Raw genomic sequence first — 113,489 nt, forward strand, 5'->3', positions numbered from 1 at the left:
ACTTCCACTCGCCCCGGTGGCGGTAGAGCTCGCCGAAAATCATCGCGGTCTCGGTGGAGGCGTCCTCGCTCAGGTCGTAGCGGGCGAGTTCCAGGCCGTCGGCCCGGTTGACGACCCGGATGAAGGCGTTGGCGACCTGTCCGAAGGTCTGCCCGCGCTCGTCGGCCAGGTGGATGGAGACCGGGAAGACGATCCTGTCGCACCGGTCGGGCACCCGGGACAGGTCGACCAGGATCGACTCGTCGTCGCCCTCGCCCTCGCCGGTGAGGTTGTCGCCGGTGTGCTCGACGGAGCCGTCCGGGCTGGTGAGCTGGTTGTAGAAGACGAACCATTCGTCGCCGAGCACCCGGCCGCCGCCGCACACCAGCGCGCTGGCGTCGAGGTCGAAGGGGGCTCCGGTAGTGGAGCGCGCGTCCCAGCCGAGTCCGACCATCACCTGCGTGAGGTCCGGCGCGGCCTTGGACAGGGAGACGTTGCCTCCCTTGGCAAGCGTGACGCCCATGTCTGTGGTCCCTCCCCGTGCGGTGGTTCCTGGTTTCCTGCGCGTCCGGCGCCGCACGCAAACGTGCGGCGCCGGAGGGTACGGGCGGGCAGGCGGACGTCAGACGTTGACGCCGAAGTCCTGGGCGATGCCCCGCAGGCCGGAGGCGTAGCCCTGGCCGATGGCGCGGAACTTCCACTCGGTGCCGTGGCGGTACAGCTCGCCGAAGACCATGGCGGTCTCGGTGGAGGCGTCCTCGCTCAGGTCGTAGCGGGCGATCTCGGCGCCGCCCGCCTGGTTCACCACGCGGATGAAGGCGTTGCGGACCTGGCCGAAGGACTGCTGGCGGTTGTCGGCGTCGTAGATCGAGACCGGGAAGACGATCTTCTCGACGTCCGCCGGGACCGCCGCGAGGTTCACCTTGATCTGCTCGTCGTCGCCCTCGCCCTCGCCGGTGAGGTTGTCACCGGTGTGCTCGACGGAGCCGTCCGGGCTCTTGAGGTTGTTGAAGAAGACGAAGTGCTGGTCGCTGGCGACCTTGCCGGCGCTGTTCAGCAGCAGCGCGCTGGCGTCGAGGTCGAAGTCGGTGCCGGTCGTGGTGCGGACGTCCCACCCCAGACCGACGATGACCGCGGTCAGGCCCGGAGCCTCCTTGGTCAGCGATACGTTGCCGCCCTTGCTGAGGCTGACTCCCACGAGTCCTCCCTAGGTTTCCGGGGCGGGAAGCCCCTGAGTTGCGTCGAATGCCGGATCAACGACTCGATCCTAGTGACGGGTTCCCGCCCCCGCAGACCCTGCGGCCGGGGGTCACAGGGTGTCGAGCGCCTTCACGTACTCGTTCAGGTCACGGGCGTCCGGCAGAGCGTTGACCACGGTCCAGCGCACGACGCCCTCCTTGTCGATGACGAAGGTGCCGCGGACGGCGCAGCCCTTGTCCTCGTCGAAGACGCCGTAGGCGCGCGAGACGTCGCCGTGCGGCCAGAAGTCGCTGAGCAGCGGGTACTCCAGCCCCTCCTGCTCGGCGAAGACGCGCAGGGTGTGGATGGAGTCGTTGGAGACGGCGAGCACCTGGGTGTCGCGGTCGGAGAACTGCGGCAGGTTGTCCCGCACCTCGCACAGCTCGCCCGTGCACACACCGGTGAAGGCGAAGGGGTAGAAGAGCAGCACCACGTTCTTGCGGCCGCGGAAGTCGGACAGCCTCACGGTGGCGCCGTGGTTGTCCTTGAGCTCGAAGTCGGGGGCCTTTTCGCCAACCTGGATGGCCATGGTCCTGTTGATCCCTTCGTCGGGGCCGTTCGCTGGGAACACCCTACGCAGGGACCGTCACCGGCCTGCGGACGGGCCGACCGTCGTCGGCCCGTCCGGTACCGGACGGACGGCGGCGGGACTACCGCTTGGACTTGGCGGCCTTCGGGGTCGCCAGCCGGCTGCCGCTCCAGTCCTTGCCGACGCTGACGCTCTTGGACGCCGTCAGCCCCGCCGTGGTCGCGGCTTCCGAGATGTCGCTCGGCTCCACGTAGCCCGCACGGCCGGTCTTCGGCGTGAAGAGCAGGATCGCCCCGCCCTCCTCGATGTACGTGGTGGCATCCACCAGCGCATCCGCCAGGTCGCCGTCGTCATCACGGAACCACAGCACAACGGCGTCGGCCACGTCGTCGTAGTCCTCGTCCATCAGGTCGCCCTCGATGGCTTCCTCGATGGCTTCACGGAGCTCCTGGTCCACGTCGTCGTCGTAGCCGATCTCCTGGACCACCTGCCCGGGCTGGAACCCCAGCCTGGCGGCAGGGTTCGTCCGCTCCTCCGCGTGGTCCGCGGTCGCGCTCACGGGTTGCCTCCTGATCATGTCTTGGTATGGGGGGTACCCCCTGCTCGTCCGGAGCTCGGGGGAATCTCAGCCACGCGCGTGCGCGAAGCATTGGCCGTAGTCCACACGGGCGGGACGGATCGCGCAAGTACCCGGCCGTCCAGACCGCCGAAACGGTGACGATCCTGGCCGTGTCGCCGCAACCTCAGGCACACCGTCACGGACAGAGGTGACACACACCACACACTTCTGCCCTTTTTGCACTGTTGGGAACCATCCGTGGGTACGGGTTCCGAATGAGTGTGCCATGCCGGGCGGACCTCGTCGGTTACCCCTCGGTAGAGATGACGCGCGCCTTCCCGAGGTACACGATGGGGACCGGCGCAGGCACACCGGACAGTGGCCCTCCGACAGGTAAGGAACAGTGTGGCTTCCGCATCCGATCGCAGCCCGATCATCATTGGCGGCCTTCCGAGCCAGGTCCCCGACTTCGACCCCGAGGAAACCCAGGAGTGGCTCGACTCCCTCGACGCGGCCGTGGACGAGCGGGGGCGGGAGAGGGCCCGGTACCTGATGCTGCGGCTGATCGAGCAGGCCCGCGCCAGGCGCGTGGCCGTGCCCGAGATGCGCAGCACGGACTACGTCAACACCATCGCCACCAAGGACGAGCCGTTCTTCCCCGGCGACGAGGAGATCGAGCGCAGGATCCTCAACGCCACCCGCTGGAACGCGGCGGTGATGGTCTCGCGCGCGCAGCGGCCCGGCATCGGGGTCGGCGGCCACATCGCCACCTTCGCCTCCTCCGCCTCCCTCTACGACGTCGGCTTCAACCACTTCTTCCGCGGCAAGGACGGGGGCGACGGCGGCGACCAGATCTTCTTCCAGGGCCACGCCTCACCGGGCATCTACGCCCGCGCGTACCTGCTGGACCGGCTCACCGAACGGCACCTGGACGGCTTCCGCCAGGAGAAGTCGAAGGCCCCCCACGCGCTCTCCTCGTACCCGCACCCGCGCTCCATGCCGGACTTCTGGGAGTTCCCCACCGTCTCGATGGGCCTCGGCCCGATCGGCGCGATCTACCAGGCGCGCATGAACCGCTACCTGCAGGCGCGCGGGATCGCGGACACCTCGAAGTCGCGCGTGTGGGCGTTCCTGGGCGACGGCGAGATGGACGAGCCGGAGTCGCTCGGCCAGCTCACGCTCGCCGCCCGCGAGGGCCTGGACAACCTGACCTTCGTCGTCAACTGCAACCTGCAGCGGCTCGACGGCCCGGTACGCGGCAACGGCAAGATCATCCAGGAGCTGGAGTCGGTCTTCCGGGGCGCCGGCTGGAACGTGATCAAGCTGATCTGGGACCGCTCCTGGGACCCGCTGCTCGCCCGGGACCGCGACGGCACCCTGGTCAACAAGATGAACACGACGCCGGACGGCCAGTTCCAGACGTACGCCACCGAGTCCGGCGCCTACATCCGCGACCACTTCTTCGGCGACGACCACCGGCTGCGCGCGATGGTCGAGAACATGACCGACGACCAGATCCTCCACCTGGGCCGCGGCGGTCACGACCACCGGAAGATCTACGCGGCGTACAAGGCCGCGGTCGAGCACAAGGGCCAGCCGACGGTCATCCTCGCCAAGACGGTCAAGGGCTGGACGCTCGGCCCGAACTTCGAGGGCCGCAACGCCACCCACCAGATGAAGAAGCTGACGGTCGACGACCTCAAGCGCTTCCGCGACCGCCTGCACCTGCCGATCCCCGACAAGGAACTGGAATCCGGCCTGCCGCCGTACTACCACCCGGGCCGGGACTCGGAGGAGATCCAGTACATGCACGACCGCCGCCGCTCGCTCGGCGGTTACGTCCCCACCCGCGTCGTCCGCTCCAAGCCCCTGCCCCTGCCGGACGACCGGACGTACGCGACCGTGAAGAAAGGCTCGGGCCAGCAGTCCATCGCCACCACGATGGCCTTCGTCCGCCTCCTCAAGGACCTCATGCGGGACAAGGAGATCGGCAGGCGCTTCGTCCTCATCGCCCCCGACGAGTACCGCACCTTCGGCATGGACTCGTTCTTCCCGAGCGCGAAGATCTACAACCCGCTGGGCCAGCAGTACGAGGCGGTGGACCGTGACCTCCTCCTCTCCTACAAGGAGGCGCCGAACGGCCAGATGCTGCACGACGGCATCTCGGAGGCGGGCTGCACGGCCTCCCTCATCGCCGCGGGCTCGGCCTACGCGACCCACGGCGAGCCGCTGATCCCGGTGTACGTCTTCTACTCGATGTTCGGCTTCCAGCGCACCGGCGACCAGTTCTGGCAGATGGCCGACCAGCTGGCCCGCGGCTTCGTCCTGGGCGCGACCGCGGGCCGCACCACCCTCACCGGTGAGGGCCTCCAGCACGCCGACGGCCACTCCCAGCTCCTGGCCTCCACGAACCCCGCGTGCGTGGCGTACGACCCGGCCTTCGGCTTCGAGATCGCGCACATCGTCGAGGACGGCCTGCGCCGCATGTACGGCAGCTCCCCGGAGCACCCGCACGGCGAGGACGTCTTCTACTACCTCACCGTCTACAACGAGCCCGTCCGGCACCCGGCCGAGCCGGAGAACGTGGACGTGGAGGGCATCCTCAAGGGCGTCCACCGCTTCAGCGAGGGCGCCTCCGGCGCGATCCCGGCGCAGATCATGGCATCCGGCGTCGCGCTCCCCTGGGCCCTGGAGGCCCAGGGGATCCTCGCCGAGGAGTGGAACGTGCGGGCCGACGTCTGGTCGGTGACCTCCTGGAACGAGCTGCGGCGCGAGGCGGTGACCTGCGAGGAGCACAACCTGCTGCACCCGGAGGAGGAGCAGCGGGTGCCGTACGTGACCCGGAAGCTCAGCGGTGCCCAGGGCCCGTTCGTGGCCGTCTCCGACTGGATGCGGTCGGTGCCGGACCAGATCGCGCGCTGGGTCCCGGGCCGGTACCAGTCCCTCGGCGCGGACGGCTTCGGCTTCGCCGACACCCGGGGCGCGGCCCGCCGCTTCTTCCACATCGACGCCCAGTCGATCGTGGTGGCGGTCCTCACCGAACTGGCCCACGAGGGCCGGGTCGACCGCTCCGCCCTGAAGCAGGCCATCGACCGCTACCGGATCCTGGACGTGACGGCGGCCGATCCCGGCGCGGCCGGCGGCGACGCGTAGGGGCGGGGCGGTGGGCGGCCCCCACCGCCCTCCCCGTTCCCCGGCGCCCGGACTCCTCACGACGCGGGGCGTGGAACCGGGCCCCGGGGAACGGACGGCGCGGGAACGCCGGCGGACGGGGGCGATCCGGGCACTGGCGGAAGAGGTGCGGGGGCCGCGGGTCCCGCGTCCGAGCCGGAAGGCTGCCTGCGCGCTGCCCCCCTCCGGCAGCGCGCCGCAGCCCTGACGCCCCCCATGTCCTGCGGAGGGCTTGACCCACTGTGACCTGCGACGCCCCTCGGAGGGGAGGGTTCGCTCGTGTTGTCACCCTGATGGGCGAACCGGGTCCGGCCCCGGAACCCGTCGACCGGCGAGCCGTCAGATGTGTCCCACGCCCGCGCCGGCCTGCGCGTTCTCCCCCCGCTTGGTGAGCAGCGCGACCAGCACCGCCGCCACGGCGACCCCGGCGGCGACGAGCGACGCCAGGCTCATGCCGGAGACGAACGTGTCGTGCGCGACCTGCGTGATCTTGGCCGCGACCGGCTCCGGCGTGCCCTCCGGCACCGGCGCGACGCCCTGCTGCACCGCCTGCGCCGTCAGGTCGAGTTGGGCGGGGCTCAGTTCCGGCAGTCCCGCCCGCGCCCAGTTGCCCGGCAGGTCGTTGTCGACCTTGGAGGCCATCACCGCGCCCAGCACCGCCGTACCGAGGCTGCCGCCGATCTGCATCGCCGCCTGCTGGAGACCGCCGGCCACGCCGGACAGCTCCATCGGAGCGTTGCCGACGATGACCTCCGTGGCACCGACCATGACCGGCGCCAGGCCGAGGCCCAGCACGGCGAACCACAGCGACATGACGCCGCTGCCCGTCTCCTTCTCCAGGGTGGACATGCCGTACATGGCGATCGCGGTCAGCGCCATGCCGGCGACCAGCGGGACGCGGGGACCGACCTTGGTGATCAGCGCTCCCGCCAGCGGGGAGCCGACGATCATCATGCCGGTGAGCGGCAGCAGGTGCAGACCGGCGTCGACCGGGCTCATGCCGTGCACGTTCTGCAGGTAGAAGGTGACGAAGAACAGGCCGCCCATGAAGGCGATGGCCATCAGCACCATCAGCGCGACGCCCGCCGACAGCGGTACGGACCGGAACAGCGCCAGCGGGATCAGCGGCTCCCGCACCCTCGCCTCCCAGGCGGCGAAGAGCGCGAAGCCCACGACGGAGGCCGCGATGAACGTCCACGTGGAACCGTCGCCCCAGCCCCACTCCGGGGCCTTGATCAGGGCCCAGACCAGGCAGAACATCGCCGCCGACAGCAGTGCGATGCCGAGGATGTCGAAGGAGCGCGGCGCGTTCTCGGCGCGGTGGTCGAGCAGGATCGCCACACCGAGGGCGACGGCGAGGACGCCGACCGGCACGTTGATGAAGAACACCGACTGCCAGTTGACGTGCTCGACCAGCACGCCGCCGAGGATCGGGCCGCCCGCGGTGGACGCGCCGATGACCATGCCCCAGATGCCGATGGCCATGTTGAGCTTCTCGGCGGGGAAGGTGGCCCGCAGCAGGCCGAGCGCGGCCGGCATGAGCAGCGCGCCGAACAGCCCCTGGAAGACGCGGAAGACGACGACCATCGCGATGCTGTCGGACAGCCCGATGGCCCCCGAGGCGGCGGCGAAGCCGACGACGCCGATGAGGAAGGTCTGCCGGTGGCCGAAGCGGTCACCGAGCTTGCCCGCGGTGATCAGGGAGACCGCCAGGGCGAGGAAGTAGGCGTTGGTGATCCACTGCAGCTCGGACCAGTTGGCGCCGAGGTCCTTGCCGATGGCGGGGTTGGCGATGGCCACGATGGTGCCGTCCAGGGCCACCATCATGACCCCGACGGCCACGGTGATGAGGGTGAACCACGGATGGCCGCGCAGGCCCTTGCCCGGCGCCCGGTCCGACGGGGCGGCCGGTGCCTTGTCCCCCGGCCCCGTCGCGTCGACGGTGGTCTGACTAGTCATACTTTCGAGGCTAGTGACAGTCACTGACAGTTGACAAACCAATTCACAAGTCGGTAACTGACAGGACACTCCGCTATAGCCTGAACTGGGAGAACGGTTCGTCGAGAGGCCAGGGAACCCTTGAAGGCAGCAGAAGCGGCGGAGCCGACGGGCACCTCGGAGCCCCCAGGCATCACGAGGCCCGCAGGCACCGCACACGCCGCGCCGCGCCTCGGACTGCGCGAGCGCAAGAAGCAGCGCACCCGGGACGCGCTGCTGCGGGCCGCCCTGGAACTGTTCACCGCGCGGGGGTACGAGCGGACGACCGTCGACGAGATAGCCGAGGCCGTCGACGTCTCCCAGCGCACCTTCTTCCGCTACTTCGCCAGCAAGGAGGAGGCCGCCTTCTTCGTGTCGCGGCTCGCGGAGGCGCGCTTCGTCGACGCGCTGCGCGCGCGGCCCGCGGACGAAACGCCGCTGGAGGCGCTGCGCCGGGCCCTCGCGGAGAGCTGGGAGTCCATCGGCGAGGCCATCGAGCAGCTGGTGCCGCTGGAGCTGCACATGCGCTTCTACCGGGTGATCGAGTCGACTCCCGCGCTGCTCGCCGCCCATCTGCGGCGCGCGGCGGAGCTGGAGGAGGAGATCGCGCGCGTCATCGCCGACCGCGAGGGCCTGGACGTGGACGCCGACCCGCGCCCGCGCGTGGCGGTGGCCGTCTTCGGCGCGGTGATACGTGTCACGGAGCGGATCTGGTCCGCGGGGGACGAGGCCACCCTGGGCGCCCTGCGCGACCTGACCTTCTCCTACCTGGACCAGGTGGAACCCGCGCTGACCGGGAGCTGGAGGACCGGGAGGCCCTGACCCCCTCCACGCGGTCGAAACGTGATCCGCGACACCCGGCGCACGCGAGACCGCCTCGTTCTCCTAGTGTGTCCTCCCAGTGACTTCCTTCGACGCCTCCCCGCACCTGCTCGCCACCTCCCCGCAGCCGAACCTCTGGCGGGCGCTGCTCGCCCTGGCCGTGGTGTTCGTGATGCTGGCGACCACCGGCTGGACCGCCCTGCGCACCGAGCGGGGGACCACGCCGCTCGCCGCCTCGGTCGGCGCCTGGGAGCACGGCCGGATCGACGGCCGCCGGCTGCCGGACGCGCAGGACGCCCCCGCCCGGCTGGCCCGTTTCTTCGCCTCCCTCACCGAGGGGCAGCGGGCGCACCTCGCCGGCCGCTACCCGCTCGCGGTCGGCAACATGAACGGCGCGCCCGCCGAGCTGCGCTACCGCGCCAACCGGATCGCGCTCGGCCGGGCCCGCGAGGCCGAGCTCACGCGCATGCGCGACAGCCGCCTCAGCCCGGCCGGGCAGCGGGAGGCGCGCGACCGCCTGCACCGCCTGGAGTCGCTGCTGGAGCCCGGGCGGCACATCCTGGCCTTCGATCCGGAGGGATCCGGCCGCGTCGCGGAGGTCTTCGGGGACCTGGGCCGCGCCGAGCGCGTGTCCGTGGTCGTCCCGGGCGTCGACACCGACCTGCTCACCTACCAGCGCGCCCGGCGCAAGTACACGGCGCCGGCCGGCATGGCCGAGGCGCTGTACGCGGCCGAGCGCAGGGCGAGCCCCTCGACCCGGACGGCCGTGATCGCCTGGGCCGACTACACCGCGCCCGGCGGGCTCGGCGTGGAGTCGGCCACGGTGATGCGCGCCGACGCCGGCGCCGTCCGGCTGGACGCGCTGGTGCGGGCGCTGCCCGGGGACGCGCCCGTCTCGCTGTTCTGCCACAGCTACGGTTCGGTGGTGTGCGGCCGGGCCGCCCCCACGCTGCCCGGCCGGGTGTCCGACATCGCGGTGGCCGGCAGCCCCGGCATGCGCGCCGCGAGCGCCGCCCGGCTGCGCACCCCGGCGCGGGTGTGGGCGATGCGGGACGCCGGCGACTGGATCCGGGACGTGCCGTACCTGGAGGTCGGCGGGTTCGGCCACGGCGCCGACCCGGTGTCGGCGGCGTTCGGGGCGCGGGTGCTGTCGGCGCGGGGCGCCGAGGGGCACAGCGGCTACTTCGTCCCGGGCACCCAGAGCCTGGCGAACTTCGCCGGGATCGGTGTCGGCGCGTACCACTCGGTCGTCTGCGCCGCGCAAGACGACGCCTGCCGGACGGATTTGTCCGCCGCGACGGCGGCCCGACGCGCGTAGAGACCGCAGGAACCGCGGCCTGCGCGAGGAGGGGACGGAAGAGCTGGTGCCGCATACGATGAGCCGCATGGGTGACGTACTGGCCGGATTTCATGCCGCCTGGGAGTTCGAGTCCGACTCCGTGCTCATCCGTTACGAACGGGGGATACGGACACCGAAGCTGCTGCAGGTGCTGGGGGAGCGCCGGATCCCCCTGGAGGCGCTCGCGGACGTCACGCTGACGCCCGGCAGACGCGGCACCGTGGTCCTGCGCGCCGAGCCGCGCCCCGGCGCCGATCCGCTGGTGGAGGCGGCGGCGGGACAGCTGAAGGAGGCGTGCGACCCGTACCGGCTGGTACTGCCCGCCGAGCGGGAGACGCTCGCCGAGTACTACGCCGACGAGCTGCGGGCGCTGCTGACGCGGAGCGGTCCGGCCGAGCGTCACCTGGTGGCCGCGCCCGATCCGCCGCTGCAGTTCAAGGCGTACGACGGGAAGGCGTCCTTCGACGGCGCGGCGGTGTCCTTCCGGTGGTTCTGGACGGGCGCCTCGTCGGCGAAGTGGAGGGCCGGCGACCAGAGGTTCGACGTCACCGAACTGGCCGGGGTGGAGTGGCGCTCGCCGGAGGTGTTCGAGGGGTATCTGCGGCTGCTGCGGCGCGAGGGGGCCGCGCCGCCCGCGCAGGCCGACCAGGACCCGGCCGCCGTGGTGTTCGGGCTCGGTTACGGGGCCGTGCACGAGTCGCTGCCGTTCGCCGCCGCCGTGCTGGCGGCGGTCCGGGACCGCGGCCCGGTGGCCGCGGTCCCGGTGGCGGCGGCCCGCCGCGACCCCGCCGACATCGCCGAGCGCATCCGTCACCTGGGCGAGCTGCACCAGGCGGGGCTGGTGACGGACGAGGAGTTCTCCGCCAAGAAGGCCCAGCTGCTGGCCGAGTTGTGAGCGGACGGCCGCGGGAGCGCGGCCGGCGGCCGTCCGCTCACTCCCGCCCCGCCGACGTGAACGCCATGTCCGCGTACCGGTCCCCCGCCACCTTGCCCGCGATCGGCTCCAGCAGCGCCAGCTCCTCCTCCGTCAGGACGATCCGCGTGGCCGCCGTGTTCTCCGCAACCCGCTCCGGCTTGCGGGTGCCCGGGATCGGCACCACCGGCAGACCGTGCACCGCCGCCCGCTGCTGCGCCCAGGCCAGCGCGATCTGCCCGGGGGTGGCGCCGTGGGCCTCGGCCACGGCCCGCACCGGCTGGAGCAGCGCCGCGTTGGCGGCGGCGTTGTCGCCGGTGAACCGGGGCTGCTGCCGGCGGAAGTCGTCGGCGGTCAGGTCCTTCTCGGCCTGGACGAACGACCCGGTGAGGAAGCCCCGGCCCAGCGGCGAGTACGGCACGAGGGCCACCCCCAGCTCACGGGCGGCCGGCACCACCCTCGCCTCGATGTCCCGGCTGAACAGCGACCACTCCGACTGCACGGCGGCGATCGGGTGCACGGCGTGCGCGGCCCGCAGCTCGTCGGCGGTGACCTCGCTCAGCCCGAGGTGCTTGACCTTGCCCTCGCGCACCAGCTCCGCCATGGTGCCGACGCTCTCCTCGATCGGCACGTTCACGTCGCGCCGGTGCATGTAGTAGAGGTCGATCACGTCGACGCCGAGGCGCTGCAGGCTGGCCTCGACGGCCCGGCGGATGTAGGGCGGGTCGTTGCGGACGATCCGCTTGGTCGGGTCGTCCGGCGGGATCGACAGGGCGAACTTGGTCGCGATGACGACCTCGTCGCGGTGCGCCCCGAAGAACGGCGCGAGGAACCGCTCGTTCTCCCCCGCCCCGTAGGCGTCCGCCGTGTCGTAGAGCGTGACGCCGAGTTCCAGCGCCCGTTCCAGGGTCGCCCGGGAGGCGCCGGCGTCCACGGGCCCGTAGGCGAAGCTCATGCCCATGCAGCCCAGGCCCTGGACGCCCACCTCGGGGCCGTTCGTGCCCAGCTTCACCGTCGTGATGGTGCTGTCCGTCATCGGGACCCCTCCGACGCCGGGGCCCGCCCGGCGTCCGCGTAGAAATCGATCTTCCGGTCGAGCACGGCGAGCGTGCCCTGGAGCTCGCTGATCCGGGCCAGCACGTCCTCCCGGGTCGCCCTCAGCAGGGCGAAGCGTTCGGCGTAGGTGTGGTCGCCCTCGCGCACGAGTTCGGCGTACCGCACCATGTCCGCGACCGGCATGCCGGTCAGCCGGAGCTTGCCGACCAGCTCGAGCCAGTCGAGGTCGCGGTTGCGGTAGCGGCGCTGGCCGGTGTGCGAGCGGTCGATGTGCGGCATCAGCCCGATCCGCTCGTACCAGCGCAGGGTGTGCGCCGACAGGCCGGTGAGGGCGGCGACCTCACTGATGGTGTACCTGTCCTGCCCGTCGGGACGCCGCTCGCCCCGGGGCGGTCCGGCGCAGCCGTCGGCCCGGGTGGTCGTGGTCTCCGTCACCGTCATGGCCCCAAAGCTAGAACCCTGGAGTGCGCTCCAAGCAAGCACCGGTGACGGGAAACGCGCGGGATCGCGCCCCCTCGACACGGCCGCGCCGGCGGGGCGCTTAGGCTCACGGGCATGTCCTTGAAGAGCCTTGCGTTGATCGAGAACTGGCCGGTTCCCGCCGCCGCGGCGGGCGTCGTACGCGCGGACGGCACGGTGGCGGGGGTGCACGGCCCGGCGGGGCGGCGGTTCCCGCTGGCCTCGGTCACCAAGCCGCTCGCGGCGTACGCGGCCCTCGTCGCCTACGAGGAGGGCGCGATCGAGCTGGACGAGCCCGCCGGGCCGCCCGGCGCGACCGTCCGCCACCTGCTCGCCCACACCTCCGGCCTCGCCTTCGACGAGCACCGGGCGACGGCGGCGCCCGGTGAGCGGCGACTGTACTCCAACGCCGGTTTCGAGCAGCTCGGCGACCACATCGCCAAGGCGACGGACATCCCGTTCGCCGAGTACCTGCGCCAGGCGGTGCTGGAGCCGCTGGGCATGACGTCCACCACGCTGGACGGCTCCCCCGCCAAGGACGGGGTGTCCACGGTGGAGGACCTGCTGCGGTTCGCCGCCGAGGTGCAGGCGCCGCGCCTGCTGGACGCGCGCACGGTCGCCGCCGCGATGACCGTGCAGTACCCGGGGACCAAGGGCGTCCTGCCGGGCTACGGCCACCAGAACCCCAACGACTGGGGCCTGGGCTTCGAGATCCGCGACGGCAAGTCCCCGCACTGGACGGGCACGTCGTCCTCGCCGCGCACGTTCGGGCACTTCGGGCAGTCGGGCACGTTCCTGTGGATCGACCCCGACGCGGGCCTCGCCTGCGTCGCCCTGACGGACCGGGCGTTCGGCCCCTGGGCGATCGAGGCGTGGCCGCCGTTCACGGACGCGGTCCTCGCCGAGGCGCGCCGGGACCTGCCCGGCGGATCGCGGCGGGAGCCGTGAACGGGGCGTGATCCGGTGCCGGCGCCGTGGGAGGGGCAGGGGCGTCCGCCGTGCCGCGCGGCCACGGCGCGCGAGCCCACGGGCCGGCGGGCGTGAGCGCCCGCGCTCCCCGCGGCGGACCGCGCGGGCGCTCACGCGGCGGGGCGCCGCGCGTACACCTCCATCTCGATCCTCATCCGGGGGTCGGCGAGACCGCACACGAGCATGGTGGCCGCCGGCCTCACCTCGCCGAAGGCACGGCGCAGCACCGGCCAGCAGGGCTCGAAGTCCTCGCGGTCGGGCAGCAGGTAGCGCACCCGCACCACGTCGGCGAAGGTGCACCCCGCCTCGGCCAGCGCGGCCCCGATGTTGCGCAGGCACTGCTCCGCCTGCTCCACCACGTCGTCGGAGATCGTCATGGTGGTGTAGTCGAACCCGGTCGTCCCCGACACGTGCACCCAGTCGCCGTCGACCACGGCACGGGCGTAGCCGATTCGCTCCTCGAAGGTCGAGCCGCTGAGGATCGCACGTCGCTCCGTCATGCGCCGAACTCTAGGCGACCGGCCCGATAGGGACTGCTGCAGGGTTGAGTGACACCTGACCTGGCTTGCTGAGAGGCGGCCGTGAAGATGTTGCAGTGCTCAAGCCGCATCCGAAGGAGTTCGCGAGGACGTCGTGCGGGTCGCGCGCAACCGTGAGGGTGATCGACGCCGCAAGCTCCGCCCCTCTCAGCGGGCCCTGGTCGCGCTGGTGTACCTGCGTGAGCACACCACCCTCGCCAAGATCGCCGCCGAATTCAGCATCAGCGAGGCCACCGTACATGCCTACGTACACAGCGTCACCGAGCACCTGGCCGCCAAGGCACCCTCGCTGCTGCGTGCTCTGCGCCGGGTCAAATTCGACCACGTCTTGGTCGACAGCACCATCGCCGAGTGCAATAGGGCCGGGGACTGGAGGGCCGACTACTCCGGCAAGGCCCGCCGCCACGGAGTGAACATCCAGGCCATCACCGATCCCTCGGGCCGACTGGTCTGATACTCACCCGTGCTGCCCGGCAGGAACGTGGACGTCACCGCCGCCCGCATCCACTACATCGTCACCGTATGCGAACGCCTACGGATCCCGGCCCTGGCGGACAAGGCCTACGAAGGAGCCGGCAGCACCCTCCGCACACCGTTCAAACGGCACTGCGGACGCGAGCCCACCATCCACCAGGCATCCTTCAACCGCGTACACGCTCGCCTGCGCAGCCCGGTCGAGCGCGCCTTCGCCCAGCTCAAGCAACGGCGGATCCTCCGTCGGGCGCGCTGCAGCCCCAACCGGCCCACGTCAGCGGTTCAAGCCGTCCTCACGCTGGAACAGCACCGCTGAAGAAGCTCACTGAGCCTCTTTCGTCCTGAATAGCCGCAGGTCAACAGCGTATGGATGGCTTGGACGGCGCGGCTGATGCGACGGGTGGAGCAACGTGCTCTGCGCATGATGTGCCAGGACTTGAGTCGGGCGAAGGCCAGTTCGCCGGGGGCGTGGAGTCGGGCGTGGTCGCGGTTGAACTGCTGATAGTGCTCAGGCTGCTCGCTGTGGTGGTAGTGCGGGGTGTGGAAGGTGGCGCCGGCGCCCTGGTGGGCGCGGTCCGTGAGGACGAGGATCTGCCGAGTCAGGCAGGCCTGAACGATGCCGTGGGCACGGGCCGCAGGCAAGTCGTGGGTGCGGTCGGGTGTCGCGCGGGAGAACCACGGATCCGCAAGGCCCGCTGCAGCCCGAACCGGATCAGCCGGACCGTCACCGCCGTTCACGCCCTTGAGACCGCCTGGCGATCAGGATGGGAAGGGTTCATTGATGCTCCACCGCCGCTTGGCCCGCGACTGCGAGATCCTGCCCGCCCGCTCCGAAGTCATGATTCACCTCGCCATGACCGACCTCATGGCCCGTTGCCTCACAGCGAGGACACCTTATCCTGGCGCGACCCCGAAAATTTACACCACTCAGAGGTTCCGAGATGAAAAAACAGGAAAAAAACGACCTCTTACCAAGAGGGCGACCTTCCCGAACTCCTCAACTCCGTCGACTTCGAGAGGTGGAAAGTGTGGACCGAGGAGGAGAATTCAGCATTTGTCGCTTGGGAGTCGCCGCCGACGTCCCCAGCAGCGCCGGGCGGCACCTGACTGTTCATCTAGGGGCGCCATCAGGGCACCGCCCTGTGAGGACGAAGGCGAGCGGATGACAACGTCCGTCGGCAACAAGGTGGAACTTCGTGGTCAGTCCGCCTCAGGTGGCGTCCGAAGGCATGGTCGGTCGGCTCGCCTGCCGAGTTTCCTTTGACAAGCCCCGACGGTGTGCTGGTACGCACGAACGATCGTGGAGTCGACGGCAACGACCTAACCACGAATGAGACCATGATCACATGGTCATATATATATTTACTCAGCGTGGCCACTAGGGTTTGATCTGGTCGTCAACCTCAACCCGGTGTACAGGAAGGCTATTTGATGACCGGTTCAACGATCGCCCGCGCAGGCAAGCGCGCCATGATCATCGGTATGGCGGCGGCAGCAGCAGCTGTCGGCGTTCTCGCGGTGCCCGCCCAGGCGTCATCCTGGTCCAGCTACCTCACCAATGCCGGAAATGACTTCGAGTCACGTCGCTGGACCGACAACGGCGGCTCCACAACGATCAAGTTCACCAGCTGCAAAAGAGACGGCACGCAAGCCGTCGGTGTGATGCTGCGTAAGGACACCATCGGGCCCGACCCGAAGTACGCCAACGCGAGCTTCACCAACTGCTTCAATCCCGGCGCCACGTCAACCGGCAACTGGGATGACCACGGCAGTGGCGACTACTACTTCGTCGTCGATTACGGGACCAATATGTACGCCCCCGTGTCGGTCTCTTCGCTGACCGTCTACTACTGATCGGTAATTCGCCGGGCCCCGCCACACACCGTGTTACGGGGCCCGGCGCGCAGAAAGGCCCTCCATGACTCTCACCTTCCGCGAGTGCACCTTCCGCTACCGGGGAGGTGATGACGTCATCCAGAGCCTCGATCTGGCTTTCACCTCCGGAGCCACCGTCCTCCTCGGACCCAATGGAGCAGGCAAGAGCACACTGCTGTCGCTCGGGGCGAGCGCACTGCGCCCACAGTCCGGAGACGTGACATTCGACGGCCTGAGCGCGTGGAACCGCAAGCAGTCCGCGGCCTACCGCGCAGCAGTGGCATGGCTCCCGCAGAAGCCGTCGTTCCTCCCAGGGATGACCTGCCGCCAGCACGTCACCTACGCGGGATGGCTCAAGGGCATGAAACAGCGCGACGCGTCGAACGCGTCCGGCGAGGCACTGGAGCGGGTAGGCCTTGCTAAGCAAGCGGACCGGAAGGTCAGCGATTTGTCCGGCGGGCAGCAGCAGCGTGTCGCAATCGCTCAGGCCCTCGTCCACCGCGCCAAGGTCCTGCTCCTTGACGAACCCACTGTAGGACTCGACCCGAAACAGCGCAGATCGTTCCTCCAACTCATCGCATCACTGCGGAACGAAACACATGTGATCGTCTCCACCCATGACATCGCCGACATAAGCGACGTCTTTAGTGACGTCGTAGTACTCCATGGGGGAAAGGTCCTGTTCAGTGGATCCGTTCCTTCGTTCCTCGCCCATTCGGGCACCCAGATCCACTCGGAACGCGCCGCGGAAGACGCCTACACCGCTGTCCTCGAAGGAGGAACCCGGTGATCATCTGGCAACAGCTGCGGCGTTCGTCGGCCCCATGGGTCGCCCTACCGGCAGCCCTGTTCGTATACCTGTACATGCAGAGTGCGGTATCCACCGTCCCATCACACTATGGGATTGAGTCGGGCGAGAGCACGATCTACGCTCTGGCCACGATCGCCCCGGCCGTCGCCGCATGCGCCGCATGGGACTCGGGGCGCATGCGGTCCGTGCGCCACATGCTGACCACATCCGCACGGTCACGATGGTCGCTGATATTGTTCATCAGTGCTCCCGCCGCCGCACTGGAAGCTGTACTTCTCGTGCTCGCCGTCGTCCTGGCACGGATCAACACCGGAGTATTCCCCTCCAGTGCCGGATGGACCGCACTGGCCCACGTGATCGTCATCCCCGCCGAGTGGGCCGTGATCGGTTGGTACGTCGGCGGGCGTCTCCCCAGAAGTATTGCCGCACCAGTAGCAGCAGCCCTGTGCTGGGCCTGGCTGACGATGCCACATGCCATGTCCAACGCATGGCTGAGACACCTCGGTGGATTCATCGACGGAACATCCACCATTACCGATGTCCACCGGCCCGAAATCTACTTCGTGCCATGGATCTTCACTGGCTGCCTTATAGCCGTCGCATGGCTCCTCACCCGTACCGGATCACGCCGTATCTTCCTCCCCGCCGGCGCAGTTGCCGCCGCCGCCGCACTCCTCGCCGGACACGCCGCAGTCAGCGGATGGGGCTACGGCAACCCGGCAACCGTCCGTGCCGTTGATTCCGTATGCTCCGGAACCGCCCCGCAGATCTGCGTTCCACCGGAGTACCGTTCCTACATTCCACAGATCCGCCACAGCACCCAAGGTCCGCTCAGCGCGCTGGTCGCCGCCGGCGTCACACAGCCGAAGCGTATGGAAATCCTTTCACCGTCAGTGAAGCTCGCACCGGGCGTATGGCGACTGCACTGGGCACTCCCTGCCGCCCGCCCGCAAGCCGCATACCACACGGCCGCCGATATCATGGCAATATCGGCTGTCGAGGGAACCGCGGCCCAGCATGGAAAACAGCCATGCGGAGGCCCGTCCGCTCCAGAACTCGTATGGGCCACTGCCGTTGCCGGTAATAAGGATGAGGCACGCAAGAGAACCGATCCGCAGTTGTGGGGACTGGTAGGTCCTGTCCTCGACAAGCCGGTGAAGCAGCAGTCCGCTTGGTTCACGCAGCAGGTCCTCAACCATGCCTGTACAGTACAGGGGGCGCGGTGAGGCTCTATGTGACAGCAGTGCGGAAGTGGTGGTCTGCAGCTGGAGCAATCATCCTGATGGCAGTGGTATGCCAGCTCTCGGGAACGAGCAGTATCGAGTTGCCCGCTCTCAACGGAAGTGGCGTCGCGCCCTTGGCCTACTTCACTCCTTTGCTGGTGTCTTCCACGGTCCTGTACTGCCTCAACCGACGAGCCGATCACATCGAGCGGACCGCTGCAGTGCCTGTCGCCGTGATCGATGCGGCATTCATAGCCTCCGTATTCATCCTGTGTCTGGCAGCTGGTTTCATCACAGGCTTCGACACCGCCCGCAACGTAATGCTGCTGACCTGCGCCGGTCTCCTGATCGCCCAGGTGGGCAACAGCGCATCAGGTATCGCCACGGGCATGATGCTGATGATCGCTAGCATCGTCGCGGGACGTGGCCCGGCAGGAAGCCACGCTTGGTGGGCTGTGGTCCTGTACCCGTCGAACAGTGTCCCTGCGTGGTCTCTGACTGCGGTACTGCTGGTAGCCGCAGGCATCCGTTCCGTCAAAGCCTCCGGGAAGCCGTAGCCTTCCCTCCGGGGCCAACCGGAGCCGTGATGGGCCCTGCAGGCCCGCTCCAGCCGAGCCTTTGTCGCCCAGCCGCCGACTCTGGGCAGACCGTGAGCCGGCCGGAGTCGGCGTCATGCGCCACGGCGACGGGCCCGGCGGGCTCACAGGCGACGGTCGCCCACCACTCGCGCAGCGTCGCGCCAGCGGCCGGGAGTTCCACGCACGCTCGGTGATCAGCGCTCAGATCGCTCCGCCCTGAGCCTTACCGACCCTCTGAGGGTCGTGCATACAACTCCACCATTCGCGGCGGTGTTTGGAGTGCCGAGCGAGGGTGGGCCGCTAACTGATCATTTCAGAATGAGTTCGGCTCAGGGCTTGGCGATTGGGCTGGTGGGCGGCAGAGCTCCGAGGATGTCGGATGATCTTGTGCCTGATGATCTGTGGGACCGTGTCGCCCCGCTGCTTCCGCCTCGCCCGTCGCGGCGTCGGCGGTGTCCGGGCCGGCTGCCGGCGGATGACCGGGCAGCCCTGCGCGGGATCGTCTACGTCCTGCGCACGGGTGTGAACTGGGCGGACGTGCCGACCGAGACGATCGGCCGCAGCGGGGTGACGTGCCGGCCCCGCCTGCACGCCATCCTCCTCACGGAACTCCGCAGGACGGGCCTGCTGGACATGGGTGACCCCGCGGTCGACGCCTCACACGTCCGGGCCCTCAAAGGGGGCTCACACCGGACCTTCGCCGATCGACTGCGGCCGCCTCGGCACCAAGCACCACCTGATCACTGACCGGCGCGGAACGCCCCCTTGCGGTGTCACTGACCGGCGGAATCCGACTTGCCTACAGCATCCTCCGCTTGCGACGACTGCGAACCTCATTCTGAAACGATCGGTTAGGCGGTCATCTCCCACACCAGCACCTCGGCGTCCGTCACACCGGCCGCCTCCACGCCCCGCGCCCCGGTGATGCGCGCCGCGTCCCCGGGGCCCAGTTCGGTGCCTGCCAGCCGTACCGTCCCGCGGACGACGTGGACGTACACGTACGCCGCGTCCGGCACCGCCCACCGCCACCCCGCCCCCGGCCGGCGCACGTGCAGGACCGCGCCGGCCTCCGGGACGGCGTAGGGGGCGGCGTCGGCGAGGCCGCGGACGACCTCGTAGCGCGGGTCGCCGTCCGCCTCCCGCGGGGCCAGCCACATCTGGACGAAGGTCAGGGGCGCGTCCCCGTCGTTGCGCTCCACGTGCCGCACCCCGCCCGCCGCGCTGAGCCGCTGCACGTCGCCGGGGCGCACGACCGTCTCGTGCCCGGTGCTGTCCCGGTGGGTCAGCTCGCCCTCCACCACCCACGTGACGATCTCGGTGTGGCGGTGCGGGTGCTCGTCGAAGCCCGCGCCGGGGGCGAGCCGCTCCTCGTTGCAGGCGATCAGGGCGCCGAAGCGCAGGTTCCCGGGGTCGTAGTGGGGGCCGAAGGAGAAGGCGTGCCGGGTCTCGATGCCGGCTTCCGCCTCGCCCCCCGGATAGCGCTCGTCGGCGCGGCGTACGTCGATCACGGCGTCCACCGTAGACCCGGCGGCACGGACCGCCGCCCGGATGAGGCAGTCTTGTCCCGTGCCCGAACCCGAGACCAGCAGGCCCGTACCCGCCCCGCACCCCGCCCATCCGCACACCGCGACCCTGAGGCGGCTGGAGCAGTCCTCCGGCTCCCTCGCCGCGCAGGCGATCACGCGGATGGACGAGACGCTGCCCTGGTACCGGGCCATGCCCCCGGAGCACCGTTCCTGGATCGGGCTGGTCGCCCAGGCGGGCATCGCCGCCTTCACCGAGTGGTTCCGGCACCCGGAGGCCCCGCAGGCCATCTCCACCGACGTCTTCGGCACCGCGCCGCGCGAACTGACCCGGGCCATCACCCTGCGGCAGACCGTGGAGATGGTGCGGACCACGATCGAGGTCATGGAGTCCGCGATCGACGAGGTCGCCGCCCCCGGGGACGAGGCGGTGCTGCGCGAGGCGCTGCTGGTGTACGCCCGCGAGATCGCCTTCGCCACCGCGCAGGTGTACGCCCAGGCCGCCGAGGCACGCGGTGCCTGGGACGCGCGGCTGGAGTCCCTCGTGGTGAACGCGGTGCTGAGCGGGGAGGCCGACGAGGGGGCGGTGTCCCGGGCCGCCGCGCTGGGCTGGAACTCCCCGGAGCACGTGTGCGTGGTGCTGGGCACGGCACCCGACGGCGACTCGGAGCTGACCGTGGAGGCGATCCGGCGGGCCGCCCGGCACGCCAAGCTCCAGGTGCTGACCGGGGTGCTCGGGGACCGGCTCGTCGTCGTCGCGGGCGGCAGCGACAACCCCCTCGCCGTCGCGAAGTCGCTGATCGGGCCGTTCGCACAGGGCCCGGTCGTCGCCGGGCCCGTCGTGCCGGACCTGCAGGCCGCGACCCGGTCCGCGCAGGCCGCCGCGGCCGGGCTGAAGGCGTGCTCGGCGTGGCAGGACGCCCCGCGGCCGGTGCTCGCGGACGATCTGCTGCCGGAGCGCGCGATCGCCGGAGACCCCTCGGCCCGCGAGCAGTTGGTGGAGGAGATCTACAGACCGCTGGAGGAGGCCGGGGCCGCGCTGCTGGAGACGCTGAGCGTCTACCTGGAGCAGGCGAGCAGTCTGGAGGGGGCCGCCAGGATGCTGTTCGTCCACCCCAACACCGTGCGCTACCGGCTCCGACGTGTGACTGACGTCACCGGCTGGTCGCCCTCCGATGTACGCTCGGCGTTCACGCTGCGGATCGCGCTGATCCTGGGGCGCCTGGCCGATGGGGATGCGCAAACCTAGTCTTTTGTCGGGGATCCACAAAACCCCTTCGTGTTCTTCGTCCCTGTCCCCACGGGCGGCCGCGGCCGTCCCCAAGAGAGAGTGTGAGAGTGCTCGTACTCGTCGCTCCCGGCCAGGGCGCCCAGACGCCCGGCTTCCTGACTGAATGGCTCGAACTGCCCGGTGCCGCCGACCGCGTCGCCGCGTGGTCGGACGCCATCGGACTCGATCTCGTCCACTACGGCACGAAGGCCGACGCGGAGGAGATCCGCGACACCGCCGTCGCCCAGCCGCTGCTCGTCGCCGCCGGGATCCTCTCGGCCGCGGCACTCGGTGACATCCGGCCGGGCGCGGTCGCGGGCCACAGCGTCGGCGAGATCACCGCCGCCGCCTTCGCGGGCGTCCTCGACGACACCACCGCGCTGTCCCTCGTGCGCAAGCGGGGCCTGGCCATGGCCGAGGCCGCCGCGGTCACCGAGACCGGCATGTCGGCGCTGCTCGGCGGCGACCCCGAGGTGAGCGTCGCGCACCTGAAGAAGCTGGGCCTGACCCCGGCGAACATGAACGGCGCGGGCCAGATCGTCGCGGCCGGCACCCTGGAGCAGCTCGCCGCGCTCAACGAGGACAAGCCCGAGGGCGTCCGCAAGGTCGTCCCGCTGAAGGTCGCCGGCGCCTTCCACACCCACCACATGGCGCCCGCCGTGGAGAAGCTGTCCGAGGCCGCCAAGGCACTCGCGCCCGCCGACCCGGAGGTCACCTACGTCTCCAACCGGGACGGGCAGGCCGTCGCCTCCGGGGCCGAGGTACTCGACCGCCTGGTCGGCCAGGTCGCCAACCCGGTCCGCTGGGACCTGTGCATGGAGACCTTCAAGGAGCTCGGCGTCACCGCCCTGATCGAGGTGTGCCCCGGCGGCACCCTCACCGGGCTGGCCAAGCGGGCGCTGCCCGGCGTGCGGACGCTGGCCCTGAAGACCCCCGCCGACCTCGACGCCGCTCGCGAGCTCGTCGCCGAGGCGTCAACACCTGCCGCTGACGCGGCGGGCGCCTGACAAGGAGCCCGAGAATCATGTCGAAGATCAAGCCCAGCAAGGGCGCCCCGTACGCGCGCATCCTCGGGGTCGGCGGCTACCGCCCGACCCGGGTGGTGCCCAACGAGGTGATCCTGGAGCGGATCGACTCGTCCGACGAGTGGATCCGCTCCCGCTCAGGCATCGAGACCCGGCACTGGGCGGGCCCCGAGGAGACCGTCGCCGCCATGTCCATCGAGGCGGCCGGCAAGGCGATCGCGGACGCGGGGATCGACGCCCACCAGATCGGTGCCGTCGTCGTCTCGACCGTGTCGCACTTCAGCCAGACCCCGGCCGTCGCCACCGAGATCGCCGACAAGCTGGGCACGGACAAGGCCGCCGCGTTCGACATCTCGGCGGGCTGCGCGGGCTTCGGCTACGGGCTGACGCTGGCCAAGGGCATGATCGTCGAGGGCTCGGCCGAGTACGTGCTCGTGATCGGCGTCGAGCGGCTCAGCGACCTGACCGACCTGGAGGACCGGGCCACCGCCTTCCTCTTCGGCGACGGCGCGGGCGCGGTCGTGGTCGGCCCCTCGCAGGAGCCGGCGATCGGCCCGACGGTCTGGGGCTCGGAGGGCGACAAGTCCGAGACGATCAAGCAGACCGTGCCCTGGGACCGCTTCAGGATCGGCGACGTCGCCGAACTGCCCCTGGACCGCGAGGGCAACGTGAAGTTTCCTGCGATCACGCAGGAGGGCCAGGCGGTGTTCCGCTGGGCCGTGTTCGAGATGGCGAAGGTCGCCCAGCAGGCGCTGGACGCGGCCGGAATCACCCCGGACGACCTGGACGTCTTCATCCCGCACCAGGCCAACGTGCGGATCATCGACTCGATGGTGAAGACGCTGAAACTGCCGGAGCACGTCACGGTCGCCCGTGACATCCGCACCACCGGCAACACCTCGGCCGCCTCGATCCCGCTCGCGATGGAGCGGCTCCTGGCGACCGGCGAGGCGAAGAGCGGCGACACCGCGCTCGTCATCGGCTTCGGGGCGGGTCTCGTCTACGCCGCTACGGTCGTTACCCTCCCTTAGGCACTTTCGTACCGGATCATTCGGTCCGGTGCGGGAAACCCGCGCCCCCTGCCGCTGACGCGGCGGGTGCCGCATTCTCTGGATCCTCTGGAACACAACGAAGGAGCGCCACCATGGCCGCCACTCAGGAAGAGATCGTCGCCGGTCTCGCGGAGATCGTGAACGAGATCGCCGGCATCCCGGTCGAGGACGTCCAGCTGGACAAGTCCTTCACCGACGACCTGGACGTCGACTCGCTGTCCATGGTCGAGGTCGTCGTCGCCGCCGAGGAGCGCTTCGACGTCAAGATCCCCGACGAGGACGTCAAGAACCTCAAGACCGTCGGCGACGCGGCCGACTACATCCTCAAGCACCAGGCCTGAGCCCGCCCGGGCCGGTGTCCCGGCCCCGCCACCCGGCGGTGGCGCCGCTGATCCTCGTCGACGTTGGAGAGAGAATTCCCGTGAGCCCGACCAATCGCACCGTGGTCGTCACCGGTATCGGCGCAACCACACCGCTGGGTGGCGACGCGGCCTCGACCTGGGGGGGTCTGGTCGCCGGTCGTTCCGGCGCCAAGCCCCTGGAGCAGGAGTGGGCCGCCGAGCAGGCGGTCCGCATCGCGGCCCCGGTCGCCGTGGAGCCGACCGAGGTCATCCCGCGTCCCCAGGCCCGCCGTCTGGACCGCTCGGCGCAGTTCGCGCTGATCGCGGCCAAGGAGGCCTGGGCCGACGCCGGCTTCGAGGCGAAGGCCGGCGAGGGCGCCGGCGTCGACCCCGACCGGCTCGGCACGGTCATCGCCTCCGGCATCGGCGGCGTGACGACCCTGCTGGACCAGTACGACGTGCTGAAGGAGAAGGGCGTCCGGCGCGTCTCCCCGCACACCGTTCCCATGCTGATGCCCAACAGCCCGTCGGCCAACGTGGGGTTGGCCGTGGGCGCCCGGGCGGGCGTGCACACGCCGGTCTCCGCCTGCGCGTCGGGCGCCGAGGCCATCGGCTACGCCGTCGAGATGATCCGCACCGGCCGTGCCGACATCGTCGTCGCCGGCGGCACGGAGGCGGCGATCCACCCGCTGCCCATCGCCGCGTTCGGCAACATGATGGCGATGTCCAAGAACAACGACGACCCGCAGGGCGCCTCCCGCCCCTTCGACGTCGCCCGTGACGGCTTCGTCCTCGGCGAGGGCGCCGGCGTGCTCGTCCTGGAGTCCGCCGAGCACGCGGCCAGGCGCGGCGCCCGCGTCTACGCGGAGGTGGTCGGCCAGGGCATCTCCGCCGACAGCCACGACATCGTGCAGCCGGAGCCGGAGGGCCGCGGCATCGCGCACGCCCTGCAGAACCTGCTGGACCGCACCGGCCTGGACCCGAAGGAGATCGTGCACGTCAACGCGCACGCCACCTCGACGCCGGCCGGTGACGTCGCCGAGCTGAAGGCGCTGCGCAAGGTGTTCGGCGACGACACCGACCACTTCGCGGTCTCCGCGACCAAGTCGATGACCGGTCACCTGCTCGGTGGCGCGGGCGGCGTGGAGTCCGTCGCGGCCGTGCTCGCCCTGTACCACCGGGTGGCCCCGCCGACCATCAACATCGAGAACCTGGACCCCGAGGCCGAGGCCAACGCCGACATCGTCCGCGGCGAGGCGCGCAAGCTGCCCGCCGAGGGCCGCATCGCCGCGCTGAACGACTCGTTCGGCTTCGGCGGGCACAACGTGGTGCTGGCGTTCCGCACCGTCTGAGCGACGGTCCGGCAGCTCCCGCAGGCAGCCGGGAAGGGCCCCACCGTCCGGTGGGGCCCTTCTCGCGTGCCCGGCGGGGCCGGGGTCACACCACCTGGTGGAGCCAGCGCACCGGTGCGCCCTCGCCCGCGTACCGGAAGGGCTCCAGTTCGTCGTCCCACGGCTTGCCGAGCAGCTTGGCGAGCTCGGCCTCCAGGTCGGTCTCGCCGCGCTGGGAGCGGACCAGGGCGGCGCGCAGCCGGTCCTCCGGGATCAGGATGTCGCCGTGGATGCCGGTGACGGCGTGGAAGATACCGAGATCGGGCGTGCAGCTGTAACGTTCGCCCTCGGCGGCGGCGCTGGGCTCGGCGGTCACCTCGAAGCGCAGCAGGTGCCAGCCGCGCAGCGCGGACGCCAGCTTGGAGGCGGTGCCGGCCTGGCCCTGCCAGGAGAACTCCGAGCGCCAGGTGCCGGGGGCGGCGGGCTGCCGGATCCAGTCCAGGCTGACGCGGGTGCCGAGCACACCGGCGACGGCCCACTCGACGTGCGGGCAGAGCGCGCGCGGCGCGGAGTGCACGTACAGAACTCCACGTGTCGTCACCGGAACCTCCGGGCAGAGCGGGACATCTCGGAACGGGCGGAACGGCCGTGACCGGGCGGGTCACGTTGAGGGCGAGGCTACCGTGCGGCGAGGCGCGGAGTGTGACGTACCGTCGGTCCCGGTACCGGGAATCACCGGCCATTCACCCGGCAGGACGCTTGTACGGGTGCGAGTCGCCGTATCGCCGTCCCGGGAACCCTGACGTGCTGTCATGGGTTGTAACCGGCGGGGGGAAGGACGGCCGAGGGGCCGAGGACACGGACCCGGAAGGGGTCAGGGAATGCGGAGCCGACGCCGTCGTACGCGGGCCGTCCTCGCCGTGCTCGCCGCCGCCGTCGTGGGCGTCGCGGGCTGTGACGCGGCCGGCGGGGACTCCTCCGCCCCCGAGGCGCGGCGGACGCGGCCGGCCCCGGTCTGGGACCCGAGCCCCGGTTCGGTCGCCGCCGTGGGCGACTCCATCACCCGCGGCTTCAACGCCTGCTCGGTCCTGTCGGACTGCCCGGAGGTGTCGTGGGCGACGGGGAGCAGCCCGGAGGTGGACAGTCTCGCCGTGCGGCTGCTGGGGAGGAAGGCGGCGGAGCGGAGCTGGAACCACGCGCTCACCGGGGCGCGGATGGCGGACCTGCCCGGGCAGATGGCCCGGGCGGCGGCGCACCGGCCGGAGCTGGTGGCGGTGATGGCGGGGGCGAACGACGCCTGCCGGGCCTCGGTGGCGGCGATGACCCCGGTGGCGGACTTCCGGGCCGGCTTCGAGGAGGCGATGCGCACCCTGCGCAGGACTCTGCCCAGGACCCAGGTGTACGTGGCGAGCATCCCCGACCTGAAGCGGCTGTGGTCGCAGGGGCGCGCCGACCCGCTGGGCAGGCAGGTGTGGAAGCTGGGCATCTGCCCGTCGATGCTGGCGGACGCGGACGCCCTGGACGCGGCGGCCGTACGGCGCCGGGACGCGGTGGAGCGGCGGGTGGCGCAGTACAACGCGGTCCTGCGCGAGGTCTGCGCGCGAGACCGCCGGTGCCGCAGCGACGGCGGCGCGGTGCACGCGTTCCGCTTCGGCGCGGAGCAGCTGAGCCGGTGGGACTGGTTCCACCCGAGCGTGGACGGGCAGGCGCGGCTGGCGGAGATCGCTTACCGGACGGTCACGGCCGGGGACGGGTGACTTAGAGTTCCGCGCATGAACGAACGTTTCGGCGCACTTCCCGACGGCACGCCCGTCCACCGCTGGACCCTGGAACGGGCGGGCGTGCGGGTCCGCGTCCTGTCCTACGGCGGCATCGTGCAGTCCGCCGAGGTTCCCGGCCGGGACGGACGCCGTGCCGACGTGGTGCTGGGCTTCGCGGACCTGGACGGCTACCTGACGCACCCGGAACCGTACCTGGGCGCCCTCGTCGGGCGGTACGCCAACCGGATCGCGGGCGGCCGGTTCACGCTGGAGGGGCGGACGCACACGCTCGCGCGGAACAACGGGCCGAACTGCCTGCACGGCGGCGCGCACGGCTTCGACAAGCGGGTGTGGGACGTCTCCCCCGTCGACCACGGGGTCCGCCTGTCCCGGGTCAGCCCGGACGGCGAGGAGGGCTTCCCCGGGCGCCTGGAGGTCTCGGCGACGTACACGCTCGACGCGTCCGGAGCGCTGCGGATCGCCTACGAGGCGGTCACCGACGCGCCGACCGTGGTGAACCTGACCAACCACAGCTACTTCGACCTCGGCGGCACGGGCGGCACGGGCGGCACGGACGGCCACGAACTGCGGCTGGCGGCCTCCCGGTACACGCCGGTCGACGCGGACCTGATCCCGGCGGGGGCGCCGCGGGACGTCACCGGGACCCGGTTCGACTTCCGGCGGGCGCGCCCGGCCGGGAGGGGTTACGACCACAACTTCGTACTGGACAAGGGCGTGACGGCCACGCCCGTGGAGGTCGCCGAGCTGTACCACCCGGCGTCCGGGCGGGTGCTGACGGTGGCGACCACCGAACCCGGCCTCCAGCTCTACACGGCGGACCACCTGGGCGAGCCCTTCGCGCCCGGCGCCGGCATCGCGCTGGAGACGCAGCACTTCCCCGACTCTCCGAACCGCCCGGAGTTCCCGAGCACGGTGCTGCGGCCGGGCGAGGTGTACCGGTCCGAGACGGTGTACGGCTTCGGCACGCGCTGAGCCTCTCCCCGGCGCCCGCCGCACCGCGGCGCCGGGCACCGGGACGAACGCCGTGAGCCCCGGCCCGGCCGTCAGGTCCCGGGCCGGGGCTGCCGGTGGGGGTGGAGGGATCACCTGATCAGACGTTAGCCGTCGCGGCGGGTCCGCGGTCCGGGATCGCGCGACCCGCCCGGGGTCCGTACGAACCCTTCACACACCGTCACGAACCGGTCGCTCCGCCTCCCGCCCGGGAACACGAGGAACGCGCACCGGTTTCCCCGTGCGCCGCGCACCATGGCGCGCACCCCTTCCGCCACGGGATACTGCCGCGGTCCGGCTGCACCCCACGGCGACGGAAGGAACCTGAGCCCCCGTGAGATCCACACCCGCGCGCATCGGCATCGCCGGCCTGGTCCTGGCGGCGGGGCTCTCCGCCCCGGCGACGACGGCCGCGGCGGCCCCGGCCTCCCCGCCGGCCGCGGTCGCCCCCTCCCCCACCGTCGAGGAGCGGCGGCTCGACCGGGCCGTGCCGCAGGAGATCCTGCGGCGCTCCGGGTTCGCCTCCCTGACCGCGGACTTCGCCCGCGCGCTGGGCCGGGCGCGCTCCTGCGCCGAGGCCCGCCGGACCGTCGTCCGCGAGGGCTCGGCGCTGTGGCGGCGGGCCGTGGACCGGGCGCAGGACCGGGGCCCGGCGGGCGGGGACCTCAGCCGGGACGACGACCGGCCGCTGTACTGGGCGCGGCTCGCCATGGCCCGGGAGATACGGACCTGGGAGCCGGACTTCGGGCTCGACGGCGAGCAACGGACCCGGCTCCTGGACGAACTGGAACGCACCTCGCGCGGCCAGGCCGACCTGCGCCACTTCCGCGGCGGGGGTCTCAAGCGGGTCCTGGTCACCGGCTTCGACCCGTTCACCCTGGACCGGGACATCCGCACCTCCAACCCCTCCGGTGCCGCCGCGCTCGCCCTCGACGGCACGGTGATCGAGACGGCGGACGGTCCGGCACGGGTGGAGACGGCCGTGTTCCCGGTGCGCTGGCGGGACTTCGGGGAGGGGACGGTGGAGCGGGCGCTGCGGCCGTACCTGCCGCGGGCCGACCTGTTCGCGACCGTGAGCCAGGGCCGTGCCGGGCGGTTCGACATCGAGCGGACGAACGGGGCCTGGCGGGGCGGTTTCCCGGACAACGAGAACGTCTCCCGCACGGAGACCGTCCCGGTCGCCGACCCGGCCTCGCAGCCGCAGTGGACGACGACCACCCTGCCGTTCCGGGAGATCACGGCCGCGGCGACCGGGCGCTTCCCCGTGTACGACAACACGAGCGTGACCGAGATCCCGGCGGGGGGCACCGAGCCCGTCGTCCGGCCGGACGGGCCGACCCCCGGCTCGACGGCCCGGGCCGGGGGCGGCGGGGACTACCTCTCCAACGAGATCGCCTACCGGGCGACGCTGCTGCGGGACCGGCTGGGGCTGCGCGGGAGGCTGCCGGGCGGGCACGTGCACACGCCGGTGCTGCGGTTCGGCGCCGGGAACACCACCGAGGTCACCGACCCGCAGTTCGTGCGCGACCGGCTGGACATCGTCGCGCAGGTGCGCGCGATCGTGGCCGTGGCGCTCGGTGCGGCGGAGCGGACGCGGGGCTGACGCCGGGGGCCGCCGGGCGGTGACGGCGGGCATCACCGCCGCGTTCGCGCACGGCCGCCCGCCCGCCCGGTCACCCGGTCATCGCCGGAGGCTGCGCCCCTCCGCTCCCTCCGCTCCGTCCGCGTGGGCGGGGTCCTCGTCCCGGTCGTGGTTCTCCTCGCCGCGCAGCTCGCGGGCGAGGAGGGTGGCGCCCGCGACCGCGCCCGGCATCAGGAACACCGCGACGAACGGGACGAGGAAGGCCAGGCCCAGAGGGGTGCCGAAGCCCCAGACGAGCGTCTTGCGGGAGCGGAGCAGGGCGAGCCGGTCGCGCAGGACGACGCCGCGGCGCTGGAGGGCGACGGAGGTGAGCTCCTCGGTGAGGAAGAAGCCGGTGACGAAGAAACCGACCACCGGTACGACGGTCTGGCCCGCCACCGGGACGAAGCCGAGGGCGAAGAGCAGCACGCCCCACACCGCGGCCCGGACCACGATCCGCAGGCTGTCCCGGGCCGAGATCCACAGCTCGCGCCAGAGCGGCAGCCCCGACTCGGGGGCGGTGCCGTCCGGGGAGACGTCCCGGTCGACCTGCTCGGAGAGGCTCTCGTAGAAGGGCTGGCCGACCAGCAGGGTGACCGCCGTGAAGGTGAGCACGGCCAGCAGCAGCGCGAGCGCGAACAGCACGGCGGTGAGGAAGCCGCGGAACAGTCCGGACCAGGGGCTCGCCCAGTCGTCGGCGAAGGGCGTCGCCCAGGCCACGGCGTCCTCGCCCCACAGCGCCAGCGCGACCAGCGCCGCCGCGTACAGCACCAGGGTGATCAGGCCCGGGAGCAGTCCGAAGCCGTAGCTCTTGCCGTGCCGGGCCACCCAGCGCTGGCCCTCCAGGAGGTACCGGAACCCCGCCCCAAGATCGCGCATGGGCGCACTCTACCGGGCGGGACGACGGCCGCGGCCCCCCGTCCTCCGCACCGGCCCGATCGGGCAGCCGAACGGATGCCGCTCGTCGTACGATCTGCCGCAGTCCCCCGGGGAACGGCTGAGGAGAGCGGATGACGCAGGAGATCCACGGCACCGTCGCCGACGGCTTCGAGGAGGTCCGGGAGGAGTTCGCCGCGTTCGTGGCGGGCGAACGCCCGGACTACGAGGGCCAGTTGTGCGCCTATGTGCACGGCCGCAAGGTCGTCGACCTGTGGGCGGGCCCGGAGGTCACCGCCGGGTCCCTGTACGGCGTCTTCTCCTCCACCAAGGGCGCCGCCTACCTGGTCGTGGCGCTGCTCGTGCAGGACGGCGTGCTGGACCCGGACCGCAGGGTGGCGGAGTACTGGCCGGAGTTCGGGGCCGAGGGCAAGGGCGAGCTGACCCTGCGGGACCTGCTCGCGCACCGGTCGGGTCTGATCGGGCTGGACGCCGGGTTCACCGAGGAGGAGCTGGCCGACGACCGGGTGATCGCCGAACGGCTGGTGGGCCAGCGGCCGTTCTGGCGGCCGGGCGCCGCCTTCGGCTACCACGCCCTGACCGCCGGCGCGCTCAGCGGGGAGGTCGTGCGGCGGGCCACCGGCCGCACGCTGCAGGAGCTGTACGAGGAGCGGGTGCGCGCCCCCTACGGGCTGGACTTCCACCTGGGGCTGCCGGAGTCCGAGGAGCCCCGCTTCCGGCCGGTGCAGCCGATGGCGCCGACGCCCGAGCAGCAGGCGGTGCTGGACGGGACGCCGGCGGGACCGCACACGCTCGCCTCGATCGCGTTCAACACCCATGTGCCGTGGGCGGGCGAGCTGGTGGACCACGCCAACTCGCGCCTGGTGCGCGCCAAGGGCCCGGCGTCCGCGGGCGGTGTCGCCTCGGCGCGCGGGCTCGCCGGGATGTACGCGGCGGCGATCAGCGAGGTGGACGGCCGGCCGCCGCTGCTGAAGCCCGACACCCTCGCCCTGGCCGGGCAGCTCCACTCCGTCGGCCACGACCTGGTGGCCCGCGTCCACCGGGCGTTCGGGTTCGGGTTCCAGGCGACGGGACAGGTCTGGTACCCGTTCCTGGGCGCCGGCGCCTTCGGGCACAGCGGAGCCGGGGGCTCGCAGGCGTTCGCCGATCCGCGCAGCGGCCTCGCGTACGGCTACACGCGGCGCCGGTGCGCGTTCCCGGGCGGGGCGGCGCCGGAGAACGAGGCGTTCGTGCGGGCGGTGCACCGGGCCGCCCTGTGAGGTCCGCGGGACGGGTGAGGGCCGCACCCCGCGTCCGGGGGGTGCGGCCCTCACCGCGGCCGGCGGCCGCGCTCAGGCGAGCGTCACGGTGATGTCGCCGCGGGTGGCCCTGGAGTACGGGCACACCTGATGGGCCTTCTCGACGAGCTCCTCGGCGGCCCGGGCGTCCACGCCCGGGATGTGCGCGGAGATCTCGACGAGGAGGCCGAACCCGTCGTCGTTCCTGCCGATCCCGACCTTGGCGGTGACGGTGGAGCCGGAGACGTCGACGCCCTCCCGGCGGGCGACCACGCCGAGCGCGCCCCGGAAGCAGGCGCTGTACCCGGCGGCGAACAGCTGCTCCGGGTTGGTGCCGGCGCCGCTGCCGCCCATCTCCTCGGGCGGGCTGACGACGACGTCGAGCTTGCCGTCGTCGGTGGCCACCCGGCCGTCACGGCCGCCCCGGGCGGTGGCGACGGCGGTGTACAGGACGTCGGACTGCTGAATCGGCATGCGGTTGTCTTCCTCCTCGGTCCGCCGCGACTCGCGCCCACGATCGCGACAGATTCTGGAAAGAAGTTACCGCGTGCCGGAAATTGGGTGAAGGGCGCCGGGGCGGGTGACCGTCCGCGCGCGGCCGTCAGAGCTTGACGACCATCTTCCCGATGTTGTCGCCGCGCAGGACGCCGAGGAACGCCTCCAGATTGTTCTCGATGCCCTCGACGACGGTCTCGCGGTACTTCAGGCGGCCGTCGCGGACCCACGCACCGACCTCCTGCACGAACTGCGGCTGGAGGTCGTAGTGGTCGCCGACGAGGAAGCCCTCGATCCGGCCCCGGGTCTGGATGAGCCGGGCGAGGTTCCTCGGGCCCGGCGCGGGCTCGGTGTTGTTGTAGACGGAGATCATGCCGCAGATCGCGATGCGCCCGCCCTCGTTCAGCGACCCGATGGCGGCCTCCAGGTGGTCGCCGCCCACGTTGTCGAAGTAGACGTCGACGCCGTCCGGGGCCGCGGCCCGCAGCTGCTCGCCCACCGGCCCGTCCTTGTAGTTGAAGGCGGCGTCGAACCCGTACTCCTCGACGAGCAGCTCGACCTTCTCCGCCGATCCGGCGGACCCGATGACCCGCGAGGCGCCCTTCAGCTTGGCGATCTGCCCGGCCTGGCTGCCCACGGCCCCGGCGGCGCCGGAGACGAACACGACGTCGCCCTCCTTGAAGGCGGCGGTCCGCAGCAGGCCCGCGTAGGCGGTCAGCCCGGTCATGCCGAGCACGCCGAGGTAGGTCGACAGCGGCGCGGCTTCGGGGTCCACCTTCACGGCGTGCTCGGCGTCCACGGCGGCGTACTCGCGCCAGCCGAGGAAGTGCAGGACGTGGTCGCCGACGTCGATCCCCTCGGCGTTCGAGGCGACGACCTCGCCGACCGCGCCGCCCTGCATGACCTTGCCCAGCTCGAAGGGGGCGACGTAGGACTTGGCCGCGCTCATGCGGCCGCGCATGTACGGGTCGACGGACAGGTACACGTTGCGCACCAGCACCTGCCCCTCGCCCGGCTCCGGCATCTCCGCCTCGACCAGGGCGAAGTCCTCGGGCTTGGGCCAGCCCACCGGCCGGCTCAGCAGGTGCCACTCACGGTTGACGGCGGGGAGGGAGGGGGAGTCGGTCATGGGGGAAGCGCCTTTCCTCTCGGGGCTGCGGCATTTACTTCAGTACCTGAAACAACCATGCTCCTGAACATTTCAGGTTGTCAAACAACTGGGTACCCTGGATCCATGGTCACCTCACACCCGGCCCCCCGCCCCGACGCCCTGACCCTGGAGGTCGTGGAGCTCATAGGCGAGGCCGTGGCCCGTTTCCACGCCGACTACGAGGAGGCCGCCGCGCAGCACTCGCTCACGGGCGCCCAGGCCCGGCTGCTGAGCCTGCTGTCCCTGGAGCCGCTGCCGATGCGCAGGCTCGCCCGGCGGCTGCGCTGCGAGCCGTCGAACGTGACCGGGATCGTGGACCGGCTGGAGGCGCGGGGGCTGGTGGAACGGCGGCCGGACCCCGCCGACCGGCGGGTGAAGGTGGCGGCGGCGACGGCCGAGGGGCGCCGGGTGGCGCGCGGCCTGCGCGATTCCCTGCGGTTCGCGCGGGAGCCGCTGGCGGGGCTGTCGGAGCCGGAGCGGCTGGCGCTGCGGGACGCGCTGCGGCGCATGCTGGCGGAGTAGGCGGGGGCAGGCGACGGCGGACGGAGACGCGGGGTCCGGCGGATTACGCGCACCACCACAGGAAGCGGTCGCAGGTCTCGGTCGGTTCCGGGGCCGGGGGCGGGGAGGGGGCCGCACTCGTCGGCTGCGCGGCGGGCGCCGACGACCACGTCGCGTCCGGCACCGGGAGAAGACCGTCCTGACGCGCCGGGGACGGGGCCGTGGAGGCGGGCCGGGAGGCCGTGCCGGCCGTATCGCCCGCCACCGCCGGCGACGCCTCGCCCGCCGGCGAAGCGGAGGCCGACTCCGACGCGGAGGCCGGCTGCGACGGCGCGGCGGACGGGGAGACTCCCGGCGCCGCGGACTCCGTCCCGCCGGGCAGCGGCGCGCCGACACGGGGAATCACCGACTGCCCGACCTCCGCCGGCGCCACCTTCTCCAGCTCCAGGACGTCGTCCCCGACGATCGCGGGCCGCGACGGCCCGACCCGCTCCTCCGCGCCCAGCGCGGCGATGCTCAGCCCGCCGACCGCCAGCGCGAAGCCCGCCGCGACGAACAGGGCCAGGTGCCTGCGGCGGCGGTGCGCCGCACCCCCGCGGCCCCGGCGGCCGGCTCCGGCGAGGCCCGGCGGAGCGGCGTGATCCCCCCGCTCGCCCACGTCACCGTACGACTCGGCCCACTCGGTCCACTCGGCCCACTCGACTCCCGCCACCGCCGTGCCCGCACGCTCCGCACTTCCGTGCGGATGCGCGGCCGGTTCCCCGGCGTACGTGGGGAGCCGGTCGGCGAAGGTGCCGCACCCCGGGCAGATGAGGGCGCCGTTGAGGTGCCGACGGCACGGCTGGCAGTAGTCCATGACGGGGGAAGACTAAATTCCGCACCGGTCGTGTTCCTAGACCGGGCTGTGAAGGTCGTGTGGGAAACCGTTATGCGCACGACCCATTGACACTTCCGCCGGAGCCTCCTTACTGTCACGCCAGCATTTCGAACGAGTGCCGAAATATCGAACACAGCGAGGGGCAACTGCCGTGCGCATCACCGGAATCAGCACGCACGTGGTCGGAACGCCGTGGCGCAACCTGACCTACGTCCAGGTGCACACCGACGAGGGGATCACGGGGGTCGGCGAGACCCGGATGCTGGGGCACACCGACGCCCTGCTCGGCTACCTCAAGGAGGCCGAGGTCAACCACATCCTCGGCTCCGACCCGTTCGCTGTCGAGGACCTCACCCGCCGGATGAAGTACGGCGACTACGGCCGCGCCGGCGAGATCGTGATGTCCGGCATCGCCGTCGTCGAGATGGCCTGCTGGGACATCAAGGGCAAGGCCCTCGGCGTCCCCGTCTGGCAGCTGCTGGGCGGCAAGGTCACCGACAAGGTCAAGGCGTACGCCAACGGGTGGTACACGACCGAGCGGACCCCGGAGGCGTACCACAAGGCCGCCCGGGGGGTCATGGAGCGCGGTTACAAGGCGCTCAAGATCGACCCCTTCGGCACCGGCCACTTCGAGCTCGACCACGAGCAGACCCTGTACGCCGTCTCCCTCATCGAGGCGGTCCGGGACGCCATCGGCCCGGACGCGGAGCTGATGCTGGAGATGCACGGCCGCTTCTCCCCCGCCACGGCGGTGCGCCTGGCCAAGGAGATGGCGCCGTTCAAGCCGGCCTGGCTGGAGGAGCCGGTCCCGCCGGAGAACCTCAAGGCGCTGAGGAAGGTCGCCGAGAAGGTGGACATGCCGGTCGCCACCGGCGAGCGCATCCACGACCGCATCGAGTTCCGCGAGCTGTTCGACGACCAGTCCGTGGACATCATCCAGCCGGACGTCGGCCACATCGGCGGCATCTGGGAGACGCGGAAGCTGGCCGCCACCGCCGAGACCCACTACATGATGATCGCCCCGCACAACGTGGGCGGCTCCGTCCTGACCGCCGCGAGCCTCCAGGTCGGTTTCACCTCCCCGAACTTCAAGATCCTGGAGCACTTCAACGACTTCGCGGACGCGGAGATCAAGAAGGTCGTCAAGGGCGCCCCCCAGGTGATCGACGGGTACTTCCACCTCTCCGACGCGCCCGGCCTCGGTGTCGAGCTGGACGTGGACGCCGCCGCCGAGTTCCCGCAGCAGCGGGCCCACTTCGACCTGTGGGCCGAGGGCTGGGAGAAGCGGAACCCGAAGGAAGCCCGGTGAGCCTCGCCGTCGTCGTCGACGCCCCGGGCGCCTTCCACCTGGCCGAGCACACGCCCCGCGATCCCGGCCCCGGCGAGGCCCTGGTCCGCGTGCACGCCGTCGGCATCTGCGGCAGCGACCGCGAGGTCTACCAGGGCAACCGGCCCGAGGGGTACGTCCGTTACCCGCTCACGCCCGGCCACGAGTGGTCCGGGACCGTGGAGCGGGTCGGCACGGGCGTCCCCGGGTCCCTGGCCGGCCGCAAGGTCGTCGGCGAGGGGTTCCGCAACTGCCAGGTCTGCGACCGCTGCCACGCGGGCGAGACGACCCTGTGCACGGCCGGGTACGAGGAGACCGGCTTCACCCGGCCGGGCGCCATGGCCCCCACCCTCACCCTCCCGGCACGCCTGCTGCACCCCCTGCCGGACGGCGCCGACCTCACCGCCGCCGCCCTGCTGGAGCCGGCCGCCTGCATCGCCGCCGCCGCGCTCAAGGCGAACGCGCGGCCGGGCGAGAGGGTCGCCGTCGTCGGCACCGGCACGCTCGGCATGTTCGCCGTGCAGTTCCTCAAGGCCGCCTCCCCGGCGGAGCTGCTGGTGGTCGGGAGCCGTCCCGACCGGGAGGCGCTGTCCCGGCGGTTCGGCGCGACCGACTTCCGCACCAAGGACCGGGAGCTGCCCGCCGACTTCGACGTCGTCATCGAGACGGCCGGATCGGCCGACGCGGCCCGCACCTCCGCGGGGCTGCTGCGGCGCGGCGGGCGCCTGGTCCTGACGGGCATCCCGGCGCCGGGCGCCGACGGCCTGGACCCGACCGACCTGGTGGTGCGGCAGCTGGAGGTGCACACCGTCTTCGGGGCGCCGCCGGACGCCTGGGCGCACACGGTGCGGGTCTTCGGCGCCGGGCTGCTCGACCCGCTGCCGCTGGTGACGCACGAGCTGCAACTCGCCGAGTTCTCCCGCGCCCTGGAGCTGGTGGGGTCCGGCGATCCGAAGGTGGGCAAGGTCCTGCTCCACCCGTGATCGCTGCGTGATCGCTCCGCCCGCAGTCGTACGCCGGTACGGGGTGACCTGACGGCCGCCGTACCGGCGTACCCCATCTCCCCCCACACGCCTTGAGCCGCGAACTTCGTCCGACACACCGAACATTAAGGACAGCTTGTGACCGACGCTTCCGCCACGGCAGCCCGCAAGCCGGGCGAGCCCGCGCTCGCCGCCCTGGGCCTGGCCGCGCCCGCCCCCGACCCCGCCGACGCCTCGCCGCACTCCTTCCCCGGCGGGGGCCGCTGGCGTACCGAGGTCCCCTCCTGCGAAGGGCCCGAGGCGCTGGCGGTGGTCCTGAAGGAGTCCTCGCGGCTGGACGTGCCGATCCACCGCATCAGCCAGGGCAGCGGCGTGTGGATGCTCACCGACGCCGAGATCACGGAAATGGTCGAGGCCACCGCCGAACGGGACATCGAGCTGTGCCTGTTCACCGGCCCGCGCGGCACCTGGGACATCGGCGGCTCCACCCGGACCGACTCCGGCGGGGCGGGCCTGCGGGCACGCGGCCACGACGCCGTCGCCGGGTGCGTCGAGGACGCCGTCCGGGCGACCGAGCTGGGGGTCAAGTGCCTGCTCGTGGCCGACGAGGGCGTGCTGTGGACGCTGCACCGGGCGCGGGCCGCCGGCATCATCCCCGCCGACACCACCCTGAAGGTCTCGGCGCTGGTCGGACCGGTCAACCCGGCGTCGTTCGCGGTGTACGAGCGGCTCGGCGCGGACTCCGTCAACGTGCCCAGCGACCTGACGCTGGACCACCTCACCGAGATCCGCCGGGTGTCGGCCGCCCCGATGGACATGTACATCGAGGCTCCGGACGACCTCGGCGGCTACGTGCGCATGTACGAGGTGGCCGAGCTGATCCGGCGCGGCGCCCCGCTCTACCTGAAGTTCGGCCTCGCCAAGGCGCCCGGCATCTACCCGTACGGGCACCACATGCGCGAGCTGACGCTGGCCACCGCGAAGGAGCGGGTGCGGCGCGGCCGGCTCGCGCTCGACCTGCTGGCGCGGCACGGGGCGGACGGCGACATGGCCCCGCTGGGCTCACGACTGCCCGGCACGCTCAACCGGTTCGAGATCGCTTCATAACGCGGACCGCTTCATAACGTTACGGAATTTCTCTTCACAGAAGAAGACACAGCCGCGCACAATCCCACACACCTGCTCTCGGTCGTTCCCCGCACCCTTCCCGCACCACCCCTGCCGGAGCGTCCTGCGAGCCGCCAGGCCCGAGCCCTGCACACACATCAAGGATGATGACCATGCGCAACCGCAGAGCCGCACTCGCCGCGATAGCCGCCTGCGCCTCCCTCGCCCTGACCCTGACCGCCTGCGGCCAGAACAGCGAGGGCGGCAGCAAGGAGGGTGCGGGGGACACCGAGGGCGCCACCATCGGCATCGCGATGCCGACCAAATCCTCCGAGCGCTGGATCGCCGACGGCAACAACGTCAAGAAGAACCTGGAGTCCAAGGGGTACAAGACCAGGCTGGTCTACGGCGAGGACGACCCCGACCAGCAGGTCTCCCAGATCGAGAACCTGATCACGCAGGGCGTCAAGGGGCTGATCGTCGCCGCGATCGACAACAAGTCCCTCGCCAACGTGCTCCGGCAGGCCAAGGAGGCGGACATCCCGGTCGTCTCCTACGACCGCCTGATCCTCGGCTCGCCCGACGTCGACTACTACGCCTCCTTCGACAACGAGAAGGTCGGCGAGCTCCAGGGCACCTACATCCTCGACAAGCTCGGCCTGAAGGACGGCGGCGAGAAGGGCCCCTTCAACATCGAGCTGTTCGCCGGCTCCAACGACGACAACAACACCAAGTACTTCTTCCAGGGCGCGATGAACGTCCTGAAGCCGTACATCGACAAGAAGCAGCTCGTGGTCAAGTCGGGCCAGACCCAGCTCAACCAGGTCACCACCCTGCGCTGGGACGGCGGCACCGCGCAGAAGCGCATGGACGACCTGCTGACGTCGGCCTACCGCAGCGACCGGGTCGACGCGGTGCTCTCGCCCTACGACGGCATCTCCATCGGCATCCTGTCGGCGCTGAAGTCGGACGGCTACGGCACCAAGGCCAAGCCGCTACCGGTGGTCACCGGCCAGGACGCCGAGGTCGCCTCGGTGAAGTCGATCGTCGCGGGCGAGCAGACGCAGACCGTCTACAAGGACACCCGCAAGCTCGCCGAGGTCGCCGCGAACATGGTCGACGCGGTGCTGAAGGGCAAGAAGCCCGAGGTCAACGACACCAAGACGTACGACAACGGCTCCAAGGTCGTCCCGTCCTACCTGCTCGACCCGGTCAGCGTCGACAAGACCAACTACCGGAAGGTGCTGGTCGACAGCGGCTATTACACCGAGTCGGACCTCAAGTAATCGACGGCACCCAAGGATTGGAAGGCACCACCATGGCGGGACCCGTCCTGGAGATGCGCTCGATCGTCAAGACCTTTCCCGGTGTCAAAGCGCTGTCGGACGTCACCCTGACCGTCCGCCGGGGCGAGGTCCACGCCATCTGCGGGGAGAACGGCGCCGGAAAGTCGACCCTGATGAAGGTGCTCTCCGGCGTCCATCCGCACGGAACCTACGAGGGGGAGATCCTCTTCGAGGGCCGGCCCTGCCGGTTCAAGGACATCCGGGCGAGCGAACAGCGCGGCATCGTGATCATCCACCAGGAGCTGGCGCTGGTGCCGTACCTGTCGATCGCGGAGAACATCTTCCTCGGCAACGAGCACGCCGCGCGCGGCTTCATCGACTGGAACGACACGCTCAGGCACGCCTCCGAGCTGCTGCGCCGGGTCGGCCTGGACGAGCACCCCGAGACCCGCGTCGCCGACATCGGCGTGGGCAAGCAGCAGTTGGTGGAGATCGCCAAGGCGTTGTCGAAGGAGGTGAAGCTGCTCATCCTCGACGAGCCGACGGCGGCGCTCAACGACGAGGACAGCGGCAAACTCCTCGACCTGATCCTCCAGTTGAAGGACCAGGGCATCACCTCCATCATCATCAGCCACAAGCTGAACGAGATCCGCAAGGTCGCCGACTCGGTGACGATCATCCGTGACGGGCGCACCATCGAGACCCTCGACGTGAAGGCCCCGGAGACGACGGAGGACCGGATCATCTCCGGGATGGTCGGCCGCGACCTGGAGCACCGCTTCCCGGAGCGCACCCCGCACCAGCCGGAGGAGGGCGCGGCGCCGGCGCTGGAGATCCGCGGCTGGACCGTGCACCACCCCATCGACCAGCAGCGCAAGGTGGTCGACGACGTGTCGCTGACCGTGCGGCGCGGGGAGATCGTCGGCATCGCCGGCCTGATGGGCGCCGGCCGCACGGAACTGGCGATGAGCGTCTTCGGGCGCTCCTACGGCCGGTACTCGGGCGGCACGGTCCTCAAGAACGGCCGGGAGATCCGTACGCGGACCGTGCCCGAGGCGGTCCGCAACGGCATCGCGTACGTCACCGAGGACCGCAAGCACTACGGCCTGAACCTCATCGACACCATCAACCGGAACATCTCGCTGACCGCGCTGCGGAAGGTCGCCCGGCGGGGTGTGGTCGACGAACACGAGGAGCGGCAGGTCGCCGAGGGCTTCCGGAAGTCCATGAACATCAAGGCGCCGACCGTGTTCGAGCCGGTGGGCAAGTTGTCCGGCGGCAACCAGCAGAAGGTCGTGCTCAGCAAGTGGATCTTCGCCGGTCCCGACGTGCTGATCCTGGACGAGCCCACGCGCGGCATCGACGTGGGCGCCAAGTACGAGATCTACACGGTCATCGACCAGCTGGCCGCCCAGGGCAAGGCGGTCGTCTTCATCTCCTCCGAGCTGCCGGAGCTGCTCGGCATGTGCGACCGCATCTACACGATGGCCGCGGGGCGGCTGACGGGCGAGTTCTCTCGGGCCGAGGCCTCGCAGGAAGCGCTGATGCGTCAGATGACGAAGGACAAAGAGGTAACCCGATGAGCACGGATGTCACCGCCAAGAGCCCGGCGCCCGCGCCGCCCGGCAGGAGCGGACCGGCCGGTGGCCGGGGCCTGCTGGAGCTGATGCTCGACGGCCTGCGGCGCAACATGCGGCAGTACGGCATGCTGATCGCCCTCGGCCTGATCGTGGCGCTGTTCACGGTGTGGACCGACGGCGACCTGCTGCTGCCGCGCAACGTCTCCAACCTGGTCCTGCAGAACAGCTACATCCTGATCCTCGCGATCGGCATGATGCTGGTGATCATCGCGGGCCACATCGACCTGTCGGTGGGGTCGCTGACGGCGTTCGTGGGCGCGGTGGCCGCGGTGCTGATGGTGGAGCAGGACATCGCCTGGCCGGTGGCGCTGGTGCTGTGCCTGGCGATCGGCGCGGCGGCGGGTGCCGTGCAGGGCTTCTTCATCGCGTATCTGGGCATCCCGTCGTTCATCGTGACCCTGGCGGGCATGCTGCTCTTCCGCGGTCTGACGGAGATCTTCCTGGAGGGCCAGACCATCGGCCCGTTCCCGTCGGGGCTGCAGAAGGTCGCCAACGGCTTCCTGCCCGAGGTCGGCCCGGAGACGAACTACCACAACCTGACGCTGCTGCTGGGCCTGGCGGTGATCGCGTTCGTGGTCTTCCAGGAGCTGCGCGACCGCAAGCGGCAGCAGGAGTTCGCGCTGGAGGTGCTGCCCGCCAGGCTGTTCCTGCTGAAGCTGGTCGCGCTGGTCGCCGCCGTCCTGGTGGTGACGCTGCTGCTGGCCAGCTACAAGGGCGCCCCGATCGTGCTGCTCGTCCTCGGCGCGCTGGTCGTCGGCTTCGGTTACGTGATGCGCAACGCGGTCGTCGGCCGCCACATCTACGCCATCGGCGGCAACCTGCCCGCGGCGAAGCTGTCGGGCGTGAAGGACAAGAAGGTCACCTTCCTGGTCTTCCTGAACATGGGCATGCTCGCGGCCCTGGCGGGTCTGGTCTTCGCCGCCCGGTTCAACGCGGCCTCGCCCAAGGCCGGCCTCAACTTCGAACTGGAGGCCATCGCCGCCTCGTTCATCGGCGGCGCGTCGATGAGCGGCGGTGTCGGCACGGTCCTCGGCGCGATCATCGGCGGCCTGGTGCTGGGCGTTCTGAACAACGGCATGAACCTCGTCGGCATCGGCACCGACTGGCAGCAGGTCATCAAGGGCCTGGTGCTGCTGGCGGCGGTCGGGTTCGACGTGTGGAACAAGCGCAGGGTCGGTTCGTAAGCCATCCGGGCCCCGCCGGACGGCGGGGCCCTTCCTTTCGCAGGAGCCGCACATGGAACTGAGCAGACGCACGGTCATCGCGGGCGCCGCCGCGGCGGGCCTCGCCGCCGCCACCACGGCCGGGCCCGCACACGCCACGGGAGGCAGGAAGCCGGTGAAGGAGCTTTTCGGGAAGCTCGCCGACGGGACGAAGGTCCACCGCTGGTCGCTGGAGAACGGCGGCACGCGGATGAAGGTCCTCTCCTACGGCGGCGTCGTGCAGTCCCTGGAGATCCCCGACCGGCGCGGCCGGTACGCGAACGTCTCCGCGGGCTTCGCCGACCTCGACGACTACGTGGCCCGCAGCCCGCACTTCGGCGCCCTGATCGGCCGGTACGGCAACCGCATCGCCAAGGGCCGCTTCACCCTGGACGGCACGACATACCAGCTCTCCGTGAACGACGGCGAGAACTCCCTGCACGGTGGCGCCCTCGGCTTCGACTACCGGGTGTGGGACGTCGAGCCCTTCACCGAGGGTTCCGACGTCGGCCTCCGCCTGCGCTACACCAGCGCCGACGGTGAGATGGGCTACCCGGGCACGCTGAAGGCGAAGGTCACCTACACCCTCACCCGCTCCGGCGACTGGCGCATCGACTACGAGGCCACCACCGACAAGGCCACCGTCGTCAACCTCACCAGCCACGTCTACTGGAACCTGGCCGGCGAGGGCAGCGGCACCGTCGAGGACCACGAGCTGTCCATCGCCGCGTCCCGCTACACGCCCACCGACGCGGGCCTGATCCCCACCGGCGAGCTGGCGAAGGTCGCGGGCACCCCGTTCGACTTCCGCCGCGCCAAGCCGGTCGGCCGGGACATCCGCGCAGGGCACCCGCAGCTGGTCCTGGCCAAGGGATTCGACCACAACTGGGTGCTGGACAAGGGCGTCACCGACCGTCCCGAGCACATCGCCACCCTGCGCGACCCGTCCTCGGGCCGCACCCTGAGGATCGCCACCGACCAGCCGGGCCTGCAGTTCTACTCCGGCAACTTCCTCGACGGCACCCTGACCGGCCCCGGTGGCTCCGTCTACCGGCAGGGCGACGCTCTGTGCCTGGAGACCCAGCACTTCCCGGACTCACCGAACCAGCCGTCGTTCCCGTCGACCGTGCTGCGGCCGGGGCAGACCTACCGGACGACGACGATCCACTCGTTCGGCGCCTGAGGCCCGCGCACGGCGCGGGGAAGCGGCACGGCCCGCGCGGGGAGCGCGGGCCGTGCCGCCCGGCGCGCCGGTGGACGCTCGCTTCCCCTCCCGGGCACCAGGCGATCCCGACGTCGCGAGCCGCGGCGACTACGCGGCCCGGCCCGCACCGGGCGGGGGTGACGGCGACCGCGCCCTGCCGCCCTGAACGATCGATATGCACATTTAATCTTCCGTTATCCGGCCGTGCGGTCCACGTCACGGCCCTTACCGGTCCCAAATGGTTTGATGCGCAACCGACTTGTTCTCGCATTGTGAAGAGGGAGCAACGGCCGTGTTCTCGTTATCCGCACATCAGACCCCAGCGGACATGGGCGCGCGTTCCGTCGAAGTCTTCGCCCAGCAGATCTTCGGGTACCTGCCGCGCGCTGATCAACGCCGATGGGCCGGCACCTATCTGAAGGGACTGCTGCTCACCGACGGCAAGAAGTCGGTGCGCCGACTGGCCGGGGCCGTGTCCGACTCGCCGACCGTCTGGTACTCGCTGCAGCAGTTCATCAACAGCAGCCCCTGGGACTGGGAGCCGGGCCGCGACGCGCTCGTGCGATGGATCGGACAGCGCTCGTCGATCCGGGCGTGGACCGTCACCCCGGTGATCCTGCCCAAGCGCGGGGACCAGTCGGTGGGCGTGCACCAGCGCTTCGACCCCTTGTCCGGACGCACCGTCAACTGCCAGATGACGACGGTCCTCTTCCTGTCGTGCCCGGGAGCCAACTTCCCCGTCGACTGGCGGTTGTTCCTGCCCCGGCAGTGGACCGACGACCCCGGACTGCGCCGCCGGGCACGCATCCCCGAGACCGAGGGCTTCCGTCCGCAGTGGCGCCACACCCTGGACCTCGTCGCCGACCGGGCCGGCCGCACCGGCTCACCGCGGGTGCCGGTGGTGGCCGACATGACCGAGGCGCCCGACGTGACGGAGCTGACCGAACTGCTCGACGCCACCGGCTGGGACTTCGTGGTCGCCGTTCACCCGCGTGCTCTGTCCGCGGGCGCGGGACGGGTCGGCGAGGGGCGCCCGGCCGGGCATCCGCGCGGGGCGCTGCGGGGGCGTCCCCGGCGCGGGCCGGGGGGCGCGGCGGGCGGCGTGGCGGACGCGGGCATGCCGCGGATGTGGAACCGTCACGCCGCTGCCGTCACCGGCTCCGACGGCCGCTTCCGGCAGACCCAGGTGCTGTCCGCACTGGTCTGGCGGCCCGTGCGGGAGGGACCGGGAGCCGTCGGTGAGCGGCGGGCCTACCGGCTGTTCAGCGAGCTCGGCCCGGACGGGGAGCCGGACTCCCGGCTCTGGCTCACCAACCTCGTGCACCATCGCCTGGACGAACTCCTGGAGCTGGCCCGCTGCTACGTCAGCTCCCTCGACACGACCGAGTGCATGGACGGCCGGTACGAGCTGCTGGACTTCACCGGGCGCTCCTTCCCCGCCTGGCACCACCACATGACCATGGTGTCCGCCGCCTACGCCCATCTGCGGCTGATCGGCTCCACCCGTCCGGCCGCGCTGGTGCCCACCGGGCGCCGTCCCGCCTGAGCCGGGGCCGCCCTCGCCGGACCGTCTCGTCCTTGCCCGACCGCCCGCACCGGGCTGCCCGCACCAGGTCACCCGGCCGGGCGGGCGGTCCCGGCCGGGCGGGCGGTCCCGGCCGCAGGCGCGCGCCGTCAGCGCCGCGCGCCTGCGGCCGGGGAGACGTCCTCGTCCGTCGAGCCCTCGGAGGCGGCCACGCTGCCCAGCAGGCGGAGCGCCGCCTCGGAGGGCGAGCCGGGCTCGGCGGTGTAAGCGATCAGCCGCTGTCCGGACGTACCGGGGATGACGAGGTTCTCGAAGCTGAGGTCCATCGCGCCGACGAGCGGATGGTGCAGCCGCTTCACGCCCGAGGTGCAGGTGCGCACCGGGTGCCGTGCCCAGCGGGAGGCGAACTCGTCGCACTGGACGGTGAGCTGGCCGACGAGCTCGGCCAGCCGGCGGTCGTCGGGGTGGCGGCCGGCCACCAGGCGCAGGGAGGCGACGGCGAGCTGCGCCTCCTCGTTCCAGTCGGTGTACAGCTCGCGGTACCGCTCGTCCAGGAAGAGCATCCGCGTCAGGTTGGGGCGGTCGCCCGGGGTGTCGGGGCTGTCGGACGGCAGGTGCCCGGCGAGCAGGGCGTGGCCCAGCACGTTCCAGGCGAGGACGTCGTTGCGGCGGTCCAGGACGAGCGCCGGCACGTCCGTCATCGCGGCCAGCAGCTGGCGTGCGGAGGAACTGGCGTGTTCCACCCGCGGCGGTGCCGGGCGGGACGCGGTGGAGGGCCGGGCCAGGTCCTTCAGGTGCGCGGTCTCGTCCTCGGTGAGCCGCAGGGTGCGGGCGATCGCCTCCAGCACGGTGTCCGAAGCGCTCGTGGCCCGGCCCTGTTCGAGCCGGGTGTAGTGGGTGATGCTGACGCCGGCGAGCATGGCCAGCTCCTCCCTGCGCAGCCCGGTGACGCGGCGGCGGGTCGGATGCGGCGTGATGCCGACGTCCTCGGGCCGGAGTGCGGCACGGCGGGACTTGAGGAAGTCTCCCAGCTCGGACGGAGCGTCCATCGATGCCTCCCGTGTCGTACGTGCCCGGCCGCACGGCCGCCGGGCGACGGTGCTTGCGGTGGTGAGCGGCTCTTCGTCCATGATGCCCGCAGGTCACGGCAGTCGGGAGCGGCAAGGGTGGTCATGGGATGACCACCCTTGCGCTGACTGTGCGGGACAGGGTTCTGGCTGGTCTCCCCGACGCGGACGAGTCTCTTTCCCGAGCGGCGCGCAAGGCGCCCGCGCTCGAGAGAAAGGGATACCGACCTCATGTCCATCACCGACGCGGAAACCGCCGGTACTGCCGGTGCGGCCGCCGGTACGGCCGGTACTGCCGGTGCCCCCGGTGCGGCCGCCGGCACGGCCCCGGCCGTCCTCACCCCCCGGCTGCGGCTGGTGCTGGTGCTGCTGCTCGCGGCCCAGTTCATGCTGGCCGTGGACTTCTCCATCCTGAACGTCGCCCTGCCGGTGATCGGCGAGGGCCTCGGCTTCTCCCTGGCGCACCTGCAGTGGATCGGGACCGCGTTCGCCCTGTGCGCGGCCGGCTTCACCCTGCTGTTCGGACGTGTCGCCGACCTGTTCGGACGTCGGCGGCTGTTCCTCGGCGGCCTCGCGGTACTGGGCGTGGCCTCGCTGGTGGGCGGCCTGGCGCAGAGCCCCGAGGTGCTGATCGCGGCGCGGGTCTTCCAGGGCCTGGCCACCGCGGCGGTGACCCCGGCCGGCCTGTCCCTGCTGACCACGTCGTTCCCCGAGGGACCGCTGCGCGAGAAGGCCCTCGGTCTGAACGGCGCGCTGATGTCCGCCGGGTTCACCGCCGGCGCCATCCTCGGCGGTCTGCTGACCGACCTGCTGTCGTGGCGATGGGCGTTCTTCATCAACGTGCCCGTCGCCCTCGCCGTTCTCCTCGCCGCGCCGACCGTCATCAAGGAGTCCCGTCCCGACGAGCGCCCGAAGCTGGACGTGCCCGGCGCCGTCAGCGTCACGCTCGGTCTGCTCTCCGTCGTCCTCGGCCTCACGCAGGCCGGCGAACACGGCTGGGGCTCGTCCTCGGCGCTGCTGCCCCTGGCCGCCGGTGCCGTGCTGCTCCTGGTCTTCTACGCCGTCGAGCGCAAGGTGGCGGTGCCCCTGGTGCCGCTCGGCGTGCTCGGCAAGCGGTCGGTGGCCTGGGGCAACCTCGCCGGTCTGATCGCCTTCCTCACCGAGACCTCCCTGGTCTTCCTGCTCACCCTCTACCTCCAGGAGGTCCTGGGCTTCTCGCCGCTGGCCGCGGGCCTGTCCTTCGGCGTGCTGGGCATCGGCACGGTCGTCGGCGGCTCCATCGCCCCGAAGGTCATCGGGAAGATCGGCAGCAAGAGCACGCTGATCGCCGGCGGACTGCTGCAGACGGTGTTCACGGCGGCCCTGCTCGGCCTCGGCGACGACCGCGGGTGGATGTGGCTGCTGCTGGTCGCCACCTTCGCCGGCGGCGTCGGCAACATGCTCGTCATCGTCGGCTTCATGGTCACCGCCACCGCCGGGCTGGCCGACCACGAACAGGGCCTGGCCACCGGGCTCGCCACCATGACGCAGCAGATCGGCATCACCATGGGCACGCCGATCATGAGCGCCATCGCCACCGCCGCGATGGCCGGCACCGGTGCCTCGGCCATCCTCGGCGGCCTGAAGGTGGCGATCGCGGTGAACGCCGCCATCGTGCTCCTGGGCGTGCTCACCAGCGCCGTCTTCCTGCGCGGCGCGGCCTCCCGTGCGCGGTAACGCCCGGCGGTACGCGCCGCACGACGACCGTCCGGGCCGCCGCGAGGCCGTCGCGGCCCGCCCGGACGGCCGTCGGCCCGGCGGGCCCGGCTGGGAGGCGCTGTGGCTCGACGCCGGCACGCACCGCGTCCCGGTCCGGGTCTACCGCCCCGGCGCGGACGCCTTCGGCTGGCTCGTCTGGGCGCACGGCGGCAGCTGGCAGGCGGGCTCCCTGGAGCACTGGCACCAGCCGGTCGCGGACCTGGCGCGGGTGTCGGGGTGCACCGTGGTCAGCACCGGCTACCGCCTCGCCCCCCGCTACCGGCACCCGGCCCAGCTCGACGACCTGCTCACCGCACTCGCCTGGGCCGAGGAGCAGGCGGACGGCGAACCGCTGGCGGTCGGCGGGGACAGCGCGGGCGGGACGCTGGCCGCCTGCGCGGCCCTGGCCCGGCGCGACCGGAACGAGCCGCTGGCCGCGCAAGTGCTGGCCTACCCGCCGCTGGACCCCGGCTGCACCGCCCCCGCCTACACGCGCGACCCGGGCGCTTTCCCGGCCGCGGACGACCTGCGGCGGGCGTGGCGGATGTACCGCGGCGGCGCGGGTACGGCCGTACGTGGCGGCGTACCGCTGTACAGCACCCCCCTGGAGGCCGACCGGCTCGCCGGGCTGGCACCGGCCGTGCTCGCCGTCGGGGACCTCGACCCGGTCCGCGACGACGTGACGGAGTACGCCCGGCGGCTGCGCGAGGCGGGCACCTCCGTGCGGCTGCGGGTCTTCCCGCACACCCCGCACGCGGTCTTCCTCGCCGGTGACGGCCCCGGCCGGGGGGACCCACGTCTGCGGCGCTGGCTCGGCACGGCCCTGCGCCGGCACCTCACGTCACCGAAGGAGACGACATGACCACCGCACACACCGAGACCGAGCTGCCCCATCTCGCCGCACTGGCCCGGCACTTCGCGGACCTGCGGGACGGCACCCACGGCGAGGGCGGCGACACGGTCACGCGCCGGGGCAAGGAACGGCACTTCGAGCACGCCGTGGAACTGCTCCACCCCTACGCCGTCCAGGTCCTCCAGGAGTTCGACGCCGCCCTGCTGCTGAACACCGGCGAGGTGACGGCGAGCGGCGTGCGGCGCACCGCGGACGGAGGGCTCGGGGCCGAGTGGACACTGTCCTGGCCCGAGCAGCGGGAGGCCGGGATCGCCCCCATCACGCTGCTCGCCTTCTACGGCCGGGGCTTCCACCACCCGCACCTGCGGGGCGCGACCGTCCACGACTGGCCGCTGAACGTGTTCACCCCCGAGCAGGCCGCGGCCGAGGTGCCCACGCTGCGGGCCATCGCCACCGGCGATCTGCACAACCTCGTCTTCCAGCGCGACTACCGGATCGTGCCCGCCGTCGTGCGGGCGGGACAGTGAGAGGAGGGGCGCCGATGGTCCCGCGGTTGTCGGTGCTGGACCAGTCGCCCGTCGGCGCGGGCTTCACCCCGGCCGACGCCTTGCGTGCCTCGGTCGACCTGGCGCAGGCCGCCGAGGAGTGGGGGTACGTCCGCTACTGGGTGGCCGAGCACCACGGATCGCCGGGGTTCGCCGGCAGCGCCCCGGAGATCCTGGCGGCGGTCCTGCTGGCCCGCACGGGCCGGATGCGGGTGGGCACCGGCGGGGTGCTGCTGCCCCGCTACTCGCCGGTGAAGGTCGCCGAGGTCTTCGGCGTGCTGGCCTCCCTCTACCCGGACCGGGTCGACCTGGGCCTCGGCCGCGCGGGCGGTCCGGCCCACGACTTCCCGGAGCGGGTGCGGGCGCTGCGGGTGCTCCTCGGCATGGACGGTGCCGGGCCGGAGGCGGGGGAAGGGGCGCGGGTTCCGCCCGTGCCGCCGCGGATGTGGCTGCTGGGCGCGGGCGGCGGGTCGGCCGCGCTCGCGGGGGAGCTGGGGACGGACTACGCGTTCGCCCACTTCCTCGACCCCCGTCCCGCGCGGGAGTCGCTCGCCGCCTACCGCACGGCCTTCGCCGAGCGGGCGGGCCGGCCCGCGCCGGGCGGCGTCCTGGCGGTGCGCGTGGTCACCGCCGAGAGCGAGGACCGGGCCGAGGCGCTCGCGCACAGCGTCCTGCTGTGGCGCAGCCGCAAGGACCTGGGCGAGGACCTTCCGCTGCCCACCCCCGAGGAGGCGGTCGGCCACCGCTGGACCTCCCTGGAGGTGCAGCGCGCCGCCGTCCGCAGGGCCTCCCTGGTGTGGGGGACACCGGAGCAGGTGGCACGGCGGCTCGCCGCGCTGGCCGAGGAGCACGGCGTCGACGAGATCATGGTCAACACGCTGACCTGCGACCCGCGGGACCGGTTGTCCTCGTACCGGCTGCTCGCCGAGTTCCGCACGGCCGGCGTGCTGCCGGCGCCGGCCGACGTGTGAGGGGCCGGGGCGCGGAACACGGGCGGGGGACCGGATCGATCCCGGTCCCCCGCCCGTGCCCCCGAAGATCAGTGGGCGCCCAGCGACGTGGGCCGCGGCTCGGCGGGCTCGGCGGGCTCGGCGGGCTCGGCCGCGACGACCGGCTCGGCCGGTGCGGCCGGTGCCGGGCGGGCCGCCTTGCGGCTGCGGCTGAAGCGGCGCATGGCCGGCACCTCCACGAACCGGTACAGCAGCCAGCCGCCCAGCAGGGAGGTGCAGAAGAACCCGACGACGACCAGCAGCGCCACGGGCACGCCGTAGGTGGCGCCGTCCAGCAGGGACCGCAGGTAGAAGATGGACACGCCCTGCACGAGGTAGAACCCGAAGGAGACCTCGCCGAGCCAGACCATCGGCCGGCTGCGCAGCCAGGTGGCGCGCCCGGCGGCGTCGGCCGCCGCGACCGAGGCGATCAGCGCGCCGATCGGGACGATCGTCGCGACGACGAAGGTGTACTGGAACGGCACGACGAACCCGGCCGCGTACCCCAGCGCGCACAGCGCGAGCGACACGCCGGTGCCCATCCACCGCGGCCAGCGGCCGGCCAGCACGATGCGCGCCAGCAGGATGCCGAGCACGAACTCGAAGAGGCGGCCCGGCGGGAACAGGTAGCCGAACCAGAACTGCTTGTCGGAGATCGGGGTGATCGCCGACTTGGGGGTGTCCGGCACCAGGTACGTCGAGACGAGCTGGACCACCACGGTGCCGGCGGCCATGACCGCCGCCCAGCCCCACAGCGCACTCTCCCGGAGCCTGCGCACCGGCACGATCAGCAGCGGGAACAGCAGGTAGAACAGCAACTCGCTGCCGAGGGACCAGCTCGGCGGATTCATGCTGAGGTTGATCTCCGGCTGCGGGAAGAAGGTGTGCACCAGCAGCAGGTTGGGCAGCCACTGCCCGACGGACGTGATCGTGGCCCCGGCGAAGAGCACGAGCGAGGCCGTGAACACCACGACGTGGTTCGGGAAGATCTTGGTCATCCGGCGGCGCCAGAAGGCGCGTGCGGACTGCCCCGGGCGGGCCGACCAGGTCAGCACGAAGCCGGAGAGCACGAAGAAGAACGACACCCCGATGTACCCGGTGTTGAGGAACGCCTTCTCGTAGGCGTGCGCGATGCCGGCGTCGGCGAACGGGTTGATCGGGTCGTTGGGCGGGATGGGCGAGTTGGACAGGGAGGTGTGGAAGAGGAAGACGAGCAGCGCCGCGAAGAACCTCAGGCCGGTCAGCGACGGCAGCCGGGCCGGACCCGTGGGCCCGGTGTCCGCGGCGGAACGCACGGTGGACATGCTCATGAGATGAAGCTCCTGTGGGGCTTTCCCGGTCTCGGAGAACTCCTGTCGCCAGGGGGAAACGGTCCGGGGCGGCCTGTCGCGACCGCCCCGGACCTCCGGCGCGCGCCTCACCCGGCGGTGCCGCCGGCCGTGTCGGTCTCGTTGCGGTGGACGACGATCTTCGCGTCCTCGGCCACGTAGTAGTTCTGCACCGAGTACGCGATGGTGGCGAAATCGAGCCGGCCGTCACCGTTGAAGTCGGCCGTGGCGATGCGCGCGACGGACTCGTCCGACACCCGCCACTTGGTCCAGATGCCCCTGGCCGCGTCGACGGCCTTGTAGTACATGACGCCCTGCCAGGGCCACGGGCCGCGCAGCGCCACCAGGAACTCGTCGTCGCCGTCGCCGTCGAAGTCGGCGCACACGACCTGGTGGCCGGGCCCCTCGCCGTTCTCGTTCGAGTCGCCGTAGACGTCCAGCAGCTTCCGCTGCCAGCCGGTCCCGTCCTCCCGCTTGGTGTACACGGCCACCGTGTTGCCGTGGAACGGCTCCACCGCGGCGACGTACGCCATGGGGTCGTCCCCCAGCCGCCCGGCGTCCAGGTCACCGCTGCCCCGGAAGCCGGTCCGCTCGAACTGGGTCAGCTCGCCGGCGCCGATGCGTTCGCGGACCCACTCGCCGCGCTCGGCGTCGTAGTACAGCCAGGTGACCCCCTCGTCGGAGGCCAGCAGCAGCGAGTCCCGGTCCGAGCCGGGGATGAGCCCCCGCTTCTTCTCCGCCCCGTGGATCATGCGGAAGTTCGTGTCGTCGATGACCGTCATCGGCCATTCCTCGGCGGTCAGCACGTCGTCGGGCCGGGTGAACAGCACCACCGGCAGCACCGCGTGCACGTCGGCCTCGGCCACGATGGGCAGACCGATGATCTCCAGCCGTTCCGACTGGGTGAAGTGGCCCGCCCGCAGCCGGTGCATGCCGGTGGCGCGGCCGACGTAGTGCTTCCTCCAGCGCGTGGGGTCCTTGTCGGGCGCGCCCGGGTTCTCCAGCCAGGCGATCTTGCCGCCCCGCGGGTCGGGGTCGACGATGGTGCCGATCGGCCCGTACAGCTCGTAGCAGACGATGATGTCGGGCGAGCCGTTGCCGCTGACGTCGGCGAAGTCCGCGCCGACCGGCATGCGGAATCCGTCGGCCGCCAGGCGCCGGGTCCACCCGCCGTCGTTCTGGTACCAGTAGATCTCGCCCAGGCGCAGCCCGTAGCCGAACAGGTCGGGCCGGCCGTCCCCGTCGATGTCCGGGGCCTCCAGCCAGTAGCCGTCCCGCAGTTGGCCGGCCACCAGCTCCGGGGTGAACTTCGGGATCCTGATGTCGCTCATGTCCTCACTCCGCTGAACGGTCACCGCGCCAAGCGGTGGTACTCGATCGCCAGCCACACGCAGTCGGTGTCGGCGTGGTACTGGTGCCAGGGGTAGACGAAGGCGCCGTCCGGCCCGAGCGAGCAGAACGGGTCCGGCGTGGTGTATCCGGGGCCCATCGGCAGGTCCTGGTAGAGCGTGCCGTGGTCCTGCCGCCGGAACTTCTGCATCCGCCCCCGGCCGGCCACCTGCGTGTGGACCTCGATGAACTCGTGCCGGTTGTGGATGAAGCAGTCGGTCCCCGCCGGGGCGAACCACAGGTTCACCCGCACCTCGAAGAGCTCCGCCGCTCCGGGGACCGGGGTCTCGCGCAGGAGGTGCGCCGGGTCGAACGCGACCCGTCCGGCGGTCTCCTGCGGGCCCCGCCACAGCGGGATCCGTGCGTCGAACGGCACACCGCCGGTGGTGCCGGGTCCGTCCGCGATCCGGTCGCCCAGCAGCTCGCCGAGCCGGGCCCAGCCCGGCGCCCGTGTGATGCCGCCGATGTCCGCCGCGTCCTCGTCGTCCGTGCGCAGCACGAGCAGGAGCCCGGCCTCGCCGATCACCGTGTCGGCCACGATCGTCGAGGTCAGCGGGGGGATCGGCCGGCGTGGGGACTCGGCGACGTACGCGTCGCGCGTCCCGCAGTTGACGACGATCGCCCGCCCGTCGACCCGGTACTCGCGCGCGTCCGCCACCGCGGTCGCCGTGACGTGGCTGCCGCCGAGGTCCAGGGCGCGCGCCGCGCCCACGGCACCGGCATCCGTGGTCCGAGTGGTCACCCGTTCCGTCATGATCGTGCGAACTCCGCTGTCCGGGCCGGCTCCACGCTCAGCTCGTCGGTCTCGGTCTCGGTCTCCGGCACGAACGGTTCGGCCGGCGGGCCGTCGCCGAAGAAGTGCGCGATCGCGTCGACGGTGCGCCGGGTGGCGCGCCCGTCACCGTACGGGTTGGCGGTGGAGGCCATCCGCGCGTAGGCCTCCTCGTCCCGCAGCAGCTCGACCGTGTGGGTGTACACGCCCTCGTAGGAGGTGCCGACCAGCCGGGCGGTGCCCGCGACCACGGCCTCCGACCTCTCGGTGACGTTGCTGATCACCAGCGTCGGCTTGCCCAGCGCCGGGCCCTCCTCCTGGGCGCCGCTGCTGTCCGACAGGATGATGTCGGCGCGCCGCATGAGCCGGCAGAAGTTCAGGTACGGCAGTGGGTCGACGACGGTGATGTCCGGGTGGCCCTCGATCTCGGGCAGCACCGCCCTGCGCACCGCCGGGTTGCGGTGCAGCGGTACGACGACACGGGTGCCGGGCTCGTCGGCGACGGCGGCGAAGGCGCGGGCTATCTGCGGCAGGTGGGGCCAGGCGTCCCGCCGGTGCGCGGAGGCGAGGACGACCTTGCGGGTGTCGGTGTCCAGGTCTTCCAGCGCCGGGTGGCCGAAGCTGTCCGCCTTGTTCCCGGCCCAGTGCAGGGCGTCGATGACCGTGTTGCCGGTCACCGCGATCGTCTCCTCGGCGATGCCCTCGCTCAGCAGGTTCGCCTTGTTGCCCGGGGTGGGGGCCAGGTGCAGCGCCGCGATCTGGGCGATCATGCGGCGGTTGCCCTCCTCCGGGAAGGGCGACCCGAGGAACCCGCTGCGCAGGCCCGCTTCCACATGGATCAGCGGGATCCTGTGGTGGAAGGCGGCGAGCGCGCCGGCCATGGTGGTGGCGGTGTCGCCGTGCACCAGCACGGCCTCCAGCTTGAGGGAGTCGAGCTGTCCCTCCAGTTCGCGCAGCGCGCGGTAGGTGGTCTGCGAGAGCGTCTGTCCCGGGACCATGACCGCCAGGTCGATGTCGGGGCTCAGATCGAACTCCCGCATCGTCTCGTCCAGCATCTCCCGGTGCTGGCCGGTCGAGATCACGATCGGCTCGAAACGGGGGTCCTCCCTCAGGGCGTGTATCACCGGGGCGAGTTTGATGGCCTCCGGGCGGGTGCCCAGGACCACGGCGACGGTTCGCATCAGGTGTCTCCCGATTCGGATGTCGGTCCGAGGCGGCGGGGGTCACTTCCCGGCCGGTTCGACGGACAGGGCGTGACGGAAGAAGTCGCCCGGGTCCCAGCGCTTCTTGACCTGCTGCAACCGGGGGTAGTTGTCCTTGTAGTAGAGGGTGTGCCAGGGGATGCCCGAGCGGTTGTGGCGCGGGTCCGCCATGTCGGTGTCGCAGTAGTTGATGTAGCAGCCGTCCGTACGGCCGTCGGTCACCGGAACCCCTTTGGTCTCAGCGAAGAATTCGGCGTACAGGCCGCGGATCCAGTCCAGGTGGAAATCGTCGTCCCGCGCGTCGGGCCAGAAGGTCTGGAAGGTCATCTTGAACACGGAGTCGCGTTGTGCGTTCGCCGTGGCGTCCGGTGCGACCGCGTTGACCCGGCCGCCGAAGGAGAACAGCACGAGCATGGTGTCCGGGTTCTTGAAGTCGGGCCGCGTCATGTACTCGTACAGGGCGGCGATCTGCTGGTCGCTGAAGTTGCGGCGCATGTAGCCGGACTTGTGCGCGGCCCGGGACATGGGGTCGGTGATGGTCGGGTTGTTCGTGCCGACCAGCCGGGCGGCGTTCAGCCACGGCATCACGCGGGGCTCCGCCAGGTCCGGCAGGTGCGGGATCTCCCCGTTGCCCTTGGCCATCGGCCGTGCGGTCAGGCCGGTGCCGGCGGTGATCGCGGCGAAGTAGTCGTCCAGCAGCTTGCGGGCGCCGGGCACGGTCGCGTCCACCTGGGTGAACATGCCCAGGCTGCCATGGGCCCGCGAGCTGACGTTGAAGAGGCTGGACAGGTGCCGGTAGGGGGAGTCCGGTGCGCTGTTGGCCTCGTGCCAGGCGCCGAAGTTCTTCAGCAGGCGGGTGAACCGGGCCTCGTCGAGGTCCTCCCAGGGCAGGTCGACCGCGTGGACCAGGACCTCGGAGGGCGGGGACATCAGCTGGTCCTCGGGGGCGGTGCCCCTGGCGTCGGGCGAGCGGAACCAGTAGCGGGTGACCAGGCCGAAGTTGCCGCCGCCCCCGCCGGTGTGCGCCCACCACAGGTCCCTGGCGGGGTCGTCGGCCTCGCGGGTGGCGACCGTGGTGCGGACCCGGCCCCGCTCGTCGACGGTGACGACCTCCACCGCGTACAGGTGGTCGACGACCAGTCCGTGGGCGCGTGAGAGGAGCCCGTAGCCGCCGCCCGCTATGTGGCCGCCGGCGCCGACGCTGTAGCAGATGCCGCCGGGGATGGTGACGCCCCAGCCCTTGTACAGCGCCTCGTAGACGTTGAGCAGCCGGGCGCCGGGTTCGACGTAGAAGGCGCGTCTGGCCGGGTCGTAGCCGACGTCCGTCATCTCCGAGAAGTCCAGGATGACCTCGACCTCCGGGTTGCACACCAGCGGGGCGAAGCAGTGGCCCCCGCTGCGCACGGAGACCCGCTTGCCGGCCCGGTGGGCGGCGCTCAGCGCGCGTTCGGCGTCCTGGGTCGAGCGGATCATCTTCACGTAGTCGGGCCGGGCGACGTAGCGCTGGTTGTTCCCCGTGGTCAGCAGCGGGTAGCGCGGGTCGTCGGGGCCGATGAGCGCGCCCGTCCCGTACGGCTCGGCGGCGTGCGCGGAGGAGGCGGCGGTGGTCAGCCCGGCGGCCGCCGCCGTGACACCGCCGGCGAGGGCGGCGCCGCGGGTGAGGAGGGAGCGGCGGTTCATGGGCGCGGCGGTCTTGCGCGTGGACAGCGCGGAACGGGATGTCATGTACACCTCATAAAGGATCGATGGGGTGGGCAGGGAAGGGCGATTGCTCGCCGGGGTGGGGCGGTGCCTGCGGGAGGGCGTCAGATCTGGCGCAGCGCGCCGCCGTCGACGGCCCATTCGGCACCGGTGACCTGGCGGGCCAGGGGGGAGAGCAGATAGGCGACGACCGCGGCCACGTCCCGCGGGTGTCCGATGCGCCCGCTCGGCAGCCGGCGCTCCTCGCGGATGAAGCGGTCCACGGCCTCGTCGGGAGAGGTGCCGTAGCGCTGCGCGAGCTGCTCGGCGAAGCCGCCCGGCGCGTCGAACAGCTCGGTGCGGGTCGGACCCGGGGAGACGACGTTGGAACGCACGCCCACGGGCGCGAACTCCGCCGAGAGGGACTTCGAGACCGACAGCAGCGCCGTCTTGGCCGCCGCGTAGTCCAGCAGGGACGGGGCCGGGAAGCGGGCGGCCTCGCTCGCGATGTGCACGATGCTTCCCGAGCGCTGCCCGACGAGCGTCGGCAGCACCGCCCGGGACATCCGCACCGCGGCATGCAGGTTCAGCTCGAAGGAGGCTTTCCAGTCGGCGTCGGTGGTGTCGAGGAAACCCGTACGGGACGTCAGGCCACCGGCGTTGTTCACCAGGCCGTCGATACGCCCGTACCGGCTCAGCGCGGCTTCGGCGATGCGCCCGGCGGCCTCGGGGTCGGTGACGTCCGCGGCGAATGCCCATACGTTTCCGTCAGCCGGATCGCACTTCTCGGCACGGCGGGATACACCGACCACACGGGCGCCCTCGGCGGCCAGCAATTGCGCGACGGCCGCGCCGATCCCGGCCGACGCACCGGTGACTACGTACACCTTTCCGGCGAGTTCCAGGTCCACGGGGACTCCTTTCCGTATTCCTTCTCCTCAAGCGGCTTCCAGGCCTTCCTCGACTGCCGAAGGGCGCGTGCGGGAGGCCACGAATTCGCCGAGCCACCGCCGGAAATCCGGACCCAGGTCCTCGCGTTCCCAGGCCAGCCGGACCACGGCGCGCAGGTATTCGCCGGGATCACCGGTGTCGTAGCGGCGCCCGGAGAAGACCACCGCGTGGACCGGGCCCGCGACCCCGGTCCCGCACATCGTGTCGAGGGCGTCGGTGAGCTGGATCTCGCCCCCGCGCCCCGGCTCGGTACGGCGCAGGACGCCGAAGACGCCGGGGTCGAGGACGTAGCGGCCCAGCACCGCGTAGCGGCTCGGCGCCCGGTCCGGAGACGGCTTCTCCACCAGCGCCGTCACCCGCAGGACGTCGTCCTCGCCGGTCCCGGTGACCGCGGCGCACCCGTACCGGGAGGTCTCGTGCGGGGCGACCTCCATCAGGGCCAGCACGCTGCCGCCGTACCGGTCGCGGACCTCGGTCATGCGGGCCAGCAACGGATCCCCGGGGTCGATCAGATCGTCGCCGAGGAGGACCGCGAAGGGGTCGTCGCCGACGTGGGACGCCGCCCGCAGCACCGCGTGGCCGAGTCCCCGCGGGTCCCCCTGGCGCACATAGTGGATGTTCGCGAAGGAGGCGGGAGAGGTGAGCCGGGACAGCTTGGTGTCCTCGCCTCTTTCCCGCAGCGTGGTCTCGAGTTCGAAACCGCGGTCGAAGTGGTCCTCCACGGGGCGCTTGTTCCGCCCCGTCACCATCAGGATGTCGGAGAGGCCGGACGAGACAGCCTCTTCCACCACGTACTGAATGGCCGGCTTGTCCACCAGCGGCAGCATTTCCTTGGGCACGGCTTTGGTCGCCGGAAGGAATCGCGTGCCCAGTCCGGCGGCCGGGATGACGGCTTTCGCCAAGCGGCGGGAACTGGTCATGCGGCGAATTTATCGACCGGTCCGCTGATCGGGTGAGGCCTTCCGGGCGACGTGGAACCGATTCAGTAGCTCCGCCCTCCGCCCGCGCCCGAAATCGCCGCCGACCGTGCGGTGAACTGCCGGGTTCGCGCGGTGACCGGGCCCGCGGAGCGTGGACTTGCCGAAAGCGTCGCTCCGGTTTGCGCGGACTCCGGACCGAGGCCCCGCGGGCCGGTGAACGCGGCCGGCGGCGCGGGGTCGCACCACCGTGCCCACCGGCATCGCCCTGCCCCGGCCGCCCCGGTGTCCCGGTCCCGGCCCGAGGACAGGCGGACGGGTCCGACGCGTCGGCGTGGGCAGGCGCGTTCCCGGTCAGCGGGCGGGTGACGTGGGGCCACACCTCGGCGCCGGTCCGCGATCCGTCCCGGGGGGGGGCGGCCCGTGCCGTCGGGCACGGGCCGCCCCCCGGCGGAGGTTTCGCGGGCACTACGCGGGGGTGAGCCTCCACTGCCGGCACGCGTTGTTCAGCCAGGTCCACCGCCGTACGTCGGCACCGTCCGCGGTGGAGCAGTCCGCGACGTCGGCCACCTTGCCGGTGGCCAGGTTGACGATCCGGACCCGGCGCTCTCCAGGACGTGGCTGCGCTGCGTCGGGTGGCAGTCGGACACGTTCTGCCCGGCGACGTGGTACAGGTACCAGCGCCCGTTGAGGAAGTGCAGCTCGGGCGCCCAGATGGTGCGGCACCGGGAGGCGGCGTCCCCCTTCCGGACCTGCACGCCGGGCGCGGTGGCGAGCCCGGCCGGGGTGGAGGGCTTGCGGATGGTGATGACGTCGGTCCAGCTCGTCGTCACCGGGTGGCAGTTGCCGTCGTGGTACGAGATCCGGGGATCGGCGCCCTTGACCGGCTTGACCGGATCGGTGAACGAGGCCGCGTTCGCGGACGGCTGCCCGAGCGACAGCGCGAGCAGCAGCGCTGCCGGCGCATCAGTGGGCGACGGGCCATCCACTGCTCCAGTCCAGGAGGTTGATGCCGAGCTTGGGCGTGCCGTTGTCGTTGCCGTCGTAGTAGTGGTAGACGATCAGGTCCCCGTCGGCGTCCTTCATGATCGACTGTCCGCCGGGGCCGATGACGCTGCCGTGCGACTCCAGGACGGGCGTGCCGCCGTTGTTCGTCATCGACACGCCGTTCCTGTCCAGGTACGGCCCGGTGACCTTGGTCGCCCGCCCCACCTTCACCTTGTACGTCGAGCTGGTCCCGGCGCAGCAGGTGTCGTAGGAGGCGAAGAGGTAGTAGTACCCGTTCCGCTTGACGACGAAGGGCGCCTCGACGGCCTTGGTGCCGGTCGGCCGGGAGGCGAGCGAGTAGCGGGTGGTGTCGGAGGCGAGCTGCTTCCCGGTGGCCGGATCGATCCGGATCATCTTGATGCCGCTCCACCAGCTGCCGAAGGACAGCCACCACTTGCCGTCGTCGTCGACGAAGAGGTTCGGGTCGATGGCGTTGTAGTCGCTGGAGGAGTTCGACGTGTAGACGACGCCGTAGTCGGTCCAGCTCCCCGGCAGGCCCGTCGCCGAACCGGCCAGCCCGATGGCCGAGGTGTTCGAGCCGAACGACGAGACGGAGTAGTACATCAGGTACTTGCCGCCGTGGTACGAGATGTCCGGCGCCCACGCCTCCGGGACGGACGAGTAGCGTGACCACCAGCTCGGCCGGGAGGCGAAGGCGTCGGCGCCGGCGGTGAAGGCGGTGCGGTCGGACGAGGCCTTGTGGGCGATGCCGCCGCCGGTGGCGTAGAGCAGGTACCGCCCCGACGAGGTGCGGATCATCGTCGGGTCGTGCGTGACCACGGACCCGGTGACCCGGCCGGGGTTCGGGTACGCGGACGCCGTGCTCGGCAGCAGGGCGAGCACGGCGGCGGCGGGAAGGGCGAGGAGGGCGGTTCTCTTGCGGCTCACGAGACACTCCCGTTCGATATATCGAACATCGATCGTTACTTCGGACCGGGAACGTAGAATCGAACCTCGTGCGCGTCAACGGTCCGCGCGACAACGGAAGCCGATGGCCGAAAACCGCCCCCGCGCCCGCCTCCCGGCTAGTGGTCGGTCTCCAGGTGCAGCTTGAGCAGGTCCACGCCGTAGTCGTTGCCGTTGGGGGTGCGGATGATGGTGTGGATGTGCTGCTGGGTGGGGGTCCCGCCCATGCCGCCCATGCCTCCGCCCGGTCCGCCGCTGGGGGCGCCGCTGGGAGCGGCGCTGGGGGCGCCACCGCCGCCGCCCTGGCCCGCCTCGGTGCCGTAGGCCAGCGGGGACTGGGCGTCGTACTCGATGAGCACGACCGGGCTGTGCACGCGGTAGTAGAACGCGGAGGAGTCCTCGGACTCCCCGATCCAGTAGAAGTAGGTCTCGTCGAGGTGGGCCTCCACCTCCTTCATCTTCACCTCGGCGTGCCCGTCGTCCATGTAGCCGACGTAGACGCGGACCAGGTCGAGCAGCTTCTCGCGCTGGACGGAGGTGAACTCGGCGGCGGCCAGTCCCTGGTAGGCCAGCTTCAGGTTGTCCTGGCCGGCCCCGGCCACCATGTTGGTGCCGCCCTTCTCGTCACCGGAGACGACCTTCTCGCGCTGCGCGTCGGTCAGCGACCGCAGGAGCGCCAGCCCGGCCGTGGTCTCCTTCTTGAAGAGGGTGATCTTTTCGCCCTCGTACGTCGCCGAGGTCGGCTCCGAACCCATGAAGGTGGGCGTCATGACGACCTGGTCGCCGAGGACGAAGTAGTTGATCGCCAGGTGGTGGCCCTCGTACTGGAAGCCCCACGGCTTCGTGGTCGAGGGGGTGCCCATGAAGGTGAAGTAGTAGTGCCCCTCGGTGAGGGTCTCCTTGCCGCCGCCGTTGTAGTCACCGAGGAAGGCGTTGAGCTTCATGATGTTGCGGGTCTGGGTCAGGCCGTCGGCGGACAGGGCCTTGCCCAGCAGTGCGTAGCCGAGGGTGCGCTGCTTCTCGGTCAGGTCGCCCATGCGGGCGCCCTCGCGTTCGTAGCCGTCGACGTTGCTCCAGGCCAGCCACTCGTCGTCGTCGACCTCGAAGACGGCGGCCCGCCGCTCCTTCGCCGTGAGCCCGTCCAGGAAGTCCTGCGCCGCCTTGACCACCGCGTCCGTGGAGACGCCGGTGGAGTGGACCGAGTACAGGTCCTCGACGACCTTGCCGTCCGTGGTGACGCCCACGAAGTCGGCGTACTTCACCTCGGTCACGCCGGGGCCCATGCCGCCGGGGCCGCCCGAGGGCATGCCGCTCGGCGCGCCGGAGGAGGCCGCGGCCGGGTCCGCCGTGCCGGAAGCGCCGGAACTGCACCCGGTCATGGTCGCCACCGCCGCTGCTCCGCCGAGCAGCAGCGACCTGTTCATGAACCAGCGTCGGGTACGTTCGGCCTGGGGGGTGCGTGGTCTGTGTCCGTGCATGCGCGTCAGGCTTCCCGACACACCTGGGAATTCCCTGCGTCCCGCCTGTCAGCCGCCCATGAGGCCACCCGCCGCCGACGGCCGCCCCGGCCCGTCCGGTCGCGCCGGGCCGGTCCCGCCCGGCGCCTCCCGGCGGCCGGCGAACACCACCGGACGAGGCCGTGGTCGCGCCGGCGGGCGGGCCGTCCACCGCCTCGTGCGCGAGTCGACGGCGCGGCAGCGCGGCCCCACCGCCCGGGCCGCCCCTCCCCCGTGCCCACCCCACCCCCCAGGGCCTCTCGTTCGGATCATGCCGGGCTCGCGGGACCTGGTGCCTGATCCGACCTGATCCAAACGAAAGACCCTAGCCGTGACGCACATCACACCTCCTCCGTGTCACGGACGGGCGGGCAGCTCGCATCCGGTGGTCATCGACAGTGAATCGAGGAGGCGGAACGATGACCACACGGCACGAGGCCGGTCCGAGGGCCCCGCACCGCGTTCTGATCCTGGGAGCGGGCTACGCGGGCATGTCCGCGGCGATCCAGCTCGCGGCCCGGACCGAGCGGCGCGAGAGCGTACGGGTGACCCTGGTGAATCCGCAGGAGCGGTTCACCGAGCGCATGCGGCTGCACATGGCGGCGACCGGGCGGCGGCTCGCCGAGCTGAGCATCCCGGAGCTGCTGGAGGGTACGGGCGCGCGGTTCGTGCGCGGTTGGGTGACGGCGGTGGACGCGGACGCGAAGAGGGTGCGGATCGACGACGACCGGGTCCTGGAGTACGACACGCTGGTGTACGGGGTGGGCGGCGTGGCCGACACGCCGGCGGTGCCGGGCGCCGACGACCACGCGTACACTCTGGACAGCGCGGCGGACGCCGAGTTGCTGGCCGGCCGGCTGGCGCGGCTCGGCGGCGGCACGGTGGTGGTCGCCGGCAGCGGGCCGACCGGCGTCGAGTCGGCCGCGGAGATCGCCGAGCGGCACCCGGAGCTGGACGTCGTGCTGCTGGGCCGGGCCGAGCCCGGTGCGGCCATGAACCCGGGGGCCAGGGCGTACCTGCGGTCCGCGCTCGACCGGCTGGGCGTCCGGGTGCGCGCCGGCGTCGAGGTGGTGAAGGTACTGCCCGGCGCGGTCGAGCTGGCGGGCGGGGAGAGCATCGCGGCCGACGTGGTCCTGTGGGCCGGCGGTACGCGGGTGTCGCCGCTGGCGGCCTCCGCCGGGCTGGCCGTCGACGAACGCGGGCGCGTCGTCACGGACGCCGCGCTGCGGTCGGTCTCCCACCCCGAGGTGTACGCGGTCGGCGACGCGGCCGCCGTCCGCCAGGGGTACGGCGTCCTGCACGGCACCTGCCAGAGCGGCATGCCGACCGGGGTGCACGCCGCGCTGTCGATCGACCGGACGCTCAGGGGCAAGCGGCCCAAGCCGTTCCGCTTCGGCTACTACCACACGCCGGTGAGCCTGGGACGCGGGGACGCCGTGGTGCAGTTCACACGACCCGACGGCAGCCCGCGCCGCGTCTGCCTGACGGGCCGCGTCGCCGTCCGCTACAAGGAGACGGTGACCGCCTCGCCCTGGCCGACGTACGGCCGCATGAAGAAGATCCCCGCCTCGGGCGCGTTCTGGCCTCGCGGCGGCCGCTTCACCCGGCTCCGGGGGACCGGGTGACCGGCCCGTCCGCCCACCCCGGCCGGCAGGTCTTCCACGAACACCGGCGGCTGCTGTTCTCCGTGGCCTACCGCCTCCTCGGCAGCGCGGCCGACGCCGAGGACGCGGTCCAGGACGCCTGGATCAAGTGGTCCGCCGCGGACCGCTCACAGGTGGCCGACCCCAAGGCGTACCTGACACGGATCGTCTCGAACCTGGCGCTGGAACGGCTGCGCTCGACGCGCCGCAGGCGGGAGACCTACGTGGGGCCGTGGCTGCCGGAGCCCATTCTCACCGGCCCCGACGCCTCCGAGAGCGTCACGGACGCCGAGTCGGTGTCGATGGCCATGCTGGTGGTGCTGGAGACGCTCAGCCCGCTGGAGCGCGCGGTGTTCGTGCTGAAGGAGGTCTTCGACTTCAGCCACGCCGAGATCGCCGAGGCGGTGGAGCGTTCCGAGGCGGCGGTGCGCCAAGCCGCGCACCGGGCCCGCGAGCACGTGCGGGCCCGGCGGCCGCGCTTCACCGCGGACCGCTCACGGCAGCGCGAGGTCACCGAGCGGTTCCTCGCCGCCGTGGCCGGCGGTGACGTCAACGCCCTGATGGAACTGCTGTCCCCGGACGTCACCTTGTGGACCGACGGCGGCGGCAAGGTCCGCCAGGCCCTGCGCCCGGTGGTGGGCGCGGCCACCGTGGCCGCCTGGTTCGCGGCCATCGGCACCGTCACCTACCAGGGCGTCGACCCCGCCGACATGAGGGCCGGTCCCGCCGAGATCAACGGCGGACCGGGCCTGGTGTTCGGCGCACCGGGCCGCGTGATCGCCACCCTCACCTTCGACTTCGACGCCGAAGGCCGCATCACCGCCGTCCACAACGTGGCCAACCCGGACAAACTCCGGGCCGTCGCGGACGGCACCGCTCACGACGTCAGGACGCGGTGAACCGGGCGGGCGGCGCGGCGGCGGACCGGGACGGGCCGGCGCCGCCCGCGTCCGGCGGCGTGGCCCGCTCCTGCCCGGCCGCCCGCAGCAGGGCCGCCGTCTCGGTGTGGCCGCCCTTCGCGGCCCACTCCAGCGGGGTGTGCCCGGTGCCGTGGTCCTCCCGCAGGTCCGGATCGGCACCGCCCTCCAGGAGGGCGCGGACGGCGTCGGTGTGGCCCCAGCAGGCGGCCCCGCACAGCGGCGTGCCCTCCGAGCCGTGGCCGCTCTCGGTGTCGGGGGCGGCACCGGCCTCCAGCAGCAGGCGGACGATGTCGGCGGCGCCGTGGACCGAGGCCGCGTACAGGGGCGTCGTACCGTCGGCGTCGGGCCGGTCCGGGTCGGCTCCGGCGCGCAGCAGGGCGCGTACGCCGGCGGTCCCGCCGACCATCGCCGCCCCGACGAGCCGGGCCGCCAGTTTCTTCCGCCGCCGCCTGTTCACACCCGTCCGCCCCCGTGGTCCCGCTCCCGCACGACGTCGGTCACCTCCACGTCCTCCGCCTCCGGGGCCCCGAACGCCTCGACAGTCACGCCGCCGCGGGTGCCAGTGATCTCCAGCGCCAGTCGACCGCCCATGAAGCGCAGGTCGAGCCGGACCCGGGGAGCGCCCGCCCGGTCCGGCATCCGGTGGATCCACGACGCCAGGTAGTCCAGGCCCGTCAGCTTCTCACGGATCTGCCGATGACCGGTCGGCCCCGTGCCGCCGAACGCCTCGCCGATGCGCCGCGCGTGTGCCTCGCCCTCGCACTTCTCGGCGTCCGTCAGCGGCACTTCCCCGGCCGGCCCGGACCGGGTGGGGACCGGGGACGGCTCCGGTGGCGCGGGGGCGTCCGGGGGGACCGGTGTGTCGCCCTCCGCGTCCGGGACGCCCGGCGGGGTCCCGCCCGGCCCGTACCGCGGTGCGGCCCCGTCCTCCCAGCCCGGCAGGTCCTCGGGCTCGGGCACGGCACCGCTGCCGCCGTCACCGTCGGGGGCGTCCGGGCCGCAGTCCTCCATGACGCGGGACAACATCGTGAAGGCCCGCAGCTCCGGGTCGTCGGCGCCGGTTGCCGCACCGAGTGGATCCGTCGCCGGGGCGGCGCTCCGCGCGGGGGGCCGGCCGGCGGCCCGCTCGCTGCCGCAGCCGGACAGGGACAGGGACAGGACCAGGCAGCCGAACGCGGCCACCACGACGGGCTTCGGGAGGAATGTCGGTCGCATGCGCACAGCCTGACGAGCGCCGCCCGCCGCGCACATGAGTGCGCGTACTCACTCCCGGAGGCCAACGTGCCTGGTCCGCACGGTCTTTCGAGCGCACCTCGTGTGACTCGGGCCCCGCCCGCTGTGGACAATGGCCCCCGCACATGATCGACGCGGACGCACACCGCGGCAGGACGGGCAAGAGGAGGCGCTCCCTTGGCGCTCAGCAGACGTACCTTCGGCGGCCTCGCGGGCACCGCCGTCCTCGGCCTGGCGCTCGGCGGCAGTGTCGGCGGCAGCAGCGGGGCCCTGGCCGGGTCCGGCGCGTCCGGCGTGCCCACCGGCGCCCCGCCCGCCCCGCCGGCCGCGGACGGGCGGCGGCACGACGTCCGGTTCGACCGGCACTCGCTGCTGGTGGACGGCCGGCGCCTGGTGCTGTGGCCCGGCGAGATGCACTACTTCCGGCTGCCGAGCCCGTCGCTGTGGCGGGACGTGCTGGAGAAGATGCGCGCGTACGGCTTCAACGCGGTGAGCGTCCCCGTCCCGTGGAACGTCCACTCCCCCGCGCCCGGCCGGCACGACTTCACCGGCGTGCGCGACCTGGACCTGTTCCTGCGCACGGCCGCCGAGTGCCACCTGTACGTGATCCTGCGGCCCGGCCCGTACCTGGGCGCCGGCCTCGACGCGGGCGGACTGCCGGGCTGGTTGACGGCGGCCCGGGGCCGGGCGCGGACCACCGACCCGGCGTACCTGCGGCACGCCGACGCGTGGCTGGCGGGCGTCGACGCCGTCGCCGTCCGGCACCTGTACACCCGGGGCCGGGGCACGGTCCTGCTCTACCAGCTGGAGGACGTCCCGGACACCGCCGACGCCGCCGCGTACGCGGCGCACCTGCGGGCGAAGGTCCGCGCCGACGGCGTCGACGTCCCCCTGGTGAGCGGGTACGCCGAGGAGACGACGGCGCACGGTGCCGCCGGGGTGCGGCGGCTGGGGCTGGCCCGCCTCGCCGAAGGGGCCGCGCTGCCCGGCGCCCTGCTGGCGTTCGGCGGCACCTCGTGGGGCTGGCTGGCCGCGCCGGGCGCCCCCGCCGCGTACGACCGCGGGGCGGCCCTGGACGCGGGGCGCCAGCCGACGGACGAGCTCGCGGCCACGCACCAGATCGGCCACCTGCTGCGCCACGTACCGGACTTCGCCCGTCTGGAGCGGGCGGAGGAGGTGCGCGCGGCCGACGAGCGGCTGGCGGTCTCCCACTTGGCCAACCCCGACACCGGCACCCACGTGTACGTCGTGCGCAACGACTCCGGCGCCGACGTCTCCTGCCCGCTGCCGGGCACCGGGATCGACTCGCCCGTCACCGTCCCGGCCCGCGACGCGAAGCTGCTGGTCGCCGGGTTGCCGCTGGGCGGGGGGCGGAGGCTGGCGTACTCCACCGCGCAGCCGATGGTGTTCCTGTCCGCCGGGGAGCGGGACATCGCCGTGTTCACGGGCCGGCGCGGCGAGATGGCCCACGTCGTGCTGGACTGCCCGGCCACGCCCCGGCCCCGGCGGCTGGACGAGGAGGCGGCGTGGGCGTACGACGACCGCGGCCGGCTCCAGGTGACGGCGCCGCTCGGCGACGGCGGGCTGACCCGGGTGCGGATCGACGGCGGCGGCTCCACGCGGCCCCTGCTGCTGCTGTTCGCCGACGACGAGACCTCGCTGCGGCTGTGGCCGTGCCGGACCCCGTCGGGCCCGCTCCTCGTCCAGGGCCCGGCGCTGCTGCGGTCCGCCTCCGTGGACGGCGGCACGGTGCGGCTCACCGGCGACACGACCGAGGAGAACGGGCTGGAGGTGTGGGGGCCGCGCGGCGTCACGGACGTGACCTGGAACGGCGCCGCGCTGCCCGCCCGCGCCAGCCGCTCCGGCGGTCTGACCGCCCTGCGTCCGCTGCCCGGGGTGCCGCACGTGGTGCTGCCCGCGCTCGGCGGCTGGCGCCGCAGGACGGAGAACCCGGAGGCCCGCCCCGGCTTCGACGACGGGGACTGGACGGCGGCGGTGGAGAGGACCTCGCACAGCACGACGCCCGTGCCGAAGGCGCAGCCCGTCCTCTTCGCCGACGACTACGGCTTCCACTACGGCGACGTGTGGTACCGGGGCCGCCTGACCGGGGCGGCCGGCCTGACCTCCGTCTCCCTCGCCTACCGCACCGGCTCCGGCGGCCTGCTGATGGCCTGGCTGGACGGGGAACCGCTGGGGACCCACCGCATGCCGCCGCCGGAGGAGAACCCGGCGGGGAAGGACACCTGGGCGGCGACCGCCCGCTTCCGCCTGCCGGCCGGGCTGCGCGGACGGCTGCGGGACCGGCCGCACGCCACCCCCGTCCTGTCCGTCCTGGTCCGGCGGACCGCGCACGGCCAGGACGGCGGCGCCCGCGGCTCCCACAAGGCGGCCCGCGGCCTGACCGGCGCCTTCTTCCAGGGCGCGTCGCCTGAGGTGCGGTGGCGGCTGCGGGGCGCCGCCGCCCCCGACCCCGTGCGCGGGCCGCTCAACAACGGCGGCCTGTACGGCGAACGGCACGGCTGGCACCTGCCGGGCCACGACGACGGCGGGTGGGAGGAGACCGCCTTCCCGCGCGGCGACCGGCGGCAGGGGGTGACCTGGTACCGGACGACGTTCCGGCTGTCCGTGCCCCGGGACGTCGACGCCTCCGTCGGCCTGGTCCTCGACGACGACCCCGGTCGCGCCTACCGCGTCCAGATCTTCCTCAACGGCTGGAACATGGGCGAGTACGTCAACGACGCCGGGCCGCGGCACCCCGTCGCCCTGCCGGGCGGCATTCTGCGCACCCGGGGCGCCAACACCCTCGCGCTGGCCGTCCTCGCCGACGGGACCACGCCGTGCGGGCCGGGCGAGGTGCGGCTGACGCTGCTGGGCGCGGCGGCGGGCGGGGTGCCGGTGACGCCGGTGGAGTCCCCCGGCCGGTGAGGCCCGGCGCGCCGCGGTCCCGGTGATCTCGGGCCGGGCCGCACAGGGTCTCGCCGAGCGCCGCGCCCCTGGCGACGGCACCGGGCGGGACGACCGCACGACCGGGGCCGGGCCGGGGTGCGGCCCGCGCGGGCGGGCACGGCGGCCCGGCGTTCCCGCGAACAGCGGACCGGGGCCGCGGTGAGCGTGAGCGGGCGGCTGGGACGGGAAACGGGAAGCGGCCCCCGAGATGGATCGGGGGCCGCTCGTGCTGCAACGCGACGAATCACGTCTGCTCCGTGCCGGGAGAGCGGTCGGGGGCGACGGCTTTCCCGGCCGGTGATCAGCGGTAGTCGTCCTTCTTGAGGAAGAAGTTGGCCTTGGCCGTCTTGTCGGAGTCGTCCACGATGTGGATCTCCTTCTTCTCCTCCTCCTTCGTGTTCTTCGAGCAGTCGATGTTGTTGTTGTCCGCCGAGAGGATCAGGACGTTGACGACCTCGACGGCGTCGCAGCTCAGAACCTGCGTGTTGTTGTCGATCCCCGACGAGCCGTCGTCGGCGGCAGCGGCCGTTCCGGCGGCAGCACCGGCCAGGGCCAGCGCGCTGAAGGTGCAGGCGAGCGCCTTCTTGAGAGCCATGTGTGAGGTCTCCTCATTGACTGGGGTGTGTTTCGAATGCCGAGGGCAGGATCTCGTTTCCGAGCATCATGCATTCGACAGTTACGCCGCGGCCAATCGGACACAACCAGACGTCGGCTGCGCTTACGGCGCGACTATCAATGCAACGAATCCATACCCCGCGGGTGTTGCTCCGACGGAGTGAAACTCCCGTCAAGGGTCTCGCGCCCGGCCGACGCCGACCCCGCTCGGTGGTGCTTACGGGGGATTTTCTCCGCCCTCGCGACGGCCCCATGCGAATGGCTCCGGGCGCCCGCCGGACGGCAGCCGGGCTGTTTATCGCGACGATCGGTCGAAAAAACGACAGGCGGCGACGAACGCCTCGCGGCCGGAGCGCGGGATCCGGCCGCCGACCAATCCGTCCATTATTGTGCGACCGAGGCGACCCGCACCTCGGCGGAATACTTATCGTACCTGCCGACATGTAAGCAGGTAATGTTCCGCCGGGCGCTTCGCACGCTTTCCGCGAAAGCTCCGCTCCGGCGACCGGTGCGGCAAACCTCGCAGTCGTGCCCACAACCCCGACCCAGACAGGAACGCATGTGATTTCCAGCGCCCGCCTTGCCGTCCTCGCACTGTGCGCGGTGCCCCTGATGGCCCTGCACACCGGATCGGCCCACGCGTACGCAGGAGCAGAGCAGCACGCGAACAACACCCAGCTCTTGTCCTGCTCGATCCTCAAAGTGCGCGATCGGCCGAACCTGTCGGCCGTGCAGAAGACTCTCGACTGTTCGCAGAGTCACAATAAGAAGGAAGCCACGACCGCCACCAGCGGATAGCGACTTCATTCCTTTGGAGCAACACCGGACGTTCTCGGGATTCGTTGGATGGGTAGTCGCGCCGACAATCGCGGCAGAGAACGACTCGGTAGCTGCAAGCGTGACATCCGCGAGTGCGGGCGTTGAATGCGCCTGCAGTCACCTTCGAACACACCCCAGTCACAAGAGGAGACATCCACATGGCTCTCAAGAAGGCGATGGCCTCCACCCTCACCGCTCTGGCCCTGGCCGGCAGCGCCGCCGGCACGGCTGTCGCCGCTGACGACGACAACGCCAAGTTCCAGAACAACACGCAGGTTCTGAGCTGCGACATCATCGAGGTCGTCAACATCCCGATCATTTCGGCGGACAACAACAACCTGGACTGCTCGAAGAACGTGAAGGAGCAGAAGGAGACCAAGGTTCACGTCGTGGACGACTCCGACGAGCACGCCGAGGCCAACGTTTTCGCGAAGAACGTCCAGCACGAGTACCGCTGATCTTCCTACCGGTAAGGCCCTCTTCGCCGACAGGTGCCGAGGGCCGTCCGGCACTCGCTGATCGCGGCGAGTGGGAATCGTGTTCCGAGCGGCCCCGGCATCCCGCCGGGGCCGCTTCCCTTGTGCCGGCGGCCGGACGCCGCCTGCGGGGCGGCCCGGGCCGTGGCCCGGCGGACGGAGCGGGACCGGGCGGGCAGGGCCCGCCCGGTCCCGCTCCTCTCGTCCCCGCCACCGGCGGCGTGCCCCGGTGGCGGGGGCGCCGTTACGCCAGCCGGATGACGTTCCAGGACAACGGCTCCAGGACGGTGGTGAGCCGGCCGCCTCGGACCTCGGTGCCCTCCACCGGGTGCGGCACGACCCGCTCGGGCTCCGCCAGCGTGTTGCGGGCGTCGGGGTCGGCGTCCGCGAGGGCGCTGTGCTCCACCACCCGGGTCAGGTCCAGTCCGTTGAGGGCCACCTCCAGCGGCAGCGCCTCGGTGCGGCTGCGGTTGACGGCGAAGACGGTGACCGTGCCGTCCTCGGCGCGGACGGCGGTGGCGTGCAGCAGGTCCGCCTCGCCGTACTTCTTCGTCTCGTACGTCGGCGAGTCCACCCGGACGTCGAGGACCTCCCCGCGGCCGTACTTCGACGCCTGGGCGAAGGGGAAGAACGTCGTCTGCCGCCAGGCCGGGCCGCCGGGCTCGGTCATGATCGGGGCGATGACGTTCACGAGCTGCGCCAGGCAGGCCACCGTCACCCGGTCCGCGTGGCGGAGCAGGGCGATGAGGAGGGAGCCGAAGACGACGGCGTCGGTGACGCTGTAGTTGTCCTCCAGCAGGCGCGGCGCCTCCGGCCAGTCCAGGGCGCTGACCTCGGCGTCGGTCCTCGACAGGTACCAGACGTTCCACTCGTCGAAGGAGAGGTTGATCTTCTTCTTGGACTTCAGGCGGGCACCGATGTGGTCGCAGGTGGCGACGACGTTCTCGATGAAGGACTCCATGTCCACGGCCGAGGCGAGGAAGGAGTCGACGTCGCCGTCGAGCGGCTCGTAGTAGGCGTGCAGGGAGATGTAGTCGACGAGGTCGTACGTCTCCTTCAGGACCGTCGCCTCCCACTCGGCGAAGGTCTCCATGGACTGGCCGGAGGAGCCGCAGGCGACGAGTTCCAGGCCCGGGTCGATCTGGCGCATGGCGCGGGCGGTCTCGGCGGCGAGGCGGCCGTACTCCTCGGCGGTCTTGTGGCCGGTCTGCCAGGGGCCGTCCATCTCGTTGCCCAGGCACCACAGGCGGATGCCGAAGGGGTCCTTGTCGCCGTGCTCGATCCGCAGGTCCGACAGGGCGGTGCCGGAGGGGTGGTTGGCGTACTCCTGGAGTTCCAGGGCCTCGGCGACGCCGCGGGTGCCCAGGTTGACCGCCATCATCGGCTCCGCCTGGGGGCCGATCTTCTTCAGGAAGGCGATGTACTCGGACAGGCCGAAGCGGTTGGTCTCGGTGGAGCGCCAGGCCAGGTCCAGGCGGCGGGGGCGCTCCTCGACCGGGCCGACGGAGTCCTCCCACTTGTAGCCGGAGACGAAGTTGCCGCCGGGGTAGCGGATGGCGGTGACGCCGAGCTCGCGGACGAGTTCCAGGACGTCGGTGCGGATGCCGTCGGCGTCGGCGGCCGGGTGGCCGGGCTCGTAGATGCCGGTGTAGACGCAGCGGCCGAGGTGTTCGACGAAGGAGCCGAAGAGGCGGGGGTTGACCTCGGCGACGGTGAAGGCGGGGTCGAGGGTGAAGCGGGCGGTGCGCATGGGGACCTTTCGGGTGGGGATCAGCGGACGGAGGGCCAGCCGTCACGGCCCCAGCTCAGGCGGTTGAGACCGAGCTTGGGCGTGCCGTCGTCCTCGGCGTCGTAGTAGTGGTAGGCGAGCCAGTCCTGGCCCTGGGTGCGGAAGACCGACTGGCCGCCGGTGCCGATGTAGCGGCCGTGGCCCGCCAGGAGCAGGTCGCCGCCGCCCTCCAGGAGGGGCTTGCCGGTGCTGTCGGTGTACGGGCCGGTCACCGACGTCGAGCGGCCGACCCTGATCTTGTACGTGGAGTTCACGCCGGAGCAGCAGGCGTCGTAGGACGCGAACAGGTAGTAGTACCGGCCGTGTTTGACGACGGCCGGGCCCTCGACGGCGTAGGGGGCGTCCGGGCGGGTGGCCAGGTGGTGGACGGGGGCGCCGGGGCGCGCCTTGCCCGTGGCCGGGTCCAGTTCGACCATGCGGATGCCCGACCAGTACGAGCCGAAGGCCATCCACAGCCGGCCGTCCGCCCGGATCAGGGCGGGGTCGATGGCGTTCCAGCGGTCGGTGGTCTCGGAGGTGAGGACCTTGCCGTGGTCGGTCCAGGTGCCGGGCAGGCCCGAGGGGGAGGTGGCGACACCGATCGCGGAGTGGTTGGTGCCCCAGGAGGAGACGGCGTAGTAGAGCCAGTAGCGGCCGTCGCGGTAGGACAGGTCGGGGGCCCAGGGATCGCCGGTGTCGTTGTACTCGTACCACCAGCTCGGCGGCTCGGCGAAGGCGTTGCCCGCGTCCTTCCAGTGGACGCGGTCGTCCGAGGTGCGGGCGCCGATGACCCCGCCGGTGGAGTAGGCGACGTAGCCGCCGGACTTCAGGCGCATGACCGTGGGGTCGTGGATGATCTGCTGGCCGGTGATCGGCTGGGGGTCGGGGTGGACGGTGTCGGCCCGGGCGGTGGCCGGGGACAGGAAGAGGAGGGCCGCGGCGAGGACGGCGGCCGCTCTGGTGCGCTTCACGGTGCGTGCCTTTCCGGTGGGGTCACTGGCCGGCGAGGCCGGTGTGCGCGACACCCGCCACGATCTGGCGCTGGAAGAAGACGAAGACGACGATCAGCGGCAGGCCCGCCATGAGACCGCCGGCCATGAGCTGGGCCCACTGGATGCCGTAGGAGTTCATGACGGTCGCGATGCCGTTCGGCATGGTCATCAGGTCGGGGTTGTTGGTCACCATGTACGGCCACAGGAAGTTGTTCCAGGAGCTGATGAAGGTGAAGATGCCGACCGCGGCCAGGGAGGGGCGGGACAGCGGCAGGATGATGGTGAAGAAGACCCGCCAGCGTCCGGCGCCGTCGATGGACGCGGCCTCCTCCAGCTCGCGCGGGATGCCCTGGAAGAACTTGTAGAGGATGTACACCATCGCGGCGGGCGCGCACTGCGGCAGGATCATGCCCCAGTAGGTGTCGACCATCCCCATCTGCTGGACGGTGGTGAACAGGGGGACGCCGAGCACGGCCGGGGAGACCATGAGTCCCGCCATCACCAGGCCCATCAGGGCGCCCTTGCCGCGGAACTCGGTGCGGGCGAAGCCGTATCCGGCCAGCGCGCTGACCAGCATCACGACACTGGTGACGCAGACGGAGACGACGAGGGAGTTCACGAACCAGTTGACGATGTTGCCGTTCTCGAACATGGCCGACCACGCCTGGCCGGTCCACTCCCTCGGCAGCCAGTGCGGCGGCACCTCGACCGCCTCGGTCTCCGACTTCAGGGAGGTGAACAGCGCCCAGGCCAGCGGCGACAGGAACACCGCGGAGACGGCCACGCCGAGGAGGGTGAGCACGATCTGGCCGGGTGTCCAGGGCCGGCGGGGCTTGGTCCGCATCGGTGCCGCGGCGGTGGTCATCGGCCGCCCTCCTCACGGTTGCGCAGCAGCCACGTCCGCCCGAGGGCGACGGCCGCGATGAGCACGAAGAAGATGATGGAGATCGCGGAGGCGTAGCCCACGCGGTAGCTGGTGAAGCCCTCTTCGAGGGTGTACTGCACGAAGGTGCGGGTCGATCCCTCCGGCCCCGGCCCGAAGTCCATCATCACCACGGCCTGGTCGAAGACCTGGAGGGAGGCGAGGATCTGCAGGGCGATGACGAGGCCGGTGATGTTGCGCAGCATCGGCAGGGTGATGTGGACCATGCGGTGCCAGGCGTTCGCGCCGTCCAGCTTGGCGGCCTCGTACAGGTGGGCGGGGATGCCCTGGAGAGCGGCGAGGTAGAGCAGGAAGCTGAAGCCGACCGTCCACCACAGGGTGGTGATGACGACCGCGAGCATCGCGTACGACTTGTCGGTCAGCCACGGGGTGTCGAGGCCGAAGACGTGGTTGACCATGCCCGTGCCGGGGTTGAACAGCCACTGCCACAGGTTGCCCGCGACGGTGGACGGCAGCAGGAACGGCATGAAGAAGCACAGCCGCCACAGCCACTTGCCGCGTTCGATGTGGTGGGCGAGCATCGCCAGCAGGAAGGCCATGACGGTGATGCACGGCACGACCAGGAGCGTGAAGTACGCGCTGTGGCCGAGCGCGTCCCACATCAGCGGGTCCCGCAGCGCCTCGCGGTAGTTGTCGAGGCCGACGAAGCTCGCGCCCTCGCCGGAGATGTTGGCGTCGGTGAGGCTGAGGTAGACGCCGCGCAGCAGCGGCCAGATCACGAAGAGCGCGAACAGCGCGAGGAACGGGGCGACGAACCAGCCGCCGTGCTGGAACCCCTGCCTGCGGCGGACGGTGGCGCCGCGTACGGCGGTCGTCGCGCGCGCCGGGGTGATGACGGTCTGGGCGCTGGTGGTCATGCGGCCGCACCTCCCTGTGCGGCGGTCCGGCCGTCCATGGGATTCTTCGAGGCGAGCAGTTCGGTGAGCGCGCCCTTCATCCGGCGGGCGGCGGCCTCGGGCCGGGCCGAGCCCGTCGTCGAGGAGACGACGATCGGGCCGACGCGCTGGGCGAGGATGCCGGTGGAGCCGGCGAACCACACCTTGGGCTCGGTGGCCTGGTGGTCCATCGCCGTCACATACTCGTTCTGCGGGCTGAGCCTCCGGTACGCGTCCGTGGACAGGGTCGGCGTGTGGGCGGGGATGTGCCCGCCGGCCGACCACTGCCGGGCGTGCGTGACGACGTAGGCGGCGAGCCGGTGGGCGGCGTCGTTGGCGGCTCCGCCGCGCTCCGCCTGGTGCGGCAGGACGAAGGCGTGCGACTCGGCGTGGGTGGCCCGCCTGCCGAAGACGGGCGGCAGCGGGGTGGCGCCGTAGTCCACCCCGGCGGACTCGAAGACCGGCACCGACCAGTTGCCCTCCCAGACGAAGGGGGAGCCGTTGACGAACTGTTCGGCGCCCGCGCCGCCGCCGAAGCCGGGGTCGGCGTAGCCGTCGGTGATGTGCCGGCGCAGGAACTCCAGGACCCGGGTGGCCTTGTCGGTGTCGAAGGTGACCTCGGTGTGGGCGTCGTCGAACCAGGCGCCGCCGAGCTGGGTGTAGAAGGTGACGAAGAACCACCACTGGAAGTTCTGGTCGTTGTGCCAGAAGCCGAGGGTCTGCAGGCCCTTCCTCGTGGCCTTCCTGGCCTCCTTCAGCATCTCGAACCACTCGTCGGGCGACGTCACGGGCACCATCCGCCCGTCGGCGCCGAGCAGGCCCGCCTTCCTCAGCACGTCCCTGCGGTAGAAGCAGAGCTGGACGTGGATGTCGAGCGGCAGGGCGTAGAGCTTGCCGTCGACGACGGCGCGCTTCCACAGCTCGGGGTTGAAGTCCGACTCGTGCACGCCGTATCGGGCGAGCAGGCCGGTGTCCCAGGGGTCCAGGAGGCGGCCCGGCGAGAAGCCGGTGACGCGGCCCAGGTGCATGACGCCGAGGTCCGGCGCGCGGTTGCCCGCCGCCGCCATGGCGAGCTTGGTGTAGAAGGGGCTGCCCCACTGGAGGGTGGAGTCCTTCACGGCGATGTCCGGGTTGGCCCGGCGGAAGGCGTCCAGCATCGCGATCATGTTGGCGCCGTCGCCGCCGCTGAAGAGGTTCCAGTAGCGCACCCGGGTGCGCGCGTCGGTGGCCAGCGCGTCGGCGCCCGTGCCCAGGGCCGCGAAGCCGAAACTGCCCGCGACCGCCAGGCCGCCCGCCGCGGCCAGAAGTTGCCTGCGATTGAGGCCAGGTCGTCCCATGCCCTGCCCATCTGTCGGAAAACGGTTGCTCGATGCGCTGGGGCCCTGCGGGCGCCGCGCGCGGCCGCAGAATCCACGGCGTTCGATATGTCGAATGACGCTCGTAACTTCGAACGGGACCGTAAGGTCGAAGGACCAGCACGTCAATGGGTTGCGCAGGACTTCCGCACACTTGTGGTCGTTCTTCGTTGAACAACAATCACCGGATCGCCTGACGCGGGCGGGGCCGGGCGCGTACGCTCGGACCGGCCGTCGACCGGCGGTGAGGAGGGGAACCCGATGGACAGGGCGGGCGCGCGCGGCGGGGCGTCCCGGGCCGTCGCGGCGCTCCGGCGCGCGCGCACCGGCTCGGCCATGCGCGCGCTGGTCGGCGACCTCGCCGCCGCGGTCCACGCCAGGCCCCGGCCCCCGGGCGACGTACGGGCGTTGTGCCGGGTGGTGTGCGAGGAGATGGCCGCACGGCGCGGCGGACGGCCGGTGGAACTGCGCTTCGAGCGGTTCCCCGACGAGATCGACGTGACCGGGCTGTGGGTGGAGTTCCACGACTTCGACCTGGTCATCGTCGAGGAGCGTGCCGAGGCCGTGCAGCAACTGGTGATCCTCGGACACGAGTTGTGGCACCTGCACGCCGGTCACGGACACCACCACGTCGCCGGCCCGGACACGGCCCGCGCCCCGGACCGCGCACCCGGCTGGAAGGGCGGCGCGCTGCCCGCCGGGCTGGCGGCCGCGCTCGGGCGGGGCGGCACCCCCGTCGCGGCCCGCAACGGCTCCCGCGAGGCCGACGAGGCCGAGGCCGACGCCTTCGGCCACCGGCTCGCCGCCGCGTTCCGGTCGCTGGTGACCGGCGGCCCGGACGGTCCCCGCGGCGGTCCCCCCGCCGGTCCGGTCCAGCGGACACTGGGCTACCGCGGAGGCCAGCAGCGGTGACCCCGGCACGTCTCGCCCTGGACCCCGCCCGGGTCCTCGGCGGCTTCTCCGTCTCCTTCTGGCTGCCCATCGCGGCCCTGGCCCTGGCCCTGGCCGTGAAGCTGCCCAGCCTGGTCCGGATGTGGCGGGACCCGCTGCTGCGCGCCGTCGGCGGTCTGCTGCTGTTCGCCTGCGCCGTGTTCGTCTTCGCGTTCCCGCCGGTCATCGGCTGGGTCAACCGCGTCACCGGCGTCCCCAACATCGCCGCGCCCTGGGTGTATTCGCTGCTCACCGCGTTGTGCGCGTCCTGGCTGCTGCTGATCGTCGCCTGGCGCAACGGCCTGGACGACCGCTCGGCCTCCACGCGCCGCGCCGCCCGGTGGATCGTCCTCGTCTACACGGGCGTGGTGGCCGCCCTGTGGGTGCTGTTCGCGCTCGCGGACGTGCCCGTGGAACGGCGCCGGGACCTGGACACGTACTACGCCACCACGCCGTTCATGCGCGAGGAGATCCTGCTCTACCTGCTCGCGCACACCGTGGCCTGCTCCGTCACGGCCCGGCTGATCTGGAACTGGGTGCGCACCGACGGCCTGGACGCCTGGCTGCGCTGGGGCCTGAGGCTGCTGGGCGTCGGCTACGCGACCAACCTGCTCTTCGACGCGGCCAAGCTCACCGCGGTAGGCGCCCGGATGACCGGTCACGACCTGGACTGGCTGAGCACCGACCTGGCGCCCTCGGCCGCCTGCCTGTCGGCCACCCTGGTCGCGGTCGGCTTCATCCTCCCGCACTCCGGGCAGTACCTGCACGAGCGGTGGCGGATCCGGCGCGGCCACCGGCGCCTGCGGCCCCTGTACCTGCTGATGCGGACCGTGAACGGCGGCGGGCTGCCCCTCGCCCCGCGCGCCGGCGCGGAGGTGCGCCTGATCCGCCGGGAGACGTTCGTCCGCGACGGGCTGCTCCAGCTCTCCCGGCACCTCGACGAGGAGCTGCGGCGGCGGTCGTACGAGGCGGCCCGCGCACTGGGGCACGAGCCCGGCCGGGCCCGCGCCCTGGCCGCCGCCGTGATGATCCTGGACGCCGTCGCCACCAGGGAGCGCGCCCCGGACGACGACGGCGCCGCGACCGGCCCCGACACCACGTACCTGCTGCAGGAGATCCAGGCCGTCTCCCGGGCCCTGCGGCGCCGTGACGACATCGAGGCGGTCCGCGCCCGCGCCACCGCCCCCGCAGGAGAAGACGCCCACCCATGAGTGAACGCCCCGCGCCCTCCGGAACCGCCGTCGTGCTGGGGGGCTCCCACACCGGCATGCTCGCGGCGCGCGCCCTCGCGGCGCACGCCCGTCGCGTCGTCGTCGTGGAGCGCGACGCGCTGCCCGCCCGCCCCGCGCCCCGCAAGGGGCTGCCGCAGGCGCGCCACGCCCACATGCTCTGGTCGGGCGGGGTGCGGGCCGTGGAGGACCTGCTGCCCGGGATCGGCGCGGCGCTGGAGCGGGCCGGGGCGCGGCGGGCGCCGGTCACCACGGACATGGTCGTCCTGGGGCCGCGGGGCTGGTTCCGGCGCTGGCCCGAGTCGCACCACGTGGTCCTGGCCGGGCGGGACCTGCTGGACGCCACGATCCGCGCGCAGGTCCTCGCCGGCGGCCGGGTCGAGGTCGCCGAGCGGACCGAGGCGGTGGGCCTGGCCGGTACGGCCGCCGCGGTCACCGGCGTACGGATACGGCCGCACGACGGGCCCGAGCGGACCCTTGCCGCCGATCTGGTCGTCGACGCCACCGGGCGCGGCTCCGGGGCGGCGCGGTGGCTGGCGGCCCTCGGGCTGCCGGCTGCCCGGCGGCGCGAGGTCGACTCGGGACTGGCGTACGCCAGCCGGCTCTACCTCGCCCCCGAGGCGGTCCGGGGCGGCTTCCCGGTCGTCAACGTCCAGCCCGATCCGCGGGGCGGCGGGCCGGGCCGGGCGGGTTTCCTGCTGCCCATCGAGGACGGGCGCTGGATCGTCACCCTGTCCGGCACCCGCGGCGGGCAGCCCTCCCCCGCCGACGGCGACTTCGTCCGCTTCGCCCGCGAGGAGCTGCGCCACCCGGTGATCGGCCGGCTCCTGGAGAACGCCGAGCCGCTGTCGGGCGTGACGTTCACCCGCGCCACCGGCAACCGCCGCCACTTCTACGAGCGGATGCCCGCCTGGCCGGAGAACTTCGCCGTCCTCGGCGACGCCCTCGCCGCGTTCAACCCGCTCTACGGGCACGGTCTGTCGGCCGCCGCGCAGAGCGCCGTCGTCCTGCGGGACGTGATCGGCCGCCACGGGTGGGCGGCGCCGGGGCTGGCGCGGCGGATCCAGCGGGCGGTGGCGCGCACGGTCGGCGCCGCCTGGGACCTGGCCGTCGGGCAGGACGTGTTCTACCCCGGCGCGGCGGAGCGCGGCCCCACGCTGCGGGACCGGCTCCTGTCGGCGTACGTCGGCCGGCTCATGTACACGGCCACCGGCAACGGCCGGATCGCCCGGCGGGTGACCGACGTGACGTCGCTGGAGCGGAGCGCGGCGGCGCTGCTGGCCCCGTCGGTCCTGCTGGCGGCGGCGGCCGGCCCGCTCAGGCCGGTGCCGAGCGGGCCGCCGCTGACGGTGCGCGAACGCAAGGCGGCGGGACTGCCGTAGGGCGGCGGCGCTGGCCGGTGGCCCGGCGCCTCAGCCGGGGAACGCCGGCTGCGGCAGCCCCCTGCCCGCGCCCGGCACCACGAACACCGCGCCGGCCAGCGGATGCGGCGCCGTCAGGCCCGTACGGGCCGTGGTGACGTACAGGTCGGTCAGGTCCGCGCCGCCGAAGGCGCACGCCGTCACGCGGGGCACCGGCAGCCCGATCACCCGGTCCAGCCTGCCGTCCGGGGTGTAGCGGCGCACCGCCGCGCCTTCCCACAGGGCCACCCACACGCAGCCGTCGGCGTCGACGGTGAGACCGTCGGGGAAGCCGGCGCCGTCCTCGATCCGGGCGAACGGGCGCCGCCCGGCGGCCCGCCCCGTCCCGGGGTCGACGTCGAAGACGTCGATCCGCCCGGTCGGCGTGTCGATGTAGTACATCAGCCGCCCGTCGGGGCTCCAGCCGGTGCCGTTGCTCACCGTCACGTCGTCCAGGACGGTCTCGGCACTCCCGTCGGCGGCGAGGCGGGTGAGGGTGCCGCCGCCCGCCGCCTCGTCGTAGCGCATGGTGCCGGCCCACAGGGAGCCGTCGGGGGCGACGGCGGCATCGTTGCCGCGGCGGCCGGGGACCGGGTCGTGGCGCAGCCAGCGGAAGGCGCCGTCCGGGTCCACCAGGCCCACCCCGTCCCGCAGGTTGAGGACCAGCCCGCCGCCCGCGCGCGGCTTGGCGGCGCCCACGTGCTGCCCGGTGGCGCGGACCGTGCGGCGGCCGGTCGCCGGGTCGTAGGTGTGCACGCGGGAGTTGAGGATGTCGACCCAGATCAGCCGGTTCTCCGCCCCGTCCCAGGTCGGGCCCTCGCCCAGGGCCGCCTCGGCCCGTACCGCCACCTCGTACATCGCGCTCCTCGTGCCGTGGTGCGTCATGCCGCGCTCCGGTGTCCGAGCCGCTCCGACAGGTCCGCGGCGCCCTTGAGCGCGAGTTCCTCCAGCTCGGCGCGGCGCTCCTCGCTCCAGCGGATCATCGGCACGGAGATGGACAGGGCGGCGACGACCCGGCCGGTGCGGTCGCGCACCGGGGCGGCCACGCAGGAGACGTCCGGGTTGGACTCGCGGATCTCCCGCGCCAGGCCGCGCTCGCGGATCTCCGCCAGGGCCCGGCGCAGGGCGACCGGGTCGGTGATGCTGTTGGGGGTCATCGCGGCCAGCTCGGCGCCGTCCGGGATGCGGGCGGCGAGCTCCTGCTCGGGGAGGGAGGCCAGCAGCATCTTGCCGACGGAGGTGCAGTGCGCGGGCAGCCGCCGCCCGGCCGCCGACACCATCCGCACGGCGTGCGTGGAGTCCACCTTGGCGATGTAGATGACGTCGGTGTCCTCCAGGATCGCCACGTGCACGGTCTCGTCGCAGGTCTCGGCGACGGTCCGGGCGACCTGCTGGCCCTCGGCGGCGAGGTCGAGGTGCTCGGCGTAGCGGGCGCCGAGCTGGTAGGGCCGCACGCCGAGCCGGTAGCGGCCGGGCTGTCCGGGCACCGGGGTGATGTACTTCCGGGCGGCGAGCGTGGTGACCAGCTCGTGCACGGTGGTGCGCGGCAGCTGCAGCCTGCGCACGATGTCGGGGGCGGAGAGCGTGCCGTCCCCGTCGAGGAAGAGCTCCAGGATGTCGAGAGCCCGGGTCACGGCTGGTACGAGGCGTCCCACGGCCGGCCCCCTCCCTATGTGTCTCAGGCGCCTGGGTGGAGACATCCCGCTGTTCGAGATATCAACAGGCGATCGGCATGACGAACACAGGCTAGACATACAGGGGTGACGCGAGCAATGGCCGGGAGGGGCGACCATGGGTTCCCGCCTCCCGGAGAACGCCTCGCCGCCCCGTTCGCCCCGCCCGGCTTCCGGCCGGCGCCGTCGCGGCGCGCGGCCGGCTTCGACGCGGATCCGGCCGCGGGGCGCGGCGGGAGCCGGGCGTCCCGGGGACGCGCGGGCGTCGGTCAGCGGGCGGCCGCGGCCAGGATCGCCTCGGTCACGGCCGGCACCGAGCCGGGGTGGAGGAAGAGGAAGAGGTTCGGCTCGACCAGTTCCAGCTCCATCACGCGCGGCCGGCCGTCGTCGCCGTCCACGAGGTCGACGCGGGCGTACAGCAGGCCGGTGTTCTCGGGGACGGCCGCCAGGGCCCGCCGGGCGACGGCCAGTTCGGCGTCCGTGGGCTGCCAGGGCTCCAGACCCGGGTGGGCCGCCTTCCGCTCGTCGTACGGTGTCCCGGGCGCGAGGACGGCACCCTTGCGGCTGGCGTGCAGCAGCCGGCCGCCGAAGAACTGCAGCGCCCGCTCCCCGGCGGTGTCGATGCCCCGCATGTACGGCTGGACCATCGCCGTGAAGCCCTCGGCGTGCATGCGCTCCACCTGCCGTACGGCGGTGGCGTGCCGATCGGGCGTGTAGCGGGCCGCGAAGCGGGCCCCGGCGCCGGAGGTGGGCTTGACGACGTATTCGTGGTCGCCGGGGAGGGCGACGGCCTCGCCGGGGGCGAGGTAGCGGGTGGGGACGACGGGGACGCCGGCCGCCGCCAGGTCGCCCAGGTAGCGCTTGTCGGTGTTCCAGCGCACCACGTCCGCCGGGTTCGCCAGCCGCGTCGCCTTGCCGCACGCCTCGGCCCAGGCGGTGAACTCGGCCGAGCGCCAGCTGTAGTCCCAGGTGGAGCGGATCACGGCGAGGTCGAAGGAGGCCCAGTCGGCACCGGCGTCGTCCCACTCCACCGCCGACGCGTCCGCCCCGGCCTGCCGGAGCGACCGCACCAGCACCGGCAGGTCGCGGTCGACGCCGACCTCGGGCTGGGGACGGCAGGTGACGAGTGCGATGCGGGGCACGGCGGCTCCATCCTCGTACGGTTGCTCGGCGGTTCGGCTGTTCGGCTGTTCGGCTGTTCGGCTGTTCGGCTGTTCGGCTGTTCGGCTGTTCGGCTGTTCGGCTGTTCGGCTGTTCGGCTGTTCGGCTGTTCGGCAGGCTAACAACCGGCCGGGGGGCGGGAACAGGCCGCGCGGGAGGGGCCGGGCAAGCGAGTCCGATGTGCCGGCCGGTCGTCGTGGGCGATCGGCGACCGGCACATCGGCCCGACCCGGCCGGGTCCTGCCGTCGGACTCCCGTCGCCGCCCGGAGGGCGGAGGGGAGTCCGACGACCGGGTCCAGGGTCTTTCGTTCGGATCAGGTCGGATCAGGGAGCGGGGCATGATCCGAACGAGAGGCCCTAGCGGCCCAGGGCGTCGACCGCCACGGTGGCGGCCTTGGCGAGCAGGGCGTCGCGGCGGTCGGCGCCCCGCTCGCCGCGGGTGGACATGACCGCCATGACGATGGGGTTGCCGCCGTCGTCCGGCCACATCACGGCGATGTTGTTGCGCCCCCCGTATCCGGCGGTGCCGCTCTTGTCCGCCACGTCCCAGTCGCCGGGAACGCCCGCTCTGATGAGCGTCCGGCCGGTCGCATTCGTCGTCATCCACTTCCTGAGGAGCTCGCGTTCGTCCCGCTTCAGGGCGTCGCCGAGCAGGAACGCCCGCAGGCTCCCGGCCATGGCACGCGGTGTGCTCGTGTCGCGGACGTCGCCCGGTGTGCCCTCGCTCATCTCCGGCTCGTACCGGTCCATCTCGGTGACGTCGTCGCCGAACTCCTCCAGCACCCTCTCCAGACCGTCGGGGCCGCCGAGTTCGTCGAGGAGCAGATTGACCGCCGTGTTGTCGCTGTACCAGAGGGTGGCGGCGCACAGCCCCCGCAGACTCATGCCGGTCCCGACGAAGTTCTCGGACACGGGCGAGTTCGCGATCACGTCGTCCCGCGAGTACGTGACCACCTTGTCGATGCCGTCCGTCCCGTACTTCCGCAGGACGGCGCCCGCCGCCAGCGCCTTGAACGTGGAGGCGTACGCGAACCGGTCGTCCGCCCGGTAGCCGACCGACCGGCCCGTGCCGGTGTCCAGGGCGTAGACACCGAGCCGCGCGTCGAACTCCCGCTCCAGTGCCCGGAATTCGGGAGCGGTGGGCTTCGTGACCGCAGCCGGCGACGCCGACCGCTTCGGGGCGGCCGGCGAGCCGGGCCCGGACTCGGTCTGCGGGCCGCACGCCGGAAGCGCGGCGAGCGCGAGCAGGCCGGCCGCCGCCCAGGCGGCGCCACGGCGGACGCGGAGCGGGTACGTCATGGAAGGGACCTCCAGGCCGTCGAAGGACAAATGGACCGTGCGGGCCCGGGGAGAGCCCCGGACGGCGACCACTCTCCGGCCGGCGGGTCGCCGAGGTCCAAGACCCGGACGTTCGGCCCCATGCCGTTTTGGCATAGTGGGGCGCGTGGATCTCGTTGCGGCCTGCCGGGCGTTCGTCAGCGTGAGCGAGCACGGCAGCTTCACGGTGGGCGCGGCAGCGGTCCGCACGGCCCAGTCCGTCGTGAGCCGCCGCGTCGCCGCGCTGGAGCGACGTCTCGGCGAGCGGCTGCTGGACCGGTCGTCGCGGGCGGTGACGCTGACGCCGTTCGGCCGGGACATGCTGCCGACGGCGAGGCAACTCGTGCGGCTGGCCGACCGGTTCGAGCACGAGGCCCAGGCCGCGCGGCGCCGGCCGCTGCGGCTCGCCGTTCCCGCCATCTGTCCCACCGCGGCCCTCGCCCGCCTCATCGCGCAGGCGCAGGGCCTTGGAGTCCTCCTCGACCCGTGTCCCGCCGGGCCCGCGCAGCGGTCCGACCTCGTCGCGTCCCGGCAGGTGCGTGCGGCGCTGCTCGCCGTGGCTCCCGCCGAGGCGGCCTGGACGGTGCCGCTGGGACTGGCGGTCGCGGACGACCCGCAGGGGCCGATCTACCTGGACACCCTGCGTCCCGGCCGGGCCGACCGCGACCGGCGGCCGCGGCGCGTGCTGCTCCAGCCGGAGGACGACGTGCCGCACGTCCGGGACCGTCTCGCCCGCCTGCGCGACGCCGTCGGGCTGCGCCCGGCCCAACTGGCCGTCGCGCCCGCCGTGGCCGTCGCCGCGGCGGACGTGCTGAGCCGGGGCGACGCGCTGCTGTGCTCGGCGGCGCAGGCCCGCGAACTCCGCCTCCACTGGCGGCCCGTCGGCGAACTCGGCTCCGGCTTCGCACGGGGTTTCTCGCTGGCCGTGGCGGACGAGTCGGACGCCGACGCGGTCCGCCTGCGCCAGGCCTGCGCGCACGGCATCGCCCGGTGCCTCGGCGCCACGGAGCACCCGGGGGCGGCCGCATGACGACGCGTACCGAGGAGTTGCTCGGGGAGCTCCGCCGGACGCTGCGCGACGGCGGGCTGTACGGCTCCTTCCTCGTCCGGGACCTGGAGACGGGCGACGAGATCGGCATCGACCCCGACATCGAGTTGCCCGTCGCGTCCCTCGTGAAGATCCCGCTCGCCCTGGTGACGCTGGAACGCATCCGGCGCGGCGAACTCGACGGCGCCGCGGTGGTCGAGGTGCCGCCCGGGCGGATCACCACCCCCGGTCCGACCGGCCTCAGCCGGTTCCGGCACGCCGCCCGCATCGCCGTGGAGGACCTGCTCTACCTCAGCACCTGCATCAGTGACAACAGCGCCGCCGACGCCCTCTTCGCCCTCACCCCGCCCCACCGGGTCGGGGCGGCCCTGCACGAGTTCGGGCTGCGCGGCATCGCCGTCCGGCACACCATGCGGGAGCTGATGGAAACCCCGGTGGAGCGTTTCGACCCGGCGGACGTGCACCTCGCGCACGCCCTCGCGATCGACGCCGGCACCCCGGGGCGCGGCCACCGGGTGCCGCAACTGGACATCTCACGTGCCAACACCGGCACGGCACGGGCCTTCGTCGACCTCCTGCAGGCGCTCTGGCGGCCGCGGCCCGGCGCCGGGGGCGCCCGGCCCCCGGCGATCCACCCCGACGTCGCGGCACGGGTGCGCGACTTCATGGCCAACAACCTCGTGCGCAACCGCCTCGCCCCGGACTTCGACTCCGACGCCTCCACCTGGTCGTCCAAGACCGGCATGCTGCTCAACCTGCGCCACGAGGTCGGCGTCGTCGAACACGCCGACGGCCAGGCCTATGCCGTAGCGGTCCTGACCGAGTCACGGGTGGCCGCCGGCAGACAGCCGGGCGCCGACGCCCTCATGGGCCAGGTGGCCCGGCGCCTGCGCGACGAGCTCCGTTCGAGGTGGGTCCTCTAGGGTTTTTCGTTTGGATCAGGTCGGATCAGGGAGCGTGGCACGATCCGAACGAGAGGCCCTAGCGGTCCTCCTCCGGGTCCCAGTCCAGCAGGCGGACCTTGGCGACCGTGCGGACGTGGCGGCGCATGGCGGTGGCCGCTCGGCGGGGGTCGCGGGCGGTGACGGCGTCCAGGATGGCCCGGTGCTGGGCGAGGGAGCGGGCGGGGCGGCCGGGCTGGCGGAGGGACTCGGTGCGGCTCTCGGCGATCTGGTGGGAGATGGAGCGCATGAACTCCGCGAGCAGGCCGCTGTGCGCCGCCGCCGTCACCGCCGCGTGGAAGAGGCGGTCTCCCTCGACGCCGTGACCGCCCCGCTCGATCTCCTCGGCCATCAGGGCCAGCGCGGAGCCCATCGCGGCCAGGTCGTCGTCGGTGCGGCGCTCGGCGGCCAGTTCGGCGAGTTTCGTCTCCAGTGCCTCGCGGGCCTCCAGGACGTCCGGGAGGCGCCGGCGGCGTTCCACCATCTTCTCGACGGGTTCGGCGTCGAGGCCGTCACGGACGAGGTACGTGCCGCCGCCGTGCCGTGTCTCCACCAGGCCCTGGACCTCCAGGACCACGATGGCCTGCTTCACCGAGGCCCGGCTCACGCCGAGGCGCTGGGCCAGGTCCCGTTCGGCCGGGAGCCGGTCGCCGGCGCGCAGGCCGCCCTCGGCGACGTACTGGCGCAGCCTCTCCAGCACCTGTTCGTACAGGCGCTGCCTGGCCATGGGACGCAGGGCGTCGGACACGGCTTCCCCTCTCCGTCCTGTCGCCGGGGAGCGTAACACCGGGCGCGCGGTGGCCGAGAGGCTGAGCCATTTTCCGCGCGACCCCTTGACGGCGCCGGGCGGTGAGCCCACGCTGGCCCAGCCAACCGCCCGTCCGATTGGCTCAGCCACTTGGCCACTTCGGTCCGTCGTCGGGAGCCCGCATGTCCCCCGAACTCGTCTCGATCCTCGCCCTCGCCGTGGTGTTCGTCATCGCCACCACCCGGTCCGTCAACATGGGCGCCCTCGCCTTCGCCGCCGCCTTCGGGGTCGGCACGCTCGTCGCGGGCCTCGACGCGGACGGCATCTTCGCCGGCTTCCCCGGCGATCTGTTCGTCGTCCTGGTCGGCGTCACCCACCTGTTCGCGATCGCGCGGGCCAACGGGACCACCGACTGGCTGGTGCACGCCGCGGTCCGGCTGGTGCGGGGGCGGGTGGCGCTGATCCCGTGGGTGATGTTCGCCCTCGCCGGGGCGCTCACCGCGATCGGCGCGGTCAGCCCGGCCGCGGTGGCGATCGTCGCGCCGGTCGCGCTGAGCTTCGCCGGCCGGTACGGGATCAGCCCCCTGCTGATGGGCACGATGGTGGTGCACGGCGCGCAGGCCGGCGGCTTTTCGCCGATCAGCATCTACGGCTCGATCGTCAACGGCATCGTCGAGCGGGAGAAGCTGCCGGGCAGTGAGATCGGGCTGTTCCTCGCCTCGCTGGCCGCCAACCTCGTCATCGCGGGGGTGGTGTTCGTCCTGTTCGGGAGGCGGAAGCCGTGGGCGCGCAGGGCGGTGGAGAGGGACGGGGACGCCGGGGCCAAGGGCGCGCCGGGAAGCGCCGGGGGCGGCACCGGCCCGTACGGCGACGGCACCGGCGACGCCCCCCGCCCCGCTCCCGCCCCCACCGCCGTGGCCGTGCGCCCCGGCCCCGGCGACGCCGGCGGCACCGCGCCCGCCCGGCTCACCCCGGCGCGGATCGCCACCCTCGCCGCCCTGGCCGTCCTCGTCGTCGCCGTCCTCGGCTTCGATCTGGACGCGGGCCTGACCGCCGTCACCCTCGCCGTCGTGCTGAGCACCGCCTGGCCGGACGACAGCCGCCGGGCGGTCGGCGAGATCGCCTGGTCCACGGTCCTGCTGATCTGCGGTGTCCTCACCTACGTCGGTGTCCTCCAGGAGATGGGCACCATCACCTGGGCCGGCGAGGGCGTGGGCGGCATCGGCGTCCCGCTGCTGGCGGCGGTGCTGCTGTGCTACATCGGCGCGCTCGTGTCGGCGTTCGCCTCCTCCGTGGGGATCATGGGCGCGCTGATCCCGCTGGCCGTGCCGTTCCTCGCGCGGGGCGAGATCGGGGCCGCAGGCATGGTGGCGGCGCTCGCGGTGTCGGCGACGGTGGTGGACGTCAGCCCGTTCTCGACCAACGGGGCGCTGGTGCTGGCGGCGGCACCGGACGTCGACCGCGAGCGTTTCCTGCGCCAGTTGATGGTGTACGGGGGGATCGTGGTGGCGGTCGTACCGGCGCTGGCCTGGCTGGTGCTGGTCGTGCCCGGCCTCGGTTAGGCCCCCGTCCCGCCGTCCCCTCCCACAGACGACGACCAAGGAGTACGACACGTGTCCTCTCTCTTTCCGGCCCTGACCGGCACTGCGGCCGGCCGGAGCGCCCTGCGGTTCGGCGAGCGCTCCCTGACGTACGCGGAACTGGCCGCCGCGGCGGGTGCCGCGGCCGGGGCGATCCGCGGCGGCGGCCGGGTGGCCGTCTGGGCGACGCCGACGATGGAGACGGCCGTCGCGGTCGTGGCGGCGCTGCTGGCCGGGGTGCCCGCGGTGCCGCTCAACCCCAAGTCCGGGGAGAAGGAGCTGGCGCACATCCTGTCCGACAGCGCGCCGGCGCTGGTGCTGGCCGCGCCGGGCGCCGAACTCCCCTCCCCCGTCTCGGAACTGGCCCGCCTCGACGTCGACGTGCGCGCCGCCGGAGACGTCCCCGAGGACCGGGCCGGGGACGGCGACCCCGCGCTGGTCGTCTACACCTCCGGCACCACCGGCCCGCCCAAGGGCGCGGTCATCCCCCGCCGGGCCGTCGCCGCGACGCTGGACGCGCTCGCCGACGCCTGGCGGTGGACCGGGGACGACGTCCTGGTGCACGGGCTGCCGCTGTTCCACGTGCACGGCCTGGTGCTGGGCGTCCTCGGGCCGCTGCGGCGCGGCGGCTCGGTGCGGCACCTCGGGCGGTTCACCACCGGGGGCGTGGCGCGGGAGCTGAACACCGGCGCCACCATGCTCTTCGGCGTGCCGACGATGTACCACCGCATCGCCGAGGCCCTGCCGGGCGAACCGGACCTGGTGAAGGCCCTCGCCGGGGCCCGGCTGCTGGTCTCCGGTTCCGCCGCGCTGCCCGTGCACGACCACGAGCGGATCGCCGCCGCGACCGGGCGGCGGGTGATCGAGCGGTACGGCATGACGGAGACGCTGATGAACACCAGCGTGCGCGCCGACGGCGAGGCACGGGCGGGGACGGTCGGGGTGCCGCTGCCGGGCGTCGAGCTGCGGCTGGTGGAGGAGGACGGGTCGGAGATCACCGCGTACGACGGGGAGACCGTCGGCGAGATCCAGGTGCGCGGCGCCAACCTCTTCACCGGGTACCTCAACCGCCCGGACGCCACCGCCGCCGCCTTCACCGCCGACGGCTTCTTCCGCACCGGCGACATGGCGGTGCGCGACCCCGACGGCTACGTCCGCATCGTCGGCCGCAAGGCCACCGACCTGATCAAGAGCGGCGGGTACAAGATCGGGGCCGGGGAGATCGAGAACGCGCTGCTCGAACATCCCGGGGTGCGGGAGGCCGCCGTCACCGGGGAGCCGGACGCCGACCTCGGGGAGCGGATCGTGGCGTGGGTGGTGCCCGCCGATCCGCAGGACCCGCCGGGGCCGGAGGAACTGGCGGACCACGTCGCCCGGCGGCTCGCGCCGCACAAGCGGCCCCGGGTCGTCCGCCGTCTCGACGCCCTGCCGCGCAACGACATGGGGAAGATCATGAAGCGGGCGCTGGGACAGGAGCGGGGCCGGGAAGGGGGCCGGGGCCGTGGCTGAGCGGCTGTCCGCGCGGGAGGCCGTCGCCCTGGTCGCCGACGACTTCGCCGAACTGCCCTGCGAGGAACGGGAGGACGGGCCCGACGGGCCGCTGGACTGGCCGGGGTACGGCGCCGCGCGGGTCCGTGCCGCCGCCCGCACCGGCGAGCGGGAGTCGGTGGTCTGCGGCACCGGGACCGTCGGCGGCCCCGGTGGCACCCGGGCGGTGCTGATGGCGTTCGAGTTCGGGTTCCTCGGCGGCTCGCTGGGGCAGCGCACCGGCGACCGGCTCCAGGCGGCGTACGGCCACGCCCGCGCGCACCGGCTGCCGGTCGTGCCGCTGGTCGCCACCGGCGGGAGCCGGATGCAGGAGGGCATGCTCGCCCTGACCCAGCTGCAGCGGGTGGCGCGGCAGTCGGCGCTCACCCGGGAGGCCGGGCTGCCGCAGATCGCGGTGGTGCGGGACCCGGCGACCGGCGGGGGCTGGGCCACCCTGGGCGCGGGCGCCGACGTGGTGCTGGCGCTGCCCGGCGCCCAGGTCGGTTTCGCCGGGTCCCGGGTCCGGCCGGCGGACGCCGACCCGGCGGCGTACACGGCCGAGGCGCAGGTGGCGGCGGGGTCGGCGGACGCCGTCGTACGGCCGGAGGAGCTGCGGGGCACGCTGGCGCGGTGGCTGCGACTGCTGACGACGCCGTCGAGTGCCCCGGCGCCCGTGCCCGCACCGCTCGGCGCCACCGCCCCGCCCGCCGGCGGCTGGGAGGCCGTGCGGCGGGCCCGCGCTCCCGAACGCCCGCGGGCCCGCGCCTACCTGGACGCCTACTTCACCGAACGGGTCGCGGTCCGCGGCGACCGGTGCGGGGGTGCCGACCCGGAGGGGATGCTGTGCGGTTTCGGCACGCACGGCGGGCGGACGGTCGCCTACGCCGCCCAGACCGGGACGGCGACCCGGCCCGCCGGATACCGCACCGCCGCCCGGCTGATCCGGCTCGCGGACCGGCTCGGCATCCCGGTGCTGACCCTGGTGGACACCCCGGGCGCGGCCAACGACGCGGCGGCGGAGCGGGCGGGGGTGGGCCCGGCGATCGCGGACCTGTTCGCCGCGGTGGCGTCCGCCCGGACGCCGGTCACCACACTGGTGATCGGCGAGGGCGGGTCGGGCGGCGCGCTGGCGCTCGCGGCGCCCGGCAACACCTGGGCCACGCCCGACAGCTACTTCTCCGTCATCGCGCCCGAGCTCGCGGCGGCGATCCTCAAGCGCCCGCCGCAGGAGGCGGCGGCGACCGCGGACCGGCTGCGGCTGACGCCGCGGGACCTGGCGGACCTGGGGGTGATCCGGACCTGCGATCGCCCGTCCCCTTGAACGGGTGACCGTCGCCCGTGGGACGCGCGGGGGGGCGGGAGACCCGCGGTGCGCGGGCGGCGGGCCCCGGACCGCGGCCGGCGCGCGGGTCCCGCCTTCGGGTGCGGCACCGCGGGAAGCGGCGCGTTCGCGCATCCCCCGTCGCCGTCCGCTCCGGGCTCCTCGCCTCCGTCGGCCGGCCGGTCCGGCGTCCCGCTTGCGCGCACACGGCGGCGCCGCCTCCCCGTCCCGGGGGCGGCGCCGTCCGCGTGCGCGGCGTGCGGCCCGGCGCGGTGGTCAGCGCACGCCCGCGGCCCCGATGAGCTCCTGTGCCACCGAGCCGCCCCGGTCGTCGCGCGCCGAGGCCCGCAGCGAGATGGAGTCCGCGTCGCGCGGCACGGCCAGCGTGCCGCGCCAGGAGGCCCCCTCGCCGCCGGTCAGCGCCACCCGCCGCCAGGTGGTGCCGCCGTCGTACGACACCTCCAGCCTCCCGCCGCCCAGCCTCCCGGTGTCCGGGGCGCCGCGCACGTACTGCGCGCCGAGCCCGACCGGCACCCTCCGCCCGCCCGGCACCCGGCCCGCGAGGTCGGTGTCGACGTCGAAGGCGAGGTTGATCAGGGGCAGGAGGGTCCAGCGGTCCTCCGGCGTGGCCGCCGACCGGAACGTCCACTCGGCGTGCCCCCCGGCCGCCCGCCCCCAGCGCCCGGCGTCGAGGGCGGTGTCGGTGACGACCGTGTAGGTGTGCTCGCCGGCGGGCGCGTCCTCCACGTACGCCGCCAGACCCGTACGCCGGTCGACCGGTGCGCCGTCCAGGTGGACGGCCGTGGTCTGGGACAGGCCGCTGTCGGCGCTGTAGACGTCGCCGAAGCCGGTGTGGTCGGGGCCGGAGTCGCCCCAGCCCGGCGTGTTGAACCGCAGCCGGCCGCCCATCCGCTGCTGTCCCCAGCCCAGTGCGGTGCCCAGCCACGGGTGCCACACGGGGCGGAACCAGTTCAGCTCCCGCTCGGTCCCGCCCCGGTGGCGGACCAGCCCGCCGCGCTGCTCCAGCGCCCCGTCGGCGGCCGCGACCGACTCGTGCCACAGCTGGCCGGGCCCGGCGGAGACGTACTCGGTGCGCTCGGCCGGCAGACCGACGCGCTCCCGGAAGCCGATGCCGACGGGGAAGGCGTCGGTGACCGAGTAGCGGAACTCGTCGCCGCCCACCGGTTCCGCCGCGTGGTACCCGGTGTGCAGCACGGCCAGGTCGCGCTCGCCCGGACGGTACGTCAGGTCCCGGTCGGGCACCGCGCCCGGGTGCCCTTCGGACAGGTCGTACACGTACGGCGTGTCGGGGGTGCCGGTCATGTCGGCGCGGCCGGCCCGCCGCAGCCGGGCCGCGTCGGCGGCGTCGACGGTGGCGATCTGCAGCGGGCGGTCGGCGTTGTCGTCCGTGCCCCACCAGGCGGTCAGCCGGCCGGGCCGGTCGTCGGTGACGAACAGCGCCGCCGCGCCCGCCTCCTGCGCGGCCCGGGCCAGGTCGGCGGGGGCGGTCCCCCCGGTGAGCCGGGCCAGCACCGCCTTGCCGCGCACCCCGGCCATCGGGCCGTCGCCGACGTCGGCCAGCGGCAGCCGGGTGCGGCCCTCGATCAGGGTCCCGCCCGGCTGGACGACGGCCTCCCGGACGCCCCTGACCTCCAGCAGCGGCTTGGCGAGCCGCCACACGGTGCGGTACTCGAAGTGGCCCCGGGTGACCTCCGGCGTCGGCGCGGCGAAGACGCTGTCGTACGCCGGGGGCACCTGCACGGCTTCGGTCAGGTCGGCGCCGTCCGCCCTCCGCGCGTACTCCATCAGCAGCTGCCGGGGCTCGGCGCGGCGGTCCACCTCGGCCCCGACCTCGCGCAGCCGGCGCCCGTCGAGGGTCACCTCCCGGTCCCGGTCCAGGACGACCTCGGGTGCGGCGAGGAAACCGAGGCCGAGCGAGTCGGGGCCGTGGCCGCCGCGCACGTCGAGGAAGGAGGTCACGCCGTACGTGCCCGGCGCCAGCCGCAGCCTCAGCGTGCCGGAGTCGCCGGCGTACGCCCGGGCGGGGTCGGCGCCCCCGGCGAGCCTCTGCACGGTCAGGGCGGCGGGGGCGGGGGCGCCGCCGCGGTCCTTGACGTGGACGGTGAGCGTGTGGCGCTCCTCCTCCTTCACCAGCCCGACGGCGGTGCGCGCGACGGGCGTGCCGTCCGCGGAGGCGACGATGTGCCCGCTGCTCTCCCCCACCGGGGCCCTGGCGCCGTCGCCGGTCACCGTCGTCGAGGCGGTGCCGTGCGCGGGCACGGTGAGCGTGGTGTCGGCGAGCGTGGCGACCCCGTCGGAAAGGCCCCGCACCGCCAGGCTCAGCTCCACGTCCCGGTCGGAGTGGTTGGTGTAGGCGACGGTGCGGGCGACCGGCTCGTGCGCCTCGTACGGCCAGGTGAGGAAGCCGAGGTCGGCGCTGCCGGTGGCGGTGACGTCCGCGCCGATCGCGCCGGGCACGTCGACCCGGCCGGCGCCCAGGGTGTAGACGGAGGCGTCCAGCGGCTTCGCCGTCGACATCAGCGCGTCCTTCAACCGCGCGCCGCTCCAGTCGGGGTGCTTCTCGGCGAGCAGGGCGGCCACCCCGGCGACGTGCGGTGCCGCCATCGACGTACCGCTCATGGCGACGTAGTCGCCGCTGCCGGGGGCGAGGCGGGAGCGTGCGGCGAGGATGCCGACGCCGGGTGCGGACAGGTCGGGCTTGAGGGCGTTGTCACCGAGGCGGGGCCCGGCGCTGGTGAAGGGGGCGGCCCGGTCGGCGAAGTCGACCGCGCCGACGGTCAGGGCGGCGTCGGCGGCGCCGGGCGAGCCGATGGAGGAGGGGGCGCCGGTGTTCCCGGCGGCGGCGACGAACAGCGCGCCCGTCTCGCGGGAGAGCGCGTTCACGGCCCGCGCCATCGGATCGGTGCCGTCGCCGGCCCCGGTCGAGCCGAGGCTCATGGAGACGATGTCGGCGCCGGCCTCCCGCGCGGCCCACTCCATGCCGGCGATGACCTGCGACTCGCTGCCCGAGCCCTGGTCGTCGAGGACCTTGCCGACGGCGAGCGCGGCGCCGGGCGCGACCCCCCGCTCCGTGCCGCCGGACGCGGCTCCGCTGCCGCCGACCGTGGAGGCGACGTGGGTGCCGTGGCCGTTGCGGTCGGCCACCTCCTCGCCCTCGACGAAACTCCTGCTCGTCGCCACGCGCCCGGCCAGGTCGGGGTGGTCCGCGTCGACGCCGGTGTCCAGCACGGCGACGGTGACGCCCTTGCCGGTCAGCCCGGCCTCCCACGCCCGCTCCGTCCCGATCCGGGCGTGGCTCTCGGCCATCCTGGCGGTGACCCGCCCGTCCAGCCACACCCCGTCGACGCCGTCCTGCCGGGTGAACGCCCGCCAGAGCTCCCGCCCCTTGTCCGCCCGCACGGCGGCCCCGCGCACGCTGGGCAGCGCCCTCGTCCGCTCGGCCCCGCGCAAGGTGAGCGCCCGCGCCCCCTTGCCGTAGGTCACGATCAGCGGCAGCTCGCCGGTACGGGAGTCGGCGAGCCCCTGCTCCAGCAGCGCGCCGACGTCGAAGAGCCGCTCGTCCAGGGTCCCGGCCCGCAGGTGGGGCAGCGCCTCGTCCGGTACGACGCTGATGTCGCCGCCGGCCGTCCGGGTGCGGACGGCTCCGGTGGCCCCCTCGGGCCGCTCGACCGTGACCGTCTTCTTCCCGCCGCCGAGGTCGGTGACGGTGACCCGGTCACCGGTGACCAGGGTGACGGTGCGCGCGGCGGCCGGGGCGCCGCCCGTGCCGGTGGTGCCGGTGGTGCCGGTGGTGCCGGTGGTGCCGCTCGTGCCGGTGGGTGCCTCCCGCGCCGTCGCCGGGGTCACCGGCAGCAGGGCGGCCAGCAGCCCGGCCGACAGGAGGGCCGCTCCGCGCCCGACTGGTCCTCTGCTCATCCGCACCTCTCTTCGCCGTGTGTGCGAAGAGTCTCAGGGGGCTTGTATTGCGCGGGAGTTGACGGAACCTGGCGGGTTGGTGCCCTGGCGGGTTCCCGCCAGGGCGCCGGCGGACGGCCGGTGGCGTACCGGGCACGCCGTCCGCCCGGTCACCGGGCGGACGCGAGGGGACGCGAGGGGACGCCCCCACGCCCGTGCGGCGCGCACCGCCCGCCACGGCTCGCCCCGCCCCGCGGGGTATGCCGCCGACGAGCGGCGGCCCGCCCCGCCACGCGCCGGCACGCCCGCCCGGCCGGCCCCGCCGAACGTCCCGGACGGCTCCTCGCGCACCCCGCCCCGGACCCGGACACCCCCCGTTCGGCCGCGCCCCGCCCGGCCCCTTCCAGAAGGCGCCCTCCCCCTCGTCCCCGCACGATGCCAGGGAGACCGCCCACCGGGCGGCCCCACGGTCTGCGCTCTCGGGAGGATCCGCCATGACCGCCAGTCTGGAGCAGCTGCGCCGCTGCCACTTCGCCGTCGACCTGGGAGCGGCGAGGACACGGGTGTACGTGAAGGGCGCCGGCCTCGTCGTCGACCAGCCGTCGGCCGCCGCGGTCAACACCCGCACCGGGGCGCTGATCGCGGTCGGCGAGCTCGCGGAGAAGATGACGGGCCGCACCCCCGACTACATCCGGATCGTCCGGCCCGTCTCCGGCGGCACGGTCGTCGACATCGAACTGGCCCAGCGCATGCTGCGCCACCTGCTCGGTGACAAGGTGCGCCGCTCCCTGCGCCGCAAGCCCCGGTTGCGCGCCGCCGTCTGCACCCCCCACGACGCCGACCCGCTGGCCCGGCGCGCCGCGATCGAGACCCTCGTCGGGCTCGGCGCCCGCCGGGTGGAACTGGTGGACACCCTCATCGCCGCGGCCGTGGGCTGCGGACTGCCCGTGGAGCAGCCCGAGGCCACCATGATCATGGTGTGCGGGGCGCACGCCACCCAGGTGGCCGTGCTCTCCCTCGGCTCCATCGTGGCCGCCGAGCGCATCCCCGTCGGTGGCGAGGCCGTGGACCACGCGACCGTGCAGCACCTGCGCCACGTGCACGAGCTGATGCTGCCGAGCCAGTCGGTACGGCCGCTGCAACTGGCCCTGTTCGGCAACGGGACCGCCCCCAACGGACCGTCCTCCACCGAGATCCACGGCCGGGACGTGGCGACCGGCCTCGCACGCAGCGTGCAGATCGACACCGCCTCCGTCCGCAACGCCATCCAGACGCCGCTGACGGCCGTGCTCGACGGCATCAGCAAGGTGCTGCGGGACTGCCCGCCCGACCTGGTCGCCGACCTCGCCGACCGGGGGATCACGATGGTCGGCGGCAGCGCCCTGCTCCCCGGCTTCGACCAGATGCTGCGTCAGGCGACCGGCATGTCGGTGCACATCGCGGAGCGCCCCGACATCTGCGCCGTCCAGGGCCTGGGCACCATGCTGGAGGGCAGGATCGAGCAACCGGAGCCGGAATCACCGGCGGACTGAGCGCGCGGTGACCGGACGGCACGGCCGCCCGGCATGAGCGGTGTCCTCCGCTCCCGCCTCGCGCGCCCGCCCGAAACCGTCCTCGGCGCCGGTACCGGCCCCGATCCGCGCGCGCCCCTGCGGCGTCCCGTGGACGGCGCCGTCGAACCGGCCGGCCGCCCGCCCCCTCACCGCGCGAACCAGCACCGCACGGTCGTGCCGTCCGGGCCGGTGTACATGCGGACGAGGTCCGAGACGAGGTTGACCAGCAGCAGGCCGCGTCCGCCGCGCTGGTCGCGGGGTGCCGGGCGGCGCCCGGCCAGCGGGTCGGCGAGGCGGCCCCCGTCGCGCACCTCGCACACCACGTACCCGTTCTCGGGCCACACCCGCAGCAGGCCCCCGCCGCCGCCGTGCACCACGCTGTTGGTCACCAGTTCGGCCGTGACGAGGGCCAGATCATCCAGCCGGACGCCGACGAGGCCCAGCCTGGCGCCCTCTCCGGTGGCCACGTGACGGGCCCGGGAGAGGGAGTCGGCGACGAAGGCGAAGGACAGCGCGCCGTCCGGGGGCGGCGGCAGCGGCCGGTTGTAGCGGGCGACGACCTCGTCGGGGGCGTACGCGTCGCTGTCCTGCTGCGGGCCGGGCCCCGGGGGGATGACGACGGGGTGGGTGGCGCGGGCGTCGGCGAGGACGCGCTCGTCGAGGCGGCTCGCGTCGTACGGGCAGAGGATGGTCACCGTACGGCCCCGGAAGGCGGCGTTGATCAGCGCCTCGTGCTGGGCGCAGGCCGGGTACTCGGTGTCCGTGCGGCCGGGCCAGATCGGCTCGCCGACGATCCGCACCCGCCGGCCGGCTGGCTGGGCGTCGGCGAAGGCGCGCAGCACGCCGGGGATGATCCGGCCGGGGTTGCGCCCGGCCTCGCGCATGTCCAGCATGCGCACGCCGTCGGCGGAGTCACCCAGCGCGTCGCGGATCAGGGCGATCCGCTCGCCGGGTACGGCGACCGCGACGGGCTCCCCGGCGGCCAGCCCGTCGCGCAGGAAAGGGACGGTGCCCCGGAGGTACTCCTCGTCGTCCCGGTAGAAGAGGACGGGGTGGACGAAGGGCTCGGCGGGTCCCGGGGCGCCGTGGAGCGGGGCGGGCCCGGAGGGTGTGGCCGCGGCACTCATGACATCGACACCTCGATCGCCGGCTGGTCGGGCCAGAACATCTCCAGCACCCGTTGGACGGCGGGCGGCGGCCGGTGCAGGACGAGGCGGCCGCCGGCCGGGAGCCGCCGGGCGGCCGCCACCAGCGCACCGACGCCGGCGACGTCGACGAACGTCACTCCGGACAGCTCCAGGTAGTACACGTCCTCACCCTCACGCACCGCCTGCTCCAGCGCGCGTTCCCATGTGTCGCGCGTCGACAGGCCCACTTCGCCTGCCGCCCGCACGCCCGCGCGTCCGGCCAGCGGGAACACCGTCAGTCCCGGCGCCGCTCCGACGGCCCCGGGCGGCGCCTCGTGCCGAGTGCCCACCCCGGTTCCTCCCATGCTCCCCGACCAGTCCCCTTTACCCGTTCGGCGGCCGGTCACACCGGGTTCTTCCCGGCGGGCGCGTCCGTCCGGGCCGGAGCCCTTACCCATCCGCGGCCCGGTCATTCCCCGCCGGGTGTACCCCGCCGTCCGCAGGGCAGATGCACCTCCGACGGGGGCCGAGGGACGCCGGAGAGGTCCGACGGGGACCGGTGGGAACGGCGAGGACCGGCGAAGACCGACGAAGACCGACGAGGACCGACAAGGCGGTGACATGACAACGGCGACACCACCGTGTCTGGCGGGGAGGCTGACCACCCTGGTGATCGGGGCCCGCGTGGACGAGGGCCGGGCTCTGCTCACCCCACGGGGCGAGCTCGTCCACGGCTGCGCGGACACCCTGGCCGAGACCCTGGCCGGGCTGCCGGCCGGCACCGGACGGGTCGATCTGGACATGACCGGCGTGACCTTCATGGACACGGCCGGGCTGCAGTTCCTGGAGGTGCTCCACGGCCACGGCCGCCGGCACGGGGTGACGGTGACGACGGCGAACTGGAACGGCCAGCCGCGCCGCATCCTCGAACTGGCCGGCCTGGACACCGCCGACCCCCTGCGCTCCACCGCCCCCCGCCCGCCGGCCCCGCGGCCCGGTCCCGTCCCCTCCCCCCTCCGGGCTCCGGTCCCGGCCCGCTCCGCGGTGGCGCTGGAACGCTCGGAACGGCTGCACGACCTCCAGGAGGAGGTGGCGCAGCTCCGCCACGCCATCGCCTCCCGCCCGGTCATCGACCAGGCGCGCGGCATCCTCATGGCCACCCACGGATGCACCTCCGACGAGGCCTGGCACCTCCTGCGCGAGACGTCCCAGCTGTCCAACACCAAGCTGCGCGCCGTCGCCGCGGCGATCACCTCCAGCGCCGGGACCGGCGGCCCGCCCCTGCCGGGCGCGGTGCGCACGGCCCTGCGCGCCGCGCTTGCCCGGCTGGGCCGTTGAGCCCGCGGAAATCACCCGTCCGGGGCTTTGGGCGACGCGCCGTTTGCACGCGAACGCGGTGGGTACTCGGCGGCGGTCCGGTCGGGCGGCCCGACCGGACCTACCGGCACACCGCCGCCGAGGAGATTCCCTATGGGCTTCAACCCCCTCGAACACCAAGGCATCCCCCTGGACCGCCAGCTGCGCAACTGGCGCGAGCTGGACGTCGAACCGGTCGACCCCGACCGCGGTGACCCGTACACCAAGTGCCGCATCATCACGATGAACGGCATCGAGGTCGAGGCCATCCTCTTCAGCCACCAGTTCGCCCGCCACTGCCCCGACCCGGAGGTCAAGCGGCGGCTCGCGCAGGTCCGCTACATCGAGCAGCAGCAGCAGAAGGTCGTCAACTGGCTGCTGCCCGGCCTCAACTCCGTGCTGGAGACCACCATCGCCTACGAGCAGGTGGCGGTGGACCTCACCGGCTGGGTCGCGCGCCACGAGCCGGACCCGTACCTGAGGCAGGCCTACGAGTTCGGCGTCCTGGAGGACTTCGACCACCTGTACCGGTACGCCAACCTCTACGAGATGATCGAGCACCGCAAGGCGGAGTCGATCGTCGACGGCCTGACCGAGGTGATGCCGGGCAGGCCCACCAAGTACCACCACCGCGACCCGGTGGACAACGTGCGCGAGCCCTACGACCGCACGAGGACGAATCCGCTCTCCAAGCTGCACGCGCTGACCATCATGTCGGCCGAGCAGCAGACCATGAACTTCTACATGAACGTCGGCCCCCAGTACATGGAGCCGATCGCCCGCCAGCTCTACCAGGAGATCGGGCTCATCGAGGAGGAGCACGTCACGCACTACGAGTCGCTGGTCGACCCGGGCGAGACGTGGTGGGAGCAGCTCGTCAACCACGAGTACAACGAGTGCTACCTGTACCACTCCTTCATGGAGCAGGAGTCCGACCCGAAGGTGAAGGCGGTCTGGGAACTCCACCTCAACATGGAGCTGGAGCACCTGCGGATCGCCTGCGACCTGATGCGCCGCCACGACGGCCGCGAGCCGGCGGAGATCCTCGCCCCCGAGCTGCCCAACGTCCTCACCTTCGAGGAGAACAAGCAGTTCGTCCGCGATCTGCTGGACACCCAGATCGACCTGACGACCCTGGGCACCGGCTACGTCCGGGAGGCGCACGAGCGGTTCGAGAGGATGCAGCAGCAGATCCACGGCGGCGAGGAGCCGCCGAGCGAGCGGGTGATGGCCCAGCACCAGGAGATGTTCGGCCGCGAGTACCGCCTCTCGACCGACGGCCCGCACCCCGACCCCGCCCTCCGGGAGAAGAGCTGACATGGCCGGTATCACCGCCAGCGAAGCCGACGTCGTCGCCCTGCTCATGCGCCAGCACGGCGACATCCGCAACCTCTTCGACGAGGTGGAGAGGACCACCGGCGACGAACGCCGGGCCGCCTTCCGCCGCCTGGTCCAGCTCCTCGCCGTGCACGAGACGGCGGAGGAGGAGGTCATCCACCCCTTCACCCGCGCGTCCGTGCCGGACGGCGGGAAGATCGTCGAGGAACGGCTGGCGGAGGAGCGGGAGGCGAAGGAGGTGCTGTCCCGGCTGGACGGCATGGACCCCGACGACCCGAAGTTCCTGCCCGCCCTCCTGGCACTGCGGCTGGACGTGATGTCCCACGCCCGCGCCGAGGAGCGCTACGAGTTCAACCACATCCGCCGCAGCGCCGACAAGGCCCGCCTGGCGTCCATGGCCACGGCCCTGCGCGCGGCGGAGGCGATGGCCCCGACCCACCCGCACCCCGGCACCGAGTCCGCGGCCAAGAACGTGGCCCTGGGTCCGTTCGCCGCGGTCATGGACCGCACCCGGGACGCGGTGCGCAAGGCCATGGGCAAGGACGGGTGAGGACGGGGCACGGGTGACGTACCACCGTCCGGTCGCCGGTGGAGCACTGCTGGGCATCGGCCTCGCCGCCTTCGTCGACGAGGCCGTCTTCCACCAGGTGCTCCACTGGCACCACTTCTACGACCGCTCCACCCCCGGCGTGGGCCTGGTCTCCGACGGCCTGCTGCACGCCGGGAGCTGGCTGGCGACGGTGACGGGCCTGTTCGTCTACGCCGACCTGCGGCGCCGGGGCGGTCCGCGGCGCCCGGCCTGGTGGGCCGGGGTCTGCCTGGGCGCCGGCGGCTTCCAGCTCTTCGACGGCATCGTCGACCACAAGCTGCTGCGCGTCCACCAGATCCGCTACGGCGTGGACCTCACCCCCTACGACTGGGCCTGGAACGCGGTCGCGGTCCTGCTCCTGGCCGCGGGCCTGCTCCTGTGGCGCCGCGCCCGCCGCCCCGCCCTCCCCCGCGGCACCGGCCGGCGCCCGCTCCCACGGGCATGACACCGGCCGCGACGGGCCGGTGGCGGGGCGACGGACGCGGGGTCTCCGGCACGGGCCCCCTCCCGCCGGCGGGCGCCGAAGGGCCGGCGTCCGCCGCTGACCGCCACCACCGCACCCGGGTGCCACCGCCGCCCGCGAGCCGGCACCGCCCCCTCCCGGCCCGTGCGAGGGGGCCCGTATGACGACGCCCGGCCCCCTGCTCCTTGCGGCCCTCGTCACCTGCGCCGCCTACTCGGCCGCGGCCGCCCGGCTCCGCCGCCGCGGGGACGCCTGGCCGTGGTGGCGGGAAGCGTGCTGCTGGCTGTCCGGCGCGGTGTTCGCGGCCGGGGCGGCCGTGCCGTGGGAGGCGTGGCCGGCGCCGTTCACCGGGCACATGGCGGCGCATCTGGCGGTCGGCATGATCGCGCCCGTGCCGGCGGTGCTGGCCCGACCGGTCACGCTGGCCCTGCGCGCGCTCCCCGTCCCCGGCCGCCGCGCGCTGCTGGCGGTGCTGCGCTCCCCGCCCGCCGCGTTCCTCGCCCTCCCGCCCGTCGCCGCGACGCTCGACGTCGGCGGCCTGTGGCTGCTCTACCGTGCCCCCCTGCCGCCGCAGCTGCACCACAGCCCCTGGCTGTACGTCCACCTGTTCGCGGCCGGGTGGCTCTTCACGTTCGCGGTCCTCGCCGTCGACCCGGTACGGCACCGGCCGGGCCTCGCCCTGCGCGCCGGCACCCTGCTGGCCGCCGCCGCGGCCCACGCCGTCCTCGCCAAGACCCTGTGGGCGCAGGGCCCGCCGGGCACGGCGTACGCGCCAGCCGACCTGCGCCGGGCGTCCCAGGTCATGTACTACGGCGGTGACGCGGTGGAGGTCGCCCTCGCCCTCGTCCTGGCCGCCCACTGGTACCGCGCGCAGGGCCGCGCCCAGGTCCGCCGCACCCCGGCCGGCCGGCGCCGCGTCCGCGGCCCCGGTCATACCCGCGGCCCCGGCGGGGTACTCGCTCCCGCGCCGCCGGAGCGGACCGCCCGTCCGCTCCGGCCGTCCGACGAACGACCTCGTCCCCAGGAGGCACCACGATGACCGAGCACACCCCGTCCCAGGCCGAGGGCGACCGCGACGACGAGGAGGGGACGGCCGAGCACCAGTCCCCGCCGCACCCCACCCCCTCCCAGGCGGAGGGCGACCGCGGCGACGACCGCCGGACGCGGGAGGAGGGCCGGGAACGCGGCACCGGTTCCTGAGCCCCTACGGACACACCGCGCGCCTGTGCGGGACCGCGGGTGGGCCGTCACGATCACGTGGGGGCCCACCCGCGGCTTTTCCCAGTGGCGGGACCGGCGGGCGGCCCGCCCCCCTACTCCATGCCGCGGATGCGGGGCCGGGGCGGATCCGGGCCGGCCGGCCTGTTCTTGCTCAAGCGGGCGACGAGGGCCGGACGGGCGGTGTCCGGACGGCCGACGGGACGGACGTCGTCACCGGTGCCCAGGCGCGGATCCGCTGCGACGGCGCGGTCCCGGACACCTGCCCGGGTCGCGTGTCCGACCGGTGTCCTTGGCAACCGGGCGGCGCCTGTGCGAGCCTTCTGCCACTCCTGCGGAAAGGCTCGCCCGATGCTCGGCATGGTTGTCTGGGACGCCCGCTCCCGCGCTTCGGCGCGAGAGCGGTAAGGGCCGCCCGCCCCGGCGCCCACGCCTGTCCGGCGGACGGGCGTCGGTCCGGTCCGCTCCTCGCCGAAGTGCTCTTCGTGCCCCTGCACGTTCGACCACGAGGAGTACGTGGTGTCCACCATCCACTGGACCGAGGACCACAGCCGCCGATCCGCCCGCTGGCATTCCGAGAGCGCCGTCCCCCTTCCCCGGCGAACCGTCGTCGCCGACGACCGGATGAGGGCCGACGACGCCTACCGGCATGCGTGTGAGGGAACGGCCCTGCTCTGGCGGGGCGACTTCCACAACGCCCGGCAGCTCCTGCGGGCGATGGGCCGCCGCATCGACCGCAAGCCGCCCGCGTCCGGCACGTCCCCGAGCGAGACCTTCCACCTGTACCGGCGCGGCAGCGGTCACCGCGCCCGCGTCCTCGGAAAGCTCCTGGTGCTGCTGGGCGACGACCACACCTTGGCGTTGCGCCGGGCCCCCGATGTCCGCCGGGCGTGCCTGGAGGCCTACGGCCCCCCGAAGGGGCCCATGGCGGTCTCCCTTCGGGAACTGCTGGGAGTGATCGGTGCTCACCAGTGGCGTCTGAAAGGGATCGACGTGCCGGCGCTCGGTGCCCGCATCCACCCCCACTACGGCGTGTTCGCACCTGTCAGGGGCGAGTACGTCGACCTGGTCGCCCACGCGCCACTGCCACCGGCGATCCGGCGCACTCCCGCTACCTGTACGGCATTCGACCTCGGCACGGGAACCGGTGTCCTCGCCGCGGTCCTGGCCCACCGCGGTGTACGGCGCGTCGTGGCCACCGACATCAGCCCGCGCGCCCTGAGCTGCGCCCGGGAGAACGTCCACCGGCTCGCGCTGGCCGACCGCATCGAGGTGTCGGGCCCCGGTCTGTTCCCCGGAGGCCGCGCCGACCTCGTCGTGTGCAACCCGCCCTGGCTCCCCGCCCGGCCGACCGGCCCCGTCGAACAAGGCGTCTACGATCCGGACGGCACCATGCTCCACGGTTTCCTCACCGGACTGCCCGCCCGCCTCCGGCCGGGCGGGGAGGGCTGGCTCGTCCTGTCCGACCTGGCGGAACACCTCGGGCTCCGGACACGCCGGCAGTTGCTCGACGCCATCCGCGCGGCACGGCTCCGCGTCGTGGACAAGATCGACACCAAGCCCCGGCACCCACGCTCCGGGGACACCGCCGACCCCCTCCACGCAGCACGGGGCGCCGAGATCACGTCCCTCTGGCGTCTGGCAGCGGCACCATGACCGCCACCCGGGCCACGCGACGGCCTCCCGGCTCCCGGCCGGACCGCACTCGGTGCCCCGCGCCCGACGGCGTCCACCGAGGCGTTCGCGTGGTCCGGGAACCGCTCGCCGCCGAGGGCGGGCACCGCGGTACTGGCTCCGTCGACCTGCTGGTCACCGCTGCCGCGGAGGGGGCGGGTCCGCGCACCTTCACCCGGTTCCGCCGCTTGCCGCGCCACACCCCCGCGCGGCGGCGAGGAGGCAGGCGCGGAACACCGACCGGCCCACCGACAGTCCGGACTTCCTCAACTGCCGTCATCTGCCCCGTCCTTGACCATGTGTTCCCGTCCTCGCGGGTAGGGCGGGCAAGCGCTGCCGCGTCCCGCTCCAGCCGGACGGGCAGTCCGAAGCCGATGACACGCACGGTCGCCGCACCGGTGAGCCGGGACCGGCCTCCGAGCCCCGGGGACCGGCGCCGCGCGAGGGGTCCGGGGCGGGCCTCCCGAAGGCCGTTCAGCTCCGGAACGCGGGCCCTGACACTTCGAGCGAGCGGCGGGCGAGCAGACGATCGTGCGCGTGCCGTCGCACTGCTCGCCCCCTCCCCGGACACGGCTCCGCCGCAGGCCGGAACGTGTCTGCGGCGGGGCGTCGAGGTGGGGCGGGTGGGACTCGAACCCACGGCCGACGGATTATGAGTCCGCTGCTCTAACCGGCTGAGCTACCGCCCCATAGCGGCGTGTCGCGTACATGTGTGCGCGCCGTCTGCCGCAGCATAGCCGCTCATACGATCTCCTGCTTCGGCTGGTCGGCTTCCCGCGGCACCTTCATGCCCTTGAGGACTCCGCGGCGTACCGCGTGGTTCCCGGGACGTAGGGCCGGACATGAAAAAGGACCCCGGAGGGTCCTCGTTCAGCGTGCTCCCCCGACTGGACTCGAACCAGTAACCTGCCGGTTAACAGCCGGCTGCTCTGCCAATTGAGCTACGGAGGACCGAGCTCCCCCGACTGGACTCGAACCAGTAACCTGCCGGTTAACAGCCGGCTGCTCTGCCAATTGAGCTACGGAGGAATGCCTCGTTGCATCGAACGCACCTGCCTGGGTATTCGCCAGGGGGCGGGCGCTCGCTGCGACACATACATTAGCGCAAGCAGGGGGGTGCTCCGCCAATCGGTACCCGCCGGCGCCGATCGCCGCACCGGAGACCGCTGCACAGACCAGGGCAAGGGACCAGGGCAAGGAAGGGTGACCGCCATGCGTTACCGGCTCACGTTCGTCGTCGGACTCGCTGTGGGTTACGTGCTGGGCACGAGGGCCGGACGCGAGCGCTACGAGCAGTTGAAGAAGTCCGCGCGGCGGATCTCCCAGAACCCCGCCGTGCGCAACACCGCCGAGTCGGCCGCCCAGCAGGGCCGCCAGTTCGCGGACAAGGCGTACCACGCGGTGAGCGACAAGGTCGGCGACCGCGTGCCCGACTCCGTGACCCAGCGGGTGCGGTCCCTGCGGGAACGCGGCAACGGCTCCGGCGGGGACGACTGGGGCACCAGCGGCACCTGAACGGCGCCCAGGGCCACCCGGATCCCGCCTGCCGCACGGCGCCCGCGCGCCGTGCGGCAGAATTTTGGGCATGGGGATAGTCGCCGGGTTGGACAGTTCGCCCGATTTCACTCGTATCGTCATCTGTGACACGGAGACGGGGGCCGTACTCCGGCAGGGATACGCGCCGCATCCGGTGGAGGGGCCCGAGGGCGGGGGCCGTCCCTGCGACGTCGATCCGCAGGCGTGGCTGCTGTCCCTGGGCGAGGCGGCGGCCGGTGGGCTGCTGGAGGGCGTGCAGGCCATCGGCGTGTCGGCGCAGGCGAACGCGGTCGTGCCGCTGGACGCGCAGGGCAACACCGTGCGGCCGGCGATGACCGGCGGGGACAAGCGGGCGCAGGTGGCGGCGGCCGACCTGGTCGACGCGCTCGGCGGGCGCGAGGCGTGGGCGCAGGCCGTGGGCTGCGTGCCGCAGGCCGCGCACGCCGTGACCAAGCTGCGCTGGCTGGCGCGCAACGAGCCGGAGGCCGCCGCGCGCACCGCCGTCCTGCTCCAGGCCCACGACTGGCTGGTGTGGCAGCTGCTGGGGCGGCCGGTGCGCAGGACCACGGACCGCGGCGGGGCCTCCGGGACCGGGTACTGGTCGGCGGCGGCCGGCACCTACCGGCCCGATCTGGTGGAGCTGGCGCTCGGGCACCAGCCGGTGCTGCCGGAGGTGATCGGCCCCTCCGACGCGGCCGGTACGACGCCGGAGGGGCTGCTGATCTCCGCCGGGACCGGGGAGACGATGGCCGCCGCCTTCGGGCTCGGGATCGGGCTCGGGGACGCGGTGGTGTCCCTCGGGGCGTCCGGGTCCGTGATGGCCGTGCATTCCGAGCCGCTCGTCGACCAGTCCGGGATGATCACCGCGCTCGCGGACGCGACCGGCATGCACCTGCCGGTCGTCACCACGCTGAACGCCGTACGGGCCCTGCGCGGGACCGCCGAGCTGCTCGGGGTGCCGGATCTGGAGAGCCTGTCGGAGCTGGCGACGAGGTCGACGCCGGGGGCGCACGGGCTGGTGCTGCTGCCCTACCTGGAAGGGGAGCGGACGCCCGCCCTCCCCCACACCGCGGGGACGCTGGCGGGGCTGCGGCGCGAGTCGATGAAGCCGGAGCACCTGGCACGGGCCGCGTTCGAGGGGATGCTGTGCGGGCTGGCCGACGCCCTGGACGTGCTGCGCGGCCGGGGCGTGGAGGTGCGGCGGATCTTCCTGCTGGGGCCGGCGGCGGAACTGCCCGCCGTACAGGCGGTGGCGCCGTCGCTGTTCGGGACGCAGGTCGTCGTGCCGCAGCCCGCGGACTACGCCGCGATCGGCGCCGCGCGGCAGGCGGCCTGGGCCCTCGGCGTGCAGCAGGGCACCCTCGATCCGCGGACCCCGCCGGCGTGGCAGGGGGCGGTCGCGCAGGTGCTGGAGCCGGGCGAGGAGCTGGCGGTGGGTCAGGCGGTGCGGCAGCAGTTCGTGACGGTGCGGGAGCAGACCCATCCGGGGGCGTTCCGCCCCTGAGGGGTCGCCCGCGGGGTCGGGGCGGGGTCCTGTTGGGTTAATTCGGTTGAGGTAACGCGGGTGGAGTGCCCGACGATGGGGGCCAGGGGCAGCCACCCGCCCCTCCCGCCGACTCCGAGAGACCGAGCGTGCTCATACGACTGTTGCGGACCTGTCTCAGGCCCTACAAGAGACCCGTCGCCCTGCTGGTGGCGCTGCAGTTCCTGCAGACCTGCGCCACCCTCTACCTGCCGACCCTGAACGCGGACATCATCGACAACGGTGTCGTGCACGGCGACACCGGCTACATCCTGGGCTACGGCGCCCTGATGATCGGCATCTCGCTGGCGCAGGTGGTGTGCAACATCGGCGCCGTCCACTACGGCGCGCGGACGGCGTCGGCGCTGGGACGGGACCTGCGGGCCGCCGTCTTCGACCGGGTGCAGTCCTTCTCCGCCCGTGAGGTCGGTCACTTCGGCGCCCCCTCGCTCATCACCCGGACCACCAACGACGTCCAGCAGGTCCAGATGCTGGCCCTGATGACGTTCACGCTGATGGTGTCGGCGCCGATCATGTGCGTCGGCGGCATCGTGATGGCGCTCGGCCTGGACGTGCCGCTGTCGGGGGTGCTGGTCGCGGTCGTGCCGGTGCTCGGCGTCTGCGTGACGCTGATCGTGCGGCGGCTGCGCCCGCTGTTCCGGGCCATGCAGGAGCGCCTGGACACGGTGAACCGGGTGCTGCGCGAGCAGATCACCGGCAACCGGGTCATCCGCGCCTTCGTCCGCGACGACTACGAGGAGCGGCGGTTCCGGAAGGCCAACGCCGACCTGACCGAGGTGGCGCTGGGCTCCGGCAATCTGCTGGCGCTGATGTTCCCCGTGGTGATGACGGTGGTGAACCTGTCGTCGATCGCGGTGGTGTGGTTCGGCGCCCACCGGATCGCCGACGGCGACATGCAGATCGGCGACCTGACGGCGTTCCTCGCCTATCTGATGCAGATCGTGATGTCCGTGATGATGGCCACCTTCATGTTCATGATGGTACCGCGGGCGGAGGTGTGCGCCGAGCGCATCCAGGAGGTGCTCCGGACGTCGTCGAGCGTGGTGCCGCCGGCGGCGCCGGTCACCCGGCTGCGTCGGCACGGTCACCTGGAGATCCGGGGTGCGGGCTTCCGTTACCCGGGGGCGGAGGAGCCGGTGCTCAGGAGCGTCGACCTGGTGGCGCGGCCCGGTGAGACCACCGCCGTCATCGGCTCGACCGGCAGCGGCAAGTCCACGCTGCTCGGGCTGGTCCCGCGGCTGTTCGACGCCACCGAGGGGGACGTGCTCGTCGACGGGGTGGACGTGCGGACCCTCGATCCGCGGCTGCTGGCGCGGACCGTCGGGCTGGTGCCGCAGAAGCCGTACCTGTTCGCGGGGACGGTGGCGACCAATCTGCGCTACGGCAATCCGGACGCCACGGACGAGGAACTGTGGCACGCGCTGGAGGTGGCGCAGGCGAAGGAGTTCGTGGAGCGGCTGGAGGGCGGGCTGGACGCGCCGATCGCGCAGGGCGGGACGAACGTGTCCGGCGGTCAGCGGCAGCGGCTGGCCATCGCCCGCACCCTGGTGCAGCGGCCGGAGATCTACCTCTTCGACGACTCCTTCTCCGCGCTCGACTACGCCACCGACGCGGCCCTGCGCGCGGCGCTGGCCCACGAGACCGCCGAGGCGACCGTGGTGATCGTCGCCCAGCGGGTGGCGACCATCCGGGACGCCGACCGGATCGTCGTCCTGGACGAGGGCCGGGTGGTCGGCGCGGGCCGGCACGAGGACCTGATGGCCGGCAACGACACCTACCGGGAGATCGTGCTCTCCCAGCTCACGGAAGCGGAGGCTGCCTGATGGCCGGGCCTGCGGGGCGGATGATGGCCGGGGGCGGACCCGACCAGCGCTCGATGGACTTCAAGGGGTCGGGCAAACGGCTCCTCGCCCGGTTCGAGCCGGAGCGGACGACGATCTGGGCCCTGCTGCTGTGCGTGGTCCTCAGCGTCGGCCTGAACGTGATCGGACCGAAGATCCTCGGCCGGGCCACCGATCTGGTCTTCGCGGGGATCATCGGGCGGGACATGCCGTCCGGGGCCACCAAGGAGCAGGTCCTGGACGCCATGCGGGAGCGCGGCGACGGGAACGTGGCCGACATGCTGCGCGGCACCGACTTCACCCCGGGCGAGGGCATCGACTTCACCGCCGTGGGGAACGTGCTGCTGCTCGCGCTGGGCACCTTCCTCGTCGCCGGCCTGCTGATGGCGGTGGCCACGCGGCTGGTGAACCGGGCGGTCAACCGGACGGTGTACCGGATGCGCGAGGACGTGCAGACGAAGCTGTCCCGGCTGCCGCTGTCGTACTTCGACAAGCGGCAGCGCGGCGAGGTGCTCTCCCGCGCCACCAACGACATCGACAACATCGGGCAGACGCTCCAGCAGTCGATGGGGCAGCTCATCAACTCGGTGCTGACCATCGTCGGCGTACTGGTGATGATGTTCTACGTCTCCTGGATCCTGGCGCTGGTGGCGCTGGTGACCGTGCCGCTGTCGTTCGTGGTCGCCACCTGGATCGGCAAGCGGTCGCAGCCGCAGTTCGTGCAGCAGTGGCGCTCCACGGGCACGCTGAACGCGCACATCGAGGAGATGTACACCGGGCACACCCTGGTGAAGGTGTTCGGGCGGCAGGAGGAGTCGGCGCGGCAGTTCGCCGAGCAGAACGAGGCGCTGTACGAGGCCGGGTTCAAGGCGCAGTTCAACAGCGGGATCATGCAGCCGCTGATGATGTTCGTGTCCAACCTGAACTACGTGCTGGTCGCCGTCGTCGGCGGGCTGCGGGTCGCCTCGGGTGCCCTGTCCATCGGTGACGTGCAGGCCTTCATCCAGTACTCGCGGCAGTTCTCGATGCCGCTGACGCAGGTCGCGTCGATGGCGAACCTGGTGCAGTCGGGCGTCGCCTCCGCCGAGCGGATCTTCGAGCTGCTGGACGCCGAGGAGCAGGAGCCGGACGCGGTGCCGGCGCAGCGGCCGGAACGGCTGCGCGGGCGGGTGGAGCTGGAGCACGTGTCGTTCCGCTACGACCCCGACAAGCCGCTGATCGAGGACCTGTCGCTGAAGGTGGAACCGGGGCACACGGTCGCCATCGTCGGGCCGACGGGGGCCGGCAAGACGACCCTGGTGAACCTGCTGATGCGGTTCTACGAGGTCTCCGGCGGGCGGATCCTGCTCGACGGCGTCGACATCGCGAGGATGTCGCGGGACGAGCTGCGCGCCGGGATCGGCATGGTGCTCCAGGACACCTGGCTGTTCGGCGGCACCATCGCGGAGAACATCGCGTACGGCGCCGCCCGCGAGGTCACGCGCGGGGAGATCGAGGAGGCGGCGCGGGCCGCGCACGCCGACCGGTTCATCCGGACGCTGCCCGAGGGCTACGACACCGTGGTCGACGGTGAGGGCAGCGGGGTCAGCGCCGGCGAGAAGCAGCTCATCACCATCGCGCGGGCGTTCCTGTCCGACCCGGTGATCCTGGTGCTGGACGAGGCGACCAGCTCGGTCGACACCCGGACCGAGGTGCTGATCCAGAAGGCGATGGCCAAACTGGCGCACGGGCGGACGTCGTTCGTCATCGCGCACCGGCTGTCGACCATCCGGGACGCGGACACGATCCTCGTCATGGAGAACGGATCGATCGTCGAGCAGGGGACGCACCGGGACCTGCTGGCGTCGGGCGGAGCGTACGCGCGGCTGTACCAGGCGCAGTTCGCGCAGGCGGTGGCCGAGGTGGACTGAGGGCTCGCCGCGCGGACCGGGTCGCGGGAAGGCGACGCCACCGGCCGGCGCCGTGGAATCGACCGCCCGCCGCCTTGTTCGTGCCTCGTTCACGCTCACGACGGCGGGCACTCATACCGTTGAAGCCTTCACTACCGAGCATCTGTTGCCTCCGAATCGGCACTCGAGCAGGGGGGCTTGGGATGTTCGAGTCGATCGCTGACTTCCTCGACGGCGTGAGTGACGGGGAGATGTGGGCGGGCGGCGTGATCTGCGCCCTGTCCGCGGCTCTCATGGCGTACTGGTTGGACAGGTACCAGGGCTGGCGGCGGATCAGCTGGAGCGAGGTCTACAACGGGCCCATCAACAAGCACATCACCAGCCGGACGTCCGCGGACATGTGGGAGATCCACTGGCAGGGACGCCCCATCCTCGAGGGCAGCCTGGTCATCGTGGAGGTGCGCAACTCCGGTGTGCAGACGCTGGAGCCGGAGCACTTCGCCGCCCCGCTGAACTTCACCTTCCCCGGCAAGAAGGTCGTGCACTTCAAGGTGCGCGACGCCAACGCGCCGCTGGAGGCGACCCTGCGCCCCCAGGTGGCCGCAGCGGCCGCCGACCGCCGGTCCGACACCATCGTCCTACCGCTGTTCACCCTCAACCGGCGGGAACGGTTCCGGCTTCTGGTGCTGCTGGAGGACAACGGGTCCGGGGCCGGGGAGAGACTTCCCAAGATCACCTCGGGCGGGAGGGTGAAGGGCGGCCGGATCAAGCGGACCGCCGGGAGGGCCAGGCGCCGGTGGGCCGCCGTCATCGTCCTGGCGCTGGTGGCAGTGTCGAGCCTGGGCACCGGCGTCTACGCCCACAACAGGAGCCTGGAGCTGTCGGCGACCTGTTCCCGGGGCGAGCTGCAGGTGACGGGATCCACCGCCTTCTCCCCCCACGTCCACCAGGTCAAGGAGGAGTACGAGCGGCGGTGCTCCGGCGCGGAGGTGGTGCTGGACGCGAGCAACAGCGCCGAGGGGCTGGAGAAGCTGGAGGCCCACCCGACGGCGGAGATGATCGCCATGGCGGACATCGCGCCCGGAGGCAAGCCGCGGCAGGACTTCGACGCCCACCGGGTCGGGGTGCTCGTCTACGCGGTGGTGGCCCACCGGAGGCTGGCCGAGCGGCTGGGTCCGGACCTCTGGCGGGACGGCCTGTCCCAGGTGGAACTCGCCCAGGCCTACCGGGGGGAGGCCATCGACGGCGTCGAGGTCATGGCGGTGAACCGGGACGGCGGGTCGGGGACCCGGCAGTCCTTCGAGGACGAGGTGAGTGGCGCGCAGGACACCCCTGACCGCGATTGCAAGCCCCGCAGGACCGGCGTGTGCTCCGTAGCGACCACGATGGAACTGCTCGACTACGTCAACCAGAACCCGAACGCCATCGGCTACGCGGAGGCCGGCGCCCTGCCCTTCTTCCCCAACGTGCGCACCGTTCCGGTCAACGGAACCCCCCCGACCAAGGAGAACGTCCTCAGTGGCGACTACCGCTTCTGGGCCGCCGAGTTCCTCTACACCCGTAGGAATGCCACCGGGCTGACCCGGAACTTCCTGGACTTCTTCGGCAGCCGGGGGGTGTCGAAGCTCCTCGACGGCCAGGGCTTCCTTCCGTGCCGTGAGCTGGAGGACGCCAGGAACGAGGAGGCGAGGTGCGGTGAGGGCTGATCAGTCCAGGTAGCCCCGCAACTGGTCCGCGTAGGCGTGGTCGCGGAGCCTGTTGAGGGTCTTGGACTCGATCTGCCGGATGCGCTCGCGGGTCACGCCGAAGAGGCGCCCTATCTCCTCCAGTGTGCGCGGCCGGCCGTCGACGAGGCCGTAACGGAGCTGGACGACCTCGCGTTCGCGCTCGCCGAGGGTGGACAGGACCGCCTCCAGGTGCTCGCGCAGCAGCAGGAACGCGGCCGACTCGACGGGGCTGGCGGCGTCGCCGTCCTCGATCAGGTCGCCGAGGGCGAGGTCGTCCTCCTCGCCGACGGGGGCGTGCAGGGAGACGGGTTCCTGGGCCAGGCGGAGGACCTCGCCGACGCGCTCGGGCGGCAGTCCCAGGTGGGCGGCGACCTCCGCCGGGGTCGGTTCACAGCCGCGTTCCTGGAGCAGGCGGCGCTGGACGCGGACGACGCGGTTGATCAGCTCCACGACGTGGACGGGG

The 113,489-nt window shown here is 72.7% G+C and carries 99 protein-coding genes, 3 tRNA genes and 4 pseudogenes (2 of these 106 running past the window's edge); 59 read left to right on the forward strand and 47 right to left on the reverse strand.

What is annotated here, in order from left to right; genetic code table 11:
* The 4 genes from ACSU6Z_RS08225 to ACSU6Z_RS08240 form a co-directional block, all read right to left on the reverse strand.
* Positions 1–502, reverse strand: partial view of a TerD family protein gene (locus tag ACSU6Z_RS08225; RefSeq protein ID WP_437044287.1) — the 5' portion only. The gene continues 74 nt to the left of window position 1, outside the view; 502 of the gene's 576 nt are visible here — the first part of the coding sequence; the start codon lies at positions 500–502; its stop codon lies off the left edge, out of view.
* 99 nt (positions 503–601) lie between these two features.
* Positions 602–1,177: a calcium homeostasis/redox stress adaptation protein gene (locus ACSU6Z_RS08230; protein WP_437044288.1), complete on the reverse strand. Its 576-nt coding sequence runs from the start codon at positions 1,175–1,177 to the stop codon at positions 602–604.
* A gap of 111 nt (positions 1,178–1,288) precedes the next feature.
* A complete protein-coding gene (locus ACSU6Z_RS08235; RefSeq protein WP_437044289.1) occupies positions 1,289–1,747 on the reverse strand; it encodes a peroxiredoxin in 459 nt (152 codons plus the stop codon).
* Positions 1,748–1,868: 121 nt separating this feature from the next.
* Positions 1,869–2,306 carry a DUF3052 domain-containing protein gene (locus ACSU6Z_RS08240; RefSeq protein ID WP_437044290.1) on the reverse strand — a complete coding sequence of 146 codons (438 nt, stop codon included), beginning with the start codon at positions 2,304–2,306 and terminating at the stop codon, positions 1,869–1,871.
* A 405-nt stretch (positions 2,307–2,711) separates the two neighbouring features.
* Here ACSU6Z_RS08240 and aceE point away from each other — a divergent pair, with 405 nt between their 5' ends.
* Entirely contained in the window at positions 2,712–5,459 is a 2,748-nt protein-coding gene (aceE, locus tag ACSU6Z_RS08245) for a pyruvate dehydrogenase (acetyl-transferring), homodimeric type (RefSeq protein WP_437044291.1), read from the forward strand.
* A 357-nt stretch (positions 5,460–5,816) separates the two neighbouring features.
* Here aceE and ACSU6Z_RS08250 read toward each other — a convergent pair whose 3' ends face one another.
* Complete coding sequence (locus tag ACSU6Z_RS08250) at positions 5,817–7,436, reverse strand: MFS transporter (RefSeq protein ID WP_437044292.1); 1,620 nt, start codon at positions 7,434–7,436, stop codon at positions 5,817–5,819.
* A 171-nt stretch (positions 7,437–7,607) separates the two neighbouring features.
* Here ACSU6Z_RS08250 and ACSU6Z_RS08255 point away from each other — a divergent pair, with 171 nt between their 5' ends.
* The 3 genes from ACSU6Z_RS08255 (at position 7,608) to ACSU6Z_RS08265 (ending at position 10,510) form a co-directional block, all read left to right on the forward strand.
* Positions 7,608–8,276: a TetR family transcriptional regulator gene (locus ACSU6Z_RS08255; protein WP_437050229.1), complete on the forward strand. Its 669-nt coding sequence runs from the start codon at positions 7,608–7,610 to the stop codon at positions 8,274–8,276.
* Between the two features lie 79 nt (positions 8,277–8,355).
* Positions 8,356–9,594, forward strand: a complete 1,239-nt coding sequence (locus ACSU6Z_RS08260) for an alpha/beta hydrolase (RefSeq protein ID WP_437044293.1) — start codon at positions 8,356–8,358, stop codon at positions 9,592–9,594.
* Between the two features lie 58 nt (positions 9,595–9,652).
* Positions 9,653–10,510, forward strand: coding sequence for a DUF4429 domain-containing protein (locus ACSU6Z_RS08265; protein ID WP_437050230.1), 858 nt, complete (start codon positions 9,653–9,655; stop codon positions 10,508–10,510).
* A gap of 37 nt (positions 10,511–10,547) precedes the next feature.
* Here ACSU6Z_RS08265 and ACSU6Z_RS08270 read toward each other — a convergent pair whose 3' ends face one another.
* Complete coding sequence (locus ACSU6Z_RS08270) at positions 10,548–11,564, reverse strand: aldo/keto reductase (protein WP_437044294.1); 1,017 nt, start codon at positions 11,562–11,564, stop codon at positions 10,548–10,550.
* On the reverse strand, positions 11,561–12,025 hold the full coding sequence (locus ACSU6Z_RS08275; RefSeq protein ID WP_437044295.1) for a MerR family transcriptional regulator: 465 nt from the start codon (positions 12,023–12,025) through the stop codon (positions 11,561–11,563). Before ACSU6Z_RS08275 ends, ACSU6Z_RS08270 begins: the two co-directional genes overlap by 4 nt.
* A gap of 114 nt (positions 12,026–12,139) precedes the next feature.
* Between ACSU6Z_RS08275 and ACSU6Z_RS08280 the strand changes: the two genes are divergently transcribed.
* A complete protein-coding gene (locus tag ACSU6Z_RS08280) occupies positions 12,140–12,991 on the forward strand; it encodes a serine hydrolase domain-containing protein (protein WP_437044296.1) in 852 nt (283 codons plus the stop codon).
* Between the two features lie 131 nt (positions 12,992–13,122).
* Here ACSU6Z_RS08280 and ACSU6Z_RS08285 read toward each other — a convergent pair whose 3' ends face one another.
* Positions 13,123–13,512 (reverse strand): RidA family protein, encoded by a 390-nt coding sequence (locus ACSU6Z_RS08285; RefSeq protein ID WP_437044298.1) that lies wholly within the window; start codon positions 13,510–13,512, stop codon positions 13,123–13,125.
* Between the two features lie 133 nt (positions 13,513–13,645).
* On the opposite strand from ACSU6Z_RS08285, the pseudogene ACSU6Z_RS08290 reads away from it, so the two are divergent.
* Positions 13,646–14,341 (forward strand): annotated as a pseudogene (locus ACSU6Z_RS08290) (transposase family protein).
* Here the strand turns inward: ACSU6Z_RS08290 and ACSU6Z_RS08295 are convergent.
* Positions 14,308–14,703 (reverse strand): annotated as a pseudogene (locus tag ACSU6Z_RS08295) (transposase family protein); the annotation flags it as partial. The pseudogenes ACSU6Z_RS08290 and ACSU6Z_RS08295 overlap by 34 nt on opposite strands.
* A 753-nt stretch (positions 14,704–15,456) precedes the next feature.
* On the opposite strand from ACSU6Z_RS08295, the gene ACSU6Z_RS08300 reads away from it, so the two are divergent.
* The 5 genes and pseudogenes from ACSU6Z_RS08300 to ACSU6Z_RS08320 all read left to right on the forward strand — a co-directional run.
* Entirely contained in the window at positions 15,457–15,879 is a 423-nt protein-coding gene (locus ACSU6Z_RS08300; RefSeq protein ID WP_437044299.1) for a hypothetical protein, read from the forward strand.
* Between the two features lie 64 nt (positions 15,880–15,943).
* The gene (locus tag ACSU6Z_RS08305; protein ID WP_437044300.1) at positions 15,944–16,690 is read left to right on the forward strand and encodes an ABC transporter ATP-binding protein; all 747 of its coding nucleotides are present in this window, start codon (positions 15,944–15,946) and stop codon (positions 16,688–16,690) included.
* Complete coding sequence (locus ACSU6Z_RS08310; protein ID WP_437044301.1) at positions 16,687–17,937, forward strand: DUF7224 domain-containing protein; 1,251 nt, start codon at positions 16,687–16,689, stop codon at positions 17,935–17,937. The genes ACSU6Z_RS08305 and ACSU6Z_RS08310 overlap by 4 nt, the downstream gene beginning before the upstream one ends.
* Complete coding sequence (locus ACSU6Z_RS08315) at positions 17,934–18,491, forward strand: hypothetical protein (RefSeq protein WP_437044302.1); 558 nt, start codon at positions 17,934–17,936, stop codon at positions 18,489–18,491. The genes ACSU6Z_RS08310 and ACSU6Z_RS08315 overlap by 4 nt, the downstream gene beginning before the upstream one ends.
* 393 nt (positions 18,492–18,884) lie before the next feature.
* Positions 18,885–19,306, forward strand: a pseudogene (locus ACSU6Z_RS08320) (transposase); the annotation flags it as partial.
* 57 nt (positions 19,307–19,363) lie between these two features.
* Here ACSU6Z_RS08320 and ACSU6Z_RS08325 read toward each other — a convergent pair.
* Positions 19,364–20,029 (reverse strand): pirin family protein, encoded by a 666-nt coding sequence (locus ACSU6Z_RS08325; RefSeq protein WP_437044304.1) that lies wholly within the window; start codon positions 20,027–20,029, stop codon positions 19,364–19,366.
* A 49-nt stretch (positions 20,030–20,078) separates the two neighbouring features.
* Between ACSU6Z_RS08325 and fasR the strand changes: the two genes are divergently transcribed.
* The 5 genes from fasR to ACSU6Z_RS08350 all read left to right on the forward strand — a co-directional run bounded on the left by fasR (position 20,079) and on the right by ACSU6Z_RS08350 (position 25,075).
* Complete coding sequence (gene fasR, locus ACSU6Z_RS08330; protein ID WP_437044305.1) at positions 20,079–21,284, forward strand: fatty acid biosynthesis transcriptional regulator FasR; 1,206 nt, start codon at positions 20,079–20,081, stop codon at positions 21,282–21,284.
* A gap of 89 nt (positions 21,285–21,373) precedes the next feature.
* The gene (locus ACSU6Z_RS08335; RefSeq protein ID WP_437044306.1) at positions 21,374–22,312 is read left to right on the forward strand and encodes an ACP S-malonyltransferase; all 939 of its coding nucleotides are present in this window, start codon (positions 21,374–21,376) and stop codon (positions 22,310–22,312) included.
* Between the two features lie 17 nt (positions 22,313–22,329).
* Positions 22,330–23,361, forward strand: coding sequence for a ketoacyl-ACP synthase III (locus tag ACSU6Z_RS08340; protein ID WP_437044307.1), 1,032 nt, complete (start codon positions 22,330–22,332; stop codon positions 23,359–23,361).
* A 113-nt stretch (positions 23,362–23,474) separates the two neighbouring features.
* A complete protein-coding gene (locus ACSU6Z_RS08345) occupies positions 23,475–23,723 on the forward strand; it encodes an acyl carrier protein (RefSeq protein ID WP_356397816.1) in 249 nt (82 codons plus the stop codon).
* 80 nt (positions 23,724–23,803) lie between these two features.
* Entirely contained in the window at positions 23,804–25,075 is a 1,272-nt protein-coding gene (locus ACSU6Z_RS08350) for a beta-ketoacyl-[acyl-carrier-protein] synthase family protein (RefSeq protein ID WP_437044308.1), read from the forward strand.
* Between the two features lie 85 nt (positions 25,076–25,160).
* Here the strand turns inward: ACSU6Z_RS08350 and ACSU6Z_RS08355 are convergent, their stop codons facing one another.
* Positions 25,161–25,655, reverse strand: coding sequence for a DUF3145 domain-containing protein (locus tag ACSU6Z_RS08355; protein WP_358779450.1), 495 nt, complete (start codon positions 25,653–25,655; stop codon positions 25,161–25,163).
* Between the two features lie 280 nt (positions 25,656–25,935).
* Here ACSU6Z_RS08355 and ACSU6Z_RS08360 point away from each other — a divergent pair, with 280 nt between their 5' ends.
* From ACSU6Z_RS08360 to ACSU6Z_RS08370, 3 genes are all read left to right on the forward strand, one after another.
* A complete protein-coding gene (locus ACSU6Z_RS08360; RefSeq protein WP_437044309.1) occupies positions 25,936–26,811 on the forward strand; it encodes an SGNH/GDSL hydrolase family protein in 876 nt (291 codons plus the stop codon).
* A 15-nt stretch (positions 26,812–26,826) separates the two neighbouring features.
* Complete coding sequence (locus ACSU6Z_RS08365; protein WP_437044310.1) at positions 26,827–27,807, forward strand: aldose epimerase family protein; 981 nt, start codon at positions 26,827–26,829, stop codon at positions 27,805–27,807.
* A gap of 352 nt (positions 27,808–28,159) precedes the next feature.
* Positions 28,160–29,428: a pyroglutamyl peptidase gene (locus tag ACSU6Z_RS08370; protein WP_437044311.1), complete on the forward strand. Its 1,269-nt coding sequence runs from the start codon at positions 28,160–28,162 to the stop codon at positions 29,426–29,428.
* A gap of 78 nt (positions 29,429–29,506) precedes the next feature.
* Here ACSU6Z_RS08370 and ACSU6Z_RS08375 read toward each other — a convergent pair whose 3' ends face one another.
* Entirely contained in the window at positions 29,507–30,325 is an 819-nt protein-coding gene (locus ACSU6Z_RS08375; protein ID WP_437044312.1) for an EI24 domain-containing protein, read from the reverse strand.
* Between the two features lie 131 nt (positions 30,326–30,456).
* Between ACSU6Z_RS08375 and ACSU6Z_RS08380 the strand changes: the two genes are divergently transcribed.
* Entirely contained in the window at positions 30,457–31,602 is a 1,146-nt protein-coding gene (locus ACSU6Z_RS08380) for a serine hydrolase domain-containing protein (protein ID WP_437044314.1), read from the forward strand.
* Positions 31,603–31,674: 72 nt separating this feature from the next.
* On the opposite strand, the gene ACSU6Z_RS08385 is transcribed toward ACSU6Z_RS08380, so the two are convergent.
* Together ACSU6Z_RS08385 and ACSU6Z_RS08390 are read right to left on the reverse strand one after the other, a co-directional pair.
* Positions 31,675–32,094 carry an organic hydroperoxide resistance protein gene (locus tag ACSU6Z_RS08385; RefSeq protein ID WP_437044315.1) on the reverse strand — a complete coding sequence of 140 codons (420 nt, stop codon included), beginning with the start codon at positions 32,092–32,094 and terminating at the stop codon, positions 31,675–31,677.
* Between the two features lie 127 nt (positions 32,095–32,221).
* Entirely contained in the window at positions 32,222–33,244 is a 1,023-nt protein-coding gene (locus ACSU6Z_RS08390) for an NADP-dependent oxidoreductase (RefSeq protein WP_437044316.1), read from the reverse strand.
* A 105-nt stretch (positions 33,245–33,349) separates the two neighbouring features.
* Here ACSU6Z_RS08390 and ACSU6Z_RS08395 point away from each other — a divergent pair, with 105 nt between their 5' ends.
* Positions 33,350–33,787 carry a MarR family winged helix-turn-helix transcriptional regulator gene (locus ACSU6Z_RS08395; RefSeq protein WP_437044317.1) on the forward strand — a complete coding sequence of 146 codons (438 nt, stop codon included), beginning with the start codon at positions 33,350–33,352 and terminating at the stop codon, positions 33,785–33,787.
* Positions 33,788–33,830: 43 nt separating this feature from the next.
* On the opposite strand, the gene ACSU6Z_RS08400 is transcribed toward ACSU6Z_RS08395, so the two are convergent.
* The gene (locus tag ACSU6Z_RS08400; protein WP_437044318.1) at positions 33,831–34,622 is read right to left on the reverse strand and encodes an SCO2400 family protein; all 792 of its coding nucleotides are present in this window, start codon (positions 34,620–34,622) and stop codon (positions 33,831–33,833) included.
* 172 nt (positions 34,623–34,794) lie between these two features.
* Between ACSU6Z_RS08400 and ACSU6Z_RS08405 the strand changes: the two genes are divergently transcribed.
* From ACSU6Z_RS08405 to ACSU6Z_RS08440, 8 genes are all read left to right on the forward strand, one after another.
* On the forward strand, positions 34,795–35,952 hold the full coding sequence (locus tag ACSU6Z_RS08405; protein ID WP_437044319.1) for a mandelate racemase/muconate lactonizing enzyme family protein: 1,158 nt from the start codon (positions 34,795–34,797) through the stop codon (positions 35,950–35,952).
* Positions 35,949–36,953, forward strand: coding sequence for a zinc-dependent alcohol dehydrogenase (locus ACSU6Z_RS08410; RefSeq protein ID WP_437044321.1), 1,005 nt, complete (start codon positions 35,949–35,951; stop codon positions 36,951–36,953). The genes ACSU6Z_RS08405 and ACSU6Z_RS08410 overlap by 4 nt, the downstream gene beginning before the upstream one ends.
* A gap of 138 nt (positions 36,954–37,091) precedes the next feature.
* The gene (locus tag ACSU6Z_RS08415) at positions 37,092–38,060 is read left to right on the forward strand and encodes a hypothetical protein (protein WP_437019896.1); all 969 of its coding nucleotides are present in this window, start codon (positions 37,092–37,094) and stop codon (positions 38,058–38,060) included.
* Between the two features lie 173 nt (positions 38,061–38,233).
* Positions 38,234–39,346: a multiple monosaccharide ABC transporter substrate-binding protein gene (chvE, locus tag ACSU6Z_RS08420; protein ID WP_437044322.1), complete on the forward strand. Its 1,113-nt coding sequence runs from the start codon at positions 38,234–38,236 to the stop codon at positions 39,344–39,346.
* 32 nt (positions 39,347–39,378) lie between these two features.
* A complete protein-coding gene (mmsA, locus tag ACSU6Z_RS08425) occupies positions 39,379–40,929 on the forward strand; it encodes a multiple monosaccharide ABC transporter ATP-binding protein (RefSeq protein WP_437044323.1) in 1,551 nt (516 codons plus the stop codon).
* Positions 40,926–42,170, forward strand: a complete 1,245-nt coding sequence (gene mmsB, locus ACSU6Z_RS08430) for a multiple monosaccharide ABC transporter permease (RefSeq protein ID WP_437044324.1) — start codon at positions 40,926–40,928, stop codon at positions 42,168–42,170. The genes mmsA and mmsB overlap by 4 nt, the downstream gene beginning before the upstream one ends.
* Before the next feature lie 52 nt (positions 42,171–42,222).
* Positions 42,223–43,371, forward strand: coding sequence for an aldose epimerase family protein (locus ACSU6Z_RS08435; RefSeq protein WP_437044325.1), 1,149 nt, complete (start codon positions 42,223–42,225; stop codon positions 43,369–43,371).
* 349 nt (positions 43,372–43,720) lie between these two features.
* A complete protein-coding gene (locus ACSU6Z_RS08440) occupies positions 43,721–44,938 on the forward strand; it encodes an IS701 family transposase (RefSeq protein WP_437044326.1) in 1,218 nt (405 codons plus the stop codon).
* Positions 44,939–45,066: 128 nt separating this feature from the next.
* On the opposite strand, the gene ACSU6Z_RS08445 is transcribed toward ACSU6Z_RS08440, so the two are convergent.
* Positions 45,067–45,966: a helix-turn-helix transcriptional regulator gene (locus ACSU6Z_RS08445; RefSeq protein WP_437044327.1), complete on the reverse strand. Its 900-nt coding sequence runs from the start codon at positions 45,964–45,966 to the stop codon at positions 45,067–45,069.
* 249 nt (positions 45,967–46,215) lie between these two features.
* Between ACSU6Z_RS08445 and ACSU6Z_RS08450 the strand changes: the two genes are divergently transcribed.
* Genes ACSU6Z_RS08450 through ACSU6Z_RS08465 form a run of 4 tightly spaced genes read left to right on the forward strand, consistent with a single transcriptional unit; the run spans position 46,216 to position 50,090 of the window.
* Positions 46,216–47,700, forward strand: a complete 1,485-nt coding sequence (locus tag ACSU6Z_RS08450; RefSeq protein ID WP_437044328.1) for an MFS transporter — start codon at positions 46,216–46,218, stop codon at positions 47,698–47,700.
* Positions 47,690–48,583 (forward strand): alpha/beta hydrolase fold domain-containing protein, encoded by an 894-nt coding sequence (locus tag ACSU6Z_RS08455; RefSeq protein ID WP_437044329.1) that lies wholly within the window; start codon positions 47,690–47,692, stop codon positions 48,581–48,583. Before ACSU6Z_RS08450 ends, ACSU6Z_RS08455 begins: the two co-directional genes overlap by 11 nt.
* The gene (locus tag ACSU6Z_RS08460) at positions 48,580–49,101 is read left to right on the forward strand and encodes a hypothetical protein (RefSeq protein ID WP_437044330.1); all 522 of its coding nucleotides are present in this window, start codon (positions 48,580–48,582) and stop codon (positions 49,099–49,101) included. The genes ACSU6Z_RS08455 and ACSU6Z_RS08460 overlap by 4 nt, the downstream gene beginning before the upstream one ends.
* Positions 49,102–49,115: 14 nt before the next feature.
* On the forward strand, positions 49,116–50,090 hold the full coding sequence (locus ACSU6Z_RS08465; RefSeq protein WP_437044331.1) for an MsnO8 family LLM class oxidoreductase: 975 nt from the start codon (positions 49,116–49,118) through the stop codon (positions 50,088–50,090).
* Positions 50,091–50,158: 68 nt separating this feature from the next.
* Here ACSU6Z_RS08465 and ACSU6Z_RS08470 read toward each other — a convergent pair whose 3' ends face one another.
* The 11 genes and pseudogenes from ACSU6Z_RS08470 to ACSU6Z_RS08520 all read right to left on the reverse strand — a co-directional run bounded on the left by ACSU6Z_RS08470 (position 50,159) and on the right by ACSU6Z_RS08520 (position 61,724).
* Complete coding sequence (locus ACSU6Z_RS08470) at positions 50,159–51,418, reverse strand: acyltransferase family protein (RefSeq protein ID WP_437044332.1); 1,260 nt, start codon at positions 51,416–51,418, stop codon at positions 50,159–50,161.
* Positions 51,419–51,525: 107 nt separating this feature from the next.
* Positions 51,526–52,767, reverse strand: coding sequence for an FG-GAP repeat domain-containing protein (locus ACSU6Z_RS08475; protein ID WP_437044333.1), 1,242 nt, complete (start codon positions 52,765–52,767; stop codon positions 51,526–51,528).
* 20 nt (positions 52,768–52,787) lie between these two features.
* The gene (locus ACSU6Z_RS08480; protein WP_437044334.1) at positions 52,788–53,567 is read right to left on the reverse strand and encodes a hypothetical protein; all 780 of its coding nucleotides are present in this window, start codon (positions 53,565–53,567) and stop codon (positions 52,788–52,790) included.
* An 8-nt stretch (positions 53,568–53,575) separates the two neighbouring features.
* On the reverse strand, positions 53,576–54,778 hold the full coding sequence (wecB, locus tag ACSU6Z_RS08485) for a non-hydrolyzing UDP-N-acetylglucosamine 2-epimerase (protein WP_437044335.1): 1,203 nt from the start codon (positions 54,776–54,778) through the stop codon (positions 53,576–53,578).
* 42 nt (positions 54,779–54,820) lie between these two features.
* Positions 54,821–56,524, reverse strand: a complete 1,704-nt coding sequence (locus ACSU6Z_RS08490; protein WP_437044336.1) for an FAD-dependent oxidoreductase — start codon at positions 56,522–56,524, stop codon at positions 54,821–54,823.
* A gap of 80 nt (positions 56,525–56,604) precedes the next feature.
* Complete coding sequence (locus ACSU6Z_RS08495; protein ID WP_437044337.1) at positions 56,605–57,390, reverse strand: SDR family NAD(P)-dependent oxidoreductase; 786 nt, start codon at positions 57,388–57,390, stop codon at positions 56,605–56,607.
* Positions 57,391–57,417: 27 nt separating this feature from the next.
* Positions 57,418–58,350 (reverse strand): UTP--glucose-1-phosphate uridylyltransferase, encoded by a 933-nt coding sequence (locus ACSU6Z_RS08500; RefSeq protein WP_437044338.1) that lies wholly within the window; start codon positions 58,348–58,350, stop codon positions 57,418–57,420.
* Between the two features lie 465 nt (positions 58,351–58,815).
* Positions 58,816–59,073, reverse strand: coding sequence for an RICIN domain-containing protein (locus ACSU6Z_RS08505; protein WP_437050232.1), 258 nt, complete (start codon positions 59,071–59,073; stop codon positions 58,816–58,818).
* Positions 58,959–59,336: pseudogene (locus ACSU6Z_RS08510) on the reverse strand (family 43 glycosylhydrolase); the annotation flags it as partial. The pseudogene ACSU6Z_RS08510 and the gene ACSU6Z_RS08505, both read right to left, overlap by 115 nt.
* Positions 59,314–60,282: an arabinan endo-1,5-alpha-L-arabinosidase gene (locus ACSU6Z_RS08515; protein WP_437044339.1), complete on the reverse strand. Its 969-nt coding sequence runs from the start codon at positions 60,280–60,282 to the stop codon at positions 59,314–59,316. The pseudogene ACSU6Z_RS08510 and the gene ACSU6Z_RS08515, both read right to left, overlap by 23 nt.
* A gap of 137 nt (positions 60,283–60,419) precedes the next feature.
* Positions 60,420–61,724 carry a DUF3500 domain-containing protein gene (locus ACSU6Z_RS08520; RefSeq protein ID WP_437044340.1) on the reverse strand — a complete coding sequence of 435 codons (1,305 nt, stop codon included), beginning with the start codon at positions 61,722–61,724 and terminating at the stop codon, positions 60,420–60,422.
* Between the two features lie 491 nt (positions 61,725–62,215).
* Here ACSU6Z_RS08520 and ACSU6Z_RS08525 point away from each other — a divergent pair, with 491 nt between their 5' ends.
* Together ACSU6Z_RS08525 and ACSU6Z_RS08530 are read left to right on the forward strand one after the other, a co-directional pair.
* A complete protein-coding gene (locus ACSU6Z_RS08525; RefSeq protein ID WP_437044341.1) occupies positions 62,216–63,421 on the forward strand; it encodes an NAD(P)/FAD-dependent oxidoreductase in 1,206 nt (401 codons plus the stop codon).
* Positions 63,418–64,338, forward strand: a complete 921-nt coding sequence (locus ACSU6Z_RS08530) for an RNA polymerase sigma-70 factor (RefSeq protein WP_437044342.1) — start codon at positions 63,418–63,420, stop codon at positions 64,336–64,338. The genes ACSU6Z_RS08525 and ACSU6Z_RS08530 overlap by 4 nt, the downstream gene beginning before the upstream one ends.
* Here the strand turns inward: ACSU6Z_RS08530 and ACSU6Z_RS08535 are convergent.
* Positions 64,325–64,816: an ankyrin repeat domain-containing protein gene (locus ACSU6Z_RS08535; protein WP_437044343.1), complete on the reverse strand. Its 492-nt coding sequence runs from the start codon at positions 64,814–64,816 to the stop codon at positions 64,325–64,327. The two genes, ACSU6Z_RS08530 and ACSU6Z_RS08535, sit on opposite strands and share 14 nt — an antisense overlap.
* Positions 64,813–65,574: a hypothetical protein gene (locus ACSU6Z_RS08540; RefSeq protein ID WP_437044344.1), complete on the reverse strand. Its 762-nt coding sequence runs from the start codon at positions 65,572–65,574 to the stop codon at positions 64,813–64,815. The genes ACSU6Z_RS08535 and ACSU6Z_RS08540 overlap by 4 nt, the downstream gene beginning before the upstream one ends.
* Before the next feature lie 195 nt (positions 65,575–65,769).
* Between ACSU6Z_RS08540 and ACSU6Z_RS08545 the strand changes: the two genes are divergently transcribed.
* Positions 65,770–68,517, forward strand: coding sequence for a glycoside hydrolase family 35 protein (locus ACSU6Z_RS08545; protein ID WP_437044345.1), 2,748 nt, complete (start codon positions 65,770–65,772; stop codon positions 68,515–68,517).
* A 322-nt stretch (positions 68,518–68,839) separates the two neighbouring features.
* Here the strand turns inward: ACSU6Z_RS08545 and ACSU6Z_RS08550 are convergent, their stop codons facing one another.
* Complete coding sequence (locus ACSU6Z_RS08550; RefSeq protein ID WP_437044346.1) at positions 68,840–69,133, reverse strand: hypothetical protein; 294 nt, start codon at positions 69,131–69,133, stop codon at positions 68,840–68,842.
* A gap of 581 nt (positions 69,134–69,714) precedes the next feature.
* Here ACSU6Z_RS08550 and ACSU6Z_RS08555 point away from each other — a divergent pair.
* Together ACSU6Z_RS08555 and ACSU6Z_RS08560 are read left to right on the forward strand one after the other, a co-directional pair.
* Positions 69,715–69,951 carry a hypothetical protein gene (locus tag ACSU6Z_RS08555; RefSeq protein ID WP_437044347.1) on the forward strand — a complete coding sequence of 79 codons (237 nt, stop codon included), beginning with the start codon at positions 69,715–69,717 and terminating at the stop codon, positions 69,949–69,951.
* A 179-nt stretch (positions 69,952–70,130) separates the two neighbouring features.
* On the forward strand, positions 70,131–70,430 hold the full coding sequence (locus tag ACSU6Z_RS08560; protein ID WP_437044348.1) for a hypothetical protein: 300 nt from the start codon (positions 70,131–70,133) through the stop codon (positions 70,428–70,430).
* A gap of 262 nt (positions 70,431–70,692) precedes the next feature.
* Here the strand turns inward: ACSU6Z_RS08560 and ACSU6Z_RS08565 are convergent, their stop codons facing one another.
* Genes ACSU6Z_RS08565 through ACSU6Z_RS08585 form a run of 5 tightly spaced genes read right to left on the reverse strand, consistent with a single transcriptional unit; the run spans position 70,693 to position 76,363 of the window.
* A complete protein-coding gene (locus ACSU6Z_RS08565; protein ID WP_437044349.1) occupies positions 70,693–72,198 on the reverse strand; it encodes an alpha-N-arabinofuranosidase in 1,506 nt (501 codons plus the stop codon).
* A 20-nt stretch (positions 72,199–72,218) separates the two neighbouring features.
* The gene (locus ACSU6Z_RS08570; RefSeq protein WP_437044350.1) at positions 72,219–73,187 is read right to left on the reverse strand and encodes an arabinan endo-1,5-alpha-L-arabinosidase; all 969 of its coding nucleotides are present in this window, start codon (positions 73,185–73,187) and stop codon (positions 72,219–72,221) included.
* Between the two features lie 22 nt (positions 73,188–73,209).
* Positions 73,210–74,073 (reverse strand): carbohydrate ABC transporter permease, encoded by an 864-nt coding sequence (locus ACSU6Z_RS08575; RefSeq protein WP_437044351.1) that lies wholly within the window; start codon positions 74,071–74,073, stop codon positions 73,210–73,212.
* Positions 74,070–75,008 carry a carbohydrate ABC transporter permease gene (locus ACSU6Z_RS08580; protein ID WP_437044353.1) on the reverse strand — a complete coding sequence of 313 codons (939 nt, stop codon included), beginning with the start codon at positions 75,006–75,008 and terminating at the stop codon, positions 74,070–74,072. The genes ACSU6Z_RS08575 and ACSU6Z_RS08580 overlap by 4 nt, the downstream gene beginning before the upstream one ends.
* Positions 75,005–76,363 (reverse strand): extracellular solute-binding protein, encoded by a 1,359-nt coding sequence (locus tag ACSU6Z_RS08585; RefSeq protein WP_437044354.1) that lies wholly within the window; start codon positions 76,361–76,363, stop codon positions 75,005–75,007. Before ACSU6Z_RS08585 ends, ACSU6Z_RS08580 begins: the two co-directional genes overlap by 4 nt.
* A 279-nt stretch (positions 76,364–76,642) precedes the next feature.
* Here ACSU6Z_RS08585 and ACSU6Z_RS08590 point away from each other — a divergent pair, with 279 nt between their 5' ends.
* The 3 genes from ACSU6Z_RS08590 to ACSU6Z_RS08600 are packed head-to-tail and all read left to right on the forward strand — an operon-like array spanning position 76,643 to position 79,922.
* The gene (locus ACSU6Z_RS08590) at positions 76,643–77,293 is read left to right on the forward strand and encodes a toxin-antitoxin system, toxin component family protein (RefSeq protein WP_437044355.1); all 651 of its coding nucleotides are present in this window, start codon (positions 76,643–76,645) and stop codon (positions 77,291–77,293) included.
* Positions 77,290–78,522, forward strand: a complete 1,233-nt coding sequence (locus ACSU6Z_RS08595; protein WP_437044356.1) for an MAB_1171c family putative transporter — start codon at positions 77,290–77,292, stop codon at positions 78,520–78,522. The genes ACSU6Z_RS08590 and ACSU6Z_RS08595 overlap by 4 nt, the downstream gene beginning before the upstream one ends.
* A complete protein-coding gene (locus ACSU6Z_RS08600; RefSeq protein WP_437044357.1) occupies positions 78,519–79,922 on the forward strand; it encodes an NAD(P)/FAD-dependent oxidoreductase in 1,404 nt (467 codons plus the stop codon). Before ACSU6Z_RS08595 ends, ACSU6Z_RS08600 begins: the two co-directional genes overlap by 4 nt.
* A gap of 30 nt (positions 79,923–79,952) precedes the next feature.
* Here the strand turns inward: ACSU6Z_RS08600 and ACSU6Z_RS08605 are convergent, their stop codons facing one another.
* The 4 genes from ACSU6Z_RS08605 to bla all read right to left on the reverse strand — a co-directional run bounded on the left by ACSU6Z_RS08605 (position 79,953) and on the right by bla (position 84,074).
* Positions 79,953–80,825 (reverse strand): SMP-30/gluconolactonase/LRE family protein, encoded by an 873-nt coding sequence (locus ACSU6Z_RS08605; protein ID WP_437044358.1) that lies wholly within the window; start codon positions 80,823–80,825, stop codon positions 79,953–79,955.
* Positions 80,822–81,595, reverse strand: coding sequence for an IclR family transcriptional regulator (locus ACSU6Z_RS08610; protein ID WP_437044359.1), 774 nt, complete (start codon positions 81,593–81,595; stop codon positions 80,822–80,824). The genes ACSU6Z_RS08605 and ACSU6Z_RS08610 overlap by 4 nt, the downstream gene beginning before the upstream one ends.
* Positions 81,596–81,882: 287 nt before the next feature.
* Positions 81,883–82,755, reverse strand: a complete 873-nt coding sequence (locus ACSU6Z_RS08615) for an ATP-grasp domain-containing protein (RefSeq protein ID WP_437044360.1) — start codon at positions 82,753–82,755, stop codon at positions 81,883–81,885.
* Positions 82,756–83,132: 377 nt separating this feature from the next.
* Entirely contained in the window at positions 83,133–84,074 is a 942-nt protein-coding gene (gene bla / locus ACSU6Z_RS08620; protein ID WP_437044361.1) for a class A beta-lactamase, read from the reverse strand.
* 145 nt (positions 84,075–84,219) lie between these two features.
* Between bla and ACSU6Z_RS08625 the strand changes: the two genes are divergently transcribed.
* The gene (locus ACSU6Z_RS08625; protein WP_437044363.1) at positions 84,220–85,122 is read left to right on the forward strand and encodes a LysR family transcriptional regulator; all 903 of its coding nucleotides are present in this window, start codon (positions 84,220–84,222) and stop codon (positions 85,120–85,122) included.
* The gene (locus ACSU6Z_RS08630) at positions 85,119–86,063 is read left to right on the forward strand and encodes a serine hydrolase (protein WP_437044364.1); all 945 of its coding nucleotides are present in this window, start codon (positions 85,119–85,121) and stop codon (positions 86,061–86,063) included. Before ACSU6Z_RS08625 ends, ACSU6Z_RS08630 begins: the two co-directional genes overlap by 4 nt.
* A 58-nt stretch (positions 86,064–86,121) precedes the next feature.
* Here the strand turns inward: ACSU6Z_RS08630 and ACSU6Z_RS08635 are convergent, their stop codons facing one another.
* A complete protein-coding gene (locus ACSU6Z_RS08635; RefSeq protein WP_437044365.1) occupies positions 86,122–86,829 on the reverse strand; it encodes a FadR/GntR family transcriptional regulator in 708 nt (235 codons plus the stop codon).
* Between the two features lie 182 nt (positions 86,830–87,011).
* Here ACSU6Z_RS08635 and ACSU6Z_RS08640 point away from each other — a divergent pair, with 182 nt between their 5' ends.
* The 3 genes from ACSU6Z_RS08640 to ACSU6Z_RS08650 are packed head-to-tail and all read left to right on the forward strand — an operon-like array spanning position 87,012 to position 91,257.
* Positions 87,012–88,391, forward strand: coding sequence for an SLC13 family permease (locus ACSU6Z_RS08640; protein ID WP_437044367.1), 1,380 nt, complete (start codon positions 87,012–87,014; stop codon positions 88,389–88,391).
* A gap of 51 nt (positions 88,392–88,442) precedes the next feature.
* A complete protein-coding gene (locus ACSU6Z_RS08645; protein WP_437044368.1) occupies positions 88,443–89,918 on the forward strand; it encodes an acyl-CoA synthetase in 1,476 nt (491 codons plus the stop codon).
* Positions 89,911–91,257 (forward strand): carboxyl transferase domain-containing protein, encoded by a 1,347-nt coding sequence (locus ACSU6Z_RS08650; protein ID WP_437044369.1) that lies wholly within the window; start codon positions 89,911–89,913, stop codon positions 91,255–91,257. The genes ACSU6Z_RS08645 and ACSU6Z_RS08650 overlap by 8 nt, the downstream gene beginning before the upstream one ends.
* 276 nt (positions 91,258–91,533) lie before the next feature.
* Here the strand turns inward: ACSU6Z_RS08650 and ACSU6Z_RS08655 are convergent, their stop codons facing one another.
* Entirely contained in the window at positions 91,534–95,193 is a 3,660-nt protein-coding gene (locus tag ACSU6Z_RS08655) for a S8 family serine peptidase (protein ID WP_437044370.1), read from the reverse strand.
* Positions 95,194–95,666: 473 nt separating this feature from the next.
* On the opposite strand from ACSU6Z_RS08655, the gene ACSU6Z_RS08660 reads away from it, so the two are divergent.
* A complete protein-coding gene (locus ACSU6Z_RS08660; RefSeq protein WP_437044371.1) occupies positions 95,667–96,704 on the forward strand; it encodes a rod shape-determining protein in 1,038 nt (345 codons plus the stop codon).
* Between the two features lie 167 nt (positions 96,705–96,871).
* Here ACSU6Z_RS08660 and ACSU6Z_RS08665 read toward each other — a convergent pair whose 3' ends face one another.
* On the reverse strand, positions 96,872–97,852 hold the full coding sequence (locus ACSU6Z_RS08665; RefSeq protein ID WP_437044372.1) for an anti-sigma factor RsbA family regulatory protein: 981 nt from the start codon (positions 97,850–97,852) through the stop codon (positions 96,872–96,874).
* The gene (locus ACSU6Z_RS08670; protein WP_437044373.1) at positions 97,849–98,202 is read right to left on the reverse strand and encodes an STAS domain-containing protein; all 354 of its coding nucleotides are present in this window, start codon (positions 98,200–98,202) and stop codon (positions 97,849–97,851) included. Before ACSU6Z_RS08670 ends, ACSU6Z_RS08665 begins: the two co-directional genes overlap by 4 nt.
* Positions 98,203–98,473: 271 nt before the next feature.
* Between ACSU6Z_RS08670 and ACSU6Z_RS08675 the strand changes: the two genes are divergently transcribed.
* The 7 genes from ACSU6Z_RS08675 to ACSU6Z_RS08705 all read left to right on the forward strand — a co-directional run bounded on the left by ACSU6Z_RS08675 (position 98,474) and on the right by ACSU6Z_RS08705 (position 104,472).
* Positions 98,474–99,190: an ANTAR domain-containing protein gene (locus tag ACSU6Z_RS08675; protein WP_437044374.1), complete on the forward strand. Its 717-nt coding sequence runs from the start codon at positions 98,474–98,476 to the stop codon at positions 99,188–99,190.
* 132 nt (positions 99,191–99,322) lie between these two features.
* Positions 99,323–100,525 (forward strand): hypothetical protein, encoded by a 1,203-nt coding sequence (locus ACSU6Z_RS08680; protein WP_437044375.1) that lies wholly within the window; start codon positions 99,323–99,325, stop codon positions 100,523–100,525.
* A 1-nt stretch (position 100,526) separates the two neighbouring features.
* Positions 100,527–101,096: a hemerythrin domain-containing protein gene (locus ACSU6Z_RS08685; protein ID WP_437044376.1), complete on the forward strand. Its 570-nt coding sequence runs from the start codon at positions 100,527–100,529 to the stop codon at positions 101,094–101,096.
* Between the two features lie 13 nt (positions 101,097–101,109).
* Positions 101,110–101,580 carry a DUF2243 domain-containing protein gene (locus ACSU6Z_RS08690; protein WP_437044377.1) on the forward strand — a complete coding sequence of 157 codons (471 nt, stop codon included), beginning with the start codon at positions 101,110–101,112 and terminating at the stop codon, positions 101,578–101,580.
* 178 nt (positions 101,581–101,758) lie between these two features.
* Positions 101,759–102,637, forward strand: a complete 879-nt coding sequence (locus tag ACSU6Z_RS08695; RefSeq protein WP_437044378.1) for a cytochrome c oxidase assembly protein — start codon at positions 101,759–101,761, stop codon at positions 102,635–102,637.
* Positions 102,634–102,798 (forward strand): hypothetical protein, encoded by a 165-nt coding sequence (locus tag ACSU6Z_RS08700; protein ID WP_437044379.1) that lies wholly within the window; start codon positions 102,634–102,636, stop codon positions 102,796–102,798. The genes ACSU6Z_RS08695 and ACSU6Z_RS08700 overlap by 4 nt, the downstream gene beginning before the upstream one ends.
* A gap of 537 nt (positions 102,799–103,335) precedes the next feature.
* Complete coding sequence (locus tag ACSU6Z_RS08705) at positions 103,336–104,472, forward strand: methyltransferase (RefSeq protein WP_437044380.1); 1,137 nt, start codon at positions 103,336–103,338, stop codon at positions 104,470–104,472.
* Between the two features lie 633 nt (positions 104,473–105,105).
* Here the strand turns inward: ACSU6Z_RS08705 and ACSU6Z_RS08710 are convergent.
* From ACSU6Z_RS08710 to ACSU6Z_RS08720, 3 genes are all read right to left on the reverse strand, one after another.
* Positions 105,106–105,179 (reverse strand) — tRNA-Ile (locus ACSU6Z_RS08710).
* 189 nt (positions 105,180–105,368) lie between these two features.
* Positions 105,369–105,441: transfer RNA gene (locus ACSU6Z_RS08715), tRNA-Asn, on the reverse strand.
* A gap of 5 nt (positions 105,442–105,446) precedes the next feature.
* Positions 105,447–105,519: transfer RNA gene (locus ACSU6Z_RS08720), tRNA-Asn, on the reverse strand.
* A 174-nt stretch (positions 105,520–105,693) separates the two neighbouring features.
* On the opposite strand from ACSU6Z_RS08720, the gene ACSU6Z_RS08725 reads away from it, so the two are divergent.
* The 5 genes from ACSU6Z_RS08725 to ACSU6Z_RS08745 all read left to right on the forward strand — a co-directional run bounded on the left by ACSU6Z_RS08725 (position 105,694) and on the right by ACSU6Z_RS08745 (position 113,005).
* Positions 105,694–106,005, forward strand: a complete 312-nt coding sequence (locus ACSU6Z_RS08725) for a YtxH domain-containing protein (RefSeq protein WP_437044381.1) — start codon at positions 105,694–105,696, stop codon at positions 106,003–106,005.
* Positions 106,006–106,075: 70 nt separating this feature from the next.
* The gene (locus tag ACSU6Z_RS08730; RefSeq protein WP_437044382.1) at positions 106,076–107,530 is read left to right on the forward strand and encodes an FGGY family carbohydrate kinase; all 1,455 of its coding nucleotides are present in this window, start codon (positions 106,076–106,078) and stop codon (positions 107,528–107,530) included.
* A gap of 128 nt (positions 107,531–107,658) precedes the next feature.
* Positions 107,659–109,392 (forward strand): ABC transporter ATP-binding protein, encoded by a 1,734-nt coding sequence (locus tag ACSU6Z_RS08735; protein WP_437044383.1) that lies wholly within the window; start codon positions 107,659–107,661, stop codon positions 109,390–109,392.
* Positions 109,392–111,320, forward strand: a complete 1,929-nt coding sequence (locus tag ACSU6Z_RS08740; RefSeq protein WP_437044384.1) for an ABC transporter ATP-binding protein — start codon at positions 109,392–109,394, stop codon at positions 111,318–111,320. Before ACSU6Z_RS08735 ends, ACSU6Z_RS08740 begins: the two co-directional genes overlap by 1 nt.
* A 182-nt stretch (positions 111,321–111,502) precedes the next feature.
* The gene (locus ACSU6Z_RS08745) at positions 111,503–113,005 is read left to right on the forward strand and encodes a substrate-binding domain-containing protein (RefSeq protein ID WP_437044385.1); all 1,503 of its coding nucleotides are present in this window, start codon (positions 111,503–111,505) and stop codon (positions 113,003–113,005) included.
* On the opposite strand, the gene ACSU6Z_RS08750 is transcribed toward ACSU6Z_RS08745, so the two are convergent.
* Positions 113,006–113,489: the 3' end of an RNA polymerase sigma factor gene (locus tag ACSU6Z_RS08750; protein ID WP_437044386.1), read on the reverse strand. The gene runs 770 nt beyond the window's last position; the window shows 484 of its 1,254 coding nt (coding positions 771–1,254); its start codon lies off the right edge, out of view; the stop codon is at positions 113,006–113,008.

The sequence above is a fragment of the Streptomyces sp. enrichment culture genome, from assembly GCF_964273145.1.
Lineage (GTDB): Bacteria > Actinomycetota > Actinomycetes > Streptomycetales > Streptomycetaceae > Streptomyces.

Bases quoted from the DNA above. Each gene is read 5' to 3' on its own strand.
- wecB (WP_437044335.1), bottom strand. From the start codon at position 54,778: ATGCGAACCGTCGCCGTGGTCCTGGGCACCCGCCCGGAGGCCATCAAA.
- ACSU6Z_RS08520 (WP_437044340.1), bottom strand. From the start codon at position 61,724: ATGAACAGGTCGCTGCTGCTCGGCGGAGCAGCGGCGGTGGCGACCATG.
- ACSU6Z_RS08730 (WP_437044382.1), top strand. From the start codon at position 106,076: ATGGGGATAGTCGCCGGGTTGGACAGTTCGCCCGATTTCACTCGTATC.
- ACSU6Z_RS08460 (WP_437044330.1), top strand. From the start codon at position 48,580: ATGACCACCGCACACACCGAGACCGAGCTGCCCCATCTCGCCGCACTG.
- ACSU6Z_RS08300 (WP_437044299.1), top strand. From the start codon at position 15,457: ATGACCGGTTCAACGATCGCCCGCGCAGGCAAGCGCGCCATGATCATC.
- ACSU6Z_RS08345 (WP_356397816.1), top strand. From the start codon at position 23,475: ATGGCCGCCACTCAGGAAGAGATCGTCGCCGGTCTCGCGGAGATCGTG.
- ACSU6Z_RS08470 (WP_437044332.1), bottom strand. From the start codon at position 51,418: ATGAGCATGTCCACCGTGCGTTCCGCCGCGGACACCGGGCCCACGGGT.
- ACSU6Z_RS08385 (WP_437044315.1), bottom strand. From the start codon at position 32,094: ATGCCGATTCAGCAGTCCGACGTCCTGTACACCGCCGTCGCCACCGCC.
- ACSU6Z_RS08380 (WP_437044314.1), top strand. From the start codon at position 30,457: ATGACGCAGGAGATCCACGGCACCGTCGCCGACGGCTTCGAGGAGGTC.
- ACSU6Z_RS08365 (WP_437044310.1), top strand. From the start codon at position 26,827: ATGAACGAACGTTTCGGCGCACTTCCCGACGGCACGCCCGTCCACCGC.
- ACSU6Z_RS08660 (WP_437044371.1), top strand. From the start codon at position 95,667: ATGACCGCCAGTCTGGAGCAGCTGCGCCGCTGCCACTTCGCCGTCGAC.
- ACSU6Z_RS08440 (WP_437044326.1), top strand. From the start codon at position 43,721: ATGGGCGCGCGTTCCGTCGAAGTCTTCGCCCAGCAGATCTTCGGGTAC.
- mmsB (WP_437044324.1), top strand. From the start codon at position 40,926: ATGAGCACGGATGTCACCGCCAAGAGCCCGGCGCCCGCGCCGCCCGGC.
- ACSU6Z_RS08560 (WP_437044348.1), top strand. From the start codon at position 70,131: ATGGCTCTCAAGAAGGCGATGGCCTCCACCCTCACCGCTCTGGCCCTG.
- ACSU6Z_RS08375 (WP_437044312.1), bottom strand. From the start codon at position 30,325: ATGCGCGATCTTGGGGCGGGGTTCCGGTACCTCCTGGAGGGCCAGCGC.
- ACSU6Z_RS08275 (WP_437044295.1), bottom strand. From the start codon at position 12,025: ATGACGGTGACGGAGACCACGACCACCCGGGCCGACGGCTGCGCCGGA.
- ACSU6Z_RS08575 (WP_437044351.1), bottom strand. From the start codon at position 74,073: ATGACCACCGCCGCGGCACCGATGCGGACCAAGCCCCGCCGGCCCTGG.
- ACSU6Z_RS08630 (WP_437044364.1), top strand. From the start codon at position 85,119: ATGACGACGCGTACCGAGGAGTTGCTCGGGGAGCTCCGCCGGACGCTG.
- ACSU6Z_RS08655 (WP_437044370.1), bottom strand. From the start codon at position 95,193: ATGAGCAGAGGACCAGTCGGGCGCGGAGCGGCCCTCCTGTCGGCCGGG.
- ACSU6Z_RS08340 (WP_437044307.1), top strand. From the start codon at position 22,330: ATGTCGAAGATCAAGCCCAGCAAGGGCGCCCCGTACGCGCGCATCCTC.
- ACSU6Z_RS08565 (WP_437044349.1), bottom strand. From the start codon at position 72,198: ATGCGCACCGCCCGCTTCACCCTCGACCCCGCCTTCACCGTCGCCGAG.
- ACSU6Z_RS08250 (WP_437044292.1), bottom strand. From the start codon at position 7,436: ATGACTAGTCAGACCACCGTCGACGCGACGGGGCCGGGGGACAAGGCA.
- ACSU6Z_RS08600 (WP_437044357.1), top strand. From the start codon at position 78,519: ATGAGTGAACGCCCCGCGCCCTCCGGAACCGCCGTCGTGCTGGGGGGC.
- ACSU6Z_RS08450 (WP_437044328.1), top strand. From the start codon at position 46,216: ATGTCCATCACCGACGCGGAAACCGCCGGTACTGCCGGTGCGGCCGCC.
- ACSU6Z_RS08700 (WP_437044379.1), top strand. From the start codon at position 102,634: ATGACCGAGCACACCCCGTCCCAGGCCGAGGGCGACCGCGACGACGAG.
- ACSU6Z_RS08665 (WP_437044372.1), bottom strand. From the start codon at position 97,852: ATGAGTGCCGCGGCCACACCCTCCGGGCCCGCCCCGCTCCACGGCGCC.
- ACSU6Z_RS08740 (WP_437044384.1), top strand. From the start codon at position 109,392: ATGGCCGGGCCTGCGGGGCGGATGATGGCCGGGGGCGGACCCGACCAG.
- ACSU6Z_RS08285 (WP_437044298.1), bottom strand. From the start codon at position 13,512: ATGACGGAGCGACGTGCGATCCTCAGCGGCTCGACCTTCGAGGAGCGA.
- ACSU6Z_RS08685 (WP_437044376.1), top strand. From the start codon at position 100,527: ATGGCCGGTATCACCGCCAGCGAAGCCGACGTCGTCGCCCTGCTCATG.
- ACSU6Z_RS08305 (WP_437044300.1), top strand. From the start codon at position 15,944: ATGACTCTCACCTTCCGCGAGTGCACCTTCCGCTACCGGGGAGGTGAT.
- ACSU6Z_RS08680 (WP_437044375.1), top strand. From the start codon at position 99,323: ATGGGCTTCAACCCCCTCGAACACCAAGGCATCCCCCTGGACCGCCAG.
- ACSU6Z_RS08360 (WP_437044309.1), top strand. From the start codon at position 25,936: ATGCGGAGCCGACGCCGTCGTACGCGGGCCGTCCTCGCCGTGCTCGCC.
- ACSU6Z_RS08580 (WP_437044353.1), bottom strand. From the start codon at position 75,008: ATGACCACCAGCGCCCAGACCGTCATCACCCCGGCGCGCGCGACGACC.
- ACSU6Z_RS08590 (WP_437044355.1), top strand. From the start codon at position 76,643: ATGGACAGGGCGGGCGCGCGCGGCGGGGCGTCCCGGGCCGTCGCGGCG.
- ACSU6Z_RS08465 (WP_437044331.1), top strand. From the start codon at position 49,116: ATGGTCCCGCGGTTGTCGGTGCTGGACCAGTCGCCCGTCGGCGCGGGC.
- ACSU6Z_RS08640 (WP_437044367.1), top strand. From the start codon at position 87,012: ATGTCCCCCGAACTCGTCTCGATCCTCGCCCTCGCCGTGGTGTTCGTC.
- ACSU6Z_RS08280 (WP_437044296.1), top strand. From the start codon at position 12,140: ATGTCCTTGAAGAGCCTTGCGTTGATCGAGAACTGGCCGGTTCCCGCC.
- ACSU6Z_RS08265 (WP_437050230.1), top strand. From the start codon at position 9,653: ATGAGCCGCATGGGTGACGTACTGGCCGGATTTCATGCCGCCTGGGAG.
- ACSU6Z_RS08675 (WP_437044374.1), top strand. From the start codon at position 98,474: ATGACAACGGCGACACCACCGTGTCTGGCGGGGAGGCTGACCACCCTG.
- ACSU6Z_RS08435 (WP_437044325.1), top strand. From the start codon at position 42,223: ATGGAACTGAGCAGACGCACGGTCATCGCGGGCGCCGCCGCGGCGGGC.
- ACSU6Z_RS08550 (WP_437044346.1), bottom strand. From the start codon at position 69,133: ATGGCTCTCAAGAAGGCGCTCGCCTGCACCTTCAGCGCGCTGGCCCTG.
- ACSU6Z_RS08695 (WP_437044378.1), top strand. From the start codon at position 101,759: ATGACGACGCCCGGCCCCCTGCTCCTTGCGGCCCTCGTCACCTGCGCC.
- ACSU6Z_RS08500 (WP_437044338.1), bottom strand. From the start codon at position 58,350: ATGACCAGTTCCCGCCGCTTGGCGAAAGCCGTCATCCCGGCCGCCGGA.
- ACSU6Z_RS08540 (WP_437044344.1), bottom strand. From the start codon at position 65,574: ATGCGACCGACATTCCTCCCGAAGCCCGTCGTGGTGGCCGCGTTCGGC.
- bla (WP_437044361.1), bottom strand. From the start codon at position 84,074: ATGACGTACCCGCTCCGCGTCCGCCGTGGCGCCGCCTGGGCGGCGGCC.
- mmsA (WP_437044323.1), top strand. From the start codon at position 39,379: ATGGCGGGACCCGTCCTGGAGATGCGCTCGATCGTCAAGACCTTTCCC.
- ACSU6Z_RS08525 (WP_437044341.1), top strand. From the start codon at position 62,216: ATGACCACACGGCACGAGGCCGGTCCGAGGGCCCCGCACCGCGTTCTG.
- ACSU6Z_RS08490 (WP_437044336.1), bottom strand. From the start codon at position 56,524: ATGACATCCCGTTCCGCGCTGTCCACGCGCAAGACCGCCGCGCCCATG.
- chvE (WP_437044322.1), top strand. From the start codon at position 38,234: ATGCGCAACCGCAGAGCCGCACTCGCCGCGATAGCCGCCTGCGCCTCC.
- ACSU6Z_RS08445 (WP_437044327.1), bottom strand. From the start codon at position 45,966: ATGGACGCTCCGTCCGAGCTGGGAGACTTCCTCAAGTCCCGCCGTGCC.
- ACSU6Z_RS08745 (WP_437044385.1), top strand. From the start codon at position 111,503: ATGTTCGAGTCGATCGCTGACTTCCTCGACGGCGTGAGTGACGGGGAG.
- ACSU6Z_RS08390 (WP_437044316.1), bottom strand. From the start codon at position 33,244: ATGACCGACTCCCCCTCCCTCCCCGCCGTCAACCGTGAGTGGCACCTG.
- ACSU6Z_RS08585 (WP_437044354.1), bottom strand. From the start codon at position 76,363: ATGGGACGACCTGGCCTCAATCGCAGGCAACTTCTGGCCGCGGCGGGC.
- ACSU6Z_RS08400 (WP_437044318.1), bottom strand. From the start codon at position 34,622: ATGGACTACTGCCAGCCGTGCCGTCGGCACCTCAACGGCGCCCTCATC.
- ACSU6Z_RS08235 (WP_437044289.1), bottom strand. From the start codon at position 1,747: ATGGCCATCCAGGTTGGCGAAAAGGCCCCCGACTTCGAGCTCAAGGAC.
- ACSU6Z_RS08395 (WP_437044317.1), top strand. From the start codon at position 33,350: ATGGTCACCTCACACCCGGCCCCCCGCCCCGACGCCCTGACCCTGGAG.
- ACSU6Z_RS08270 (WP_437044294.1), bottom strand. From the start codon at position 11,564: ATGACGGACAGCACCATCACGACGGTGAAGCTGGGCACGAACGGCCCC.
- ACSU6Z_RS08475 (WP_437044333.1), bottom strand. From the start codon at position 52,767: ATGAGCGACATCAGGATCCCGAAGTTCACCCCGGAGCTGGTGGCCGGC.
- ACSU6Z_RS08605 (WP_437044358.1), bottom strand. From the start codon at position 80,825: ATGACGCACCACGGCACGAGGAGCGCGATGTACGAGGTGGCGGTACGG.